Genomic DNA, 115,343 nt, shown 5'->3' on the forward strand with positions numbered 1-115,343 from the left:
CTGTTTATTTGTTTCCATAGACGTTGGCTTTAGTGAAATAGTATATTTCGCAGATTAAATGCGCTTATTCCTTAAGGAATAGGCCAATGCCTCACGTTCTATGTCGTGTTGTGACTTTCGCTTGTTCTGAAGTAGCCATTCCACAAGTTTACGCTTCTCGAAAAAGAGCATTTTGCCGTTGGGTTTGGAGTGTGGAATTCTCCCTGAAGCTGTAAGTTTATAAAGATAACTTCTGGAAATGCCCGTGTAGTCACAGGTCTCATCAAAGGTCAAAACTTCTTTATGCCCGACCAATAATTTTTCTAAACGATCCAATCGTTCCAATATCAATAAATTGTCCATTTTTAATAGTTTTTAATGATTAAAATGAACAAAAGCGCTTTTGATTCCCTTATGGGATTATGGAAATAAAAGTAAGAAAAGAGAATAATGAAAGAAGAAAAAATAACAATAAGTTATTCACAATTAACTGATAAGCAGTAAGTTATATCAAATGACGTCAAATGATAGTATTTTATAGATTCTATGATTTCAGTTAATGTTGTTTGATTCTCTTTGAAAGTGTAACGAAGAGTGATGATATAGACCAATCTGAGGTTATCAACAGTTAAAATTGAAAAAGTAAAGCTAGAATAGATTTAAAACGTCAGATTTCAATTCCTGAGTTTGAATTTCAGATTCGGCAACGGTTTTAAAATCTATTCGAAAACTTTCTACGGATAAAAAAAGAAGATAGAATATGGAAGGAATTTATGTTCCAATGAGTCAATCAGCGACACAATCTACTTAAAGATGTAATTTAGTGAGAAATGTATTTAATTGATACTAAATACAATAAAAATGAAAATAATTCAAATCTATGTGCAAATTATGTGCAAATGAAAAAGGCTTCAGGAGTATAAACTCTCTGAAGCCTCGTCAACACTGCTCCTCTTCTTGGGCTCGAACCAAGGACCCTCTGATTAACAGTCAGATGCTCTAACCAACTGAGCTAAAGAGGAAGGTTTAATACCTTATTTTGAGGATGCAAATATATTGCTATTTTTAACTTGAGCAAAACTATTTTGAAATATTTTTAATCCGTTATCGCTTTAAATATATCATTGCCATTGGCAAACAATACTAACAGGATGATAATCATGAATCCAGCAACTTGAGCGCCCTCCATAAACTTTTCTGAAGGCTTGCGTCCTGAAATCATTTCGTACAATAAAAACATGACGTGACCGCCATCTAATGCAGGGATTGGCAACAAATTCAAAACGCCCAACATTATCGATAGAAAGGCTGTAATACCCCAAAAATATTCCCAGCTCCAAACACTCGGAAATACATCAAAAATGGCCTTAAAACCGCCCACACCTTTATAAGCGCCTGTGCTCGGACTAAAAATTAATTTTAATTGGGTAAAGTAGCCTGATATTTGACTCGTAAATCGATCATAACCAACAACAAAGCTCTCGCCAAGTGTATATTCCTTTCTAACAATCTTAAAATATCCTAATTCTGCGAACCTATTCGGAGAACCTCCGGTTTCAATCCCTAATTTTCCATTGTCGTCAACCATAAGATCGACCATCTTGGATTCGCCATCTCTTAAAATCTCGGCCGTGACGGTTTGTCCTTTAAAAGTCTTTAAAACATCCTGTGCTTGGTCAAAATATTCTACTGATTGACCTTCAATAGTCTTCATCAGATCTCCTTTTTTGAGATCCGCCGACTTATTTAATGAAGAGTCACTGACTTTGGCCACCATAAATGGTAATCTAAGTTCAAAAAGTCTTCGGTTTTTACTGGTAGAGAGTTGCCCTAAAAAATCTTCTGGCAAGGTTATGGTCTGCTCCACACCATCACGCTCTAATGTTATTTTTTCAGCACCAATTAAATTTGCTCTAATATCTGATTCGTTGACAACTTTAGTGTCACCGACCTTCACAATATGATCACCGGTTTTAAACCCTAAATCATTCAACAGCGGATTATCAATGAGATAGCCATCCTTTAAGCTTTGGGAATCAATATCAGTATCGCCATATCCGAATGACATAAAAACATAAATAAAATAGGCTAAAAGAAAGTTGACGGTCACGCCACCCAACATAATAATAAGCCGTTGCCAAGTAGGTTTCGAACGAAACTCCCAAGGTTGGGGAGATTGCGCCATTTGCTCCTTGTCCATGCTTTCATCAATCATTCCCGCTATTTTGACATAGCCTCCAAGTGGTAACCAGCCGATTCCATAAACGGTATCACCTATTTTTTTCTTGAACAAACTGTATTTGATATCAAAAAACAAATAGAATTTTTCTACACGCGTCTTGAATAATCTTGCTGGTATAAAATGCCCCAACTCGTGCAACACGATAAGCAGGGACAAACTCAATAAAAATTGAGAAATTTTAATTACAAACTCCATTGATCTCTTTTCGAAAAAATTATAAGGCACAAAAGTAGTCTTTTAAGCCCATTTAGAAAACTAATACGATCCTATTAGTTAGTTTTTTAACAGCGATTTATTAATCCTGCCCTTGTTAGTTTGGAGTTCCACAAAAAACATGCCTGAAGAAACTGTGGACAGATCAATAGTGTCATTCCAACCCGATGTGTGAATGAGCTGACCGAGTGTGTTGTAAATGCGGATTTGGTCGACTCTTAGAAAATCTGGTTTTTTAATACTGAAGCTGTCTGAAGTAGGGTTAGGATAGAACTTAATTTCCATATTTAATACATGTTCATCTGTACCGAGAACCACGGTATTGTTTTTTGAAATCATATCAAACTCAGGATTGATCAATACCTCCGCAACCATGAAATTAACGGTTCTTGTGAAATTTTCTTGATTGACCGTCTGATCTAAAACCAGATCGATCGTTTCACCCGCCGTACCAACCAATCGTATGGGCAATTGAGTTTCAAAAAAGGATACGGAAGGGTGGGTCTGAGTTTGTTCTAAAGTGAAATTTATTTCTGTAGGAATAGCCTGTGACCATTCCAGTTTAAAACTTGGATAGCCTTCTCCGTAGAGCCAATCTTCAAAAAACTCAGACAAATCCTGACCGCTCGTACTTTCCATGATTCTGATAAAATCTTCTGATTTTGCATACCCGTAGGCATGATCTGGATGGTTTAAATAATTCCTCAATCCCTGGAAAAAGTCAGTATCACCCAATTGCTTTCTGAGCATGTGCAAAACCATTGCCCCTTTATTATAAGACAAGCGCTGATTAAAAATACGATTGACAGTCAAGGTATCAGCATCTTTTAAAAACACGGCGCCATCAGGTGTAGAGGTAATTGACGTTACCATTTGCTGTTTCCAATTTTTAAATGGTGTATTGCCATCTAAGTTTTCAACTACAAGTCCAGACATATAAGTTGCAAATCCTTCGTTGAGCCAAATATCTTTCCAGCTGCCACAGGTCACTTTATTTCCGAACCATTGATGACCCAGTTCGTGGGCAATTAAATTCCGTCCAAAACTCCCCATAAATGACACGGTGGTATGCTCCATACCACCACCCCATCCAAATTGGGCATGGCCATATTTTTCATCGGCATAAGGATATTCGCCAAAAAGTGTACTGTAGAGGTTCATGATATCGACCGTTACCGGAGTTTGCGCTTGTACAGCTGCTAAATTTTCTGGATAGACATAGTTGATAATTTCAAATGGGTTACCGCTATTAAAAACCGTATCGTAATAAACCGTATAATTGGTCACCGCAATGGCTACCAAATAGGCAGGAATGGGGTAGTTATGCCTATAATGGGTCGTTTTATTACTGCCATTTATAACTTGTGATTGTTCCAAACCATTAGAAACGGCCACATAGCCATCGCCATCAGGATTGGTTGAAGGCGTAGTAATATACACGTCAATACGATCTATTTTATCAATAAGATCTTGCTTACATGGCCACCATCCTTTGGCACCGTACGGTTCGGAAAGGGTCCAGAGGACAGGCTTTTCTGCATGCGTATTGACTTCAAAGGAGCCAAAACCAGAGCTTACGGGATTTCCAGAATAACTAATGGTCAAGGAATCTAAAACGCCTGTATTTTGTAATTGTGCAAGCGTAATGACCACTTCGTCATTATTATTTTGAGAAAACTCCAGCGGATTTCCACGTTGCAACACTTGTGACACCGTCATATTATCCGTTAGGTCAAATACAATCTGATTTAAATCGGATGTCGCTTCAAAATGGGTCGTCACATCGCCACTTATAAACGCCACTGACGGATCCACCTCAAGCTCCAATCGATGATATTTTACATCATAGTTCCCCGTATTGGCATTGGGGCGCATTTGCATTCGGTTTAAAGCAGATTTCATCTCAGCTTCTCTGAGATCACTGAATTGATGATTTTGAGCACTTAAAAAAGAAGAAAAGATTAGAAAAAGAACCAGTGTACTGTTTTTCATGAAACGCAATTTTAAGATTAAAAATACCCTTTTTGATTCTTATCTGTTGTATTTTTGCATCATATTTCACACAACATCCTCAAAACCATTAAAAATGCTATCTTTTTTTAGAGAATATAAGTTTTTCGGAATCTTTTTGTTCTTCTTATCCGCTATCATTGTTACCATTATGTACAATGTACTTACGCCAAAGAAAGTGCTTCCCATTTACCAACCTACTATGGTAAATTTTGAAATGGTAGACAGCACTTTGCAATACCAAAGCAAATATCATAAAATTGCCGACTTCAGTCTGATCAATCAAAATGGTGACACCGTAACCCAAAAGAATTACGAAGACAAAATTTATGTGGCCGATTTCTTCTTTACAACCTGTCAGACCATTTGCCCAATCATGACTGACCATATGGCCCAAATCCAAAAGGCAACACTATCGGATGAGGAAATTATGCTTCTCTCCTATTCCGTGACGCCAGAAATTGATGATGTGGATCAATTGAAACGTTATGCTATTGAGAAAGGGGTAATTGACAAGAAATGGAATTTAGTTACAGGCGATAAAAAACAGATCTACGAATTAGCAAGGAAAAGTTATTTGGCAGTCAAAACAGACGGTAACGGCGACCAATATGATATGATCCACACCGAAAATTTCATGCTTATTGACAAAAAACGACAAATTCGTGGCTATTATGATGGCACCCAACCTGACGATATCGAAAAGTTACTGGAGGATATTAAAGTACTGAAGAACGAAGGGTAGGGCGAGCGATTTTTGATTAACGATTTTTGATTGACGATTGACGATTTTTGATTGGGGATTTAAGCGAACGAAATTGAAGTTGAAGTTGAAGTTAAAATTGAAACTTGCCAACACGATGGTAGCAGTTATGAATTTGAATGCGATGATCGAAAATGGCTGAACCTCAACACATATTACATTGAATTTATTTCCCGAAGATGTCGCAGATTGTCGCAGAAGTCTTAAAAACACCTACTTAATTAGTACCCGCATAGCAATGAACTAATTGAATGTCCCTGATTATAACTCTGAACTTTCTCTTCCCAAATAACAAACAATAAATTTTTTTCGTTTACTTTTGCTTCTTTAAAATCAATCTAAATAAGCTTGCAAGTAACAGTCGCACATCTAAAAAAAGGGCAACGTGGTATCATTACTGATGTGTCATCAATTTACATCCCATTAAAACTTTTGGAAATGGGCTGTTTACCCGGCAATTTTGTGGAGCTTGTACAAGTCGCCCATTTTTCAGACCCCATGTACCTCAACATCAATGGCACTCATTTAGCCATCAGAAAAGAGACTGCTCTTCACATTTTAATAGACATCCTCTAATGAGTAAGCAGATCAATGTCGCACTAATAGGGAATCCGAATACGGGTAAAACTTCAGTTTTTAATGCACTTACCGGATTGAACCAAAAGGTTGGTAATTATCCCGGTATTACAGTTGAAAAAAAAGAAGGCATCTGCAAATTATCTCGTGGTGTGAAAGCACATATCATTGATTTGCCTGGAACTTACAGTTTGAATGCCTCTTCTTTGGATGAAAACGTGGTCATCGAATTGCTTCTAAACAAAAACGATAAAGACTTTCCGGATGTTGCCGTAGTTGTGAGCGATGTTGAGAACCTCAAACGAAACCTACTCCTTTTCACACAGATTAAAGACTTGGAAATCCCTGCGATTTTAGTGATCAACATGGCCGACAGGATGCGATACAAAGGTATTTCTTTAGATATTCCGCATTTAGAAGAACAGCTAAACACCAAAATTGCACTGGTGAGTACCAGAAAAAATTATGGGATTGCTGAATTAAAAGAATTGATTTCCAATTATAGAGAACTCTCAACAGCTCCGTGTATGCATGCATCGGAAATTGACAAGGACTACTTTGATAGCTTACGCAAAGCTTTTCCAGATCAGTTGCTGTACAAACTTTGGTTAGTCATTACCCAAGATGTCAATTTTGGCAAAACCGACCGAAATGAAATTGAGCCGGTTGCTGATTTCAAAACCAAATCCAAATCCGATCTCAAACGTCTTCAGCAAAAGGAAACTATTAAGCGCTATCAATTTATAAACGAAACCCTTAAAAAGGGACAAATCATAGATTTGAGCACTGCCAAAGACCTTAGGATCAAATTGGACCGCATCTTAACCCATAAAGTTTGGGGCTATGTGATTTTCTTTCTCATCTTATTGACCATTTTCCAAGCTATTTATGACTGGTCCAGTGTACCAATGGATTTTATCGATTCCACCTTTGCGTCATTGAGCGAATGGACCAAGAACGTACTCCCTGCTGGCACTTTTACAAATTTATTGTCCGAAGGTATTATCCCGGGATTGGGAGGAATCGTCATTTTTATCCCGCAGATTGCCTTTCTGTTCCTGTTTATTTCAGTACTCGAAGAAACCGGCTATATGAGTCGCGTAGTTTTTTTAATGGATCGAGGTATGCGACGTTTTGGATTGAGCGGTAAAAGTGTGGTGCCTCTAATTTCTGGGACGGCATGTGCAATTCCAGCAATTATGGCCACCCGAAATATTGAAAGTTGGAAAGAACGTCTGATCACAATTTTAGTCACGCCATTTACCACCTGTTCCGCAAGATTGCCAGTGTATCTGATTATCATTTCCTTGGTTATTCCGGATAAACGATTTTTCGGTTTAGGTTATCAAGCCATGACCTTGATGCTCTTATATCTCATCGGATTTGGTGCGGCCTTGGGGTCGGCGATGATCTTGAACAAAATTCTCAAAATTAAAAGCAAGACCTTTTTTGTGGTTGAAATGCCCAATTACAAGTTGCCATTGCCCAAAAACGTCGCATTGACAGTTATTGAAAAGACCAAGGCTTTCGTTTTTGGTGCCGGAAAAATAATCTTGGCCATATCCATCATTCTTTGGTTTTTGGCCTCGTATGGTCCAGGGGATGATTTCAATAAAGCTGAGGAAATTATCACTGCAGAATACGCAAATCAAAACCTCACCGACGATGAATTGCAACAACACGTGGCTTCCCAAAAACTGGAACATTCATTTCTTGGCATCACGGGCCATGCCATTGAACCTGCCATTAGACCTTTGGGATACGATTGGAAAATTGGTATTGCGCTCGTAAGTTCATTTGCTGCCCGTGAAGTATTTGTTGGCACCTTGGCGACCATATATAGCGTTGGAAGTGATGATGAAGAAACTATTAAAAACAGAATGGCGGGAGAGGTAAACCCTATTTTAGGAGGGCCATTGTTTAACTTTGCTTCTGGGATTTCCTTATTACTGTTCTATGCATTTGCAATGCAGTGTATGAGCACCTTGGCCATTGTACAACGTGAAACAAATTCGTGGAAATGGCCAATCTTACAGCTTGTAATTATGAGTACTTTTGCGTATATTATTGCATTGATTGCGTTTCAGGTTTTGAAGTAGATGGAGGAAAGACGGATGACCGATGACCGATGACCGATGACGGGTGACGGGGATGTAGGAACTGGGAATTAGTAGATTGTTAATATTTAAATAGCAAAATTAGTTAGAAATAGCGATCTGAAAACTGCCACTGAAAACTGAGACTGAGACTGATTACTAAATAAAATGAACGACACGATCCAAACCATATTAGCTTTTGGTGCCTTAGCGCTTGCCTTACTTTTTCTGATCAGAAAATTCTTTTGGAAAAAATCAAAAAAGAAAAGAGCTTTTGGTGATGCCCATGATTGTGATAACTGTCATTGATACCCATATGATGTCAGACAAGTGTCGAAGTGAAACCTTCAACTCGGAACTTGAAACTTTAAACTCGAAACTCCTACTATTCATAGTTCTCAAACCAAGCCAAAATATGCGCCACTTTGCTGATCAAATTACTTGGTCTTTGAGCAATATTATGATAGGCCTCTGGTATTTCCACCAAAACCGTTTCTACTTTTCTAAGTTTTAAAGCATGGTAAAGTTGTTTGGCTTCACTTGGCGGTGTTCTTAAATCATTCATCCCTACCATGACCATCGTAGGAGTCTCTATGTTGCCCACCAATGAAATGGGCGAGAATTTCCAATAGGTTTCAAAATTTTCCCAAGGTTGTCCTTCGTAACGCTTTTCGGCATAACCATAATAATTATCGGCCACCAAAGTTTTACTGATCCAATTGACCACAGGTTTTATGACTGCAGCCGCTTTAAAGCGATGGTTCTTTCCGATCATCCAAGTGGTCATGATACCGCCGGCACTGCCACCGGTCACGTACAATCTATCATTATCTACAATGCCCTTTTCAACTAAATAATCCACACCATCCATCACATCATTATAGTCCTGTCCCGGATAATTATTCTTTAATAAATTGCCGAACTCCTCCCCATAGCTCGTGCTTCCCCGCGGATTTGGATAAAAGACCACATAGCCTGCAGCAGCGAATAACTGGATTTCAGCGGTAAATCGGTCGCCATAATTCAAAATCGGTCCGCCATGATTTTCTACTAACAGCGGATACTTTTTAGACGGATCATAAAATGGTGGCTTGACAATCCAACCTTGAATGTCCCTGTCGTCAAAAGTCGATTTATACCAGACCTCTTCAGTCTTGCCCAATTCGCGAAAAGCAAGCACATCGGCATTTAAATTGGTAATTAACCTCGCCTCCTTTTTATTCTGGATAACCGCCAATTCCGCTGGATATTCCGGTCGGGATTGTGTGTACACCAATGTCCCATTTTGAGATACGGAATACGACCCTGATGCATAAGGCCGTCCAATCGTCGTTCCGCCAACATTATCAGCCAGTTTTGTGATTTTTCCTGAGGTTGTAATATATCCTATCTTAGAATTTCCCTTTTCGTCATACATAAAATACAAGCCTTTCCCGCTTGCATCCCACGTAATATCCGAAACACTGTTATCAAAATTTGAAGAAATTATGCGTTTGTTGCTGCCATCGTTATTCATTAACTGCAATAAGGTATTTTGATGGTCCTGTACACGATCCTCAAACCCCAGATAAGCTACAGTTTTCCCGTCAGGCGATACTTGTGGCGAATGATCTGGTCCATCCTGAGAGGTCAAAGCAGTAATCTGTTTGGTAGCAACATTCACTTTATAAACTTCGCTATTTCGAAATCGGTATTCCCAATCCTCAATTCGGTTGGAAGAAAAATAAATCTCTTTCCCATCTGGAGAAAAGGACAGATTGCCACGGTGACTGTAATTGTCGCTGGTCAATTGTCTGGCGGTGCCGCCATCGGCTGGGATTATAAAAACATGGGTAAATCCTGGCGCCATATACCCACTGCCATCAGCTTCATGCTTGAGTCGGTCGGTAATTCGTGCAGGTTCTGCCCATTTCGCACCCTTTGGTTTTTCGGGTAATTTGGCTACTACTGGTGGCTTTTCTGCAATGAACATCGTAAAAGCAATCCATTTTCCATCGGGCGACCAGGTTAAGGAACTTGGCGATTTTTCCAATTGTGAAATTTTAGCAATCTGACCAGTTGCTGTCCAATACATATATATTTCTGAGCCTTCATCTGTGGTACTTGAAAACACAATACGATCTCCAGTTGGCGACCAACTTGCTTGTGATTCGCTGACTTCCCGAGAGGTCAATTTACGATGAGAAGAACCATCAGCATTGACGATCCACAAATTTCCATTGGCATTATCCTTCATGATGTCAAACCCATTTCTTTTGTAAACAACCTGCGTGCCGTCAGGAGAAATTTGCGGATCGGTAGCCCATTCCAAGGCAAAGACATCCATAGGTTGAAAAGGAATCTTTTGAGTTTGTGCAAGAGCAAATTGAATACTCAAAAAACCTACTAAAAGACTAAAGAAACGGACCATAATAAAAGAGTTTAATTTGAAATGCTCAAGTTACTGATTTTAAACTTTAGCAAAGCGAGAATTTATGATGGAATGGTTTAGCAAAAAAGGAAAATAATGAGACTAAACAGCGGTTAAGAACAAGTTTTTAGCGACATTTTCTGAAACGACCAATTCAACATTATTAAATTTGATTTTCACCGAGTTGTCAAAAGGTTCTTTGTGAATAATTTTGATCGTCGTACCAAGACTGATATGATTGGCATCCAAATATTTTAAAAAATCATTGGAACTATCATCAACGCCCACACAAAGATACGTTGAGCCTTCTTTAGCATCGGCAAGGCTTGTTTTATCTATTTTTTCAAAATTACCATCCTTATCAGGAATCGGATCGCCGTGCGGATCTACTTTAGGAAACCCCAAAAACTCATCGAGCTTATCTGTTAGTTTTTCTGATTTGATGTGTTCCAATTGTTCGGCTACATCATGCACCTCATCCCAAGAAAAGTTTAATTTTTCTAATAAAAAAACTTCCCAAAGTCGATGTTTTCGAACGACCTTGACCGCGTAGGCACGACCTGCCTTAGAAAGCGAAACACCCTGATACGGAATATAGGACACCATATTTTTCTCCGCCAATTTTTTGATCATGTCAGTAACCGAAGAGGCCTTGGTCTGCATTTCTTCGGCTAAGGCATTCGTTGATACGTCATTGGAAGACTGATTTTCTAAATGATAAATAGCTTTAAGGTAATTTTCTTCAGCGAGTGTCATACAAAATTATATTATCTACAAATATAAATTTTTTTTAGACAAAAAGATTATTTAGATTTGTCTAAACTTTTAATTAGATTTGTATCAATATTTTCACGACCGGTTTTCCACAAAAGGTTTTTATTGCGTTTACAGTGGTCCTAAAGCACAAACCGATAGTCTAAATAAGCATAGCGTTAGAACAGCGACTTGGAATCTTGTTGCCGTTTTTAGTTTAATAATTTTTTAAGTGAGTATTTATTCAGCAACAGGTGGGGCCTATAGACATTCTTTGTAAGCTCAACCTGTTGTATACTTATTTTATCGCCCCATCAATTTTTAGATATCCGCAGCGGTTTACATGAGAAAACCTTAATAATCAGCACAGCATCCTCATTTATTTAGTACCTTCGCAACATATATTTAGGCTCATGAAAAAAATAGTTTTCGTTTTAATAACTTTAGTAGGTCTCTCCGCTTGTAAAGAGTCTGGACCAAATAATGGCAAGCTCAACATCGTGACCACAACGACAATAATTACCGATTTGCTGAATCATATTGGTGGTGACCAACTCAACATTCAAGGTTTAATGGGAAGTGGTGTGGATCCACATTTATACAAAGCCAGCGCAGGCGATGTCACCAAATTGGCCAACGCCGATTTGATTTTTTACGGCGGTTTGCATTTGGAAGGGAAACTCGTGGATGTTTTCGAAAAAATGGAAAGCCAAAACATCACTACTATCGCTGTTTCAGATGCTTTGGATAAAAATACCCTGATTGGTTCAGAATATTTCGCTTCTAATTATGACCCTCATATTTGGTTTGATGTCCACAATTGGGAACTCATTACCACTTTTGTGGTGCAAAAACTTTCCGATGCCGATCCGGAGAATGCAGCACTTTATGAAGAAAACGGCAAGACCTATCTTGAGGAGTTAAAAGTCTTGGATGCGGAAATCAAATCCATTATCGAGACCCTTCCCAAAGAAAAAAGAATTCTGGTTACCGCTCATGATGCCTTCAATTATTTCGGCAAAGCCTACGGATTTCAAGTTGTTGGCTTACAAGGATTATCAACGGCTACCGAAGCCGGCGTGCAGGATGTCCAAAATTTGTCTAACTTTATTATCGATAAAAAAATAAAAGCCATTTTTGTGGAGAGTTCGGTGCCAAGACGTACCATTGAAGCACTTCAGGCCGCCGTAAATTCTAAAAATCATCATGTCGAAATTGGAGGCACGTTGTATTCTGATGCCTTAGGAAATGCGGGTACTGCTGAAGGAACTTATATCGGAATGTTTAAATATAATGTGAATACGATTGTGAATGCGTTGCGCTAATTCCTGCGAAGGCAGGAATCATTGGGAAAATCAGAACTAATATGATGGATATGATGGAATCTCTACATTCGAAGAAACCCCAGAATGTTCAACATCTAATTTTGACTTCAATAGCATTGAGAGCATTAATTCTTTAAAACAATACAGAGTTCAAAGGAAATGACAGAAATGGATAACATAAAAAATGCACATTCTAAGGAAAAGACTCCTGTCTCCCCGTCTACCGACATGGCAGGTGCAGGAGTTATTGCTGTAAAGGTGGACGATTTAACCGTAGCCTACAATTATAAGCCTGTACTATGGGATATCGACCTTGAAATCCCAGAAGGCGTCCTCATGGCCATTGTTGGTCCAAATGGCGCAGGAAAATCGACATTGATCAAGGCTATTTTAGGCATTTTAAAACCTATTGCTGGCAGTGTTACCATTTATGGCAAACCTTATCACAAACAACGCTCACATGTGGCCTATGTACCACAAAAAGGAAGTGTGGATTGGGATTTCCCTACCGTTGCACTGGATGTGGTCATGATGGGCACTTACGGTAGCTTGGGATGGATTAAACGCCCTGGAGTCAAAGAAAAGAAAGCAGCTTTGGAAGCTTTGGAAAAAGTGGGCATGCTTCCCTTTAAGGACAGACAAATCAGTCAGTTATCAGGCGGACAACAACAGCGGATCTTTTTGGCAAGAGCCTTGGTACAGGATGCCTCCATTTATTTTATGGACGAACCTTTTCAAGGGGTTGACGCTACCACAGAAATTGCCATTATCAATATTTTAAAGGAATTGCGAAAAGCAGGAAAAACTGTAGTCGTTGTGCATCACGATTTACAAACCGTGCCTGAATATTTTGATTGGGTCACTTTTTTGAACGTTAAGAAAATAGCAACAGGTCCTGTAAAAGATATTTTTAATGATGATAATTTGACCAAGACCTATGGTATTAATTATAAGGTGAGTGTGCAGAAGTAAATTTCCTGCGAATGCAGGAATCTTTCTGGTTCCATGTGGTTAATCTCATTAAAAGAAGTCTAATCATCAATAAAATCAGAGATTTATTCAACGCATGACTAGTAATCAAGCAAATAGTCGGGAGTTGATAGAAATTGAGTAGAACCTTTAAGGTTTTAAAAACTGAAAGGTTTAAGAAAAATAAAAATCTGAATATGAAAAACCATCGGAAAGGTTTAAAACTATAAAATAAAAAGAGATTCCTGCCTCCGCAGGAATAGGGTATGAATTTACAAGACTACTTTTCATTAGTTTTCAGCGATTACACGCTTCGCACCATCACCTTGGGCACCGCCATTTTGGGTGCTGTTACCGGGATGTTGGGGAGTTTCGCCGTTTTGCGAAAACAAAGTTTGCTTGGTGACGCCATTTCGCATGCCGCCCTTCCTGGAATCGCCTTGGCATTTTTGATTACCGGTGCAAAAGACACTAACACCTTGCTACTTGGTGCTTTGGTCAGCGGACTCGTAGGTACTTTTTGGATCCGGGGCATCGTGACCAAAACACATTTAAAATCGGATACCGCTTTGGGGCTCATTCTTTCGCTCTTCTTCGGATTTGGGATGTTGTTGCTCACCTTTATTCAGAAACAACCCAACGCCAATCAAGCAGGATTGGACAAGTATTTATTTGGTCAAGCCGCAACTTTGGTGGAAAGTGATGTCTGGTTAATGGCCATCATCACAGGAATCTGTCTAATCGTCATGCTGTTATTTTGGAAAGAATTCAAGCTTTTACTTTTTGATGCGGATTATACCAAGACCTTAGGTTTCAACACAAAATTCATAGACGTTCTAATCACCACTTTTATTGTATTGGCCATAGTTTTAGGCTTACAGACGGTTGGCGTTGTGCTTATGAGCGCGATGTTATTGGCACCAGCTGCAGCGGCACGTCAATGGACCAATAGTTTAGGTAAAATGGTATTTTTGGCCGCAATTTTTGGAGCGTTCTCAGGAGTTTTCGGGACGGCTATCAGTGCCAGCCAAGACAACCTCTCCACGGGACCCGTGATCGTTATTGTGGCGTCTGTATTTGTTGTTATTAGTTTCATTTTCTCACCGGGCAGAGGTTTGCTGTTCCGTCAAATCCGATTTATCAAAAATAGAAGGGATCTGGAATTTCAAAAAACACTCGCTTTTATGTATCATATTGCAGAGACCCATGAGGATATTTCGCATCCGCATACCATTAAAATATTGAACAATTTTCAAGGTTTTACAAGGAAGACACTTCAAAAATTGGTCGATAAAAACTATGTGACCTTAGATGGTGCCATGTGGAGTTTGACGGAAGAAGGATTTGAAACCGCCGCCAATTTATACAACCAAAATTTCAAAAAACATGAGTAACGCGCAATTTGAAATACAGCTCATCGCTAGTTTGGTTGCCATCGCCTGTGCCATTCCAGGCACCTTTTTGGTACTGCGTAAAATGGCGATGATCAGTGATGCCATAAGTCATTCCATCTTACCGGGTCTTGTGGTTGGTTTTTTTATCACACAGGACCTCAATTCGCCACTCCTCATTTTATTGGCTGCACTGACAGGGGTCATTACCGTTATTTTAGTAGAACGCATTCAAAAAACAGGCTTGGTAAAAGAAGATACCGCTATCGGGTTGGTATTTCCTGCCCTATTTAGCATTGGCGTGATCATGATTGCAAAAAACGCCAATGACGTCCATTTGGATGTGGATGCGGTATTGTTGGGTGAATTGGCATTTGCCCCTTTCGACCGACTCACGATTGGTGGCACCGATATAGGTCCGAAATCCTTATGGGTCATTGGAATTATTTTGTTGACTACAATCGCTCTTTTAATCGCTTTTTTCAAGGAGTTAAAAGTAAGCACTTTTGATGCGGGTCTATCTGCTTCTTTAGGGTTTTCACCGGTGGTGATCCATTACGGACTCATGACCATGGCATCCATTACGACGGTAGGTGCCTTTGACGCTGTTGGAGCCATATTGGTTGTCGCACTGATGATTGCCCCTGCCGCCTGCGCATATCTACTGACCACAGATTTGAAAAAAATGCTTGGACTCGCCATATTTTTCGGTGTTTTTGGTGCTATTTCGGGGTATTGGGTGGCCCATTGGCTCGATGCTTCCATTGCAGGTTCCATTGCGACCATGCTTGGGGTCGTGTTTTTTCTTGTTTATTTATTCGCCCCGAGCAAGGGCTTGATTGCTGTGATGTACAGAGAAAAACGACAACGCATTGAAGTCTTATTGCTGACCTTTTTACTCCATCTTAAAAATCACAGCGAAGTGGAAGAGCGCCATGTCAACCACCTTAACGAACATATCAATTGGCAAAAAGTGAAAAGTAAGACCGTGTTGGATTTAGCGCTTAAAAACAACATGATCCTTATCAATAATAAAATCGTTTCGCTCACCGAAAAAGGCGACGAATTCACCTCCCAAGCCATCGATTATATCATTACCAATGAAGACGCACAGATTGAAGATATGAAAAAGCATTTCTTTCTATTTAGAGGATAACATCTTTCGAAATCACTTTTTTTTGACATGAATTGCACAAATTATCACAAATCGAATGGTTTATTGCTCATTCTTGAGGGCAATCTTAATAATTTATTACACGAATTCTAATGATAAAACAGATGTGAAATCGCACAAAATGATCAGTCAAACTCGTAGCTTAAGTTAATTACCATGCTCGTTTATTGGTTAAATTTTTCAAATATCTTTGGTAACAAATAATTTCGCTAACTTTGATATTCACCTAACTTATAATAATGAAATACGCCGTCTTTTGTATCAGTCTATTTTTGTTTTATGCCTGTGGCACATCAAAACAAATCGTGAATAAACCTATTGTTTTTGATGAAGAGCGCATACAGCTCACCAAAGAATATCTTTCCACAAGGTATGGTCTGGAACAAGACAAGCCGATTATTGTGCCCAAAATGATTGTATTGCATTGGACGGCAATCCCGACACTTCAACAATCTTTTGATGCCTTCTATACATCGCAATTACCGAGCAGACCTGATATTGCCACAGCGAGTCCATTAAATGTATCCTCACAGTTTTTAGTGGATCAGGACGGTACAATTTACCGATTAATGCCTGAAACGACTATGGCAAGACACGTCATTGGTTTAAACCATACGGCCATTGGAGTCGAAAATGTTGGAGGCACTAAAGGAGTTCCGCTGACGCAAGAACAAATAGATGCGAATATCTGGCTCGTGAAATATTTAAGTAAAAAATACCCTATTGAATATCTTATTGGCCATTATGAATATACTAATTTTGAAGGTCATGAGTTATGGTTGGAAGTAGATGAAGGCTATAGAACAGAAAAAACCGATCCAGGAGAAGACTTCATGAGAGCCGTCAGAAAGGAAACCCGAAAACTAAAATTAAAAGCGGCTCCAGCAAAATGAATTGAATAATGCTGAAATACCTTAAACAAAATTTAGGATATCCACCGCTACTATTTCGTCATTCAGTTTTATTTAAAAAATAAAAATTAACAAATGAAATCTATTTTCACCGTAGTACTCGCCATCTTTTCACTTTCTATGATGGCCCAGGTCAACGATATGACCACAAGTCTATACGACAGCTATTCAAAATACAAAGAACCGAGCTTGGACAAACGCCGGATCAAACATGAAGACATTCAGCCCTTAATTCTCAAACTCAAAAGCAATCCAGCTTATACCGTTCAAAAAGTAGGAGAAAGTATCAAAGGAAAAAACATCAGTTTGATCAGTATTGGTACTGGAGATATCAACGTGTTTCTATGGTCGCAAATGCATGGTGATGAACCTACCGCAACCCAAGCTATTTTCGATATTTTTAACTTTTTGAACAGCGACGATTTTACAGCAGAAAAAAAAGAGCTTTTGAGTAAACTGACCCTTCATTTCATGCCGATGCTCAATCCGGACGGCGCGGAAGTGTTTACCAGACGAAATGCCTTGGGGATTGACATCAATCGAGATGCGCTCATGCTACAATCTCCAGAAGGACAGATTTTGAAACGCATGCGTGACAGTTTGGATGCCGATTTCGGTTTTAATCTTCACGATCAAAGCACTTATTATAATGCCGAACGAACGCCTAAGCCAGCGACCATTTCTTATTTGGCACCGGCCTACAATTATGAAAAGGACATCAATGACGTCCGTGGCAACGCCATGAAAGTTATTGTCTTTATGAACAGTATCATCCAAAAATACGCCCCGGGACAAGTAGGGCTCTACAACGACGATTTTGAGCCACGTGCCTTTGGAGATAACATCCAAAAATGGGGTACCAGCGCCATATTGATTGAGTCTGGCGGTTATAAAAACGACGTCGAAAAACAGGAAATCAGAAAACTCAACTTTGTATCAATTTTATCAGCATGTTATACGATTGCCAACGGAGATTATAAAAACATTCCAATCGAAGATTACGAGAAAATCCCGCAAAACGATCGCAAATTATTCGATTTGAAAATAGAACGTTTCACCCATAACCTATTGGGAAAGGATTATATTTTAGATATCGGGATCAACCATTTGGAAGTCCAGGACAAAAATTATGACACTTTTTACAATGTGGGCAGCATTGTTGAAAAAGGCGATCTCTCCACGTTTTATGGCTACGAAACTGTTGATGCTACCGGTTATCGATTAATCGAAGGAAAAGTGTATCCAGAAACTGTTCAAACCATGAAAGATTTGGAAGCCATGGACATCTACGGGCTTTTAAAGTCAGGTTATACGTACGTGAGATTGGCACAATTTTCATCAAAAGACAAAGATGTTTCAGTCCCAATAAATATTTTGGACAAAGATCAAAAAGTTCCAGGTTTTTATGTGAACATTGGCAACACTCCCAATTTTGTTCTGCAAAAAGATGGCAGCGTAGATTATGCGGTGGTCAACGGATTCTTGATCGATCTAAAAACTGAGGAGAGTAACTTTAAGAATGCCATTTTTTATGGAAAGTAAAACTTTCAGTTAGTAATTATCCCTTAAATATTCTAGTACAGCCTGCATATGTTCCTTGACTTTATTGGTAGATGTATTGTAATTGTTGTTCATAAAACTAAAGATCAAGACCTCTCCAGAATTGGTCAACAAATAACCACTTAAAGTACTTGCGCTAGACAAGGTGCCGGTTTTGGCAAACACGTAAGGGCCATTCTCTCCCGCATACCAATTTTTCAGAGTCCCACTCTCTCCGCCTGCAGGAAAGAAATTGAACAAACGCTCTCTTGGAATTTCGGCATAAAGTTTTTCCAAAACCTGAACAAGAGACAAGGGCGTAAACAGATTGTAGTTGCTCAAACCTGAACCATCTCTCCATTTTGGCTTTTGCTTCAAATCTTTAAGCTGATTTTCGAGAATGGATTTCCGGATGGTATCTGCATCTAATGTATCAGAAATCGTTGAGGAGGCTAAAATCAAAATCTGTTCAGCCAAAAAATTATCACTTACATGCATCATACGCTTATACAAACTATCGGACGGAACACTATGGAGTATCTGATCGGTTTTAGCTGTTGTAAAAGGAATGAATTCTACTTTATCGGGAAGCAAATCATTCCAAAGTGCTTTCACTATGGTGGTGTCCAAAACAAACGGAACTTCGGTGCTATTCGTTCTGGTCAATTTATAATAAAAATTATTCGCATTAAAATCGCGACGTTTATCCATCAAGGTGTAAGTGGTTTGTGCTCTTAAAAACTCCGGATAGGTTTTAAGATCATCCGTGTTGGAAATGGTGACGACATTTCCGTACATTGGAAATGCACTTCGCTCCGGACTGAAATACGTATCATAATCTTCCCATGCCCATCCAGGGCCAAACTTTTCATTACAGTAATTTCCAGTGACCAATTTTATTGCCTTAAAATTTTTCATAAACTCCAAGGCCGTGCTATCCTTAAAATAAGGATGTAAAAAACTGGGATCGCCAGTGCCTCGCACAATCAACGTGTCTTGGTGAACAGCATATTTAAAGGCTGGAATTTTTTCGGGCAAATATTGCAAGGCTGTAAATAAGGTAAATATTTTGGTATTGCTTGCCGGTGTAAAATAGCGCTCGGCGTTATGATTGAAAACCGTGTCTTTGGTTCTCGGATTGTAAACCATCAATCCGGTAAACTGAGGCTCATAAAAGGTTGAACTCAACGATTTTTCCAAGTGTTTGGGAATTTGGGCCGATTTACAATTTGCAAGCAACAATGAAAACAGGATTATAAGACCAAACTGTCCCATCCGGACTATGCTTTTTAAACAATCAAATGCGTTATTCATATCAAAATATAATGATGGATTAGTTAAAGGTGTCTAAAGTTAGACTATAATTTTAGAAATTTCAAAAATATTCTTTCGAACATAAAGTGATAAAGATTGGCAAAATTTCGGGTTTTTAATTTTTTTCTGACTGGTCAGCAACTCGTTTTCGTTCAATAGTAATGTTCAAACACAAAAAACTTAACTGCAATGAACGCAATGAAAATCGCAAAGGAACGCAAGGTTTTAAAGAGTAAATGTTATTAAAATATTGCGATCTTGGAATAACATTTTGCGATATAGCAAATTAACCCTTAAATATTTAATAATACGGTTGATACTGACGAGTTGTTAATTTAAAGAAATTAAATCACACAGAAACAAAGTGATAATCGAAGATTATTTAACAACTCTAATGTTGTGAATCTTCATTCATCTTTGAGAAGGGTTTCTTTTTGGAATGCCATCAAAGCAGATTTCAGCTCCTCTAAATCCTGTCGGGTATGGTTAGCAGTAATGACAATCCGATTCATCAAAGCCTCATAATTGGGGTATTTAAAATTAGTGATGATGATGCCCTTGGATTTCAAATAGTCAAAAATGACATTGCTGTGGGAATAGATCACCGGGTAATCATGATCATAGTAAAATTGTTGTGGCAAATTGTCGTCACCATAGACAAACTGTAGGTTCTCACGCAATTTTTTAAGCTGATTCTGTATAATCTCCTGCCCTTTTACAAAGGTTTGTAAAAAGATAGGATTCATTCCTGCAGCCGAGATAAACACCACAACATTCCTTATGTTGTCAATAAGATCTTTATTTCCGACAATGACACCTCCAGAACAGCCATAAGCTTTGGTTAAGGAGCTGATCATTATTTTTTGTGAAATACTTGGATGGGTAATGGTTTTGAAAACGCCTGTACCGTCTTTGCCAACAATACCCAAACTATGGGATTCATCGATTAATAAAGTGATGGTTTTACTTGAAGAAATATCGTCCAAGAAATCGAAATTCGTGGGTTGGACTGCTAAGGATAAAAGCGCATCTGCTGTAATCACAATAGTTTCTTTCACCTCATCGGTCAATCTTGAATGCAAGGCTCCATCAACAAACAATGGTCGACTTGAATGTTCAAGAATGGCGGGATGTGTTTTTGGATAATGATAAAAATGTTCGTGTGTTTTTGCTAAATAATCAATTACGAGCCTTCCGGCCAAAGTACCTGAAGACACGGTAAGCGCGGCCTCAGCCCCACTGTTGTTCGAAAACAAGTCTTCTGCTTCTTGGTAAATTCTTAATTGAATATTCGAATTCCTCGAACTTCCATAAGATGTGCCCCATGTTTTGATACTTTCAAAAAGCAGGTTTTGAAAATCAGGATTGGTAGCCATCCCTAAATAGGAAGTTCCGCCGAAATAAAGATAGGTCTTGCCATCAACTAAAATGGTTCTATCAGGAAATTGATCAACAGTCATTCGTTATTAGGTTAAGGTCACGCCAGTCCCGTTCAAATCACTGTAAAAAATTTCACCATTTTCTATGCGTACTCCAGTAGCAATATCATTGGCCAACAATAGTGCGCCATCCATATCGACATAATCCAAAAGTGGCAATAAATGGGCAATTGCAGAAATACCAACGGTAGATTCGGTCATACAGCCTACCATAGTTTTCATTCCCAATTGTTTTGCTTTTACCAACATGCGTCGTGCAGGAGTTAACCCGCCACATTTGGTCAACTTGACATTGACCCCGTGAAAATGTTGGTAGCACTTTTCGACATCTGCTTCTACTTGACAGCTTTCATCGGCAATAATAGGCAATACCGAATGTTCGAAAACTTTTTTATGACCTTCCCAATCGTCTGCAGGCAAAGGTTGTTCTATAAACTCCACTCCCAATTCTTTTAGAGCTTTAGCATTAGCAATGGTTTCATCTGCTGTCCAACCGCAATTGGCATCTACTCTGAAAACCGCGTCGGTATGTTTACGCAATTCAGTAATGATTTCAATATCCCGATCTGAACCTAATTTGATCTTATAAATGGGCCATGGCAATTCTTTCATCTTCGAAACCATCTTTTCAATGGTATCTATACCAATGGTATAATCGGTTAACGGATTATTACTGATATCATAATCCCACAGTTCATACAATTTTTTGCCTTCCTTCCTGGCATAGAGATCATTATAAGCTAAATCCAACGCGCACAAAGCGAACATGTTATGTGACAATTGCGACTTCATTTTTTCCCAAAACTCTTCGGGAGCCATGCCCGATGAATCTGCGATGATCGGCTCCAATTGCTTCAAATCATTCGTCATCTCCTTGATGCTCGCATTATAATACGGGTTGGAAGTGGCTTCACCGAATCCGGATTTACCATCATCTTTTAATTCAACAATCAGTGAAGGTTGTTCATCTCGCGACTCTCTTGAAATGGTAAACGTGTGTTTTAGTTTTAAAACATAAGGTCTTAATATCAATTGCATAGTATAAAATTTATGATGTTTTCTAAGTGATTGAAGTATCTGTAAAATGTCTAATTATATAAAAACCAAATTAGTGAATTTATGATAGATTGTATAACTATGAAACACTAAATATATTTTGGACAAACATCCAAGGACTTCAAAGGAAAAACCTCAGATCATTAAAGAGTTTTCACATGGTTTCCAAAGCCATCAGGGTTAGACTACTGATGCTTAAAACCTACGCTCCTTTTGTAGCTTTTCATAAGCTTCTTGGACTTGTCGAAACTTGTCTACCGCACCTTTTTGGTGCGCTTCGCCTAAATGGGCCACACGATCCGGATGGTATTTTTTTGCCATTCGTCTATAGGCCGCCTTAATTTCATCCACCGTGGCTTCTTTTGTGATTTCAAGGATTTTATAGGCATTGTCGCTACTGTCATAAAACATCGCCTTGATACTTTCAAAGTCTCGGGAACTGATCCCCAAATATCCTGAAATGGTATGAATTTGGTTCACCTCCGGATCTGTTACCATCCCATCTGCTTTTGCAATTCCGAAGAGAAAATGCAATAATTGCAAGCGCGAGGCATGATCCATCATTTGTTGGATCTGCATACACACTTGTCGCACGGGGATTTGTTGCTGATTGATCCCCTTAAACAACTTAAATGCTTTATTGGCACGCTCCTGTCCGTACATATTCACGAATTGCTGGCGGACAAAATCCAGTTCGCGCTGGTCTTGATGCCCGTCAGCTTTGATCACCACAGAGGCCAAGATTAAAAGACTCACTTCAAAATCGCCAGGCTGCGTTTGAGGTTGCGCTTGTCTTCTATAAGTTGGCTGATTTTTCTGCTTGGTCTGCCAGTCGCCCAAAAGTGGTGTGCCACTATCAGACACAGAATCTATAATACTTCCCAATACCAATCCAATAATGGCCCCGATTGGGCCACCAAAAGACCACCCTAACCCTGCGCCAATCCATTTTGAAAAACTCATCTATCTATTTTATTTTTAGTAATTCAAAGATACTATAGTTAGTCTTTTTATACTCTAAATTAATATTTAAATTTCCATTGACAACAGAAATACTACCATTCAAACTACCAACCCATGACCCATGTAATAAGGCTATTTTTTCATATCTTTGCAGTCCCGAACTTCGGGAGTAATTATTAATTATTTAAATTTAAAATATATGTATCCAGCAGAATTAGTAAAACCAATGCGAGAAGACTTGACCAAAGTTGGTTTTGAAGAATTACATACCGCTCAAGATGTTGATACAGCTTTAGCGAAAGAGGGCACAACCTTATTAGTCGTTAATTCGGTTTGTGGCTGTGCGGCTGCAAATGCACGCCCGGGAGCGCGAATGAGCTTACAAAACGAAAAACACCCTGACCATACAGTAACGGTTTTTGCAGGTGTAGATAAAGAAGCTGTAGATAAAGCAAGACAGCATATGGTACCATTTCCTCCAAGTTCACCATGTATGGCCTTGTTTAAAGATGGTGAATTGGTGCACATGTTAGAGCGTCATCATATTGAAGGCAGACCTGCAGAATTGATTGCAGAAAACCTTGTGGATGCTTACAATCAGTATTGCTAAAAAGTTTAAGGCTTGAAGCACGGAGCTTGAAGTTAAAGTAAAGTATCGAAATTTTAAAAGAACCATGGTAAACTTACCGTGGTTTTTTTGTTGGTACGCAACCATTTAGAACAAAATGCATCTACATTAAAAGTACTTTGTTATGAAAGCATCGAGTTACGTTATAAAATTAGGATTTCTATTTCTATTATTGACGGCCTTCAAATGTGATGAACAGGATTCTAATTCTCGATCTTGTGAAGACTACATTTCAAAATTAGACTTAATGAAAGTGGAGATTCAAAGTCTTGCAGAAACGTCTGTTTGCGATAAAAACTTTGAATGCCGTTCAATTGGGCTTGGCAGCAAGCCCTGCGGCGGTCCTTGGAGTTATTTAGTCTATTCCACGTCTATCGACACTTTCGCGCTCCATAACCTTGTAGATGCCCATAATAAATTAGAACGTGAATTTAATATGGCTTGTCAACAATATTCAGATTGCATGATGGTAAATCCGCCACTTCGGCTAGAATGTGAGGACAATAAATGCATTGCCATTTATTAATAGGTTTTTAGGTCGAGTTTTTCTTAATTTTGTAGCATGAGAAAAATATTGGCTTACCCTTTAACCGTTTTATATTTCATCTGTTTTGGAATTACGCTCGTTGTATTCCATCCCATTCAATGGATTTGCTTCAATGTATTTGGTTATCAGGCGCATAAAATTAGTGTGGATTGGCTCCAGTTTTTTTTGATTCGCTGCCTTAATGTTTTAGGGACGCGATTCACATTCACCAATCCCTATGACATTGATACAGACCAACCCCTCATCATTGTGGCCAACCATCAAAGTATGTACGACATTTCTCCAATTATGTGGTACATGCGTAAACACCATCCAAAATTCATTGCAAAAAAAGAATTAGGCAAAGGCATCCCAAGTGTCTCTTATAACTTACGTCATGGAGGTTCCGTATTGATCGATCGTAAAAATCCGAGGCAAGCCATCCCTGCCATTATGAAGTTTGGCGAGTATATTGAAAACAACAAACGGGCAGCCGTTATTTTTCCTGAAGGGACCAGAAGCAAAACAGGTGTTCCAAAACCTTTTCAGACAAAAGGATTGGAAATGATGATCAAAAAAGTGCCTTCGGCTACCATAGTCCCTATCAGTATCAACAATAGTTGGAAAATGTTACGCTACGGAAAATTTCCTATGGGGATTGGAAATCATTTGAAATTCACCGTACATCAACCTATCAAAATCGCTACCTTTGTAGATAAGCAAGAATTAATCCGATCTGTTGAAGAGACGATTTCTTCAAATATTCATCCCTAAATTATGAGATTATGTCTTTAAAAAATGTGAGATTGGAAGTGATGCAACACCTGGAAAAAGACGTCGAATCACTTATAGAAAAATATTTAATTCCGATAGATAAAATTTGGCAACCCACTGATTTTTTACCGGATTCAGAAAGTGAAAACTTTTATGATGAGGTTAGGGAAATACGTGAATTATCCAAGGATTTACCCTATGATTTTTGGGTGGTTTTAGTGGGTGATATGATCACGGAAGAAGCCTTGCCCACTTACGAGTCGTGGTTGATGGATGTAGAAGGTGTGGATCAGGTAGGACGGAATTCATGGGGAAAATGGGTACGTCATTGGACTGCCGAAGAAAACCGACATGGCGATGTGCTCAACAAATATCTATACTTATCTGGCCGCGTCAATATGAGAGAAATTGAAAAAACGACACAACATTTAATTGCTGACGGATTTGATATTGGCACGGATAGAGATCCTTATAAAAACTTTGTTTATACCAGTTTTCAAGAACTGGCCACTTATGTTTCGCATAACCGTGTGGGGAAAATCGCCAGAGAAAAGGGCAATAGGTCGCTGGCCAGAATGTGTAATATCATTGCTGGCGATGAAATGCGTCATCACCATGCTTACTCTGAATTTGTAGAACGTATTTTTACAGTAGATCCGAACCAAATGATGATCGCGTTTCAAACCATGATGAAACAAAAAATCACCATGCCAGCCCATTTCCTGAGAGAATCTGGCAATGAAATCGGCACCGCCTTTGAGGAATTCTCAAATACAGCACAACGCATTGGCGTTTATACCTCTGCCGACTATGTGGACATTCTGGAAAAACTGATCAACCGTTGGGAAATAGGCAATATTAAAAATCTTTCTGACGACGCTGAAAAGGCAAGAGACTATCTAATGAAACTTCCTGACCGAATGAAACGTTTGGCTGACCGAATGAAAATTCCAGAAAACTCTTATCAGTTTAAGTGGGTGGAGCCTGCGAGCCTTAAATAATATAATCTAAATACACACTAAATTCCTTTTACCAACATAAAAGGAATTTTTCATTAAAACATATGACCGAAGATCTGAAAATTAAGAAAACCATCGCTTTCGTAAAAGAACAATTAATAAATGCCGAAGGCGGGCACGATTGGTTTCACATTGAGCGTGTTTACAAAAATGCCTTATTGATTGCAAAGAATGAAGACGTTGATGTTTTCGTGGTACAGCTCGGCGCACTTCTTCATGATATTGCCGACAGTAAATTCCATAATGGCGATGAAACCGTAGGTCCGAAAGTAGCAGGTGAGTTTTTATCTGGAATCGGTGTGGATGCTGCTATTATCGAACACGTCATCAACATCATTAAAAACATATCGTTTGGAGGTGGAAATGAACTCCAAAAATTCCATTCCCCAGAACTTGATGTCGTCCAAGATGCCGACCGACTGGATGCCTTAGGGGCTATCGGGATTGCACGAACGTTCAATTATGGTGGCTTTAAGAATCGATCGCTTTACGATCCTTCAATACTTCCAAATCTGGACATGTCCAAAGAAGAATATAAAGCTTCAAATGCGCCAACAATCAACCATTTTTACGAAAAATTGTTGTTGCTAAAAGACATGATGAATACCAAAACAGGACGTGAAATCGCTTTAGAGCGGCACCAATTTATGGTGCAATTTCTTGAGCAATTTTATGCGGAGTGGAATGGTGAAAAATAAAAAGACCTAACAGTCCCGATAGCTATCGGACTGTTAGATCTGTAAAAAATTAAATATTTTAAGATAATTATTGTGCCTTAATCCATCACTGGCGTTACCGTATATCCCGCTTCTCTCAATAAGTTGACAACACCCTGATCGCCTCCAAGATGTCCTGCCCCAACACCATAAAATGTAGAGGCCTCTTTAGAGAATTTTGCAATTTCAGGAATCCAATTGTTGTTTCTTTCATCTAACAGTTTTTCCATCATCTTGATATCACCTTTCATATAGTCATCCATGTACTCATATAGTGTTTCAATGTCTTCGGAGTTGTAGAGCTCGACCATTTTGTTGAAAATTGCAGTATTTTCATCAGGTTGATTTATCATTTCGACAATATCATCTATTTGTTTTTCATATGGATTATTATCGAAAACAGCCACTTGAGATGCAAACGTCTCTAAGCCGCTCAATTTCTTATCAGTTTCTTTTGCCATTTGAATCAAAGTCATTTCAAAACTTGCCAAAGGCCCATCCACCGATGCCGTTAAAATAACAGACATGAGCATTATAGGTTTTGCAACATTATACATTTGCATGCCAGTACCTGTTTTTTCCATTAAAAAATTATCTAACAATTCATATTCGCTGTCATCCATATACGATTTTAATTCTGTTCCTTTCTCTAAATACACATGCGCCATGACATCTTTCATATATTGTGGGCTTGTCATATCTACTTCCAAAACAACTTGTTCAGAGGCTTCAAATGCAGACTTCACTTTGTCTTTCAACATAAAGTCTTTTTCCGGAATAAGATGCATGGTGCCAAAAAGATAGGAAGTCTTAATGTTTTCACCCTCAATTTTCCAAAGATTTGAACTCTTGTTTTCCTGAGCACTTAATGTTAAAGAAAGTAGGCTAAGTATTGTTGTTACGATGATTTTTACCAATGTATTCATAATATTATAGGTTGTTTAAAGTTAAAAAAATAATTCTAATGTGAGATAAATAGCTACTCCAGCAACAATACCAAGGAGAAACTTAATAGTTTTGATTTTTTGATTTGTTTTCTGACCTGTTTTCATAGCTATCTAATTTTTCCGTTTGCGATGGTTATTGTACGATGGCCACTTTCAGATATAAAATCAAGAGTCATAAGGTCAATGGTCTCAAATCGATCCACCTTGGCTTTCAATAATTCATCAATACGTACCACTTCAGCATCAAAATTGGCATAGTCACAATTAGTAAGTTGATATTTTACTTTTGACGACGTGAAGCCATCGTCTTTAGCATATTGTATTCCGTGTGAATACGTTGTTCTCGCAATGTCTTCACAATTGCAATGGTCTTCTAAAACCGTTTGAATCTGTTCTGTAAGGTCATGGTTTTTTTTAAAGGTCTTGACCGTTTTTCCAACACCAAATCCAACCACTCCAAAGACGGTAAAAATGAGGATGAGTTTTTTTGCTTTCATAATAATTTAGGTTTAAATGATTCCTGTTTCTGAAATCAAATTTGCGGCAATTAAACCCCTTAAGCAAGACAAGCTCCCCGAGATTTAGAAAAATGGGGATGCTTTTTTACCGATTAAAACACTGATTATCAGTGTTATAAATTCGTAAGCACGACGATATGAGAATTAAAATGCCTCATCCCTAAATTTATAAAATTAGGGTAAAAGAAGGTTTTTTTACTTTAAACTTTTAAGTTGTTTGATATAAAACGAAGGGTTTAAACCTGTATTTTGTTTAAAGTATTTGGTAAAGGAGTCAGCACTTTTGTAACCCAGTTCTTCGGAAATGGATTGGATTGAAAATGATCTGAAGCGCGAATCATTCTCCAATCTTACGATGGCATAATTAATACGAAGGTCGTTGATATAGGTGTTGAAGTTTTTTTGATAATGCGAATTGACAACTTTGGACAGATAAGAGGTATTGGTCTTTATTTTCTTAGCTACGTTGTAAGCATTGCACTCTTGTTTTAAGAAATACTCCTGAGCCTCTAATTTTTGTAAACCTGCTAAAATCTGTTGGGTAACGTCATCGCTGACATCTGAAGTAGCGGTCTCATCCAACACTTCATCTTTCGTGTCCACAACTTGTGTCTTTTCTTCAGTTTTTAAGGTATTTAATTTCAGATGGAGATCATGAAATTTCTCTTCATTTTTTTTCTTATTCCTGTAAAATATCAGAAGGATAATAAGTAAACCTAAAATCACTAAAGTCGCCGCCAATCCTAAATACTTAAAATTACTTTGTTGGTTCTGTTTTTCAGATTTCAGTTGTAGCAATTCCTTCTGAAATTCATCAATCTTCTTCTGATTGAAATTTGTATCAATGATCTGATTGAGATCTTTTTTGGAATTGTGCTTTTGTATGTATTTTTCAAAGTAATAATTCGCTTTTTCGTAATCACCTTTCTCCTTATAGGCTTTTGCTAATAACTCATAATTAGCGTCATTAGTGGAGTAGTTTAAACTGTCGCGCTCCGTCAAAGCAACCGAGTTTTCCAAGATGGCAATCACTTCATCATAATTTTTCACCCGATAATAAACAGAGGCTAATGAAAATCGGGTTTGCATCAGGGTTATTTTATTGCCCATCTCGAGGTTCATCGATTCTGCGCGATATAAATTTTCGAACGCCTTTTCGTATTGATTTTTTTCAGCATAAGCAGTGCCCATAGACCTGTAAATACCGGCTATAGAGAATTGATCATTTTGAGTTTTAGCTTGCTTTAGGGCGCGCTCGGCGTAAAACAGAACAGAATCTGGTTGTTTCAAATTCATGAACACCATGGCATGTAACATGTTGTTTTTTGCTAAAATCTCATTGTTCAGCTCACTTTCATCTTCAAGAATTACTTTCCTACCTTCTTTCAGGATTGTCAGTGCTTCATCATAATTCCCTATCTGATCTTTAAAATAGGCCAAATTATGTTTGATAGCAACGGTCTTTAAGGGAAGGTTGTGGGTTTCAGAAACACGAATGGCTTCAAAATATGCAGGAAGAACCTTGTCATAGATTGCTAAATCAGAATGAATATTTCCTAAAGAATTGAAGACACTTATCTTTACTTCTGGATTGTCAACTTTATCTAAAAGTTTTTCTGCGGACAGTTGATTCTCCAAAGCGAGACTTAAATTTCCCAATATACGGTTGGACTCACCCATTAAATTAAGTGCCGTGCATTGGGCTTCGTAATCGTTCGTCTTTTCAGATTTTGTTAAAAGATACTTGCTGTAAGCAATGGAGGTTTTTGGATTTGACCTCATGTTATCCACAATTGATCGCTTGAGTTCAGCGGTAGATCTATTTCCTAAAGTGTCTGATTCTTGAGCATTTATTGAAAAAACACCAATTAAAAACACAAACCAAAGAAGTTGTTTACACATTAAAAGTGGACATAAAAATAAGATGTCAAATATAAGGATTAAAATAACTTTAGCTGCCCATCCTTGAACTGTTCGTGAAGCGACGTATTCAGTTTTGGCATCGATTTATCCTTGAAATATTTAAGTTTTGCCAGTTTGACCAGATCATTTATTTGTTTGGCAATCTCACCTTCACCGCGCATACGTGTTCCAATGCGCGAGTCGTTCAAACTCCCGCCATGGCAACTTTCAATTTGATGCAACACTTTGTCTGCCCGATCGGGCATTGTTTTTTTTATCCAATCTGTGAAAATCTCTCCAATTTCCCCGTTCAATCTCACAATGGTATGACCCATGCTCAAAGCGCCCATTTCAGAGACTTTCTTTGCCAGCGCCAAGACCTCATGACTGTTTATTGATGGAATAATGGGCGCCATCATGACATTGACGGGAATGCCATGTTCTGATAAAATTTTCACCGTTTCCAATCGCTTTTTGATGGTCGCCGTCCTGGGTTCCAAAACACGTCTTGTGTCCTCAGAAAGCGAGGTGATGGAGATATTGACCGCTATTAAATTGTCCTTTGCCAGTTCTTTTAGAAGATCCAAATCACGAAGAATCATTGCGTTTTTAGTAATAATGCCCACAGGATGCTTGTATTTCAGGAAGACTTCCAAACATTTTCGTGTGATTTCAAATTGCTTTTCAGCGGGTTGATAGCAATCCGTATTTCCAGACATGACAATAGGATGAGCTTCCCAACTTTTTCTTTTGATGAATTTCTCCAATAGAAGTGGCGCTTCTTTTTTCACCAAAATCCGACGTTCAAAATCCAAGCCCGCGCTATAGCCCCAGTATTCATGGGTGTTTCTTGCATAGCAATAGATGCATCCGTGTTCGCAACCTTGGTACATGTTCATGGAGTAGCCCATGCCCACGTCTGGACTTGTAACTTTGTTGACAATGGTTTTTGGGAAAACCTCGAGGAAGAGTGTTCTGTTTTTATCGGCTTCTTCACCTTCTTTGGCGCAGTACTCAAGAAAATCATCACGGATTTCGTGACTTAATTCGAAGAATCGATTGGGCACGTTAATTTGTGCTCCTCGACCTTTTAGGGTAGGATTTGGGTTCATTTTTAATGATTTATTGATGGTTTATGTCGAAAGGGACGAGCGTATAAAGTTACTGCAAAAACCTCCTATTTGATGGCTACAGAATGTAGAAATGTATCTTATATACTCACCATAAAGAACATAGACTTTTAGAGGTCTCGTATCTAAATTAAAAAATAACAAGGTTTTAACAGTTCAGACCCCATTAAACCATATAAAAATTCAATATTTTTGGCACTCACAAATAATTTAAGAACATGAAGAAAATATTGCTCTCCCTCACCATTTTTATAATGACCTTTTCATCCGCCCTGAAAGCAGATGAAGGCATGTGGTTTTTAATGCATATTGAGCGTCTCAACCAAAGAGATATGCAAAAAATGGGGCTTCAATTGACTGCTGAAGAGATTTACAGCATCAACAACAGAAGTTTAAAAGATGCCATCGTACAGTTTAATGGTGGGTGTACTGCCAGTATTGTTTCTGATAGCGGCTTGGTGCTAACCAACCATCATTGTGGCTATGATGCCATTGCAGAATTATCTTCTGCCGATAGAAACCATCTTAAGGATGGTTATTGGGCCAAATCACTCGATGCAGAATTAAAGCCAGAAAGCTTATACGTCAGATTCTTTGTTAGAATGGATGATGTTTCAACACGTATCTTATCGCAAGTGAATGATACAATGTCTGAAAAAGAACGCGAAGCTGCCATCAATAAAGAGGTTGCTAAAATTGAAAAAGAAAATAACGAAGGCGGGAAATATACTGTTTCTGTACGTTCTTTCTACCAAGGCAATGAGTTCTACTATTTTGTTTATGAAGACTTCACAGATGTACGTTTAGTAGGGACACCTCCTGAAAGTGTGGGTAAATATGGTGGCGATACAGACAACTGGGAATGGCCAAGACATACCGGCGATTTCGCATTGTTTAGAGTATATGCAGACCAAGATGGAAATCCAGCAGAATATTCTACTGCTAATGTACCTTTAAAATCAAAATACCACCTTCCTGTAAGTATTGACGGTGTTAAAGAAAATGATTTTGCCATGATTTTGGGTTATCCTGGAAGAACCAATCGGTGGATGCCTGCACAAGGGGTAGAGCAAAACGTAAAATTTGCTTATCCTGCTTGGGTTGAAGGCTCAAAAACAAGTATGGATGTCATGAAAAAATATATGGATAACGATGAGGCCATCAATTTGATGTATGCGTCTTCTTATGCAAGTATTGCCAACTATTGGAAAAACCGTGGCGGTATGATTGAAGCTTTAACTGATCATAAAACAGTAGCAACAAAAACGAAAGTCGAAGATGCTTTTGATAAATGGGCCAATACCAAGAAAAACAAAGCTCAATATGGCAACGTTATTTCTGATATCAATGCCTATTACAAATTGACCAATCAAAAAGCGCAACACGACAATTACTTAACCGGCATTTTACGTGGGAGTAAATTTGCCGTGTTACCATACAGAATTGGCGGAGCTTTGGAGCAATATGCCGCGGCAAATGAAGCTGCGCGTGAGAACATGCTTCCAAGACTACAGTCGTTTATAGAAAGCTCTTATAAAGATTATCATTTGCCTTTGGAAAAAGAGCTTCTTGCCAAACAATTAGGTTTATATGCGTCTAAAGCCAATTACCCACTTCCTGAATTGGTAAAAGAAATTGGCGATAAAAACAACAACGACTTTACCGCTTTTGTAGATTCTGCTTTTGATGCGAGTGTTTTTAATTCCAAAGAAAGTGTGATGGCCTTTTTACAAAACCCTGATGTTTCAAAATTAGAAAACGATCAATTGTATAAATTATCTGGTCAGTTATTGACAAAATACAGAGAACAACCTGAAAACTTAGTACAACCTGAGAATGATTTTCAAGCGGCTTTTAGAAAGTTAGTAGCTGGGTTACGCGAATCTGGATTGAGCAATATCCAATATCCTGATGCTAACTCAACCTTGCGATTAAGCTATGGAAAAGTGAGAGCTTTACCTCGAAAAGAAGGCGAGCAAAATGATGCCGAGTTTAACAACTACACGACCTTAAAAGGGATGGTTGCGAAATACATTCCAAATGATGATGAATTTGACTTGCAACAACCCATGTTGGATGCTTATGAGAAAAAAGACTACGGACGTTATGCCAACGAAAAAGGTGAACTTTCGGTCAACTTTTTATCAGATAATGATATTACCGGTGGTAATTCAGGATCTCCTGTGATCAATGGAAAAGGTGAATTGATTGGTTTAGCTTTTGATGGAAATATCGAAGCGATGGCTGGTGATGTGATTTTCGATTCAGATTTACAGAGAACGATTAACGTGGATATCAGATATGTCCTTTGGCTGATCGACAAATATTCAGGTGCCAAACATATTGTTGATGAATTGACGATTGTTGGTGGAAAGTCGTAAGTAGAGGTGAGAGGGTAGATCGCTTCGCTTTTAGAGGGGAGTGGTGAGACGAGTGACGGATGACCGAAGACCGATGACGGATGACCGATGACTGAAGAAATTAGAAAAAATTAAAAATGCGAACTAAATTAATTGGTTCGCATTTTTTTATGGGATGAACGGATAGATAATGACTTAGGATAGGGGATTACGCGTTCCATTCCTATCAGGATCAGAATAAAAAGCGACTTCCCTCCATTTTTATCAAGAAATTGGCTTTAAAGGTTTGAGCAAACCACTTAGATCAAATCAAACACATTTTCACATGCGGTTTCATCACACAACCTTTCTGAACATTGGATTTTATGGTAAAACCGTAATAAATACCGCTACAAACACTGGGTTTTTAACATATCGTTAACATCTCTTCACAAAGCTTTAAATTAACTTAACGTATTGATAATAGGCAAAATAATAAGATTTGATATGAAAAAACAGTATTTATTTATCGTTCTTTTTATTCTCTTGATCAATTGTGAAAAGAAAGAACCTTTGGAAGACTTGGAACAGACCTCGCTTGAAACCGTCGGTGTCAATGAGGCAATCGATTTTTTAAGTTCCAAAAATGTGTTTTCCAGAGGGACATCTCCAAATTATGTGGTTTTCGATCTGGATGGCATTCTCCATGAGGAAATTATTAACAGCAACGAGCTGCTCACGGTTGTCCCGGCTACCACAGTTTACGAAGCACACTATAGCCGGATCCTGCTGTTAAAGATAGATGGCGCGATACAGAGTGCGGTCTTTAGCTTGTATCCTTCAAAAGATGCTACCGATGAAGTTTTTTTGGAGAGATCATGGTCACAGATATGGAGGGTCATTTTTTGAAAGGTTATCGGATAAGTAGCGGTGTGCCTGTGGCACAGTTCACGGCAAGACTTGCCGAAACCAGTGATGGCGCAGCCAATAGGATGGCTAAACTTACCTCCCCCACCCATGGGGAATGTACACCAAATACTGATTGTGTTATATGCATCCAAGAGCTTGACGAGATTCTTATTGTTTCGAACGATCGGGACACCAACACCGGAGGTGGTAACGCGAACTATTTCCCCATAATGGACATCTATTATGGCGGCAGCAACGGGCCTCTTAGTGCCATTCAAAATACCGAATTGGAATGGGACTATGGCAGTCGCGGGGGCGGCAACAGCGGTTACAATGGTGACAATGAAAAAGAGGTATGGGATTGCGGGAGGGGGAACAAAGTCTATAACCCCAGGACAAGAACGTGTGAGTGCCCCGACGCCATGGTGGATAATGGCTATGAATGTGTTGTGGAGGAGGTTGTAATTATAAATAACTTAACAGGGAAAGCTAAATGTGTATATGAAAAATTAGAAAAATCTAATAGTAAATTATTTCAAGAAACAATAGGAAAATTTATTGATGATCCAAGATATAATTTAATCTTCAAAAATGGAAAATGTAATCTTGGTGGCACTGCAGGTTGTACAAATTCTCAAGAAATAAGTCTTACGGGTAATGTTGTTATTACCATAGAACAATTATCTGGAAGTGTCTTAGAAAATGCAGCAATGATTTTACATGAGGGTATTCATGCTGAGATCGCTCGATATGTTCAAAGACATACGACAGGAGAGGACCCTAACAACAGAGCGAGAATGTTTCAATTATATAAGTTTTATAAAGAATCAGGCGTTCCGTCACACCATTTAGATCATCCCTATATGACCTTGAATTATATAAATCCAATTGCATCTGCGTTGAGACAATTAGACGGAAATAAGTACCCGCTGGATTATTATAAATCTTTCGCTTGGGATGGATTACGAAACTGGGATGTTTCTTCATTATTAGCAATTGAGCAGTCAGTCGAATTTGAAAAATATAGAAAAATAGTTGAATCTAATACTAGTTTGTCATGCGATTAATTATAATAACACTTTGTATTCTCACCATTGGTTGTTCTTCGAAACAAACTTCCAGTTATGAGCAACTGGTCGTCATTGCTACTGTTTATGAAAGCATCCCCAAAGTAATACCACCACCACCCAATAATGAGGATGAAGAAGAAAATGATATCGACTATTTAAATCTTGAACCACTTAACTTTAATTTTGTTATTAATGAGAATTTTGTTGATTTTGACTTTGATTATATTCACGATATTCCCAATAGGTTTCAGGTCTATAAATCAAAAGAGCTATTTGAGGAGAAAGTTTTAGATTTTTCCTATATGGAGTTAGTTGCGGGACTGTCAAAATTTGAAAATAATGAAAAAATAGACGCATCCGAACTAGAGACCTTACTGGGAGAAAATTTGGTTTTTTGGGACAAGCAAATGATAACCAATGAAGAAAAAACCGAGCAAGACATTTCAGGAGTTATCAGTTTTTCAAACGTTTCATTTAATGAGAACTTGACAAGAGCTGCAGTGGTGGTGGGGGATTATTTTGAACGCATTGGCAATGGAATTAGTTTGTATATCTTAGAAAAGATTGATGAGAAGTGGGTAATAACATATATACAAGCACTTATGACGTCGTGATTTGATGATATCTTGAAATTGAATGATCATATAACATTCTATAGGTTTACCTATCATCAAAATGGAAAAGTAAAACCCAAATATTTTACGGTTAAGAATAAAAATGGAAGTGAGACCAAATGGCGGAAGTTGGAAGACTAAATATGATTCGAACAAAATAAAACCTTCAATGGGGAAAAAAGTGATGTTAATTCAGTGAACTTCACTTATTTTTTGATTTGTTCAGCCAATTTATATACTCAAAATGCTTTTAAAGGTACTTTTTGTATTGAATATGACTTGAAGGTTTTTTCATAATAGATTTTAGACCGCTTAGCTTTTTAGATATTATACCAAATTAACAATGTAATGTCGCATTTAAACTCGTTCATTTTCCGTTCTATTTCCTTGCTTATGATTTCCGTAGCTATGGCTATGCAAACCAATCACAGCGTCATAGAACGAAAAAGCAATTTCGTTTTCTATACGACATTACAAAATTAAATTAGTATTAGAAGCAAGACTCTAACTGAATTCAATAAAAAATGCGAACCGGATGAACTGGTTCGCATTTTTTTATTGGTATTTATTGATGTTTCAGAGTTATCAACTCTATAATATAGAACGCTGATTTTTTTATGATTTTCACTGATCAATTTGTATTCCAAATCTTGAGAATTTCGATTGAAGCTTCTTGAAATTTCAGAAATAAAATCAGTGAAAATCTGCCCAATCTGTGTCACCTGCCCTGCCGTAAGGCGGGTCCGCGTTCTATAGAGATTCCTGCCTTCGCAGGAATTTGATTATGTCCCCGGAAACTCCGCCTTCCGCTTTTCCAAAAACGCTGTCGTGCCTTCGGTAAAATCGTCAGTGCCAAAGCATTTTCCAAATTGTTTGATTTCTTCTTTATATCCGTCAACGCCGTCTTTATAATTGGCGTTAATCGCTTTTATAGCGCCTTTAATGGCTACTGTAGAATTCCGCATGATTTTCCCTGCTATTTTTTCACATAAGGCTATAAGCTCATCTTGTGTGGTCACGTGATTGACCAATCCATAAGCTTTTGCTGTTTCGGCGTCAATCATACCTGCCGTCATGACCATTTCCATGGCACGACCTTTTCCGACTAATTGTGGTAAACGTTGTGTCCCACCATACCCGGGAATAACGCCCAATGAGGTTTCTGGCAATCCCATTTTGGCATTGTCGCTCGCAATCCTGAAATGACAGGCCATGGCCAATTCGAGACCGCCACCAAGGGCAAATCCGTTGACCGCTGCAATAACTGGTGTGGAAAGATTTTCAATATAATCAAACAACAACTCTTGACCTTTAGCAGCCAATTTCCCGCCTTCTTTAACGTCGAAATGTGCAAATTCGCTAATATCCGCACCGGCAACAAAGGCTTTTTCACCACTTCCGGTAATAATAATCACCTTGGTGTGTTTATCCTTATCCGCTACTTTAAAAGCTTGATTGAGCTCGTTAATTGTCGCTTTGTTTAATGCATTTAATTTATTAGGACGGTTGATAGTGATGGTTGTAATCCCGTCGTTTCTTTCTGATAAGATGTTTTCGTAAGGCATAGACATTCATTTTTTTATTTCTGCACCTGCCTGTCCAAAGATAGGAAGGCGGAAATCTTTTATTTATTAAATATAATTAATTTTTCTCTGTACATTTTGAAGTGACAAAAACTGAAAATTAAGCAATATTTTAGGAGATTCCGGCTTTCGTAGGAAGAATTTCTTTCGGAAAAGTAACCGTAAATGTTGTTCCTTTCCCATTTTGGGAAGTAAAGGTAATGGTTCCCTTATAAGTTTCCACGATGTTTTTAACCATAGCCAACCCAAGGCCCATGCCACTGGACTTGGTGGTGAATTTAGGCTCAAATATTCTTACAATATTTTCTTCAGTAATGCCCTTTCCATTATCAGAAACCGAAATTTTCACCATATCATTCTCAGACAGCACACTAACCACCACTTTTGGGTCTTTATCATCTGCAACAGCTTGGGTAGCGTTCTTGACCAAATTGGTAATCACACGAATCAATTGTGTGCGATCCAATTGCGAAATAATTTCCTTTTCATCGGCTACGAAAACAATATAATCTTCACTGAAAATATCCAAGGCCAATTTAACAATTTGCACCACATTGAGCGTTTCATTCTGTTGCGCAGGCATTTTGGCGAAATTTGAAAAGGCAGATGCAATGGAACTCATAGTATCAATTTGCTGAATGAGGGTTTTGCTGTACTCATCCACTTTTTGATGAATTTCAGGATCTTCAGCGTCAAACTTACGTTGAAAGCTTTGAACGCTAAGGCGCATCGGCGTTAGCGGATTTTTAATTTCGTGTGCTACTTGCTTTGCCATCTCCCGCCACGCTTGTTCTCTTTCTGAAGTAGCCAACTTTACGGCACTTTCCTGTAATTGATCAATCATACTATTGTAAGAGTTTACCAAAGTGCCAATCTCTTCACTGGACGACTCAATCTCTATGCGTTGATTTTGCTTTCCTAATCGGGTCGCATTTATTTTGTCACTAATCGTTTTAAGCGATTTCGTAATATATTTTGAAAGGAAATACGCCAGTAGAATAGCCAAAATCAGCATCACAAAATAGGCATAACCCAAGCGCTCCAAGAATTCCTTCAGTTCCTTATTCAGAATATCATCATTTTGAATATAATGAAGGTTTAAAATTGCAATCGGTTTGAACTTTTTATCCGTGATATAGGTGAACGAAGATTGAAACGTCTGATCGTTGAGAACCATTTTCTCAACATAGCGATGTTTAGATGTATTGGAAAGTGCATTCAAAATATCAGCGCTCAAACAACTTGAAAGCGTATCGCCTTCAATACTTGACTTTGAAGATTTCAATAACGAACCCTCAAGATCAAACAGATTAACCTGTAATTGATGAATATCCGCAATCTTATAAATTTCTTCCCTAAAAATTAATGGTACTTTTTCAGTAGTGATCTCCCAAGAAGTTTCGCGAATCACAAAATCGATATGACGTTTTATATTATCCTCCTTACGTTCTAATCGATTTCTATGATAATCCTGCGCCTCTTCATTATATTGATAAATAGTAACTGCGGCAATTAAAATAGACGCGATGAGCACCAAGAGAATCATAGCAAAAAAGATGCGTACGCGTAAGGAAAGTCGTCTTGTTTTCATTTAAATAATTGTAGCTCGATAAAGATAGCAATAATCACTCCAAAAACGGCTGTGACGAAAAATTGGAGGCATTAACGATTTGATTGGTGAATGTTATTTTTTGAATAAATGACAATTTACTTTTGAAAGTGGAATTTGGAATTTGGAATTCTAAGCATCAGGATTTCGATTTCTGATGTTTTTATATAATTTAAAACCCAACATCAATAAAACCCCCAAAACCACAATGCCCACGACTCCAAAAATCCAGTTGATTGAATTTTTTAGGATTACCAAAAACACCACAGAAAACAAAATAAATGTGGCACCTTCATTCCATAGTCGCATAAAATTAGAAGTTTTTTTAACCTCATCCTTTTGCAATTGTTTGTAATACTGATGGGTTTTCAGATGATAAAAGATGAGCAAGATGACGAATGCCAATTTCACGTGCATCCAACCTTGATGTAACCAAGACGGCATCAGAACGAGCAACCAAATGGCAAACACTGTGGCTAAAATTGCTGATGGCCAGGTGATGATGTTCCACAAGCGTTTGGCCATCAATTTGAGTTGTTTTCCTAAAATTTCCTTCTCAGGTGATGGTTTATGAAAAGCTTCTATCTGATAGACAAACAACCTCGGAATGTAGAACAATCCAGCAAACCAAGTGATGACAAATATGAGGTGTAAAGCTTTTATGTAATTGTAATAGTCCATCGTTCAAAAATAAATTAAACATCCTTAGGAATCAAATTCCTCTTTATTTCACGATTCAGAAAGTATGCAGTCACGATAGTTGCAAGAACATCTGAAATAGGAAAAGAAATCCATACCCCAAATTCGCCGTAAAACTTTGGCAAAATCAAGATGAGCGGAATGAAGAAGAGGCCTTGTCTGGATAAAGTCAATAATAATGCAGGAACTGCTTTTCCGATGGCTTGAAAATAGGCGGCACCAATAAGCTGCCACGCAATAATGGGTGTTGCCGCAAATACCCAACGCATATTATTTGGCCCTTGACTGACCACATCAGCATCGGTAGTGAACATCCTGATAATGCTTTCTGGAAATATCATTAATACAATAAAAACCATAGTGGCCAGAATGGCGGCGTATTTAATGGCAGTATTTAGCGTTTCTCTAACGCGATGATAGTTTTCAGCCCCGTAATTAAAACCGGCAATGGGTAAAAATCCTTGAGTAACCCCAAGAACAGGAAACATGGCAAACATCAACATTCTTCCCGCAATGGCATAAGAGGTTACGGACGTTTCTCCACCCAGATCAAATAGGATATTATTCATAAACAAATAGGTGACACTCACAACCGCTTGACGTGACAGTGTAACAAAACCTAAGGAAGAAATTTCTTTGACAATTGGAAAATTCAGTCCCAAATGTGCAAAGTCAATTTTCATTTCAGATCTTTTAGAGACAAAAAACCAGAGGATAAATACCAAACATATCAAATAAGAAAGTGTAGTGGCCCATGCAGCTCCGGCCATGCCGAAATCCAAGAGGTAGATAAAAACATAATCCATGATAAGATTACTGACCGATGGGATCATCATGGCATACATGGCAAACTTTGGTTTTCCTTCTGCTCGAATGACCGTATTTGCCATCATACAAAGTGCCAGTAAAGGCACTCCATAAAGAACAATTTCGTAATAGATTTTAGCGGGCTCAAAAATGGCGCCTTTCCCACCAAAGGATTCGATAATACCATCCGCAAAAAGTAGGCCCACAGTGACCAAGGAAAGTGTCAACACTAAAGTCAAGGTGATTTGGTTGCCGAAAGTTTTTAGTGCCTTTTCATAGTTGTTGGCACCTAAGGCTCTTGAGATTATAGAAGACCCTCCAATACCGATAGCCATACCCAAAGCCGCTATAAAAAACGACACTGGCAAGACAACATTAATGGCGGCAATGGCCGTAGGACCAATCCAATTCCCTACAAAAATAGTATCCACCAAGATGTTCAGGGACATCACCAAAATCCCGATCGATGCAGGAGCAGCTTGCTTTATCAAGAGTTTGCTGATGGGTTGTGTGCCTAAATCTTGAGAGGAATCTTTAGCCATTAGACTGGAACGGCTTGTACAGTTGCCCAATCATCGATCCAATTGGAAAGTATCTCAACAAATTCGTCATCGTCATTTAAACAAGGTACCGTTGTAAATTCCTTACCACCAACTTCATGAAAGATTTCTTGGCCTTCCATGGCAATTTCTTCTAAGGTTTCTAAACAATCACTCACAAATGCTGGGGTTACAACAGCCAAATTTTGAACGCCATTTTTGCCCATACGCTCGATGGTCAAATCTGTTGGAGGCTGCAACCAAGGGTCAAATCCCAATCTGGATTGAAAAGATGAAGAATAGGTGCCCTCTTTCAAATTCAGTTTTTCAGCCACTAAGCGCGTGACCTCCAAACATTGGTGACGGTAGCAAAATTCGTGTGCAGGAGATGGTGTTATGCAACAGCTCTTATCGATTTTGCAATGGGATTTTGTGATGTCACGTTTTCGGATGTGACGCTCCGGAACCCCATGATAAGAAAACAACAAATGATCGTACGGATTACCTTTCAAATGTCGCGCTATAGAATTGCTAAGGACATTAATATAATCTTCACGATTGTAAAACGCTTTCAAATCTGAGATCTTGAGGTTTGGGAAATGTTCTTTCCTAATTTCTTCAGCTAAGACCAAGATAGTTTCGGTGGTCGCCATAGCAAATTGCGGGTAAAGCGGCATCAAAAAGACGTCCTCAACACCTTTATCTACCAACTCTTGAAGTCCCTTTTTTATGGTCATACTACCATACCGCATGGCCAAAGCCACTGGAAGATCGGTGTTTTTTTGTATTTTTTTCTGAAGTCGCTCAGAAATGACGATTAATGGCGAACCTTCCTCCCACCATATTTTTTGGTACGCTTCCGCAGAGGCCTTTGGACGTGTATTTAAAATAATCCCTTTTACGATGAAGGTTCTTAACCAAAGCGGAACGTCAATGACCCGCTCATCCATTAAAAACTCACTCAGATAAGGTTTAACATCTTCTGGTGTTGGGCTGTCTGGCGAACCTAAATTAACAAGTAAAACTCCTTTTTTCATATCTTATTCCTGCGATAGCAGAAATCTATTTTTTAATTAGATTCCAATTGATAAAGATCTTCAAATCTCGAAAGACTCGAGAATGAACATCTTTTAAATATTATTTTACGAAGATAATGACATTAAATATTTTTTTGGGGTCGTGCCATATTTCTTTTTAAATGCCACTATAAAGTGGCTCGATGTACTATAGCCAACTTTCAAGCCTACCTCATTCACATTGTAGTCAGTGGACTCCAATAGCTTTCTGGCAACTTCCATCTTATAATCGAATAAAAAACTGTAAACCGTATCCCCATAAATCTGCTTAAAACCTTCTTTAAGTTTCTTAATGTTCAATCCGATCTCTTCAGAAAGCTCCTGCAAGGTCGGTGGCTCAGCCATTCTGGAAATGACAATATCCTTGGCCTTCCGGATTTTCATCACATTAGTATCATCCACCAAAAACGGACATTGCTCTATATTGGCATCTTCACTTCTATTGAAATACAAACTTAAGAGTTCATAGGCTTTCCCCTTGAAATAAAGATTTTTGATGGATGAATTCAAATTATAATGGATCAATTGTGTCAAGACAATCGCCATAGATGGAGAAACTTTTCCATCCTTGTAATATTTTTTATCCTTGTTGTCATTGCTCAAAAAAGTAATATAACCCGCTTCCTGGGAGAAAAGACCATGGAATTTTTTTATGGAAATCACAATCGAGACCAACCACGAATTTGGCTGCATTTCCATATGCATCGGTAAATCACGTTGTGGGTTGTAAAGCAATAGTGAGTTTTCTTCCAATATATCTAAAGCATAGCGTCCTTCATTAAAAATGAACTTACTAAATCCTTTCAAACAAAAGTGAAATTGAATAAAACTACTGTCTATGGCGCGCTCAATAATCTCTACATTATTACTTTCATTTTGATAGGTCATTACCAAAAAGCCTTCATCAATTTCAGTCTCCTCCAAAGAACCTTTAACGACATTTTTCAAATCCATTGTTTTAATTTCCATTGTTTCTTATTTAGATTCATTCTAAACTAAATCATCCTTAAGCATTGGTACTACTGCAAAAGTATGTTATTTATAACACTTCTATAAAATAAAACAATAAAAAACATCGAACGACATTTATAGTCCTTTGAGCGTTGTTTATATTCCATTGACATATCTACTTTTGTCTTGAATCTTCGCTATCGAATATCCAAAACCAATATTGAGCACCATCTTATGTTAAAAACTACTTATTTTTATGCCATTGGATTAAGCTATAAAAAGGCTGATGCAGATATTAGGGGACGTTTTAGTTTGGACGACACTTCAAAACAAAATTTACTCCATCAGGCGAAAGAAGTAGGCATTGAGAGTTTGATCGTCAACTCAACTTGCAACAGAACCGAGCTTTATGGTTTTGCAGAACATCCTTACCAACTTATCAAATTACTTTGTGAGAATTCCAAAGGCACTATTGAAGAGTTTCAGCATGTTGCTTATATTCATAAAAACCAAGAAGCCATTTCGCACATGTTTCGTGTAGGATCGGGATTGGACAGTCAAATTTTAGGTGATTTTGAGATCATAAGTCAACTTAAAACATCTGCGAGATCATCCAAAAAACTGGGATTGCTCAACGCCTTTACGGAACGCTTGCTGAATGCAGTCATCCAAGCCAGCAAACGCATTAAAAACGAAACGGAGATTTCTTCGGGAGCAACTTCTGTATCCTTTGCCTCCGTCCAATATATCTTAAAAACGATTGAAAACGTTACAGACAAAAATATTTTACTTTTTGGAACTGGTAAAATCGGAAGAAACACCTGTGAAAACTTAGTGAAACACACTAAAAACGAACATATCACCTTAATCAATAGAACGAAAACCAAGGCTCAAGAAGTTGCTGGTAAATTCAATCTATTAGTTAAAGATTATGCCAATCTCCAAGAGGAAATCAATGTCTCTGACATCTTAATTGTTGCTACAGGCGCCCTTAATCCTACAGTTGACAAAAATTGTATCCAATCTAAAAAACCATTATTGATTTTAGATCTTTCGATTCCGAAAAATGTCAATCCTGATGTTACTGAATTATCCAATGTATCCTTGATTCATCTCGATGATTTATCGCAAATGACAGACGATACTTTAGAGCGTAGAAAAACATTCATCCCATTAGCAGAAAATATTTTAGAAGAAGTTAAACTGGATTTTAACAATTGGCTTGAAACTCGTAAATTTGCACCAACCATCAACGCATTAAAGCATAAATTGCTCGATTTCAAAAATGCGGAATTGGAAACCCAACGTAAAAAATACGCTGATTTCGATGAAGCCCAAGCCGAATTGATCAGTAATAATATCATTCAAAAAATAACCAATCACTTCGCGTATCATCTTAAAACAGATGACACGTCTACTGATGACAGTATTGAACTCATCAGAAGAGTGTTCCAGTTAGAATCCACTACAAATGTCTAAAATAATAAGAATTGGCACCCGTGATAGCGAGTTAGCGCTATACCAAGCCAAAGCTGTCCAAAATCAACTTGAGACCTTGGGTCATCTTACCCAGTTAGTTCCTGTAAAATCAACCGGAGATTTGGTTCTTGATAAACCCATCTATGAAATGGGCATTGTTGGCGTGTTTACTCGAATTTTAGATGCGGCAATGCTCAACAACGAAATTGATATTGCCGTCCATTCCTTCAAAGATGTTCCGACACTTTTACCTCAGGGTATTGTTCAAGCCGCAGTATTAAAACGCGGCAACGTTAGGGATACTTTGGTTTTCAAAAAAAATGAAGAATTTCTATCGCAAAGAGATGCAGTGATTGCCACTGGTAGCTTAAGACGGAAAGCTCAATGGCTCAATCGGTATCCAACGCATACCATTGTTGGCTTAAGAGGCAATGTCAATACACGACTTCAAAAACTGCATGACAATGAAGATTGGAATGCGGCCATTTTTGCCGCTGCCGGGATTGGAAGAATTGGAGCGCGTCCACAAGATGCCATCAATTTAGATTGGATGGTTCCAGCTCCTGCACAAGGCGCCATCATGATTACGGCACGTGAAGAAGATGAGGAAGTGCTTACCATCTGCAAAGAAATCAATCACGAAGAAACCGAAATCTGTACCACCATCGAGCGTCGTTTTTTGAATCTTTTAGAAGGTGGCTGTTCGGCACCTATTGGTGCTTTAGCATTTATCAAAAATGAAGAGGTCAACTTTCAGGGTGTCCTGTTGAGTTTAGATGGCACCAAAAAAATTGAAGTTACACGTATCGAAAAACTCGGGAATCACCACAATATTGCTCAGTTTGCTGCAGATTACGTGTTGGAGCGTGGCGGAAATCGAGTGATGAACGAGCTCAATGACACAGATAAAGTCATACAAGTATTCTCCACTCGGAATTTATCCGAATTACAACGCCAGCGTTTTAAAAATGTCACCGTAGAAAGTACCGACTTCTTAAAAATAAGCTTGAATAGGATTGCAAAACCTATTTTGAAGTCACCCATTGAAAACGTCATCATCACCAGCCAAAATGCTGTAGAAGCTATTACTGCAAGTGTTCCTAAAGAAGAATTACAATTTAAGAATATCTATTGCGTTGGCCGCCGCACCAAAAGATTGATAGAAAATAGAATTGGTAAAGTCAAGCATTCTGAAAATTATGCGAAAGATCTTGCTGCCTATTTAGTAGAGTTTATTGATGGCACTGAAGTGACCCATTTTTGTAGCGACATCAGATTGGATGAATTGTCTCAAACCCTTGAAAAAAACAATATTAAGGTGAATGAAGTTGAGGCGTACAAAACTGTTCTGGATTCAGAAAAAATAGACCCAAAGATTGAAGGGATTATGTTTTATAGCCCGTCAACCGTAGAAAGCTATATGATTAATAACGAAGCCGAAGGTAAAGTTGCTTATTGCATAGGAGATACTACCGCAGCCGAAGCTGAAAAGCATTTTGAGGATGTGCGGGTTGCGAGAATTCCGACCGTTGAGAGCGTAATTGATTTAGTGAATGAAAATTATGCCTCATAAAACAGAAACAACCTGCAAATAGGTTTTTAATTCTGAACCTGCAAGGTTTCTAAAACCTTGTAGGTTTTGATATGAGAGCTATTATTATTGACAAATAAAATCTAAAGTGAAACGATGAGATTCCTGCCTTCGCAGGAATTTATCAAAAACCTTGTAAGTTTAAAATCTGAATTACCGTTATAAAAAAGAAAATCATTAACTTAAAAAATGAGATTCCTGCCTTCGCAGGAATGTGGACATGATAAAAAACGATTTATACTTAAGAGCATTAAAAGGAGAAACAGTAGACCGTCCGCCAGTGTGGATGATGCGTCAAGCTGGACGTTATTTGCCTGAATTTCAAGAAATAAAAGCCAAATACGACTTCTTCACCCGTTGTAGAACCCCAGAATTGGCGAGTGAAATAACCGTGCAGCCCATCCGTCGATACGGAATGGATGCCGCTATTTTATTCAGCGACATCTTGGTCATACCGCAAGCTATGAATATTGAGGTGCAAATGAAACCTGATTTTGGACCTTATTTACCAAATCCAGTACGTACACAAAAAGATGTGGACAATGTAATTGTTCCGGATGTGCACGTTGAATTGGACTATGTCATGCAGGCTATTAAAATGACTAAAGACATGCTTGACGATGAGGTACCTTTAATTGGTTTTGCAGGATCACCTTGGACTATCTTATGTTATTGCGTTCAAGGTCAAGGCAGCAAAAACTTTGACAAAGCAAAGCAGTTTTGTTTTACAAACCCAATTGCCGCACATCAATTGTTGCAAAAAATTACCGATACCACCATTACCTATTTACAAGCAAAAGTGGCTGCTGGATGTGATGCCGTACAGATCTTTGATTCTTGGGGCGGTATGTTAGCACCTTCCGATTATCACGAATTTTCTTGGCAATATATCAATCAGATCATTGAAGCTTTAAAGGACCATGCGCCTGTGATCGCTTTTGGTAAAGGCTGTTGGTTTGCATTAGGCGACATGGCAAGATCAAACGCTACAGCTTTAGGAATTGACTGGACCTGTTCTCCAAGAAATGCACGTTATTTAACTGGAGGAAATATTACCTTACAAGGTAATTTTGATCCTTCCAGACTATTTTCGCCGCCTGCAGAAATCAAGAAAATGGTAAAACAGATGATTGATGAGTTTGGGAAAGATAAATATATCGTGAACTTAGGTCATGGAATTTTACCGAATATTCCTTTGGATAACGCCAAAGCGTTTATTGATGCGGTAAAGGAGTATAAGAGCCCATCCTAACCTTCCATAAGGGAAAGAACTGTTGTGGAGACAACATTAATAGATTAATTTTCCCAACCTGCAAGGTTTCTAAAACCTTGTAGGTTTTAATCATAATAGAGAGCACAAGAAATGTTTGGCAGAATCTCAAATTTTATTACATTCAAATCCCCTCTTCTTTGGAGAGGGTCAGGGAGAGGCCTATGATTGGCAACATTTTTAAAGGCATTAAAGCCTACGCAGGAACTTTCAAATTAATTTCCAAACTCGGACTTTGGAAGTTTTTTGGTATTCCTATGTTGATCAGTTTTTTGGTGGCATCGACAATCATAATTTCTGCTTATAGTTTCTCAGATAATTTCGCTTATTATATTTCTAAACTTTGGGTTTGGGAATGGGGAAATGAAACGTTTTTCCTAATCAGTGAAATTTTAAGTGGTATTTTGATTCTCGTGCTGGGCTTTATTCTATATAAGCATATTGTAATGGCCTTCTCAGCGCCTTTTATGAGTCCGGTATCAGAAAAAATTGAAGCCCATTTATTGGGTGTGGAAAGGCACCAACATAGAGACACCTCGTTTTCTGAACAATTATGGCGCGGCATACGGATTAATGTCAGAAATTTAATGATGGAATTGCTGTTGACAATCCCCATCATACTCATTGGCTTTATACCAATAATTGGTTTCTTCTCTACCATTGCATTGTTCTTGGTACAAGCCTACTATGCAGGTTTCGGAAATATGGATTATACATTGGAACGGCATTTTAAATATGATGAAAGCATTAAATTTGCAAAACAGCATCGCGGATTGGCCATTGGGAACGGTATTGTTTTTATGTTGTTCTTATTGATTCCGGTAATCGGAATTATTTTTGTGCTGCCATTATCGGTAACCGCGGCATCAACAGAAACCGTAGCTTTGCTTAAATCACAAAACAGATTAAAATCCAATGATTTATAGTTCGGACCTTTTCACTATTTCACTTTTAAAGCCCAAAGATGCCTTGCAGCTGAATAAATTACTCGTGTCCAATACTGATCGTTTTATTCGGTTTCTTCCAAAAACCTTAGAAGAGAACACAACCCTAGAAAGTACGCGTAACTATATTCAACGAAAAACTAAATCGGCTGAAAAAAGAAATGAATTTGTTTTTATCATCCATGATAAACACAGTATTGATATCATCGGAATGATCATTTTGAAGAATTTGGATTGGAAAGCAAAACAAGGTGAATTTGCCTATTGCATTGGAAAACGCTTTAAAGGCAAAGGCTTGATGAGCAAAGCCATAAAAGCAACCTCCAACTATGTTATTAAGAACTTAGGCTTGGAAACACTTCAAATCCTTTCACACAAAACTAATTTGCCGAGTATAAATACGGCTATACGGTCGGGTTTTAAATGGCAAGGCACTTTAAAAGATGAGTTCAAGCCTTTAAATGAAGCTCCCTTAGATATGGAACTTTTTGAATATTCCATAGCGACCTGACCTGCCAGGTTTCAAAACTGACCTGCAAGGTTTCCAAAACCTCGACCTGCAAGGTTTCCAAAACCTTGTAGGTCTAAAACCTAACAACTTATGAAACTAGAAAAATTAGAAAAAAGCCACTACTATCATATTTTTAATCGCGGGATCAATAGTGAGCCAATCTTTAAATCAAATGATAATAAAGATTATTTTTTAATGCTTTTCAATAAACATCTTGGAGATAAAGTTGATGTTTTAGCTTATTGCTTAATGACAAACCACTTTCATTTCGTAATAAGATTGAATGAAGATGAACAGATTGCAACCCAATCGTTTTCAAATTTTTTCAATGCCTACGCGAAAGCTTATAATAAACAACAGTCTAGAACCGGAAGTCTGTTTGAGAAGCATTTCCGTCGAAAACGCATCGATTCAGATAAATACCTTAGAAATGTGATCATGTATGTGCATAACAACCCATTGCATCATGGAACCGAAATCGATATAATTGATTATAAATATTCATCCTATCAAAATTTTATAGCGAACCCAAAACAGCAATCTGTAACAATTGAAAAGGATTTTGTGATTGAATTGTTTGATACACTGGAGAATTTTAAAATTACACATCATGATTTCTCTTCAGCCGATTCTCTGGATATAGAGTTGCAAGATTTGACAAGCTCAGACCTACAAGGTTTCCAAAACCTTGCAGGTCAAGACAACGATAGTTCTCAGCAGCAAGTCAACCTGCAAGGTCTCCAAGACCTTGTAGGTTTCAAATCAACCAAAAACAAATTCTACAATTACATCCAAACCCTCCAGGACATCATCGTTTCTAAACTTGAAACTGTAGATGGCAAGGCCAAATTTCAAGAAGACCTGTGGGAACGCCCTGAAGGCGGTGGCGGTCGAACGCGAGTCATTGAAAACGGCAATGTTTTTGAAAAAGGAGGGGTCAATATTTCCGCAGTTCATGGCGAATTGCCGGATAGCATGCAGCAATATTTTGGTGTAAAAAACGCTAATTTCTTTGCCTGCGGCTTGAGTCTAGTGCTCCATCCAAAAAACCCAATGGTTCCGACCGTACACGCCAATTGGCGCTATTTTGAAATGTACGATCAAGAGGGGAAAATCGTAGATTCATGGTTTGGTGGCGGACAGGATTTGACACCTTACTATTTGTTTGACGCAGATGCCATTCATTTTCACCAGGTCTGTAAAACGGCCTGCGATAAGCATCATCCTGATTTTTATGAACTTTACAAGAAAAGATGTGACGAGTACTTTTGGAACACGCATCGCAACGAAGCACGCGGCGTTGGTGGATTGTTTTTTGATTATTGCAAATCAAGTGATGACATGTCCATGGACGATTGGTATAACTTTGTAACAGAAGTAGGCGATAGTTTTTTGGACAGCTACGTACCCATTGTTGAAAAACGAAAAGAATTGCTGTATTCAGACTCGCAACGAAACTGGCAAGAAATCCGTCGTGGCCGGTATGTAGAATTTAACTTGGTTCACGACAAAGGCACCTTATTTGGATTGAAAACCAATGGCCGTATTGAAAGTATTTTGATGAGTCTGCCGCCACATGTGCAGTGGGTTTATGATCATCATCCTGAAACTGGAAGTGAAGAAGAACGACTCGTTAACATCTTACAAAACCCGAAAAATTGGGTTTAAAACGATATTAACTGTAATGTTTTTGTATGCTTTTATCCTTTGAGCAAAACGATAGCATTTTTTATCTCGAATTTTATGTTGGCTATCGTTATAAAACTCTGAAAGGAAGGGTGAAATAGCAGACGATTTTAATGATTGTTCTGGGTTTTAATCATTTCCACGTCATCACCTCTTTACTCACTTCATTAAACTTATTAGTGATGTGAAATAGGCGGGCTTTTAGCAATAGTTTTCTACCTTCCAAATGTCTTGTGTAAATCAATTTTGACCGACCAAGATGTTGGTTCCAATGCTTTTGAAAGATCAGAGCTCTTTTTTTATGATCACCAAACATTTCGGGAACGGCATAAAAATTTTCGAGATCCAAACGCCGTTTAAAAAAACTGGTTCTTATGATCAAATAGCGAGGTGTTTCAATAGGCGCTAACAGTTGGCTCAAAGCTCCCGTAAACAAGGCATCTTCCAATCTTGACGCATTATTTAGGCAACAAATCAACTGTCCTTGAGAAGAAAACTCTGCAATCACTGAAATATTCTGCCTTTTAGAAGTCATGTGACCCAATTCATAAAGCGTGTCCAAAATGGCATTTCCCATTTCCTTGATTCTCTGAAACAAAAATCCATGGTGCGAATAAAGTTGAAAGGCCTTGTAAAATCGGTATCCAAACGAAAGCATTAAGGCAATAACCAAAGAGTTCAAAAAATAATACACCCCTCGGTTCAAAATAACTTGAATGCTTTTGACGAAATATTCAATAAAAAACAAACCCAATCCCAGTAGCAATTCTAAAATAAAAAAGAGCACCATATCTTTATAATAGATCCGCTTCTGACGCTTATATGGAATTTCATCCAAATCCATAAGTTTGATTTCTCTTGTCAAATGACTGCCCGAATCAATGGCAACCTGCCAGCTATTTACAGTATTACTTCGATCCTTGGAGTTTTGAAGTGTGATTTCATTTAAAGTTTCAACATCTTCTGCTCTGATTTCTTTTGGAAGTTCCAATCGATCCAAACCATTTTCAATAACCGGAAAGGTTTTATTGGAAACGCCCATAAAAGCTTGAAATCGGCGTTGGAGGGTTTCCACATCTTTACCGCCATTGGACGCCGTTGGATCAATACAGGCAAGGTGCCAGATATTCCCCACTTTATGAGGATTTAAAGGATTTTTTCGAATAGCACGACCACGCATTTGATTACTCGACACAAATGAGCCTACAAATGATGCGAGAATCAAGCTATTTATCGATGGTGCATCCCATCCTTCACCCAATAGCGATTTCGTACCAACTAAGATTTTGATGTCACCCTGCTGAAAAAGCAGTGTCAGTACCTCAACCGCAGATTTTGACGTACCGCTTTTTGGAGTAAGCACTAAAAATTCGGCATCTGATGGAAATTCAGAAAAGGAAAAATTTTCAGCGCCTGCAATGTGCTCCACTGCAACTTTTATAGACTGATGAATAACCACAATACTACCAGAAAGCACTGCCAAATACTGTTTGTCTGCAAAATGAGATCGCAAATATTGAAAAATGGGAATCACTCCAATTTTGTTGATGGTTTGTATTTGATCATTTGGCGTGCTACAAAATTCCTTTCTGATATAATCGGTGAGAATCACACATCTTAAATCACCATTGAGATGTTCATATTCTGAGGTCACCACAGTCACAATACTTTTGAGTTTACTGGGGCTTTTGGTCAAGGATTTATAAAGCAAAGTTTCACCTATCAAATCGATCTTTCCGTTGTTAAATCCACTCATCCGTTTCAACTCATTTTCCAAAGATTTTAAATAAGACTCTTGATCTTCAAGTGTTAAACGATCATTTACAAGAATATTTTGCAATAAAACCTGTATCCACTCTAAGGTCAAATCAGGAAATTCGATGGTTTCGCTCCTTTTAAAACCCAAAATTCTCAATTTTTCCTTTGGAATTATTACCCCACATTTATTAAGAAAAATCAAGATGGACGAAAAGTACTCCACATTCCCGTATAAATCCTCTAAATGTTCAGAGGTATGCCGATAAAATCGGTGTTGGATCAAAAACGTTTTAAACATTTCATCAATTAAAAGTACATCAACAAAATCCGCAATTTGACGTCGATAAGCCACAATAAAATTGATTTCTAAATCATCAGGCTTGGACAAATAAATAAAATCTTGATGTGGGCATAAATCAGTCGCTTTTACAAGATCTGGAACCGCAATTTCATCATCAATTGGGCCACAGAGAATAAAGTATTTAGAAATTTCCGTACGATCACTGTCATAAGGAGGCGTTGCTGTAAGTGCCACAACATAAGGATTGATGGCGTTTTTCAAGTCCATGAGCGTTTGCCACCAACTATTTTTTAAATGATGTGCTTCATCCAAAACCAGAACTTCAATTTGATGTTTTTCGAAAAACGCGGTAAAATCCCCTAAACTTTTGAACGATTTATGCAATGCATGTAGCGATTGATAGGTGACAAAGGTGATGTCAGAAGGTTCCTTTATGTTAAATGAAAAGTTCTTAAAATCTTGATATTCCGTAAAAAATTCTTGCAGTCTGTTTTCCCACTGGTTTCTAATCGTTAAGGTAGGTGCAAGAACCAGTGTTTTCTTGCCAATTTTCCTGATAATTTCAATGCCGAGAATCGTTTTGCCAGAACCCGGTGGTGCTACCACATGAAAATGACAGTCTGAAAGATGACGTTCAAAATTTTCTAAAAGAATCTGTTGATAATTTCTCCAGGTGAACACAAATTTCAAATGTCTGAAGCGGTTATTCAAGTTTAAGTGGGTTTAAATTTTTAAATTTGCAAAAGCTAAAAATAAGTAATTCATAGTAAAAGCAACGAGCGTTCTCCACCTCATTTTAGAGGAATATATAATTAACGTTGAAATAGGATGCCGTCAACTTTCACTTTCACTTTTAACATAGAATCATGTACCCATTAAGAAGAAATAGAAGATTAAGAACCAATGAAGCCATTCGATCTTTAGTTAGAGAAACCATCATTTCACCAAATGATTTTTTGGTGCCACTTTTTGTCGTAGAAGGCAAAAATGTCAAAGAAGAAATTGCCTCGATGCCAAATTACTTTCGCTACAGTTTGGATCTCTTAGAAAATGAAGTCAAGGAACTTTGGAACATGGGCTTAAAATCCGTTTTACTTTTTGTGAAAGTTCCCGATAATCTAAAAGACAATCAAGGCAAGGAAGCTATCAACCCTAACGGATTGATGCAACGGGCTATTAAAACGGTTAAGAACGCTTGTCCCGAGATGTTGGTGATGACCGATGTGGCCTTTGATCCTTATTCCGCTTATGGACACGATGGCATCGTGCAAAATGGAATGATTCTGAACGATGAATCCGTTGATCTTTTAGCTGAAATGAGCGTTTCGCACGCTGAGGCTGGCGCCAACTTTGTCGCTCCAAGTGATATGATGGATGGTCGAATTTTGGCGATACGTGAAGCTTTGGAAGATGAAGGCTTTACTGAAACAGGTATTATGAGCTATTCGGCTAAATATGCCTCTGCATTTTACGGGCCTTTCCGAGATGCCTTGGATTCTGCGCCAGTGGACATGAAAAATATTCCCAAGGACAAAGCCACCTATCAAATGGATTACGGCAACCGTTTTGAAGCGCTTAGAGAAACCGAAATGGATATTGACGAAGGTGCAGATATTGTCATGATCAAACCAGGACTATGCTATTTGGATATTGTACGGGAAATCAAAAATGCGGTGGATGTTCCTGTTGCTGTATACCAAGTATCTGGAGAATATGCGATGTTGAAAGCGGCGGCTGAAAAGGGTTGGCTAAACCACGATGCTGTGATGATGGAACAAATAACCGCCATAAAACGCGCTGGAGCTGATGTAATCGCTTCTTACTTTGCGAAGGATGTGGTTCGACTTTTGAATAAATAAAACCTTCTGATTGCTTAGGTTTTATCATTTTGAATACTGTGGATAGTTTCTAATTCCTTATGTGTAATTCATATTAAATCATCGGTTTTAATTACCAATCAAAAATATTTTTATATATTTAATTTCGATTAAACCTGTAATCTCTTAATATATTTTTGAATCAAATGGATAATATAGACACAAAAATCCTTCAAATGCTTCGCCGAAACGCACGCGAATCTTTTGCAACCATTGGTAAAAAAGTAGAACTCTCTGCCCCTGCTGTGGGTAAACGTGTTAAGCAATTAGAGGAAAAAGGAATTATTTTAGGATATTCCCTAAAAATCAATCACGAGAAACTTGGCGTGGCAACCAAAGCATATATCAATTTAAGTATCCATCAATCGAGTACTTTAAGAACGGCCTACAACCAAATTATCCATCAAGAAGAGGTGCAGCGTTGTGACCGGATTACGGGCGAAGATAGCTTGTGCATTTTAGGATTCTTTAAAAACAATCAAGATTTGATCACTTTTATTGAACGTATTTCACAATATGGAGTGCCGACTACCAGCATTATTTTAGAAAGTTAAGTACTAATTTTAAGTCATTTTCTTAAAAACACAAATCAAGAAACTAAGAATATGCTTAAATTAGCAAGAAACACTCAAATCAATGACCTTATTAATCCTTTATGCATTTATTTCTATTTTCTTCTCGTTTCTCTGTTCCATATTAGAGGCGGTTTTGTTGAGCTTAACACCAACCTTTATTAATATTAAGAAGAAAGAAGGCAAAAGTTACGCAGTAAGTTTGGAAGCATTAAAAAAGGATGTCGATCAACCACTTATCGCGATTTTAACACTTAACACCATTGCACACACGGTCGGCGCCATTTTAGTGGGTGTCCAGGCTGAAAAAGTATTTGGAAATGGCGACAATTCCATTTTGATCGTGTCAGCGGTGATGACCCTTCTTATTTTGGTTTTGTCTGAAATCATTCCGAAAACAATTGGTGCCACTTATTGGAAAAACTTGGCTAATTTCACTTCAAAAGGGCTCAATATTCTAATATTTCCATTAAAATATACCGGTATTCTTTGGCTTTTACAATTGACCACAAAACTGATTGGTGGCAAAAATGCCCATGTCAGTACCGTAAGTAGGGACAGTTTTTTAGCCATGGCCGATATTGCCCATGAGGAAGGCGTGTTTCAGGCATCAGAGAGTACAGTCATTAAAAACCTTATCAACTTTAAAAAGATTTTAGCAAAAGACATCATGACGCCACGAACCATGATGGTTTCTGAGGATGAAAAAACCTCAGTAAAAACCTTTTTTGATGAGAATCAAGAGCTTCGTGTATCACGAATACCAATTTATTCCGAAAATCCGGATAATATCACTGGATTAGTGCTTAAAGATGATATCTACAGAGAAATGGCCCTTGATAACGACGATAAAGTTCTGGCGGATATCCGACGGGATATCATCATTATTGAACGTAATTTACCCATTCCTATCTTATTTGAGAAATTAGTGGCGAGTAAAAACCACATGGCTTTGGTCGTGGATGAATACGGCACCGTTACTGGATTGGTCACTATGGAAGATGTGATTGAAACCTTATTGGGACTTGAAATCATGGATGAAAGTGATAATGTTGCAGACCTTCAAAAGCAGGCTCGAAAAAGCTGGGAAGCTCGTGCCAAACGCTTGGGAATGATTCAGGACCAGCAGGAAAAGGAGATCAAAACTCAAAATGACAACTCCAAAAATGATCATTAATGGAAACCTGCATCATCCAATCGCCATTGGGATTCACCAAAATTAGTGGTGATGAAGACGGTATTACTTCCATCTCCATATTGAATTCTGAAGAAAGAGTCACGGATATTATTCCCATAGAACTTGAAGATTGCGTCCATCAACTCAATGAATATTTTGAAGATAAACGCACACAGTTCGATCTTACATTAAATCCTGAAGGTACAGACTTTCAGAAAAAGGTATGGTCGGCACTTCAAACCATTCCTTATGGAAAAACATGTTCCTATTTAGAACTATCTCAACAGCTGGGAGATGCCAAAGCCATAAGAGCCGTCGCCAATGCCAACGGCAGGAATCCATTGTGGATTGTTGTGCCCTGTCATCGCGTCATCGGAAGTGACGGAAGCTTGACGGGTTATGCCGGCGGATTATATCGCAAGCAATGGCTGTTGGAGCATGAAAGTCCTTATAAACAACAATCTTTATTTTAAGTAAAATTGGACTTGACATGCTCTAACCCTAATACTTCAAGACTGTCAGCTATTGTTCTATAGCCATTGCAAGAATATTCCCTATATTTAGTCCTCTAAACACCAACCTATGAAATTTCTTAAAAAATTCCTTAAATGGATTCTCATTTTACTTGTGCTCTTAGTGGCCATTTTGTACATCACAGATACAGATTATTTATTAAAAGCTGTGAGAACCATTTATATCAAAGGTCATACAACAGCCTATTTAGAAGACTATAAAGAATTTGATAATGAAGTAGTAGCCAACGGGACACCACAACCTTGGCCAAACCACGCGCAATATAATTCTGCCAAAGAAACGGAAGCACTCCAAAAAATCAATACAGATCTTGGAACTATAGCTTATGTCATTATCAAGAATGACAGCATTTGGTTTGAAAACTATTATGACGGCTTTGGTGAAAACTCCAAGACCAACTCATTTTCCATGGCCAAAAGTTATGTCTCTGGATTGATGCAAAAAGCCATTGAACAAGGTCATATCAAAAGTTTGGACCAACCAGTTGGTGATTTCTTTCCAGAATTTAGTGAAGGAAAAGCCGCAAAAATGACGGTTGGTGACCTATCTACCATGAGTTCCGGCACCAATTGGGATGAAGCTTACTACTCGCCATTATCCATTACCACACGGGCGTATTTTGATGACGATTTAGCAAAGGTGATTTTAGGATTGAAAATGGAGGATGAACCCGGACAAAAATTCAAGTATGCCAGTGGTGATACTCAATTATTGGCCATGGTAATCGAAAAAGCAACAGGTAAAAAAATATACGATTATTTATCCGAATCCTTCTGGAAACCATTGGGTTCTGAGAATTCAACACTTTGGCAAGTGGATAGTGAAGCCAATGATTTGGTCAAAGCCTATTGCTGTATTGCCAGTAATGCCAAAGATTTTGCCCGCTATGGGAAATTATTTAAGGATCACGGGAAATGGAATGGCAAGCAAATTTTAGATTCTACATTTGTTGCCAAATCCGTCGTACCTCGTTTCCCAGATGGTCAAGAATATGGATACGGATGGTGGCTGATTCAAGATCATAACGGAAAAGACTTTTTTATGATGCGTGGCCATCTGGGCCAATACGTCATCGTTCAACCTGAAGACAACGTGATTATAGTGCGCTTGGGTCATGAATCGCTAAAAGTTGATTATGATGGAGAGCCCTTTACGGACGACATTTATGCGTATATTGATGAGGCTTATGTGATGATGGGTCGAGATTAGTTTTGACGTAAGCCTTATAAAATTATATTTTTGAATTATAAAATAACTAATAAGATTCCCGCCTTCGCGGGAGTGGATGATGATTAGCAAACTCAATCTTGAAGACATCTTATTTCTGGATATTGAAACGGTTCCAGAAACACGTCATTTCTCAGAATTGGATAAGGTCAAACAAGATCTTTGGGAGCTCAAATCCAAATACCAAAGGGCTGATATTTCAGCAGAAGATTTTTATGAACGTGCAGGGATCTGGGCCGAGTTTGGTAAAATCGTATGTATTTCAGTGGGATATTTCAAATTCCAAGGCGATATTAGGACATTTAGAGTGACCTCTTTCTATGGTGATGAGGTTAAAATTCTTAATGATTTTAAAAATTTAGTCATATCTCATTTCAGTCAAACCAAACATTTGTTGTGCGCCCATAATGGGAAGGAATTTGATTTCCCATATATCGCGAGACGCATGATTATACACAATATCGAATTGCCCTACAAATTGAACCTCTTCGGCAAAAAACCTTGGGAAGTTCCGCATTTGGATACCATGGATTTATGGAAATTTGGTGATTATAAAAACTACACCTCTTTAAAATTATTGACCAACGTGCTCGGTATTCCTTCACCCAAAGATGATATTGATGGTAGCGAAGTTTGCCGAGTGTATTATGAAGATAATGATGTTGACCGTATTGTTATCTATTGTGAAAAAGATACGATTGCAGTAGCACAAATCTTCTTAAGATTGCGTGGGGATTCGATTTTGGACCACAGTGAGATTAAGCATATTTAAATAGTCTCCCGCAGATTTCGCTGATTTGCGCAGAAGGTTTATGTGATAATAATCGATCGATGGTGGAAATCCATCTTGGGCTTTTACTTAAATTTAGAGATATCAAAAAAATCGCTGTAGATAACAAAATTATGCCTTGATGATGACGTAATTAAAATCTCCCGCTGATTTCGCTGATTGGCGTAGAATTTTAAGCGATAATTTGCGATTTGCGATGATATTGAATCTTGGGAATGGGCTTAAACTTAGAGATATTAAAAAGACTTCTTCAGTAAATTCTTAGAATAGACCATATAGAGAATATAATAATAAAATTTCGCAGAGCGTGCGGAAGTACGCAGGTATTTATTTCCGTGACAATCTGTGGAAATTTTTCAATAGAAAGTAGGTTTCTGATGACAAATTTCTCACAAAAAATTCATGCTTTGTCCCTGGGGCGTGGGTTAAAGCATGAATATCTTTTTTGTGAGCATTAAAATACCTTTAAGTAATTTTAATGTTTTTTGAAAGGTCTCAAATAATTTGCTTTCAGATAATGTAGGTTTTGGTAGATTTGGAGCGGTATTCATAAGTCAAAATTTATGGTAGATTTGGGGCTAATCACAAGTTAGGTTTATGGTAAATTTGGTTTAATATGGTTGGTTAATTAGGTTCTGTAAATATGAAACTTTTTTTGAATAAATCAGTTTAAATACATTATTATTCGATGAAATACCTAATTATTTAACATTTAACAATCGTTATTAGGATTAATCTTACAGAAAATTATCATTATTAATCCTCTGGGTTTAATTACAGTCTCATTAACTTGGTCAATCAAGCCTCAAATACACGATTTTACTTTCGCATATATAATATCGCATAACCGACTGAACAATAACCTCATGCGTAGTTCAAACCTCTATAACTCCCCGAAACCTCCTGAATAAACCTTCTCCCTACAACTAATGTCACAAGAATTTCAGAGGAGTTTACTAAATACTATTCATACTATCATTAGGGCTTTCTTAAACGCAAAAAATTTCATCTCTGAAATAATGCTGTTCTCATAACCAAATTTTAAAATGTAATTAGATAAAAAAACCACAAACACACAAATTCCAATGCTGATTGAATTTTGTGTATTTGTGGCCTATATTTCTAAGTGTAGAATATTATTTAAAGGACCATTTCAGGGATATCACCTTCTATGATCAATTTGCCTTCTGTAGCCTTTTTGATATCTTCAACTGATATTCCCGGAGCGCGCTCCAACAATTTAAATCCGTCTTCAGTAACCTCTAAAACGGCCAAATTGGTCACAATTTTTTTAACACAGGCCACTCCCGTAAGGGGTAAACTGCATTTTCTTAGTAATTTGGATTCCCCTGCTTTATTGGTATGCATCATCGCGACAATAATGTTTTGAGCACTGGCGACCAAATCCATGGCACCTCCCATTCCTTTTACCATTTTACCCGGGATTTTCCAATTGGCAATATCACCTTCTTCAGAGACCTCCATAGCGCCTAAAATGGTCAAATCGACATGTTGTCCCCTAATCATGGAGAAACTCAAGGACGAGTCAAAGAAACTGGCTCCTGGCAAGGTAGTGATGGTTTGTTTTCCCGCGTTGATCAGATCTGCGTCTTCTTCCCCTTCCAAAGGAAAAGGCCCCATACCTAAAACGCCATTTTCACTTTGGAATTCAACTTCTATATCGTCTCTTACATAATTGGCAACCAAGGTTGGGATGCCTATGCCTAGGTTGACGTAATACCCATCCTGGACTTCTTGTGCAATACGCTTTGCTATTCCTATTTTGTCTAACATTTTTTTAAAGTTATTTCATTCCCGCGATCCCGATATCTATCGGGAGGGAATCATGAATTTATTGCAATATTTCCTCGTTTTTCAATTCAAAGCTATTTTTTATGAATGAAAAAATCCTAACAATTTTACTTATAACCTCTTTCTAACCGTTAATTGTTCTATCCGCTTTTCGTAATTCTCACCTTGAAAAATACGCTGAACAAATATTCCAGGAATATGGATTTGATTGGGATCCAAGCTTCCAACGGGAACCAGTTCTTCAACCTCAGCAACTGTGATTTTCGCTGAGCCACACATGGCTGGATTAAAATTTCTGGCAGTCCCTTTAAAGATCAAATTACCTGCAGCATCACCTTTCCAAGCTTTGACGAACGCGAAATCCGCCTCAAAAGCTTTTTCCAAGACATACATTTTTCCGTTAAACTCACGGATTTCCTTTCCTTCCGCTACCTCCGTACCGTATCCGGCTGGGGTGAAAAAGGCCGGAAAGCCTGATTGTGCAGCTCTACAGCGTTCTACTAATGTGCCTTGCGGCACTAGTTCCACATCCAACTCGCCACTGAGCATTTGCCGTTCAAATTCGTCATTTTCGCCTACATAAGAAGAAATCATCTTTTTGATTTGGCGCTTGTGCAATAACAAACCCAAGCCAAAATCATCTACGCCAGCATTATTGGAAATGCAGGTGAGTCCTTTCACGTTCATTTTGACCAAATTATTGATGGCGTTTTCAGGAATCCCACAAAGCCCGAAACCACCCACCATAAGGGTCATATCATCTTTTACCCCTTGCATGGCTTCCGTAACGTTAGCTACTTTTTTATTAATCATGAGTACTTTTTTTAGGAGTTTTAAAATTACGAAATTAAATAGTCAATCTAAAATGATTTGATTTTGTTGATGGTGTGACTATTGTAAGTTTGAACTTATTTATCTCTAAATGTATTTAAAGGCCAAGACGAATCAAAAAACTATTAGATTTGAATGTATTTGACTTACAGATACTTCTATCACATTTCTAAATTTCATCAATTCTCAACCATAAAAAAAACGGTAATGAAAGTTTACCGTTTTTAATTCTTAAAATTGAGGTCAAGAAGGTCTTAAAAATCCAAACGGTCATCAATACCATCAGTATCGGATGAAGTGTCTTCCACTATCTTGCTGCAATCTACATTTATCGAAAGATTGGCCGGACGCTCAAATTCCGCTGTGGAAACGTCAAGATCCTTATCAGCATAGCATTTTTTCATATAAAGTCCCCAAATTGGCAAGGCCATGGAAGCGCCTTGTCCATAGGCAAGACTTCTAAAACGGGTGGCACGCTCTTCACCGCCAACCCAAACCCCGGTGACCAAATTGGGCACCATGCCAATAAACCAACCATCACTTTGATTTTGTGTAGTCCCAGTTTTACCTGCAATTGGGTTTGTAAGAGCATAAGGATAACCAGTCATGATTTCCTTGTAGACAGGATTCCATTTTTCAGCACCTACCGTTCTTAAACGACCTCCTGAACCGGATTGTGTGACCCCTTCCAACAGATTCGTAGTCACATAAGCCACCTCTTCACTCAATACATCTCTTGTTTCTGGAGTAAATTGGTAAAGAACGGTGCCATTTTTATCTTCAATACGCATCACCATCACCGGCTTGGTATAAACACCTTTATTGGCAAATGTGGCATATGCTGCAACCATCTCATAAACGCTCAAATCTGGTGTTCCCAATCCAATGGCAGGAACTGGAGGGATTTCAGATTCAATCCCTAAGTTTTTTGCCATATCAATAACAGGCTGAGGCCCAACCTTATCCATCAAACGCGCTGTAATGGTATTCACCGAATTTGCCAAAGCATTTTTTAATGTTTTAAAGCCACCATATTTCCTGTCAGAATTGTCAGGACTCCAAGGCAATGGATTTCCAAATTTACCTGCTTCAATGGTGATTTTAGTGTTTGGAAACGTATCACAAGGCGATAAATGCAATTGGTCAATAGCCGTAGCATATACAAACGGCTTGAAGGTAGAACCTACCTGGCGTTTACCTTGTTTCACATGATCATATTGAAAATGTCTATAATTGATACCGCCAACCCAAGCCTTTACGTGGCCTGTTTGAGGCTCCATGGACATCATACCAGCATGTAGGAATGATTTGTAATAACGCATGGAATCTGCGGGTTTCATAATCGTATCGATTTCACCTTTCCAAGAAAATACGGTCATTGGTGTGGGTACATCAAATGATGCCAAAATTTCGTTTTCACTCTTGCCATTGGCTTTCATTTTTCGCCAGCGTTCAGATTGACGCATACTTCTGTTAAGAAGACCTGTAATTTCATCAGGTTTTAAATCTAAAAATGGTGCCGTTTTATTTCGATCAGGGGTGTTTTGATGAAAAAACTCAGCTTGTAATCGTGCCATGTGTTCATGAACGGCGTCTTCAGCATATTGCTGCATACGGGAATCTATGGTCGTATAAATTTTTAGACCATCATCATATAAACTATAAAGTCCGGTACCATCTGGTTTTGGATTGTTTCTAATCCAATCTTTCATGAACTCGGTAAGATAAGCCCTAAAATAAGTTGCCAGGCCTTCACGATGGGATTCAGGTGTGTAACGCAATCCTAAATCGAGTTTCTTAAGGGAGTCATTCACATTCTCGGTGATATAATCGTATTTTTCGAGTTGGTTCAAGACCACATTTCTTCTGTTTCTGGTGCCTTCTGGATTACGTGTTGGCCTTGGATTATAAAGTGATGAGTTTTTAAACATCCCAACCAACATTGCCGATTCCATAATCTCCAAATTCATCGGCTCTTTACCAAAATAAATTCTGGCAGCACTACGGATACCGGCAGCATTATTCCCAAAATCATAGATATTGAAGTACATGGCAATTATTTCCTCCTTGGTATACTGACGTTCCAAACGGATGGCAATGATCCATTCCTTTGCTTTTTGGGTGATTCTACCCAAAATGTCCTTTGAACCTTCTCCATGAAATAATTGTTTTGCCAATTGCTGTGAGATCGTACTGGCGCCACCCCCCTTTCCTAAGGTAAATATAGCTCTTAACGTGCCTCTAGCATCAATTCCGGAATGTTCTTTATACCGCACATCTTCAGTAGCAATTAACGCATCAACTAAATGTTGGGGCAAGTCTGAATATTCTACTGGAGTACGGTTGTCATTATGATATATTTTTGCAATTAATTCGCCATCTGAAGAAATAATTTCAGTAGCCAAATTGGTCGTCGGATTTTCCAATCGCGTATGATCTGGCATTTCACCAAAAACACCCCATGAAGCCAAGAAAAACACCAAAACAACGAATAATACGCCTCCTAAAATGGTCATCCAAAACCATCTGATATATTTGGAAAAACTTTGAGTTTCTGCTTTCTTTTTTGCCATAATCTAAATTAATTCGTTGCAGGTTCTATTCTGAAGCCCACGTCTGTAATACCTTCTAAGTTATCAACGCCGTTAACCTCACCATTATTACGCATGGCGTGCTGAATGGTGATCGTATATTCTCCAACCTCATCAAACCTCACCGCTTCCCTATACCATAATTTATTCTCCTTAACATCTGTAAATCCTTCGCCCATCAGTGTTCCATCGGGTTTTGCCATTTGGTATTCCAAAGTATCCTTAATGGTTTTCCCGTGTGGAAAATTAATTTCAGCAATCAAAAATAAATTGCTGAACTTATAATCACTGGTATTTCTAATGTTGATAAACAGATTGTAAAGATTTGTTGAATCTGGAGGCGTCATCGAAAAGGAAATCAAACTGTCTTTGTTCCATTGATTGGGCACGGATTTATATTCGTCAAAAATTTGATTGGAATCGCAGCTGTATACCAAAAGTACAGTTGTCAAAAGTATCCAAGAAAATTTATTTGGCATCGTTGGGATTGGATTTATTCGGGTTTGGTTTTCTGCGTTTATTCTGACTTGATTTTTGAGTCTGTTTGTGTTGAGGCTTCTTGGCTTCACCACCTTGCTTTTGCACCTCTGGTCTTTTAGTTCCGCTTTTCGTATTTCTATTTTTAGTATTCCTGCGTTTGTTCTTGCGTTTTGGAGTATCAAAACGTGTCAAACTATCCTGACCAACCACATTTTCAAAGTCAGATTTCACGTCTTCAATCAATTCTGACGCATAGTCTTCAAGGCTGGCAACCTTTTCCTTTTTCTTATTTAAAGCAATAATTTCATTGGCCTGATCTGTTGTCAGTTTGTGCCAATTCATCCATTCGCCTTCATAAGCAAACCACATGAACCCTCTAAAAATATCTGTTTTTTGACAAACTGCAGTCCCTTTTTCAGTATAGAGTTTGACATCCATTTTAGGGAAGTCCTTTAGGGCATCCAAATAGGAGTCCAATTCATAGTTTAAGCAACATTTCAACTTACCGCATTGGCCCGCTAGTTTTAACGGATTCAAAGATAATTGCTGATATCGTGCCGCCGAGGTACTGACCGATCTAAAGTCTGTCAACCATGTAGAACAACACAATTCGCGTCCGCAAGACCCAATCCCCCCAAGACGTGCGGCTTCTTGACGAAAACCTACTTGTTTCATTTCTATCCGGGTACGAAATTCCTTGGCAAACAATTTTATCAATTCCCTAAAATCAACGCGTTCTTCCGCAGTATAATAAAAGGTAGCTTTACTGGCATCTCCTTGATATTCGATGTCGGAGATCTTCATTTGCAACTTTAAATCAATGGCAAATTGGCGCGCTTTGACCTTCATCGGCTCCTCCTTATCGCGTGCATCAGACCATACGTCAATATCACGCTGAGATGCTTTTCGGTAGATTTTTAAAACCTTTTCTTCATCATCAAGTTTAACGTGTTTACGTTTCATTTGTATCCTCACCAATTCTCCGGTAAGCGTAACCATACCAATATCATGACCAGATTGTGCCTGTGTGGCTACTACATCACCAATACTTAGCGTTAAATTTTCTGTGTTTTTATAATATTCTTTACGTCCATTTTTAAAACGTACTTCGACACCGATAAAAGGCTCTTCACCTTGCGGTAGAGACATGTTGGCCAACCAATCAAAAACAGTTAATTTATTGCAGCTATCTGTGCCACAGGTACCATTGTTCTTGCATCCTTTTGGTTGTCCATCCTTTCCGGTTGAGCAACTGTTACAACTCATGTTATGTTATATATATAATTCGTTTAGTAACGAATGAGGATTAATAAATTATGTCTTTGCACACTATAAAATTTTATTTTCGTAAAACTACAAAGCCATCTTTTTTTAAAACGTAAAGATAAGATTATTTATTTCAGTTATATAATTGAAAATCATGTAACTGATTGAAAACTTATAAAATATTATAATAGGCTTTATAGCAACATATTACAGTTAATTTTATACATTTATAATTGACTTACTGAAAAACTTGTCGATTTTCATGCTCACATTTTATTATGATTTCGATGTCTTTTAAATAACCAATAAATAACCGCATTATGAAAATTAACTCTACACTACTGATTTTATTTAGTTTTTTATTATGTTCAGTTGATTCCTATTCTCAGGACATTTCTTCCACCGTTACCGGAGGCGAATATAAATTTAATGAAAACAAAACACAATGTTTGACGGATGAACAACGCAAAGAAGTCCTCAATGATATTAAATCAAATATCTCCCTCTTAAAATCCCAAAACAGATTGGCTCATAATGAGGCACAAAAACGCGCGCCTTCAACGCTATTTAGTTGGCCAGTAAAAATGAAAGATGGCGCTCCATACAATGATGTTTGGGCCATTTCCAATTATGTTGATCATAACGCCGAGTTTCCAAATAAACTCTTGGACTATAATTGCGGAAGCAAAACATACGATACTAATGACGGCTACAACCACATGGGTGTGGATATTTTTACCTGGCCATTTTCATGGAAAATGATGGATAATGACGAGGCAGAGATTATAGCTGCTGCCCCTGGCCAAATTATTTCAATAGGGAGAACACAATCTGATAGAAGCTGTTCCTTCAATTCGAATCAATGGAATGGCGTATATGTGCAACACGCCGATGGGAGTGTGGCGCTTTATGGCCACATGAAGCAAGGTTCACCTACCTCAAAAACTGTTGGAGATACCGTAGAACGCGGGGAATATCTTGGGATTATTGGAAGTTCGGGGAATTCTACAGGGCCACATTTACATTTTGAGGTATATTCAGAGGTTGAATTAAATGGTGTAGGACAGGATGTGTTGGTAGATCCGTACAAAGGTGATTGCAACAACATGAACACCGATTCTTGGTGGCAAGAACAAAAGCCATATGTCAATCCAAATATTAATGCCGTCTTGACACATTCAGCACCTCCAATATTTCCTGACTGCCCAGATCAAGAAACCACGAATGAAAAAAATGAATTTGCACCTGGTGAAAAGGTTCATCTCGCGGTTTATTTAAGAGATCAACTTGCGGGATCAAAGATTAATCTGAGAGTTTTAAGACCAAATGGAACCGTATACAATAATTGGGACTTTAGCTTAACGGCGAACTACTCCAGTTCCTATTGGTACTGGATCATTAATGCGCCTGCCCTGCCTGGCGAATGGACGTGGCGTGCCACCTACCAAGGCCAAATTGTGGATCACAAATTCACAGTGGGCACATTGAGTGTTGATAACTCTGAATTTGACGCTATTACCGTATATCCAAACCCATTTAATGACGTGGTTAACATTCAATCCAATAGCCTTGTCAAAAAAGCGTCTGTAATGGATATTCTTGGAAAAACAGTGATGACCAAAACTAATGGTGTAGAAAGCATCAAAGAAATAAATTTTCAATCGTTGTCAAAAGGTTTATACTTTTTAAAATTGGAGGGCATCAACAATGAACAAAAGACTATTAAGTTGATTAAAGAATAATAAAATCACTTCATAGGGTTCAGTCGAGATCTAAAAAATATTCTCGACTGAACTCCAATGGATACCACACTCATTAAACTCCTTGTGGCTTTTATTTATTTAGAATTTCAAAGATATTCCTCAAGTCTTGTTTGTAGGGCAAATGGTCTGCACGTCCTTTTTTAAAGATATCATTGCTATTCCCCTGGCCTTTCCGAAGCTCCTTTTGTTCTTCATAGGGCAAATTATGAACTTCCATGCAAGTTGTCGAGCAGCAGTTGTCCATTTTTTCCTTACACGCTTCACACTGGATAAAAAGCAGATGACAAGCATCATTGGCACAATTGGTATGCAAATCGGCAGGCGCCCCACATTGGTGGCAATGTGCAATGACATCTTCAGAAATACGTTCTGAGCGACGTTGATCAAACACAAAATTCTTTCCAATAAATTTATTTTCTAAGCCTTTTTCATTGATCTGTCTCACGTAATTGATGATACCACCATCTAATTGAAAAACATTTTTGAAGCCTTTGTGTTTATAGTAGGCACTTGCTTTTTCGCAACGAATACCTCCAGTACAATACATGACCAAATTTTTATCTTCTTTATGGTCTTTTAAATCTTCTTCAATAATGTCCAAAGATTCTCTAAAGGTATCCACGTCTGGTGTAACAGCATTTTTAAAATGACCAATTTCACTTTCATAATGGTTTCTCATATCCACCAAAACCGTATTCTCATCTTCAATAAGCTCATTGAATCGTTCAGCATTGACATGAACGCCAATGTCAGTCACATCAAAAGTAGCATCATTCAATCCGTCAGCGACGATCTTATCCCGCACCTTGATTTTTAGTTTTAAAAACGCAAAATTATCATGCTCAATGGCAATATTGAGTCGCACATTCTCTAAAAATGAAATACTGTCCAAATGGGATTTAAAGGCACTAAAATGATCTGCTGGAATAGACAACTGGGCGTTGATACCTTCATGAGCCACATAAATCCGACCAAGAACGTCGAGATCGTTCCAGGCTAAAAATAAATGATTTCTAAGAGTTTCTGGATTGCCAATTTTGGCATAGGCATAGAAAGAGATGGTCAGACGGTCTTTTCCCGCTTGCTCAATGAGTTCTGCTCTTTCTTTAGCGCTTAAGTTATTGTACAGTTGCATGCTATACTAATTTTTTAAGGTTAAAGTGGGGCAAAGATAATAAAATAGTTTTCAGAGTTTGGAGTTTAGGGTTCAAAATTCAGGGTTTCGAGTTTGGAATTTGGAATTTGGAATTTGGCAGTGAAAAATTTGAGGAATTAGGCATGAAATATTAGGTATTAGACGCCAGTTCTGAGAAAATCTGCGGGAAATTTATTGAGCACTGGTCACCTGTCATCCTCTTCAAAATAAAAAAGCACCAAAGATTCCATCTCAGGTGCTTTTTCGAGGACTAACTCGTTAATACTATTTTTTAAATTCCATTTATAAAATAGTTAACGAGCTAACCTCCATCGGATTTACAATTACCATTCAAACAGACGGCAATTGAAACGCCCAATGCGCTGTTAAAAATAATTTTCTTAAAAAATTTCATCTGTTACATTTTAAAGGTTATTAAAAGTCAGATGAAAGTTGTCACTCATAAAGTGACCCATTTCATAGCAAGATTTTCCAATCCTATTAGGTAGATGCGCAAACAATAAAAAGGTTGCGTCATAAAGATTCTTAAGATGAAAAAAAGTCGTATTTTAGCTTCAATAAAAATTAGAAAAAGAACGACAAATGAGTAGTGAAAAAGACGCAAAATTAAAAGCCCTAAAACTGACGTTAGATAAGTTAGATAAAGCCTATGGCAAAGGGACAGTAATGAAAATGAGTGACCAAGCTGTGGTGGATGTGGAGGCTATTTCTTCAGGTTCGTTAGGTTTGGATATTGCATTGGGTGTTGGTGGTTATCCCCGGGGTAGGGTTATTGAAATATACGGACCAGAATCTTCTGGTAAAACAACCTTAGCGTTGCACGCTATTGCCGAGGCCCAAAAAACTGGTGGGATTGCTGCATTTATTGATGCTGAGCACGCCTTCGACAGAACTTATGCTGAAAACTTACATGTAGATTTAGAAAACCTGATTATTTCCCAACCTGATAATGGAGAACAAGCCTTGGAAATTGCGGATAACTTAATCCGCTCTGGGGCGATAGATATTGTGGTGATAGATTCTGTTGCGGCATTGACTCCAAAAAGTGAGATTGAAGGTGAAATGGGCGATTCAAAAATGGGTCTTCATGCACGGTTAATGTCTCAAGCTTTAAGAAAACTGACAGGCTCCATCAGCAAAACCAATTGTACAGTGATCTTCATTAACCAATTACGCGAGAAAATTGGGGTGATGTTTGGGAATCCTGAAACAACAACTGGAGGTAATGCCTTGAAATTCTATGCTTCTGTGAGATTGGACATCAGACGTTCTACCCAAATTAAGGAAACTGACGGTAGTGTAACTGGTAATAAAACTCGTGTTAAAGTGGTGAAGAATAAAGTAGCACCACCTTTTAAAATGGCTGAGTTTGATATCATGTATGGTGAAGGAATTTCTAAAGTTGGAGAGATTTTGGACATTGCCGTTGAAAATGAAATCGTAAAGAAGAGCGGTTCATGGTTCAGCTACGGAGAGACAAAATTAGGGCAAGGTAGAGATGCCGTTAAAGCCTTAATAAAAGACAATCCAGAACTTATGGATGAATTGGAAGCTAAGGTTAGAGCAATCGCCAAAGCAGCTACTTCTGGTGAAGATTAAAATAGATCATTTGGTGCTGTTATGTAGCGTAAATAAAAAAATCCCTCAAAAAAGGGATTTTTTTATTTTATGACGCAACCTTTAGGATTAATACGCATCTACATTATGAAAAAGAAAATATATCCTAAATCAAAATTTTTATGAAAAAGTTAGTTCTTTTATGTGTTGTACTATTATCATTGGCATCGTGTAGTATTGATGATTCCAATGATTTTTATAATGAAATACTTCCGATAGAAAGCGTTGTGATTCCTGAAGAATTTGTCCTTGGTGAGGTTTATCCTATCACCGTGAAATACATTCGCCCTTCTGGATGTTATGTCTTCTATGATTTTTACTACACCCGCGAATTGAATCAACGTACTGTTGCGGTTGTCAATTCAGTGTTTCCAAATCAAAATTGTGGACTTTCAGAAGAAGCAGAAGTTGAAGCTACATTCAATTTTAAGGTGACCAGTAATGGGACTTATGTATTTAAATTTTGGCAAGGTAAGGATGATAGCGGAACAGATTTATATTATATTGTAGAAGTGCCTGTTGTGGACCCTGAATCATAAATGAAACACTAATACTATAACTGTGAGTTTAGAACAACTCATTATCAATTGTAAAAAAAACGATGCTAAAGCTCAAAGCCAGATATACAAGCTCTTTTCGGGTAAATTGTTTTCGCTTTGCCTTAAGTATTCAAAAAACTATGCAGAGGCACAAGACAATCTGCAGGACTCTTTTGTGACCATTTTTAAAAAGATTGATCAGTTTAGTCATAAAGGTTCTTTGGAAGGTTGGATGAAACGTATTACCATCAACACAGCACTTCAGCGTTATAGGAGCGTAGGCGTTTTTGATCTTGTCAATGAGGATCAAATAGAGGATGTCGCCGTTGAAATCGATGACGAAGACATAAGTCTCGATTTTCTGTTAGGCATCATTCAGGAATTGCCCGATAGATATAGATTGGTGTTCAACCTTTACGTTTTAGACGATTATTCGCATCAAGAAATAGCTGACATGTTAGATATTTCAACGGGAACTTCAAAATCAAACCTTTCACGGGCGCGGGTGATTTTAAAAGAGAAAATAGAACATTATAAAATGCAAGACCATTCACAAAGTTTATAAATGAATGATAAAAAACATATAGACCGCCTCTTTCAGGAGAAATTCAAAAATTTTGAAGCCACTCCTGATGATGCCGTGTGGGAGAATATCCACAATGCACTGCATAAAGATAAACGCAAACGTCGCGTTATTCCTTTATGGTGGTTTGCAGCTGGTGTTGCTGCTATGTTGGTATTGCTGTTGACCGTTGGCAATATTTTTAATAGTGGTGAAGGATTTAATAATCCTGAAAACAATGTGGTCGGTACAGAAAATACGGAAGGGGCTTCTGAAACTACTAGAACAATAGTTATTGATGACACTAAAAACAATTCAAGTGATAGTGATCCTTCAAATATAATGGCAAATACTGAGCAATCTGAAAATACTGGCGATAATTCCGAAAATGACATTCAAAAAAAGAAAGCAAACGATCACGATAAAACAGCTAATCAAATAGCAAACGAGAACCCTGGTAGCAGTACTACCAATCCATCCAATTCTCAAGATGAAGTGGATCTCACTAAAAATAACAAATCGCCTGTTTCAAACATCAAAGAAGAAACTGTCGCAAAAAACACCCCAAATCTATCTGATCTTAATCAGAAAGCCACAGAACCAGATAACGTAAGGAACAAAGCTCTCTTGGAAACTAAAAAAGATCAAGCTCAAATAGCCAAGGTTACCGATCAGAACAATTCAAAAGAATTAGAAACACTCAAAGAAAATAAAGATAATATCGCTTTAATCAAAGAGCAAGAAAGTATTGAAGAGGCTATTGCCAAAGCCAATTCGACAAATGAAGAAGAAAAAGAAGAGCAACCAAACAGGTGGAACATTACCCCAAATGTGGCACCTGTTTATTTTAACAGTTTAGGAAAAGGGTCTACTATTTCCAGTCAATTTGTAAATAACAGCAAAAGCGGCGAAGTCAATATGAGTTATGGCATTAATGGTAGTTACGCTATCAATGATAAGATAAAAATTAGAGCCGGAATCAACAAGGTGGCTTTGGGCTATAGTACCGATGGCGTAATTGCCTTTAAGGACATTAATAGTTTTAATGGAGGCTCAGGCGGAAAAGAATTAGATAACATCAATTTCACGAGCCAGCGAAAAGCAGATGCATATATGAGTACTTCCAACATCAATTCAGATTCGGCACCACAGTTTATGGTCTCCAACGTTAACGGTGCACTAGAGCAGCAGTTTGGATATATTGAAGTGCCTTTGGAAGTGGAATACAGCCTCATCGATAGCAAGTTTGGACTGAACGTCATTGGAGGATTTAGCACGCTTTTTCTTAATGGCAATGAAGTTTATACCGTTTTAAACAATGAAAGATCACTATTAGGCGAAGCAAATAACATTAATAGTACGAGTTATAGTGCCAATTTCGGATTAGGCTTTAACTATAACATATCACATACCCTTAAACTAAATCTTGAGCCGATGTTCAAGTATCAAATAAACACATTTACCAATACTTCAGGTGATTTTAGACCCTATTTTATTGGTGTTTACACAGGATTTAGTTTTAAGTTTTAGATTTTTTAGTTGGTTAGATAGTTATTGCAAGTATGCAATAATGATAAAAAAGCTGCTCTGTGCCAAGGGCGGCTTTTCTATTTTTTATGATAGACCAATAATTGTTCAAGTATAATAGTTCTTGCCTCTTCATTCAAGGCTTTTGCATCCTTTGAAGTGAGACCTTCCGTACTCAAAAACTTGTGGACTTTAACGCGCATCTTCCCAGGTCCTCCACTGAAAAGGACATACGAGAAGCGCTCTTTATTATCCGCAAAAGTCATTGGGACAATTGGGATTTGATGGTTGATAGCCAATCGGAACGCACCATCCTTAAACTCATCTAAAACCATAGATGTATCATCTGGCACACCGCCTTCTGGAAAAATACAGATGCTCAAACCTTGTTTCAGTCGTTTTTGGGCCCTTAAAAAAACGGCTCTTCGGCTTTTTTCAGAGCCTCTATCCACCAAAATACAGGTGCGCTTATAGAAAAATCCAAAAAGAGGAATTTTGGCCAATTCTGCCTTGCCTACAAATACAAAGGGGTTCTTAGCACTTATCAACATCAACATGATGTCCGCCATTGAGGTATGATTGGCAATAAACATATAGCTTTTATTAGGGTCTATGGGTTCTTCTCTTTTAATGATCCATCTAAAACTCATGCCTATTAAAATGGTTTTCGCCCATAACTGGGCTAATTTAAAGAAATATGGATACCATGACTCCTTTAAGATAGAGAGCACTAAAATTGGAAACAATAGGAGGATTGGTAAGGTTACTAAGACGTAAAACCAAATGCGGTAGAGGATCCAGAAGGGGTATTTCAACAATTTCATCGCCTCAAAACTAATTAATTTAATTGAGCTATGGTATCAAAGAGCCTAACAGTCTTCCCATAGAATCCAATCAAGCTAAAAGGAAATTCCTGCCTACGCAGGAATTGGTTTTAAAATTTTCATCGCCTCAAACTAATTAATTTAATTGAGCTATTGTATCAAAGAACCTAACAGTATTCCCATAGAATCCAATCAAACTAAAAGGAGATTCCTGCCTACGCAGGAATTGATTTTAAAATTTTCATCGGCTTAAAACTAATTAATTTAATTGAGCTATTGTTTGAAAAAAATTACCTTTGCAACTCGTTGAACAATTAAAAAAGATCCCTGCCTGCGCAGGGAATGTTATGGCAAGAATACTTACAGGCATACAAAGTACCGGTACCCCACATTTAGGAAATATTTTAGGCGCGATCATGCCGGCAATCGACATGGCGAATGACAGTAAAAACAATTCGTTCCTATTTATTGCAGATATGCATTCCTTAACCCAAATAAAGGATGCTGACACCCTACGTTACAATACCCATAGTGTTGCGGCAACTTGGTTGGCATTCGGTTTGGATATTGACAAAGTGGTGTTTTACCGTCAAAGTGACGTGCCTCAAACAACAGAGCTGTCTTGGTATTTAAGCTGCTTCTTTCCTTACCAACGTTTGATGCTTGCGCACAGTTTTAAAGACAAAGCGGACCGACTTGAGGACGTAAATGCAGGTTTATTCACCTATCCAATGTTAATGGCTGCTGATATTTTATTATATGATGCCGAAATTATTCCGGTAGGAAAAGACCAATTGCAACATATTGAAATGACTCGTGATGTGGCTTCTCGTTTTCACGCTAAATTGGGCGAAACATTTGTGATGCCTAAAGGTAAAATTCAAGAAAACACCATGCTTGTTCCCGGAACCGACGGTACCAAAATGAGCAAAAGCAACAACAATTTCATCAATATATTTTTACCTGAAAAGCAATTACGCAAGCAAATTATGTCCATTGAAACGGATAGCACGCCATTGGAAGATCCAAAGGATTGGAGTAAATGTAATTGTTTTGCAATTTATAGTTTATTGGCTTCTGATGAAGAAACTCAAACCATGAAGCAGAATTACGAGCAAGGCAATTATGGCTACGGACATGCCAAACAAGCTTTATATGAATTGATCCTTTCAAAATTTGAAACGCCTCGCAACCGTTATCATTATTATATGACCCATTTGGACGAAATTGATAAAGCGCTTGCGGTTGGTGCTGAAAAGGCTAAAATTGTTGCTGATGAGGTATTGGGACGGGTTCGTAAGAAATTGGGGTATTAGTTGCCGAGACCTGTCAGGTTTTTAAAACCTGACAGGTCTCAATTGTTATTTTTTATTTTTCATGTATTAAGATTATTATCCTTTTGTGCGCAAAGATCATGTCCTCTGAACCTAAAAATTTTCCGTGCCCAAACGTTAGTCGAATTCTTCCGTCATTGAGCTCTCACTGAAACTTAATTCCACCTTCCATTGAGAGGGAAGGAATTTGAAAATGGTCTTAATATTCTTAGTAATAGAAAATCAAAACTTCTCCTCCTTTTAAAGGAGGAGTGGCTTCTGCTTCAGAAAAGAAGGAGAAGACGAGGTGGTTGTACCCTCGTCAAGAATTATTTAGTCTTGCCAAAACCATCACTGAAGAACCTAAAATCAATCTGATCTCATCTTGACAAGCTCAACGGAAATCACAGGAATTAATTTAACCCTTCCGTCTTTGAGCTCTCTATGGAGCCAAATCCACCTTCCCTTGAGAGGGAAGGAATTTACAAAACAGTCGTAATATTCTGAGAAATAAAAAATCTAAGATTCTCCTCCTTTCAAAGGAAGGGTGGGTTTAGAAATGACGATTGTTTCATTTGTAACTTATATGACTGAGACCTCTCATGTTTTGAAAACCTAAGAGGTCTGTATTAGATTATCACCGATAAACCTAAAAGGTTTCCTATCCTGATTTTGAGCAGCTCAATATTCATGAGGTTATTATAAACAAGAGATTCCTGCCTTCGCAGGTATAAAGCCAAGCCCCGGCGAAGGCAGGGACCTCATAATCCAGAAGACTATCTACATTAAAAATGAATTTAAAGTAGAGACAAGTTGGAGATAGGCCTTGAAATTACTAAGATACCTGCCTTCGCAGGTATATAGAGAGATACCTGCCTTCGTAGGAATTGGTTAGATTACTTCAAACAATTTTCCAGGAAGCGGTCTAATCACTCCCTTAAGTTCCATATTCAACAGAACACCTGCTACTTTAAAAATAGGCATCTCGCATTTTAAGGCTATAATATCCAAAAGTTGCGGCTCGATGCCGTTAAGAAAATTATAAATAATTTTTTCATCCTTTTCCAATTCCACGAACAACTGCTTTTGAATGGCCGGTTTTTTGTTGCTCTCCAATTCCCAATTTAAAATATAAGGCACGTCCATCGGGTTTGACAATAAATGTGCTTTATTATATTTTATCAAATTATTACATCCTGTGCTTTGAGAATCTGTTGTTCTCCCAGGAACGGCAAAAACATCCCGATTATAAGAATTGGCTATATCAGCAGTGACCAGACTCCCACCTCTTTCAGCAGATTCAATAACGATGGTCGCTTCACTGATCCCTGCAATGATTCGATTACGTTTTAAAAAATTTTCTCGTTCCGGATTGGAACTACTCCAAAACTCAGTCAAGAAACCACCGTTTTTTTCAATTTCAGCCACATACTTTTTATGCACTTTTGGATAAATTTGATTTAGTCCATGAGCCAAACAACCTACTGTTTGTAAACTGTGCTTTAAGGCCGCTTTTTGCGCCGTGATATCCGTTCCGTAGGCAAATCCAGAAATAATTACTGGGTTAAAAACCGCCAACTGCTCAATTAATTGTTCACAAAACGCCACTCCTGAAGAGGTAATCTTACGCGTGCCAACAATACTAATGAGTCGGTGCTTTTTTAAATCTACATTACCAGATTGAAATAATAGAATTGGCCCATCAATACAATGCTTTAATTTTTCAGGGTAATCGTTATCCATAAAATATAAGCAGGAAATAGCATTCTCTTTAATGAATTGTAATTCTTCTTCTGCGACAAGCAAATGGTTTTTGTTATTAACATCTTGCAACATGCTACTCCCAATTCCATCAATTTTCAGGAGAAGATTTCTCTTTTCTTTCAACACTGCTTCAGCAGATCCGCAGTGAGCAATCAACTTTTTTGCAGTAATGTCGCCTATTTTGGGCACATTTTGCAGCGCAAGAATATAAATTAAGTCCTGATCTGACATCTATAAGATTGATTAAGAGGATAAACTGTCTAAACTTAAGCAATGTTAATAAATAGTAGGTGTTTAATTTCCACCAAAATCAAAAATTCATAACTTTGTTTCAATGCATATAGAAACTTACATAAGCGATTTACTCTACCGTTACGACTGCGTAACGATTCCGGAATTTGGTGCTTTTTTGACCAAACGTGTCTCGGCAAAAATTGATGAGAGTAACCATACCTTTTTTCCGCCTAAAAAGGTCATTTCATTTAATGAGCAATTACAACATAATGATGGTCTATTGGCTAGTTATATAGCTGATTCAGAAAAGATTCCTTATGAAATTGCCGTTCAGAAAATCAGCAAAAAGGTCAAGTCGATCAAATCGTTCTTGTCTGAAGGTGAAACACTTAGTTTTAGCAGCATTGGTGATCTGATTTTAAACAGCGATGGTAAGATCGTTTTTGAACCATCTCTCAACAGTAATTACCTAACTGAAGCTTTTGGGCTTTCGGAATTTAAATCTTCCAGCGTCAATCGTGAAGTTTATAGGCAACAGGTGGAATCGCTCGAGGACGTCATTCCAATTTCCATCACTCCTGAAAGTCGGACGGGCTCAAAAACCAGACCTTATCTTAAATATGCTGCGGTAGCACTTATCGCATTAACCATTGGTGGATTTGCAGCATCAAACTTTTATAATAATCAGGTAGAAGTCCATAATCAAATGGCTCAAGAACAAGCCAATGAGCAATTGGATGTCAAAGTTCAAGAAGCTACGTTTGTCATTGAAAACCCATTACCTGCCGCAACATTAAAAGTAGAGAAACAACAAGGCAAATATCATATTATTGCTGGTGCTTTTAGAATTGAGGAAAACTCTGATAAAAAGGTAGAACAACTTCAAGAATTAGGATTCAAAGCCAGAAAAATTGGTGTCAACAAATACGGTCTGCATGAAGTGGTCTATTCCAGTTACGAAAATAGCAACGAAGCTTTAGTAGCTTTGCGCGATATTCGACTGAACTACAATAAGGACGCGTGGTTGTTGGTTAGAGAACTACAATAGATTTACGATTGTTGATTTACGTGTTACGATTAGAAGCTTGCAACAAATTTATTTACGATTGTTGATTTACGTGTTACGATTGTGCTTTGGAAAGAAGTTTTCTTAATTTTTGTTCTACTCCCTATTTAAGTTGCGATGTACTTAGAATATGCAAACAACGCTACCAATTTCAACGACAAAGCTAACCAAACTACGACATCATTATTCGTGCATTCGTGGTAAAAAATCACAAATCCACCTTATCTTTGCACCTTCAATTCAAAAAACCCATCAATGCAAGCCAAACACCCAAATGATTCCGTCTGTATAATGACCGATTTGGTACTCCCAAGCGAAACCAATCCACTCAATAATTTATTTGGTGGAGAATTGTTGGCACGTATGGACCGCGCTGCAAGTATTGCGGCAAGACGTCACAGCAGACGAATTGTCGTGACTGCTTCTGTAAATCACGTCGCGTTCAATAGAGTGATTCCTTTGGGAAGTGTCGTGACTGTTGAAGCCAAGGTTTCGAGAGCATTTAAAACCTCTATGGAAGTGTATATTGATGTGTGGATTGAGGACCGCGAATCTGGAGTAAGATCCTTAGCCAATGAGGCCATTTACACCTTTGTTGCAGTGGATGAAACCGGGCGTCCAACCCCAATCGACAAAATTGTTCCTGAAACCGACTTGGAAAAGGAACGTTTTGAAGCGGCGCTAAGACGTAAACAATTAAGCTTGGTACTGGCCGGAAAAATGAAGCCAAATGAAGCTACAGAGCTGAAGGCCTTGTTTCAGTAGGTGGAGAGAGTTTAAAGATTTGGCGGAATTGTTGATGGAAAACATCAACAATGGCATAAAAGGCAAACAATAGTACTATCATTAGATGGCTTTGGCTTCATTGCGATAGAATACCAATCATTTCATTATGATTCACTTAACCAAGTCGCCCATCCTATTTACCTCACAATCCAGGCTGACGGATCTTGGAACTTTGAATCTTTATAGATGTGAAAACTCAATAAGCATTCCCCGCTAGATGGATCTGTGAAGACTTCACCAATATCCTGATTCGTTGTGACGTGATCTCCTTTAACCACATAAACTTTTGAAAGATTTTTATAAACGGTAATGTAGTTACCATGTTGCACCAAGATCCAAGGATTTCCGGTTTTTGTCCCTTGAACTGCCAACACTTCACCATTGAACACCGCTCTAACTTTAGCGTTTTTATCCGTTGCAATTCTAATCCCACTACTGTTTATACTCACCGTATTATCAATTGAGGAACGTTGTTTTCCGTAACGCACCTTGATGACTCCTGTGCGAACTGGCCAAGGTAATTTGCCTTTATTGGACTCAAATTTGGCTTCCAACGCTTTGGCTTCTGGGGTCAATGCGAAGCCTCTGGAAGTTGTTTCAGATTTTCCTGCTTTTTTATTGGATGCGGCAATGGCCTCTCTTACCAGTTTTTCAATTTCTCGGTCAATTCTGTCAGCTTCCTGTTGTTTACTCTTGATTTGTGAGGCGTAAGTACTCATGTTTTTTCTTACGGAAGCCATGAGCTTTTCGTGTTCCTTTATATCGGCTTCCAGCCTTTGTCTTGCTAATCGGTTTTCTTCCACCAATTTGTCCTTATCTTTTTTCTGTTGTAGTAATGTCGTATTCAGTTCTTGTAACTTTTCCGTTTTTCGCTTGATCTCATCGCCTTGCTCCTTTTGATAGTCTGTATATTGTCTAATGTACTGAAGTCGCTTGTAAGCCTGCTTAAAATTCTCTGAAGAGAGCAAAAACATGACTCGGCTCTGTTCTGATTTACTTTTATAGGATTTAACCACCATTGCGGCATAATCTTCCTTCAAATAGGTTAATTGGTCACGCAGACTGCTTATTTGCTTTTGATTGGTATTGATTTCCCGGGTCAATAAATTCGCCTGGTCATTGGTGACTTTAATGAGGTTCTTACGAACATTCACCTTGTAATTTAAATCTTCAACCGTCGTAATAATGGATCTTTCTTCCTTTTTTTGAGAAGCAATCAAATTATTGATTTGTTGAATTTCCTTTAGAATAGTTTGACGTTTTGCCTCCAATTCCTGCTGCTTTTTACTTTGTGCATTCATAGCGAACGTGCACAAGCTAAAAAGTAGGATCAAACGGAATATGTTAGGATAGTTACGCATTATTCAAGTTCAATTTCTTTAAATCCTGACGGAATGTTGAATGGAAAACGGACCTCGCCGTTTAAATTTATCGATTTGAAATCGAGATCGATGATGATTTCATCATTTTTTTCCACTGCAATGATACGAATGTTTTCAGGAAAAATTTGCTTGCTCACCTCCTGATATTTCTTGTAATCTATCTGTAGCATCCGTTTCTCCAATGGCTGATACAATTGTTGTGAATCCAATTTAAAAAACCCTGGGTTGATCAAAAAGAACAATTCAAACAAAGCGCGCTGGTCTTTGGGATGTAATACGTAGGATTCGTCGTTGGGAGCTACAACATAGCTATCCGCTTTCAAATCAAAAATGGGTTCGCCTAAAAAGATATTCTGGATTTTTTCAAAATCAATATCAGTACCTAAAATCTTGGTCAATAGTGAAAAATCCCCATCAAAATACTGGTTGTTGAGTTTCTCATAAAACCTGACACTATCTTGGGTAATCATCACACGTGCCATTCCCAAAGGCGCACTCATCCAGATGGTCTTATCTTTTTCCATCCTTAGGTTAACAGTAGCTCCATTACTTTGATTTCCTTCGGTATAATCAATACGTACTTTGGCCTGTAAGGTTTTAAATCGGACATCCTGTTTGGAATTCTCCCTGATGATTTGTTTTGCGGTCATGCTTTCGTCAATTTCCGCAGTGGAGGTTAAAGTTTTGGTAGATCTACACCCCACACTTAAACCTAATATAAGTAGTAATACACTTAATCTGTAAATTCTCATTAATTTTGATTTGTTAAAGCGGCTGCCTTTTTTGCAAACGATTGCGATTTGGAATTATTATTGTCGAGTTTGTAGGCCAGACTGAGTTGCGTGTAAAAATCAGCTTCCATTTTTTGATCTTCAATAACATAATCCAATCCAGTTTCTAAAGATCTAATGGCTTTCTTGGCCTGTTTCAATTTATTATGGGCTACGCCATTGATCAAATACAAAATTGGTTGTGCTGGGAATAATTCTAAGGCCCGCTCACTTTTGGCAATGGCTTTTTCTTCCTGATTTAAATCAATCTGCAGTAACAGTGCATCTTTTATCACAGAAAAATTATTCGGTTCCAATTTTAAGGCATCTTCAAAATACATCAATGCCTTTGGTTTGTCTTCGAGTTTTAGATAGTATTGCGCCAGTTCAACCAAGGTTTGAAAACTCTTATTTTCATCAATCAGTGCAGTTACATCGACAAGGTCCTTTTCATAATCGGGATTCTTGGACACAAAATTAATAAAATCGTTGAGTACTTTGGTTTTAGCATCTGCGTTGATTTCAGGAGCCGTCAAAACAGTTTTCATTGAAACAATGGCTTTTTCTGTTTCATTTTTATCCAAATAAAACTTGTACAAAGCCAAATGTACCAACTTCGATTCTGGATGTACCTCCAAAAGTTTTTGTGCGGTTTCATAGGCTTTATCCGTTTCACCAGTTTCACTGTATCTGTAAATAAGTGCTAAATAATTAGTTTCATTCTCTGGATTATTATCCAAACGCTCCTGTAAATTATCAATTCTATCGCCATCACGTCCGGTGAGCGTATAAATTTGATTTCTTAAATAATCCCTATCTGCACTAATGCCAAACTCCTTATCAAGTTCATCCAACAGCTTTAGAGCATCCTTGTAATCTTTATTTTTGATGTATAAAGAAGCTAAGTCCTGTCTATAGTCGGGGTGGTATTTGACCAGTTGCTTGACGGTTCTTATGGCTTTTTTAGTATCGCCTTGTTGATTATACACATCATAAAGTTCATCTAAATACCACTCGTTGTCAGGTTCTTTGGACACCGCTCTTTTTAAGGCGTCCTCGGCCGCTCCAAAGTTTTTGAGTTTGTTGTAGTTTTTACCCAATTGATAATAGACTACAGATTTATCATCCAGTTTTCTGCATTTTAAAAGCTCATCTATAGCACGCTGATAATTTTCAATTCCTTGTTGCTTTAGGGCCTCAAAAAAGTGCTCTTGAAATTGGTCTTCAACATTCCCAAGGTCGTCGGTCGGTTTTTGGTTGAAATCGACTTGGGAATGAGAAGTTTGAGGAATGATAAACATTCCTAATAGAATTATTAATATGTGAAATTTATGGTTCATATTTTTTCTGAAGCATCGGTATTCTAATATTCTTCTAAAGATTGTTCCAAGTGTGACGGAGCTGTAATTAACTTAATTATTTCTAATTGATTTCTAAGATTAACTGCGTTGATCCTAAAGGTTTCCTGCTTGCGCAGAAATTAGGCTAATACAGAATAATCCCCGATACTAATCGTTTTAAAATTACCATCATAATGCACATGATTACCAATCATGGCTTCATCTAAATTAGCATTTTTTATAACGCTGTTTGTTTGTATCAGACTGTTTTTTATGGTGGCATCCGTTACGGTGCAATTATTTCCAATAGATACGTTAGGACCGATAGTTGCATTTTTTAAAATGACATGTTCTCCAATAAAACAAGGTTTAATAATCTTTGAATTTTCTAAAGTTACTGAAGCTGCTATCATCTGCTCTTCGCCATCAGCTTGCAAAAACCCTAACATTCTGGTGTTTGTTTCGACGGTAACAGCTTTATTACCACAATCCATCCATTCTTCCACTTCACCAGTTTTAAAGACTTTGCCTTTCGTCATCATGCCTTTAATCCCATCATTGATTTGATACTCACCACCATGGACAATATTGTTGTCCAAAACAACTTGCAGCTCTTGTTTAAGAACGCTCACATCCTTAAAGTAGTATATCCCAATAACAGCTAAATCGCTAACAAAGTCCTTAGGTTTTTCTACAAGCTCTACAATTTCCTTTTTGTCATTCAATTTGACCACACCATAAGCTTCTGGTTCATCAACTTGCTTCACCCAAATCACGGCATCAGCATCTGGATCCAAATTAAAATCGGCTCTAATCAAGGTGTCTGCATAGGCAATCACCGCAGGTCCAGAAAGCGATTCTTTGGCGCACATGATGGCGTGACCTGTACCTAAGGGTTGATCTTGACGATAGATGGAAGCCTTAGCTCCTAAGTCTGTAGCCAAAGCTGTTAAACTTTCAACCACATCATCTCCAAAAAATGCCGGATCACCAAGAATAAATGCAATCTCTTCAATGGGTTGATTTAAAACTTTGGCAATGTCTTTCACCAAACGATGGACAATGGGTTGACCCGCCACCGGAATTAATGGTTTAGGAACTGTTAATGTGTGTGGGCGTAGACGTGAACCACGTCCTGCCATTGGGACTATTATTTTCATACGTAACTACCTGCGAAGGCAGGTATCTATTTTAGTTAAACTTAATACCTGCGCTTGCCGGTCCGAAGACAGGAAGGAGGAAATCTCTACATTTATAATTTATTTGTTAAAAGGAAATTTAAGAAGTATGGCCTTATACCTACAAGGTTTTAGAAACCTTGCAGGATTAAGAAGACCCTTCTTTCTTTCATTTTGTTCCAGTACTGCCAAATCCACCTTCTCCTCTATCCGTTTCAGAGAGCGCTTCAACAGCAACCCACTCCGCACGTTCGTGCTTGGCAATGACCAATTGTGCAATGCGTTCGCCATTGACCACTTCAAAGTCTTCATTGGACAGGTTGACCAAGATAACGCCTATTTCGCCTCTATAATCGGCATCAATAGTTCCCGGTGCATTCAAAACGGTAATTCCTTTTTTGGCGGCGAGTCCGCTGCGCGGTCTTACCTGTGCTTCAACGCCTATTGGAAGTTCAATAAATAAACCGGTACCTACAATACTTCTTTCTAAAGGTTTTAAAATTCTTGATTCTGATAAATTAGCCCGTAAATCCATTCCTGCGGAAGCTATGGTCTCGTAGCTGGGCAATGAGTGATTGGATTTGTTGATGATTTTGATTTTCATATTTAATTCATTTTCTTGCCACGAATGTTTATTCATTTAAAATAGACGGAATCGTGTGATTTATATTTCTTTACTATACCTCAACAGTACATTTAGTTATTTAGTACAAACTATTTGCTTTTTATGAGTAGTTTAAGTTCGTTCTTTTCCAGCATCATTACCAAAAACAGGAATAGGGTCAATAAGCTGATGCCTACAAAATAATTTTCTCGATATCCATAGAACGAAATTACCGAAAATGCGGTGGATACCAACAGGTAGAGTCCCATTTTTTTCAAATTATAGGGGATTGGATAGTATTTATTTCCGTAGTAATAAGACACCATCATCATACAGGCATACGCCGATAAGGTAGCAATGGCTGATCCAACATAACTGATTATAGGAATGAGCCAAAAATTAAGTGCCAAAGTTAAAATCGCACCAAACACCGATATATAGGCACCAAACTTGGTTCTATCCGTTACCTTATACCACACCGATAAATTATGGTAAATGCCGAGACATAAGTTGGCCAATAAAACAATGGGCACAATAACCATCGCCTTCCAATAAGCCTCATTCCCAATAAGTATCACTTTTAAAATATCTGCGAAAACAACCACCCCCAATAGGATGGCGGAACCGAAAATGACAAAATACTCGAGAATGCGGGCATAGTTCTTTTTGGGGTTTTCAGTGTTGGCATGACTGAAAAAATAAGGTTCTACTCCAAGCTTATAAGCGGTCACAAAAAGTGTCATAAACATACCTAATTTATAACATGCTGAATACATGCCGATTTCCGTTTTAGCAATGTTTTCCGGCAGAAGCTTATCTAAAAGAACTCTATCAAAAGTTTCGTTAATGGAAAAGGCAACACCGGCAATTAACACTGGAAACGCGTAACGCATCATCTGTTTCCAGAGAACGCTATCAAAAGTGTACTTTATTTTAAAATAAAATGAAGACATCAATAGCAACGTCACTGCACTGGCTACTAAATTGGCAATAAAGATATAATTGATTTCAAAATTCGGTCTATAAATGGCTCCCAACACCGATGATTCCGTAGCTAAATCTTTTAGCCATAACAATAAGAACAAGTTCAAACCGAGGTTTATGACCACATTAAAAATTTTGATGATGGCATATTTTACAGGTCTCGCATTCGCTCTTAACCAAGCAAATGGAATAATGACCAAAGCATCCAACAACAAAATCCAAATGACCAGATTAATATATTCCGGTTTGATATCTATAAACTCTGCAATTTGGTTTTGAAAGGTCAAAGCCAGAATAAAAAAGAGAAATGAAGAGGCAATCAAAGAGATGGAAGACGTTCCCACAACTTTGGCTTTATCATCTTCCTTATTGAAGAACCTAAAAAAGGCAGTTTCCATGCCATAGGCCAAGATCACGTTGAATAATACAAAGTAAGAGAAAATCAGAGATACATCGCCATAATCCGCCACTGATTTTAGCACACTTTCATCGGTATGCAAACGCACTAACAAAAAGCTCAACATTCGTGGCAGCACAGTGGCTAAACCATAAATAAAGGTCTGCTTAAAAAGGTTTTTAAATCCGCTCAACGTGGTTTTTAATTTGAGGTCAAAAGTAGGGAATCCCTAAGAGTTAACCAATTCTCAGCGGAAGTGTCCTTTGAAACTTTGGCGCTCGTAATATTGTAGACTTCAAACTTATGACCTTGGTCCATTATCAGTAGACCTATCTTGGATGTTTTCTATCTTGAAATACCGGATATCACCCTTATATTTATAACTCACGATACCTTCACTATCCTCAATTTCAAAAGGAATTCGATTCTGAATTCTTGGTGGTTTATTTGCCATTTCATCCAACGGATTACTGCTCATGATGATATCGTCGTTCGATTTTTTGAAGTTTTTAAAATCTCCAACATATAGGATATTCTCGCCTTCTGTTTTTCTATCCAACTTTACGATTTGATTTCTAAAATACACCGAATCCAATTGGATGTCCTGCTTTTCTTGGGTATGCATTGGAATGTAGAGGGTGTAACCAGAGTCTCCTGACAAATCCTCCGAGTTTGAGGCTTCTACATAAACCTCTCCAATAATTGAAGGTGCTTTTTTATCCATTTTTTTTGCATCAGAGCATTTAGATGCGCTCAATGACATCATAATAATTGTTGAGAAAAGATATAAGGTTTTCATATTGTAGTTTTTGTTACTTAAAGATAACAAATAACATTCCACAACATAATATTGGCAATATTTTATGAAAAACTTTAAGTATCTAAAATTTAATTAAATTATCATTCCGTTTTGAAGAATCTCCCAGCGGCCACAATATCCGTGTAAGTTAATGCCGTGCAGCTTTCATTTCTTTATCTAAAATTTGAGCAACCGCCTGTTTATATTTTATAGGATTTGTTGCTTTTTTGATGGCTTTGTATGTTTTCTGGGGATTTGAAGTGGACTGTGAAAAGAACTCCCAGAACCCTAACATCTTTAATTTTATTGGTGTTGGTCCAGACAAGTAGGCATCATATTGTTGGTAAATAGCGTCGTGAAATTCTGAGAAAATAGCCCATCGGTTTTCGGGATATTCTGTTGTGTTATTTTTGATCATGCTGGGTAAAAACGGATCGGCAATCAAGCCGCGGCCAATCATAAAATGATCAAGCATTGGAAAGCGTTCTTCAATAGCTTTAAAAGCAGAAACGCTGGTGATATCGCCGTTATAGTACAACTTGTGTTTGGTACTCCCGATGCATTTTTCAAAAGCATCTAAATCCACAGGGCCTTTGTAAAGTTGTTTCCCTATTCTGGCGTGAATGGCAATATTTTTAAGCGGATAGTTATCCAAAATAGGAAAAACATCTAAGATTTCTTCAGCATTCTCGTATCCCATTCGCATTTTCATAGAGACCAAAATATCCGTCTCGTTGTGGGCTCTCTGTAGAACCTCATCAATTTTAGAAGGGTTGCAGATTAATCCAGAACCCATCCCCGATTTAGCAACCATAGGATAAGGGCAACCCAAGTTCCAATTCAATTCTTTATAGCCTAAACTTTGTACATATTTGGCAACATAGAGAAACTCGTCGGCATCGTTGGTAATGATTTGCGGAATGACCTCTAAGCTGGTGTTGTTTTCTGGTAAAATGTCGTTTTCATAGGATTGCTTGATCTTCAGTTTTCCATTAAGCCTGATGTATGGGGAATAAAAAGTATCAATCCCTCCAAAGTAGTGATTGAAGGCATTCCGAAATCTGAAATCGGTAAAGCCCTGTAAAGGCGATGAAAGGAGAGTTAGAGCCATCTTATTGTTTAGTACGGCAAAGATAGAACAATTGGAGGTGGTTTTTTCTGCCAGAACATACCTTTCGGCATTCAGGCGCACGAATTGTTTTTATATACTATGAAAAATGAAAGACCTGACAGGTTTTAAAAATCTGTCAGGTCTGAAAAGTTCACAATGATAGATCCATGGACGAGACGCCAGCACCTGCGGCGTTCAAATTTCAGGGTGCATACTTTTAATTAAGTGTATTCATTTAACCCTGCTTTAATGCGTATTTTTGCCCCCTATTATATTTTCAGATAATTATGCAACATTATAAAGACACACCAAAAAATAAGAATAAATCACAGCCAAAAGTGACTATAGTACAGGCCTTCAGAACGATTATTTGGCCTCGGCGAAATTTAGTTTTTATTGGTTTAATCCTGATTGTTCTTCGAAGTTTGTCGGGTTTGGTTTTACCTTGGCAGAGTAAGGTTTTGCTTGATGAGGTTGTTCCAAATAAGGATATGTCCCAACTCTACACGTTGATTGCTATCGTCATTGGCGCCATAACAGTTCAGGCTTTAACCTCCTTTCTACTCACCAGGATATTAAGTGTACAGGCCCAATATTTGATCAGCGAATTGAGATCTCAAGTACAGAAAAAGGTCCTTTCATTACCGATCAGCTTTTTTGATAATACCAAATCTGGTGCTCTGGTGTCAAGAATCATGACGGATGTTGAAGGCGTTAGAAATCTTATAGGTACAGGCTTGGTGCAATTGGTAGGCGGTTCGTTTACAGCAATTGTCTCCTTGATTATCTTGATAAAATTAAATGCCTGGATGACGCTTTTTGTGTTTGTACCACTATCCATATTTGGTTTTATAGCCTTGAAGGCTTTTAAATATATTCGTCCAATTTTTAGAACGCGCGGTAAAATTAATGCCGAAGTCACTGGCCGATTAACCGAAACACTTGCAGGTGTTCGGGTAATTAAAGCCTTTAATGCCGAAGAACAAGAAAATGTAGTTTTCGAAAAAGGGGTTGAACGGTTATATCAAAATGTAAAAAAGAGTTTAACGGCAACCGCCTTAATGACGAGTTCTTCCACATTCTTAATTGGAGTAGCCACCACGGGCATTATGGGGATGGGTGGTTATTATATGATGATTGGTGAAATGACCACTGGGGACTTTTTGTTCTTCACCCTAATCCTTGGATTTATGATTGCTCCCATAGTTCAAATGAGCAATATCGGGAGCCAATTGACAGAGGCGTTAGCTGGTTTGGATAGAACTGAAGAACTTATGAATATGACGGCTGAAGAAGAAAACCAAAACAGAACGATCGCGTTGGATACCCTAAAAGGCGACATTGAATTTACTGATGTGTCATTCTCTTATGAAGAAGGTAAACAAATTTTGCACAATATCAATTTTAAAGCTCCAGCAGGGTCCGTCACGGCCTTGGTGGGCAGTTCAGGTTCTGGAAAATCCACCATTGCTGGGCTTTCTGCAACATTTTTAACCCCGAAAATAGGGAAGGTTACTATTGACAATCAAGATTTATCGCAAGTCAAATTAAGCAGTTACCGACAATATTTAGGGGTGGTGTTGCAAGATGAATTTTTATTTGAAGGGACTATTCGTGAAAACATCATGTTCCCAAGACCAAATGCCACGGAAGAAGAATTACTAAATGCCGTAAACGCAGCTTACGTCAACGAATTCACCGACAGGTTTGATGAAGGTTTAGATACTTTAATTGGCGAACGCGGTGTGAAACTCTCTGGCGGACAACGTCAACGTTTAGCGATTGCCCGTGCTATTTTAGCCAACCCAAAGATCATCATTTTAGACGAAGCCACTTCAAGTTTAGACACCCAAAGTGAGGCGTTAATTCAGAAAAGTTTGGCTGAATTAATTAAAGACCGAACGACTATCGTTATTGCGCATCGCTTAAGTACGATTAGAAAAGCCGATCAAATATTAGTCATTGAAGCTGGGCATATTGTAGAACGTGGTACCCACGATCAATTGATTGCCAAAGAAGGCAGGTATTATGAATTATATACCTATCAGGCGAAGATTTAAGAGGTTACAACTAGTGTTTTTTCTAATTTATGGCTGACCCGAACTAGACCCGAACTAAACCCGAAGGAAACCCGAAGGAAACCCGAAGGAGACCTCTAAGGTGATTCGTCCTAAAATAGCTGTTGGAATTTAACATGCCTACTGCGATGCTTATACGCTTGTTTCCTCACTGGAATCATAGCGCATCTTACTTTTAAATTTTACAAGAAAAAACATTAGGGCCTCATTGCAAAAGAGTGTCAACTGGGAAAATGAATTTAATCATTGACGAGCAAAGTCTTGGTGAAAATCCTATGGAGAAATTATTCTTTACTTTTGAATCTGAAAAAAAAGAGCTTCTAATTCATGAGTACTACGCAACCAACCAAGAATAAAGTAAAAACAAGATGGCATACTACATTTATAAGTAGTTCCGCATGGCGTTGGTTTCAGAAAGCCATTGTATTGACGATTTTCTCTTTAGTGGTAAATCATTTATCAACGCGCGAAAGTTTTCCAGGTGGTGAATCGTATAGATTTCCCATAGAAGGTTTTCTGTCTTCCATTGTTTTATTTATCCTCATTGGAATCATAGCGCATCTTAATTTTAAATTTTACAAGAAAAAACATTTCTCAAGAAAGGTAGAGATCGTCACGCTCGTACGGTTTATGGCTTCTACTCTAGGTTATATTACAATCATGTATATTCCTTTAAATATTATTGTAAATCTAATTGCGGGTGGACAGACAGAGTTCTATTATATAACAATTGGATTGGTAATTACCTTATTAGTGAGTTTTATTTTGATAAGTTTATTGTACGCACAAGACCTATACAATTTATATAAGGTATCGATAAAAGATGCTGAAATCACTATTGAAAGCGGCGCGAAAATTACGAAGCTTACCTATGAAAATATTGCCTGTTTCTACAGCGAAAACAAAATTGTGTATGCTGTTCAAACTGATGGTACAACAATTAATACCGATTTTACCTTGAATGCGCTCGAAGAAAAAATAAACGATCAATTGTTTTTTAGAGCCAATCGGCAAGTTATCATTCACAAAGATGCTGTAGAGCAAGTTGAAAAAATTGAAAATGGCAAGTTGCACATCCGGTTAAAAGCTTCCATTGAAAACGATACGATTGCGGAAATTAATATCAGTCGTTACAAGCGAAAAGCATTTATGAATTGGTTTCAATAAAGAATACCAAAATCAACCGACTATTCAGTTATAAATTTATGACCACTCAGTAAAAACATCGGTATTTAAAGGGACTTTTAGCGTTTTTGTTCATTATTTCGCTTAGAATTAAAAATCAAAAACCAATGAGCAAAATTACCTTACGCCAACTATTAATTCCATTAATTACCATTGCAATCATCTGTTTTTTATGGTTTGGACCCATGCGGATCGGTTATATAGAAAATATCATAATTTCTTTATTAATCATTATAGCGACTTATATAGAATACAAAGGGAAACCATTTTTAGCACTTGGATTTCAACGTGACAAATTTACGTTCAAAAACATTTTTATACTTGCTCCATTAGTCGCATTAGGACTTTTTGCTCTTTATGTCTTTGTATTGGTTCCCGGAATAACAAAACTCACAGAAGCTCCAATAGACTATTCAAGTTTTGATCAATTGACAGGAAATCTTCCTGCCTGTTTAGTTGCTTTATTAGTGGTGTGGATTTCTGCGGGATTTGGAGAAGAAATCATCTTTCGCGGTTATTTTATGCGACAATTTGTTAAATTCTTTGGAGAAAGCAAAGTGAGCATTTCGTTTAATATTGTCCTATTAGGTTGTTTTTTCGGCTTCATGCATAGTTATCAAGGAATTACAGGGCAAATTGTTACAGGCATTGTCGGAGCACTCTTAGCTCTAATATTCTACTTGCGTAAATATGATTTGTGGTTCGTTGTTGCAGTACACGGGTGTTTTGACACCATTGCTATAATTTGTATTTACTTTGGTTTGGCGTAGCAATACTATATAATAAGACTTACTATAGATAGCGCGATCGTCACCTTCATGCCTATAATAATCCATTCCATTTAAATTGCATTAAAACCTTCATTGCAGTGGCAACAGCACCCCTTTTTCTTTCCCTTCCTTTAGTCTGTTTGGGAACTTTTAAGCTGTCTTAAGCTGTTCAGCTCTTTTTGAATCTCTTTTCCGATAAAAAATACCATGACAATTAAAATAACTATTGCTGATACTACAATATAAGTGTAAAACCCTTTTGACAAGTTTTCTTTGAAAGAAGGCAACAATATGATAAACCCAACGGCATAAAGCGCAAGAATAATGGGTGTTGCCACATAATGCGTAGTCACCCTTTTTTTATAGTAGTTGATCAAATCGGTTCTAAATGCGGCTGCATCCTTTGTGAAATCCATGCGCTTAAGGTCTTTAATACTTGCGTACTCTATCATTATCCTTACTATTAAAGAACCAATCATTAAGAACAGTCCTAAGCTCACAATGAGGTTTGAATAGGCGTTGATATAAAAGAAAAATCCTATCAAAACAAACGTTGTAGTTAAAAGAACCCCGTTGGTAATCCGTTGTTTATTTTGAATAGCATTTATTTTTTGCATGATAATCTTGGAACCCTCATGAGGTATTTCGGGTTGTGGTTGTTCTTCCCACTGCGATTTTAAATCTTCGAATGTTTTCATTTTTCAACACATTGAGTTAATTCATTTTTTATTCTGTGGACTCTTACTCTAATGGCTTCATGGCTTAGTCCCATAATCTCAGCAATCTCCTTTTGTGGTAAGCCCTCCAATTCCAGTAAAATTATTGTTTTATTGTCTGTATTCAGTTTCCCAATACACTGATATAGTTGTTGTAACTGGAGCTCTTTTGATACAGAAAAGCTGTCTTCGGATTCCTCCAAGTGTTTTAGATGATCAGTAATTGGTACCGTTTTTTTCTTACGCAATTCAAGAAGACAGGTGTTTACTGCAATTCTGTATATCCACGTCGAGACCTTCGCATCATTCCGGAACGATTGCCTCTTTTGCCAACACTTGATAAAGATTTCCTGTGCCAAATCTTTCGACATTGCATCATCGCCATTGGTGTAACCTTGGCAAAGACGATAAACCTTCGGGTAGTTGGTCCTGTAAATCTCTTCAAACGCTTTCTCTTGTGTTGTCATTGGTTATTGCAGTGCTTGAGAGATGTTTGTTAAAAGCCAGTCCGGTTGATCATACATGATGAAATGTGCAGCATCAGTAGCATATTTAATGGTATAGCCTTTCAGGGTTTTGTACTGTTCTTCATAAATGGTTTTGACGGCTGTCTCGCCATAAGGTTGGGTTGCTGCTAAAATAGTTACCGGAACCGTAATATTTGCGATGGCTTCTCTTAAATCTAATTTGAGTAAATCGGTGTAGCCGTAAACATAGGTTTCACGATCGGTTTGCAATATCCATTGTTTAATTTGTTCATGCTTGTCCTTGTTTAAGGCCATTCCAGAGACCATTTGGCCAGCCATAATCTCAAATTGGTCATCATCCATCTTCAGCAAGTTTTGATTAAAAGGATTGTCATAAACAATGGTTTCACTATCAAAATTAGGAATTATTAGTGCACCGGTAGAAGCCAAAGCATCCACAACGATTATTTTTTTGAAATCAAAGTGGTTTTCAGAAGCCAGCCATAGGCCCAAGGTGCCGCCCAGACTATGACCCACAATGGTCGCATTTTGCAATTGGTTTTCTGAGATGTATTGGGAGATGCCTTCTTTAATCTTTGGCAACCATGGTTTTTCTATTGCAGGCACAGTTCCAAATCCAGCAAAGGTGAACACATGACATGCATTGGTTTTTGATAATTCTGAAACCACATCTTGCCAAACCTCTCCGGGGCACGAAAAGCCAGGAAAGAATAAAATCGGATCGCCTGTTCCTACAATAGTCACTTCGAATGCTTTGTTTTGAGCGGATATTGAGAAACAGACAAGGCAGATAATTGTTAATATATAATTTTTGATTGTTTTCATGATTTACATTTTAATTGATTTTCCCTTTAGATACAAAATCATTAAAATGTTACAGCAAAATTTTTTTTGGGGAGCGAAAAAATGTTTTGTTGAAGGTGAATTTGAGCTGAACGCTCAATTCTGTGGCGGTAATGGAAGAAAAAAAAGCCTCACTTTGAAAAGTAAGGCTTTTAAATTACGAGGTTCCTGCCTTCGCAGGAATCCGTGTGTTAATTATTTAGCGCTTCTGCCCCACCAACGATCTCAAGGATCTCATTTGTAATGGCAGCTTGACGTGCTTTGTTATAAGTTAACTTCAGCTGATCTCTCAATTCTGTGGCGTTATCTGTAGCTTTATGCATCGCAGTCATACGAGCGCCATGTTCTGACGCGAAAGAGTCTCTAAGAGCTTTATAAAGCTGTGTTTTTAGAGATTTAGGGATTAATTCCTTAACAATTTCTGCTTTTGAAGGCTCAAAGATATAATCAGTGTCAATTTCATCATCCCCTTCTATCGGAACAATTGGCAAAAATTGTTCGCTCATAATCTCTTGAGTCGCTGCATTTTTAAACTTGTTGTAAACTAAAACAATTTTATCCGTTTTTTGTGTCAAGAAATGCTCCATCAACAAATCTGCTATTTCAGCAACGTTGTCAAAGGTCAAATCGTCAAAAACCTCACTTTTATTGGCAATAACGCGATCGCCTTTCTTAAAAGCATCACTGGTCTTTTTTCCGATTGCGAAAACAGAAACATTCTTACCCGCATATTCCTCTTTTATCAAACGATTGGTTTCTTTGATAATGTTAGAGTTAAATGCACCTGCCAAACCTCTATTGGACGTTATGGATACTAAGGTTACATTTTTAACATCACGCTGTTCTGCAAATTCACTTCCAGAATCAGCATCTAAGCTTGCACTTAGGGTTTGTAATAGTTCCGTTAGTTTATCAGAATACGGACGCATAGCAGTAATCGCATCTTGCGCTTTTTTCAACTTCGCAGCAGATACCATTTTCATGGCACTGGTAATCTGCATCGTGGAAGACACCGATGATATTCTGTTACGTATTTCTTTTAAGTTTGCCATTTTTCAAGTTATGAGTTATGAGTGCAGAGTCATGAGTTTTTAATTATAGCAACTAATATCTTAATTAACTCTTCACACTTATCCTTCAGGTCTTTTGGTACGTCTCTTCCTGTTAATTCAAGAATTTCCAACCAATATTTGGTTTCATCAGCCTCTTTAAGTGCTATACCAAACTTATTTTTAAAATCCTTTGTGCTTACACCTCGTTGAGCTTCTCTTGTATTGGCACCAACACTCGTCCCACTCTTTAATATTTGAGATGCTAACTCAAAGTCTTTATTTTTTTTTAATTCATCAGTAAAAAGAACAATCTCGCATGCAAATTGAAAACTCTTAATGCGAATTGGACTGTTATCTAATGACATCTTTTTAAGTTATGAAATATGAGTGTGGAGTTATGAGTTGTTAATCGAGTGAAACACTCTGAACTCATAACTCTAAACTCATAACTTTCTATTTTCTATACTTCGCCGATAATTCCTTAGCCACTGCTGCCAGTGTATCAGTAATCTCATCAGTTAGTTTTCCGGCCTTTAAAGCTGCCAACGTATCACTGTGCTTAGCTCTTAAGAACTCTAAATAATCGCGTTCAAATTCTCTTACTTTTTCAACAGGCACATCTCTCAATAAGTTTTTAGATCCGGCGTAGATGATGGCTACTTGATCTTCAACTTTAAACGGATCATTTTGTGCTTGTTTCAAGATCTCAACGTTACGTCTTCCTTTTTCAATAATGTTCAAGGTCACGGCATCAAGGTCAGATCCAAACTTAGCGAATGCTTCCAGTTCACGGAATTGCGCTTGATCTAATTTTAAGGTACCAGCTACTTTCTTCATGGATTTAATCTGTGCGTTACCACCAACACGAGATACAGAAATACCTACGTTAATTGCTGGACGAACACCAGAGTTAAATAAATCACCATCCAAGAAAATCTGTCCGTCAGTAATAGAAATTACGTTAGTTGGAATATATGCCGATACGTCACCTGCTTGTGTTTCAATAATTGGCAATGCCGTTAAAGATCCACCACCTTTTACAATTGGTTTCAATACGTCTGGCAAATCGTTCATCTCTTTTGCGATATCATCGTTGTTGATGATCTTAGCCGAACGCTCCAATAATCTGGAGTGAAGGTAGAAAACGTCACCTGGATACGCCTCTCGTCCCGGTGGACGACGTAACAATAACGAAATCTCACGGTAGGCTACTGCTTGTTTTGATAAATCATCAAAAACGATCAATGCAGGGCGGCCAGTATCTCTAAAATACTCACCAATTGCAGCGCCAGCAAATGGCGCATATACTTGCATTGCAGCAGGATCCGATGCATTGGCCGCAACAATCGTTGTGTAAGCCATTGCTCCTTTTTCTTCTAATGTTTTCGCAATTAAAGCAACCGTTGAAGCTTTTTGCCCAACCGCTACATAGATACAAAATACAGGCTCACCTGCATCATAAAATTCTTTTTGATTGATAATGGTGTCAATACAAACTGCTGTTTTACCAGTTTGACGGTCACCAATAACCAACTCACGTTGTCCTCTACCTACAGGAATCATGGCATCAATAGATTTAATACCTGTTTGTAATGGTTCAGTTACCGGTTCACGGTAAATAACACCAGGAGCTTTACGTTCTAACGGCATTTCATAAAGCGTTCCACCAATTGGACCTTTTCCGTCAATTGGTTCTCCTAAAGTATTTACAACGCGTCCAACGATTTCTTCACCAACTTTAAGGGAAGCGATACGTTCTGTCCGCTTTACAGTGGAGCCTTCACTGACGCCCACTGAAGGTCCCAACAATACGACACCTACGTTATCTTCTTCAAGATTAAGTACGATGCCTTCAAGACCATCTGCAAATTCAACCAATTCACCATATTGAACATTTGCCAAGCCGTAAACACGGGCAATACCATCTCCAACAGTCAAAACTGTTCCTACTTCGTCCAATGAAGCGCTGGCTTCAAATCCTGACAATTGTTGCTTTAAGATTGCTGAAATTTCAGCTGGTTTTACTTCTGCCATTTTTATTAGATATTAGAGGTTAGACGTTAGAGGGTAGCCCTCTATTTCCAACTCTTTAGTTTAATGTAAATTCTCTTTTTAACTTATTTAATTTGTTTGCAATACTTGCATCGTACTGAATATCTCCAACACGTAAAATGAAACCTCCCAAGATGGAAGCATCCACAATATTTACAAGATCCGCTTCTTTTCCGGTAAGCTCTTTTACTTTCGCCAAAACTTTAGCATTAAGTTCATCAGTTAAAGGCACTGCCGATGTAACTTTTGCTACTTGCTTGCCTTGACTTGCATTAAATAGCTCCGTATACGTTTGCGCAACCTCACCCAAAATATCAATCCGCTTGTTTGTAATTAAAGTATCTATCAAACTTGAGCTTAATTTGTCCAAATCCTTAAAAATTGCCAATAACGCCGATTTTTTCGTGGCGGTAGGTATTACAGCACTCAAAAGCATATCTTTTAACTCTGTACTGGCTTCTACAGCATTAGCAATTGATTTCATATCAGTATTAACAACCTCAGCCGACTTTTGGTCTTTAGCAAGATCTAAAACTGCTTTTGCGTAACGTATTGCTGTTCTTGTTTGTGCCATATTCATTCCCTGCGAAAGCAGGAATCTCTTTTAATTATACTTAAATTACGTCATAACGAACGCATAACAGCGCTCAATGCAACCTCTTAATTCAATTTTGCATCACCTAACATAGACTCGACCAATTCTAATTGTCTGTCTTTGTTGGATAATTCTTCACGAACGACTTTTTCTGCAATCTCAATAGATAAGCTTGCCACGTGATTTTTAAGTTCAGCCATAGCTGATCTCTTTTCGTTTTCAATAGCTTCTTGAGCTTGAGCGATCATTTTAGTCGCCTGTTCTTGCGCTTCATCTTTGGCATCACTGACCATTTTGTTTTTGATCTCACGTGCATCTTTCAACATGGCCTCGCGCTCCGCACGTGCTTCATTAAGGATACGTTCGTTATCAGCCTTAAGATTTTCCATGTCCATGCGCGCCTTATCAGCGGCTTCCAATGCATTCTTAATGCCGTTCTCACGTTCGTCTACAGCTCCTAAAATTGGTTTCCATGCGAACTTTTTCAATACTACAAGTAGAATGAAAAAGGTAATGAGTGACCAAAAAACAAGTCCTAACCCTGGTGTAATTAAATCCATCTATAATAGGTTTAAGTTTTTATAATTTAAATTTTTCTTCGACCATACAACTTCGAAGTGTAATAAAACACAGAAACAACCAACCGTTATTTCTGTGTTTTTCTTTAAAGTTACTTAGCTTACGATGATCGCCGCAACAACACCAAAAAGTGCTACTGCCTCTACGAAAGCCGCTAAGATAAGCGCAGATGTTTGAAGTTTTCCTTGGATTTCTGGTTGACGAGCCATAGCGTTCATAGCTGACTCACCAATTTTACCAATTCCAATAGCCGCTCCAATAACTGCCATCCCAGCTCCAAGTGCTGCAATTCCTGTAATAGTCATAATATAAAATTTAAATTAATTAATGATTGTCTTCTTCCGCGGTGGCCATACCAATATATAAGGCAGACAACACGGTAAATATATATGCTTGAATTGCAACAACTACAATTTCTATGATTAAAATGAACAACGAAAACCCAACCGATACCGGTGCAATAGCGATGCTTTGAAAGGTAAAGATTAGGGACATTAACGAGAGGATGATAATATGTCCTGCAGTAATGTTAGCAAACAAACGAATGGTTAATGAAAATGGTTTTACAAACATCCCAATAATCTCAATCGGTGCTAAGAATATTTTCATCGGCACAGGAACGCCTGGCATCCAGAAAATATGTTTCCAGTAATTTTTATTACCACTAAACATGGTAATAAAAAAGGTGAACAAGGCCAGAGTCAAAGTAAATGCAATATTACCACTCACGTTAGCGCCATTTAAGATAGGAATCAATCCGAAAATATTATTTATCCATATAAAGAAAAACACACTCAACAAGAACGGCATGAATTTTCTGTATTTCTTTTCGCCAATCATAGGGATAGCTACCTCATCTCTAATGAAAATCACTAAAGGCTCAGTAAAGGAAGCAATGCCTCTTGGTATGAAATTGGTTGATTTGTCGTATTTGCGAGCCGCAGAAATAAATATTAAGAATAGCACAAGGACCGATACCCACATCATAAAGACGTTTTTGGTAATCGAAAAATTTAATGGCAAAGTGGCGTTTGTAGGATGTTCTTCTTCATCAAAAGCCAAAGCATCAACGCCAGAGCCTAATTGATAAATTTTTTCATGATATTTGACAAAACGCTCACCATTTTTTTCCACAATTTGCGACCCTGAATCATCATGATTAAACTCACTTGACATAAACGTAACCAAGCCGTTATCCGTAAAAAGAATAATTGGTAATGGGATACTGATTGGCTTATTATCCCAATCTACGATATGAAATTCATGGGCATCTTTAACGTGATGCATAATCATCTCAGTGGCATTGAACCCGTTGTCTTCATTATCATCTTCCTGTGCGGCAAAACCAGAATTGGCAATTGTTACAGAAAAAACTAAAAACAATACGGCCCTTAAAGTGTTTAATGTCATTATGAATAGCTTAAAAATACCTTGCTCTAAATTCCGTGCAAATGTACGTACATTATGTTAATTGTCAAACACTTTTTTATCAATATTAAGCCTATGGCAGTTATGGTGATTTTTGAAGGAATTTTGTAATGGAATAAACTTCAAATCCCAAGTAGATAAAATAAGGTATAAAAAAGTTGAAAATATCTGGCTGTTTCCTTTCGTAATCTGATAAAATAATAGGTAGAAGAAACAAAATGGCAAGAAACATTTTAATGAAAGTACTGGTCATGAACAGCATAAAAATATCCGTCTTGCCTTTGGAAAACTTATAGTTTACCGCAGTGTACAACGAGGTGGTTACGACAAAATGAAAGACATAAATTTGCCATATGGGAGTAAACAGTTTCAGCTCTGGTCCAAAATAGGACAGCACATAACTATGAATACCAAAAAGGATTAGACTTAAAACAGTGATGAGAAGTAAAAAATTCAATTGTCTTTTTAGAAAGGTCGGATTCATTAAATAAGGGAAAAATTATTGGGTGTTATTTTTATTCTGCACAGTGTTTCAATGAACGCATGCATTTGCCTGTTGAGAGGTAAGACTTATATTACAATAGCGGAATTAGGTCCTACCAAAAAACGGGACAAACACATCCCTCCCACTCGAAAAGCTCAATGTACAAGGGAAGAAAGCCATAAATTATTGGCTATGGCCTCTATTTATCGTCCTTTGAATTTGCAATAATACGTCTTATTACAAAAACCACGGCCACAATCGTGGAAGTTAAGGACAAAATAATGGTCCATAGGCTGCCTTCATTGTTGTAATGGTCGTCAAGCTTAATACCTATATAGCTGCCAATCCCGATAATAGCAAACATTTGAATGCCTATACCAGAATATTTAGCGTAGTTATTAAGCGGGTTGCCCTTTTTCGGTTGGTTTGGCATTGGATTGTGGTGCTTTTTGATTGCTAGTATTTCCAAGTTCTTTAACGCTGCCTTTCATGAGACAAGTCGCATTGAACGCCGCACCTGGCTCTACGGCCAATTTACCTACTTCCACTTCACCTTCAACAAAGGCCGAGGCTCTTAGTGACAAGGTATCTGTAAGAATAAGTTTTCCTGAGAATTTCCCTTCAATATCAGCATTGGCGCCTTTAAGTGTGCCGTTGATAATTCCGGTTTTTCCGAGTACCACTTTGCCAGGGGTTTTAACATTTCCCTGTACGGTACCTTCAATTCTAAAATCGCCATCACTAACGATATCCCCTGTAATAATGGTGCCTTTTGCGATGGTGTTCTGTTGATTAACGGATTCTGAGGTTGTTTTTCCTTTTTTTGGTTTTTCTGTAAACATAATTCTGGTGGTTTATTGGTTTTCTAGGTAGTCTTTGAGGTTTTTGTGTCTTTGCACAATTTCATAGTTAGGTGATGAAATGGCAATATATGGTCGTGTAATATTAGCTTTGCGCTCTCTAAGTAAATCGGCAAATCCTCTTGCGCCGTTAATACTTTTCAAGCCATGTACCACAATAAAAGTGGTATTCGGGTCATAAATGTCTTTGGAGACGCTTAGCTCGAAATACCTGATCTGGGTGACCTCATCATTCAATGTCTTTAAAAAGGCATCTATATCTTCATCACTGGTGTTCTCAAACTGATACAGCACATTGAATTTAGAGCCTATGGAATCTGCTTTAAACTCTTTATCGGATAAAGCAGGAATGACGTTTTTCATGATTTCCTGAGCGCGCTTGCCCTCTTCGGAATTTGGATAATTTAAAGCGATATAATTCACCCCCTCTTTATATGCTTCAAATCCGTACAAACGCCCTTTTGCTGATGCTTTTAAAATTTCAAACTTAGGCACAATAGGTTCGCCTTCAAATTCAAGAACATACTTATCACTCTGATCGATAACCTCTTGAAAGTTTTGTGCTTCATAACTCGCATAAGTGCGCTCATAAATACTTTCAGGAGTGTTCTCGTCCTTGGACATTTCCGATTTTGGATTTAAAAGAATGGTAGCATACCTCGACTCTGGATTGTTGGTGATGATATCCTGCTTCATCTGATCCGCCGCATTGGTTTCATCCAAGCGTCCGTATAATTTGTATAAATTGTATTTTGCTGGCAATACAAGTCGCTCTTCCGGGTCATTTTCCATTAAGGTTTTAAGCTTGTCTTTTGCAAGTCCGTATTCCTGAAACTTTTCCTTATAAATAACCCCCAATTGATAATAGGCGTAATTTCTGTCCTTTATGATACTGTCAATGACTTTCTGATCTGACGGGATTTTTGAAATATAAAACTCTGGATCGTAACGTTCCTCTTCGGAAGCCTCAATTGTTAAATCGTTAGTTTGAACCGTGAGCTCGTTACTGCGCGTACTTGAAAGTCGCCAATTATCCTTGAGCGAACGGTCACCCCAATTTTTTAAAAACTCATTTTTGCCGTAGGCTACGGTATTGGAATTATAAAAATAAAACGTGGATTTTCCACCCGGTGGATTTGCGCCGCTGCTCCCTGGCAAGTTCCCAGCATTTCTGTTAGCCAAATTATCAGCGCTAACAATTCCTGAATTGGCTTTGCGTTGGGCAATTTCTTCCTGCTCTTTTAAAAGTTCGGCTTCTGCCTTTAATTTCTCGATATAAGTTTCAAAAACGGCAATTCTATCGGCATCAGATAAATTCACCAAATGCAAGATGCTATCGTTTACTTGAGCTACACTTTCATAATAAATGACATCTTCCAAATTTTCCCTTTTCCTTTTAATAGTTCGGAAAGGCTTGGAGTCAATCACCATATTCGTCAATGTACTGTCATAATACGCACCTGCAGTTTTATATTCTGATTTATCAAAACTCATATCACCCAATGTGACGTAATCAAGCGCTCGTAAGTGCTTATCGCCTGAAGATGATCTTAGAGATTTGTTATAATATGCAACGGCCAAAGAATCCCGATCGGCCTGTTTATGGAATTCCGCAATGCGGTAGTAGATTTTGTCCAAAAAGGGTCCATTCTCACGGTTTTCTTCGAGCTCGGTGAGATAGTCCTGAAATGCCAAAACGTCGCCAGTTTCAAGATCAAAGTTGGCAGCTTTTGCCAAATGTGCATTGATATAATAGGCTCGAGGTACTTTTCTGTGCAAATCAATCACCTTATCAAAGGCTATATTGGCACTGTCCTTATATCCAAACTCATTGTAAAGCTGACCTCTGATATAGTTGTAACGGGCCTTTTCCTTGTTTTTCTTGGTATGGGCTGCAGCAATTGCCAATTGGGTCAAGGCGCTGTCCTTTGCTTGAATGTTGATGTAGGCTTGCGCTAATGTAGCAGTGGCATCGGCTAAATCCTGATCCTCTAAATTTTCCAAACGCAACAAGCGCTTTAAGTTTTTGATGGCAAGCTCATTGTTTTCAAGCCGCATATTGGTCTTTTCACGCCAAATTTTTGCTTCATTGATTTTATCGCTGGCAGCGTATTTATAAAGAATATAGTTAAAGGCTTCCACTGCAGGAATAAAACGTTGGTCAAAATAACGTGCTTTCCCAAGCAGCAAATAGGCTTCATCAATTTGAGGGTTACGCTCCCTTCCTTTGATATTCATGCCATGTGTCTGTACGGCCTTGATTGCTTTTTCTTCTGCACGTTCAAAATCGGAGTTTTTGGATTGTCCCGGAAGCATAAAATCATCCGTGGTTTCCATACGCTCTACGGAAAGTAATTCCCAATAGTTATCGGTAAATGCATCATCAACGGCTTCTCTCCCATATTCAAGCGCATTATTTCCATTATAGAGGATGTTATATTTTGTCCCCATGGCGTGGAAGTTTCTGTTTATGAAGGTATCATTCTTGCGCGAGCAACTTGTGACTATAAGTGCTGCCAAAAACAGAAATGTTATGGATTTAAAAAAGCTGTGCAACGTGGGTTGTATTTGGTTCATAAGATAACTAAAAACAGCTGCAAATATTATGCAATGCCGTAAAAATAAGCATCTTTTTGAATTATTGGGGAAAAATCTGGGGAGTTTTCTAGGTGGATAACTTGGGGGCTTCTCAGGTATTTCTCGCAGAGGCGCAAAGATGCAAAGGATATGGATTATGAATGAGACCTGACAGGTTTTGAAAACCTGTCAGGTCTTGTTTGCCTAAGATAACCTATTATTCTCCAGCAAAATGCGCTTCCAATTCTTTCAACGTGGCAGCGCTTGTAGCCAAATCTTTAATGATTTCTCCTTTTTCCAGAACGACAATACGCTCGCTGACCTCAGTAACATGCATCAAGTCATGACTTGATACCAAGACCGTAACGCCTTGTTGTCCTGCAAGATGTTTAATGATCTGTTTCAATCGGATTTGGGTTGTTGGATCTAAATTGGCGAAAGGCTCATCAAGAATGATGACTTCCGGATTCCCGATCAGAGCGCCTATAATGCCTACCTTTTTCTGGTTGCCCTTGCTCAAATCTCTCAGATATTTTTTTTGATTTAATATTTCTCCATGGAAAAAATCTTCAAATTGCTTTAATAAAGCATCTACATCGGCTTTATTTTGACCGCGTAATTCACCAATAAAATAGAAGTATTCTTCAGGAGTTAAATAGCCGATTAAAAAGGTTTCATCAATATAGGCCGAAGTGAAAGGCTTCCAGTCTTCACTTTCATTCACCTGGATGTCCTTGCTTTTGATAAATCCGGTGGTCGGTTGGATCAAGTCCAAAAGCAAACTGAAAAACGTAGTTTTCCCTGCGCCATTATTGCCAACAAGCCCAAAACTTTGACCTTTTGGAATGTCGAGGTTTTCAATACTTAAAACCGGGCCTGCATTGTATGTTTTTGATAGATTGGATACTGTTATCATAATTAGTTGTTTTGTTTGTAAGCGGCTAATGTTTTATACTTTTCTGATTTATAGACTTTTTCTATAATGTCGAATACTTTGTTCTTGAATAAAAATCCAGCTAATCCGGCAATGGCTACCAAAGCAAAACCGAAAACTTCACCGAGCGTAAAATGCCCGGCGGCGTATATGGCCATTGGCAATAATAATTTTGGAATGGTCAACAACAAGGTCTTCGCATTGAAGGCTTGTTTGTCTCCAAAGGCTTTCTTACTTGTGGTCAGATCGATTGGCGTTTTGATATAGGCTCCTCCCCATAATACCAAATGGCTATTGACACCGATGTTGTAAATAGCGCCAACCACAACCGCTGCATAAGCTTGCCATCCCCAATACAGGTAGAAAACAGAAATAATTGTTGAAACTATAGTGGCAATCACCATTAAGTACCATTTGGATGCGATATATTCTTTATAGCGAATGTTTTGGCTCATCATCAACGGATAATAAGCACTGTCCCAACTCGGTACAAATTGGCCGAAAGTGAACAGGAACCCACCAGAAATAAAAATCCCGGCAAAGACTCTCCAGAAAGGACCATCATAAGCCTCAACAGAGCCAGTAAAAAATAGCAATCCGTAAAATATAAATAGCACGCTTATGAGCAAGGTTGTTTTTGAGCGTTTATTGCGTCTTAATAATTTGATGTCGTTTTTAAGAAATGTGGACATGCTTCCAAAACGGTTCAACCAGCTGTAATCTTGGGTTTCAGCTATGTCATGTTTAACGGAAAGACCAGAATCCAAATACAAGTTGTTTTTGAAAAAGGTAAACGCCATCCTATAGAACACCACCGCCAAGATTATCGGAATGAAAGCCAAATAGGGAATTGCATAAAATGAGTTAAAAATAGGATAGGTAAATTGGGTGATGTCAAAAACACCGTAATACTGAAGCCCAATCATAGCGACAATAAAACCAATGACAACAAAGAAAGCCACATCCTTATTATTGACGAAGATATTGATGAAATTATTACAATAAATCCAACCTAAAATAGCAAGGTTCCAGGCCAAAACCTGTAAAACAGGGAAGCCTTCCATGATGAGTACGATCGAAAAAGGAATAAAGAAAAATGCATGCAGAATATTAAAGAACGAGATCATGGTTTTGCCGATGGCAAAATTGACGATGGCTTTTCTTTTAATAGGCAAATACATGAGCGGTTTGATGTTCATCACGGGCATTTTTTGAAGAAAATACCGGAATACCAAGTCAAAACCCATATAGTAAATGAGCACTTGGTTGACGACTTGGAAAGGTTCCATTTTTAATTGCTCCTCAATGATAAAATAAACCCCAAAGCCTAAGAGCAAAAATGAGGCAATCATCCATAAAGCACCGAAAACCATCATTATCTTTAAGAAGAGATTGGTCTTAAAAGAAGCTGATCTTATAAATGATTTCCACTCGAGACTAATAAAATATTTAATCATACTGTTCTGGTTGCGATTTAAACATTGGTAATATTAAAACACTTTTTGTTACAAACAAATTTCAAATAAAGGAAATTTCAGAAGAGATTTACTTCTAAACTCGCTCTTCCTCTCTTATTATTTTGTTAGATAGGTGGCATTTATTATAAGCTTTCGTTACTTTTGGGAAAAATTTATAATATGTCACATTTTCACACCCTAACCATAAAAAATATTGAGAGAGTAACTGACAAATCGGTGACCGTCACCTTTGAAGTGCCTCAAGACCTGAAAGAAACTTATAAATTCAAAGCAGGCCAGTATATTACTATAAAAGCGATACTTAATGACACAGAAATAAGACGTGATTACTCCTTGTGTTCATCTCCAAAGAGTGGCGATTTGAGAGTAGCGGTTAAAGAAGTTAAAGATGGAACTTTTTCTGCCTATGTCAACAATCAATTAAAGGTTGGAGACCAATTGGAAATTGCCCCACCAAGAGGCCATTTTGTTTTTGAACCGAACGATGTCAAAACTAAACATATCGCTGCATTTGCGGCAGGAAGTGGGATTACGCCCATCTTAAGCATTGTTAAATGTGCCTTGGAAGAAGAAGTCCTGAGCAATGTTGTTTTGGTATATGGCAACAAAACCACCGACGACACAATGTTTATGACCGAATTACTGGAATTGCAACGTCAATTCAGCGATCGTTTGGCCATTCAGTTTGTATTTAGTCAAGCTCAAGAAGACGACTCTATTTTTGGACGTATTGAAAAAAGTACGGTCAACCTCATCTTAAAGCACAAGCATAAAGATCTAAGCATCGATGCCTTCTACTTATGTGGTCCGGAAGCGATGATCCACACCGTTAAAGATGTGCTTGTTGAACATGAGATTCCAAAAGATCGCGTGTTTTTCGAGCTATTCAAAGCTGCTAAACCTACAGAAAGAGATACTGCGACTATTCCTGATGGTCAGACCAAGATTTCAATTGTTTTGGATGATGACACGACGACTTTTGAAATGTCACAAAAGCAAACCATACTTGAAGCTGCTCTAGATAACGATCTGGACGCCCCTTATTCTTGCCAAGGAGGGATCTGCAGTAGCTGTTTGGCACGTGTTATAGAAGGCGAAGCTAAAATGCGTCAAAACAATATCTTGACGGATGGTGAAGTGGCTGATGGATTGATTCTAACCTGCCAAGCGCACCCTTTAACACCACACATCAAAATCGATTATGATGACATTTAAAACACTTTTAGTATAAATCAGATATAAGAAAGACATTTAATCCTTAAAAACTTTAATTTCGTCGAAAAGACAGAAGTAGAGCTCTTAAAATTATGTTAAGGAAAATGAATTTTATATTTTTATACGTGATTTAATTGTTACTATAAGGATTATCTATTAACGAAAGATTAGATCTAATAACCCTGCTTTTTAGTAGGGTTTTTTTATGATGTTTTCGATTTTTTCGATCACGTCTTTTGGATTGATGGTTTCCATACACGTTTCATAACCTTCAGGAAATTTGTTGCCATAAATAGACGTTGGAATTTTAGGGAATTTTGTTCGATCAGCTAAAAGCACATTATTTTCATCCTGATGAAAGGGGTAAAATCCAGCATACGGGTGGGTCACGCCCCAAAGCGTAAGGACTTTTATTCCCATCATTGCAGCCATATGCGCGTTTCCAGAATCCATTGAAAGCATCACATCTAAATTTGAAATAACGTCCAACTCCTCATCAAGACTTAACTTTCCAGCAATACTGGTGATATTTTCACTTTCAAGGGCATTCAAATATTCTGCATCTTCTTTACCGCCAAACAGCAATATATTATAGCGTTTTGAGAGCTCTTTAATAACTTCTTCCATCAATTCCAACGGATACATTTTGCTTCTATGGGCCGCATAAGGTGCAATTCCTATCCAGCTTTTAGTATCCTTTCCTACTAGTTCAAGTGTTTTGGGGTTTAATTCGGCGCGTTCCGGAAAAGAAGGTTCCAAATCTTTAATAGGAAATCCTAGCTTTTCAAAAACATCTTTGTAGCGTTGGTGTGTGGTTTTTAGTTGCTCGAAAATCTTTCCTTTCACTAAAGCTTTCTTTTCAGCTCTTCCCTTGTCAATTTGAATGGGCTTCAAATCCAAAAGAAAGATTTTAAGAATATTACTTCGGAGGACGTTGTGCAAATCGGCAACGGCATCTATTCCCAAAATACGTAAATCTTTTGAAAGTTCTAAAAGTCCAAAAAAGCCTTTATGGTCTCCTTTCAAATCTGCAGCAAAAACGGATACATTTTCTAAATCACGAAAGAATGGTTTAAAGAATCCTCTGGTCAAGACGGTCAACTTGATCTTTGGATATTGCTCTGTAAAAGCCCTTAACACAGGGACGGTCATAGCCACGTCTCCCATGGCGGAAAGACGGATGACGAGGATGTGTTTGGGTTGTTGCATGTTTAAAATGAGATTCCTGCCTCCGCAGGAATTGGTTACTTTTGTCCGCGCAATACAGGATTTAATTCATCGTCATTGTACATTTTCATTTGCTTGTACACTTTCATGTATTTATCACCATTCTTAATGTCCATAAGCAAATCGTCAATGGCTTGGCTTAAATCTTTACGCTGTTCTAAAAGCACATTAAGCTTAGTGGTGCAATTGAGCTTATGCGATGAAGAGGCATCAGGACGTTCAACTTCCTCATTCATGTGATATATTTTTAAGGCTAAAATGGACAACCTATCAATGGCCCAAGCAGGACTTTCGGTATTGATCGTCGCATCTGATTTAGGTTCAACATCATCATAAAGGCTTAAAAAATACCCGTCTATATACTCTACCATATCTGTTCTATCCTGATTGGAAGCATCGATTTGACGTTTCAGTTTTAAGGCTTCTACAGGATCAATATTTGGGTCTCTGATAATGTCTTCATAATGCCATTGCACGGTATCGATCCAACATTTTCTATATAAAAGATGTTCGATGAGCTCCTTGTCTTCGTCATAAACATTTTTAAAAACTTGGTCCACTGTATTCTTTATGTGATACGTATCGATGACTTTTTGAAAAATTTCATTGGCTTTTGCTGTAAACATAATCTGATGATTTTAAGACGTAAATATACTTCTAATTAATTAACTTTACCATTCAAAATAGAGTTTAAGCCTTATGCACATTCACAACTTAACAGAAGAAAATTCCATTTTAAACACATTCATTTCAGAAATGAGAGATGTGAATATCCAAAAAGACCGAATGCGCTTCCGCAGAAATATTGAACGTATTGGAGAGATTTTAGGATACGAAATCAGCAAGGTGTTAAATTACAAACCCGCACTAATTGAATCGCCCTTGGGGACCTGCGAAATGAATATTATGGACAATGATATTGTGCTTTGCTCCATTTTGCGAGCTGGAGTACCTTTGCACAATGGGTTACTGAACTATTTCGACAATGCTGAAAATGCGTTTATTTCGGCGTATAGACATCATCACAAAAACCCAGACAGTTTTGAGATTGTTGTAGAATATTCAGCATGCCCGAGCTTAGAGAATAAAACCCTTATTTTGGCCGATCCTATGTTAGCCACGGGCCAATCTCTTGTTGCCACTTTTGAAGCTTTAAAACCTTTCGGAAAGCCTAAAGAAGTCCATGTGGTTTGCGTTATTGGTGCGCAAGATGGCATTGATTATATCAGCAAACATTTTAGTGAAGACACGCATTTATGGATTGCAACCGTAGATCCAGATCTCAACGAAAAAGGCTATATCATGCCTGGACTCGGAGACGCTGGCGATTTGGCATTCGGCGAAAAATTACAGCAATAAATTCAACAGGGAGGCTAGTATCAAAACAATTATCAAACCTTCTTTGAACCATCGTTCTGGGATAATCTCTAAATAATTAGACATGATAATAGCCAATGGTGCGAATAGAAAAATAAATTCGCTGCCATCTTTATAAGGCGATACCAAAATAATTATCAAGGCAATCAACGACGAGACAATAACAATGACAAACGACGGCCTATAACTTTTTAATTGCTGTTTTATACTTCTCATAAAATAAAAAGACGCCCATACCCCATAAGAAAATAATAAGGTGGCAGCTATAATCATGCGCTTTGAGTTTAAGGGTGTAAAATCAAAACTTACATCAAAAAAACCATGGAGGTAAGGCTCAAAATCGACCCCCATTACAATCATATAAGAAGCTGCTATTATAGCAACGCATAAAACCCCGATTAAAGGAATAATCCAGTTTTTGATATCTACAATGGAATGTAGAAAGAGTGCGAGAAAAATTAAAATATAAAATAAGGACGCCCAGAAAAATAAGAGCGTTGCCAAACTGATCCAAAATGCAGCATCAAAAAGCTTTTTTTTGATTTCCTTTCTGGATCTTAAACTGATGATGCGCCGCAGTGCCAATAAGATAAATAAATTGGCCACAAGCAGTTTAGAATTGCTTAATGTTTCCGGTAAAACGGCCACAAACAGACCAAACATCAAAATTTTATAACTATTCCTTTTGGTAAGATTGTTTTTGCTGACGAAGAAATCAAGCACAAAAAGCGATGCCAAGCACACACCAAAAAGGAAAGCTTGCTTAAAAAAAAGCTCAACAGAAAAAATCTCAGTTAAAGTTGTTAGTTTGGTGACAACAAAAACAACAAAAAGCATTGCGCTTATCACCAGAAGATGAATAGGTTTTGCTTTACTAAAAAAACTTGAAATCATTTAGAGCTGTGTTCTGGGTTTGCTACTTAGTCTATGCTTCCACGAAAATAAAATTCGAACTCACTTTATGGAACATTTCAAATAAAAAAAACGTAATTTTGTATTGTAAATATAATATTTATTATCATGACTGATTTTTGGAATGGCTTCGCAGCTTTTTTTGAGTATTTATTATTGCCTTTTGACGCTTTAAGAGAATTGGAGCTCAGCAATTGGTGGCTTGCAAATTTTGTCTCTTGGTTACTTATCTTAATTACTTTTGTAGCCTTTATCTATTGGATGCTCCAATTAAAAGAACATGACAATAACGACGAAGAGGATAAGAGCATCTCGTCCCATTCGTTCTTATAGATCAAAACCAATATCCTTACGGTAATACATCTTATCAAAATGTAGTTTTTCTATATTTTGATAAGATTTTTTTATGGCCTCTTGGTAAGTGTCTCCAAAAGCGGTAATAGCCATAACGCGCCCACCAGAAGTGACCACTTTTGCATCCTTTAATATGGCACCAGCATGAAAAGGGATGACGTCTTTCAGATCTTGTAATCCTGTGATTTCTTTACCTTTCTCATAACTTTCCGGATAACCACCAGAAACCAACATGACTGTTGTAGCGGCACGTTCATCAATTTCAATCTCAATGTTGTCCAAGGTTTGATTGGCAATAGCTTGAAATATTTCAACCAAGTCATTCTTTACTCTCGGCAAAACTACTTCCGTCTCAGGGTCTCCCATCCGCACATTATATTCAATTACCTTTGGATCGTCCCCTACTTTGATCAAACCAATAAAAATAAAGCCTTTATAGTGCAATCCGTCCTTTTGAAGTCCAGAAACGGTAGGCTTTACAACGCGTTCTTCAATCTTCTTCAAAAATGATTCTGTAGCAAAAGGCACCGGAGAAACCGCACCCATACCACCTGTATTTAATCCTATATCACCATCCCCAATACGTTTATAATCTTTTGCTGTTGGTAAAATCTTGTAGTTTTTGCCATCGGTAAGAACAAAGCAACTGAGCTCGATGCCGTCCAAAAATTCTTCAATAACCACTTTGTTGCTGGCGGTCCCGAATTTGGCATCCACCAACATGCTCTTCAATTCTGCTTTGGCTTCATTGAGATCATTTAAAATCAAAACCCCTTTCCCTGCTGCCAAACCATCCGCTTTTAAAACATAGGGAGGCTTCAAAGTTTCCAAAAACTGATAGCCTGCTTCTAAAGTAGTGGCATCAAAACTCTGATATGCTGCGGTTGGAATATTATGACGGAACAAGAATTCCTTAGCAAATTCCTTACTACCTTCCAATTGTGCTGCGTCTTTTTGGGGACCAATAACAGCGACATTTTTTAGCTCTTCGTCTTCCAGGAAGAAATCATGGATCCCTTCTACTAATGGGTCTTCCGGCCCCACAACGACCATATCAATTTGATTTTCAAGAACCAGTTTTTTTATGGCCTGAAAATCGGTGACTTTAATGTCGATGTTTTCAGCAATTTTTGCGGTTCCAGAGTTTCCTGGAGCCACGAATAATTTTTGACATAATGGACTCTGTACAATTTTCCAAGCAAAAGTATGTTCCCTTCCACCGGAACCGAGAATTAAAATGGTCATGTTAACGTTCTTTGTTGCAAAAATATAGTTTATGCCATGAAAACAATAATATTTTTGACGATTAAATCGATAATGTAAGATAAAGAATCAAGACCGCTTCGCTATTAGAATCAACCTGCCGGCAGGCAGAGCGTCAAGAGTTAAACCGATAAGTACTGAAAATATAGATTTTGAGGTTCAATATCAGCCCGTATCATCTTATATTGAGATGCTTCTAAAAAATTAAAAATAAAGGTTGCCTTCAATCTATTGTGCTCTTCATTCTAACGATGCATTGCCCACAGACAACATCTTATAAAATCTTTAAAATCCTAAAGTTTCCATTGGACAAGACCGGAATTAAATCTTGAATCTAAAGGTTGATTTTAGATGAGAGTTTAATAAATTTCTTTACTTTACATTCTCATAAACAGTGTATCCATTGAATTTATTTGATCTATCTTTAAAGTTGAACGGATTTCCAATTAAGGAAGCTCGACCTGTGTTGACTGCTATTCAAAACCTTAATGAGGATGGATTCCTTAGTTACATTGAAAATCAAAGAGCACAAATTGTCAATTATCACCTCAAACACAATCCCTTTTACCAATCTCTTTTTAAAGACATTCAATTCTCATTCTGGGATGCTGTTCCCATCATGACTAAAAGAGATTTACAGCAACCTTTAATCAATCGATTGTCCGAAGGCTTTTCACTAAAAAACGTATATGTCAATAAAACCTCAGGGTCTTCTGGAGACCCTTTCGTTTTTGCCAAGGACAAGTTTTGTCACGCCCTCACTTGGGCAGTTATTCAGGACCGATTTGGCTGGTTCAACCTCAACTTCAACAGTTCAAAACAAGCCCGATTTTACGGTATTCCTTTAGATAAAAAAGGCTATTATCAAGAGCGTTTTAAGGATGTATTGAGCGGACGGTTCCGCTTTTCTGTTTATGATTTAAGTGATGCCGCTCTTAAAAATCATTTAAAAAAGTTCAAAACCGCGAAATTCGATTATATCAACGGTTATACAAGTACTATTGTCCAATTTGCTAAGTTTTTGGAGAAGCAAAATGTGGTTTTGAAAACAGTATGTCCAAGTCTTAAGGCTTGTGTCGTAACTTCAGAAATGCTTTTTGAAGACGATAAACTGCTTATGGAAAAACAATTTGGCATTCCAGTAGTAAATGAATATGGGGCATCGGAATTGGATTTAATCGCTTTTCAAAATTCGCAAGACAAATGGGTGGTGAACAGTGAAACACTTTTTGTGGAAATTCTAGATGATGATGATCGCGTTTTGCCTTATGGCGAAGAAGGCCGTGTGGTCATTACCTCATTATACAATAAGGCACATCCTTTTATTCGCTACGATATTGGCGATATTGGAATCCTCTCTAAAGAAAGTACACTTCAGAAACCGTTGCTTAAAAAATTAATTGGACGCACCAATGATATCGTCAACTTACCAAGTGGGAAAAAGGCCGCTGGACTTACATTTTACTATATTACCAAAAGTATTGTTGAGGATGATGGGAATGTTAAGGAGTTTATGATTGAACAATTGGACCTTCAAACCTTCAAAATCATCTATGTCAGCACTGAAAAACTATCAGATCAACAAACCAAAATTATAATTAAAGAAATAGAAAACTATCTTGAAAAAGGACTAAACATTATCTTTGAGCGTCAACCACATTTAAAACGCTCTAAATCAGGCAAGTTGAAACAGTTTTCATCATTTTTAAATAAGACATGACCATAACCATTATAGCTGGAGCACGTCCAAATTTCATGAAAATAGCTCCTATTATTGAGGCTATCAAACAGAAACAATCAGAAGGTGTCCCGCTTAATTATCAATTGATCCATACGGGTCAGCATTACGATAAAAACTTAAGCGATACCTTTTTTGAAGAATTGAACATCCCGTTTCCAGATATCAATTTAAATGTAAAAAGTGGTACACAAGCCGAACAGACTGGAGCCATTATGATTGGATTCGAGAAAGTGTTAGCCGAAAACCCAACAGATTTAGTCATGGTGGTTGGTGACGTCACCTCAACCATGGCCTGTACTATAGTCGCAAAAAAAGCAGGTATAAAAGTCGCACACGTAGAGGCAGGAATCCGATCAGGCGATATGAATATGCCTGAAGAAATCAATAGAATTGTCACCGATAGCCTAACCGACTATTTTTTCACTACCACGCCTTTGGCTTCACAAACCCTCGAGGACCTGGGAGTGGATAAAAGCCAAATTTATTTTGTTGGAAATGTGATGATTGATACCTTACGCAAAAATGAGAGCAGACTCCAACAGCCTGAACTCTTTAAATCGTTGCAACTGCAGGAAAAAAAGTATATGGTCATGACTTTGCACAGGCCTAGCAATGTGGATGAAGAAGAACAACTCAAAGCCTTAATAACACAGCTTGCCCAATTAGCAAAAGACTATCCTATCATCTTCCCTGTTCATCCAAGAACCAAAAAGCTTTTGGAAGGTCTGAATCTAAATTTTGATAATCTGCATTATGTGCCCCCTTTGGGTTATTTGGAGTTCAATTATCTCGTTAAAAACGCCTTTGCGGTCTTGACAGATTCCGGAGGAATTACAGAAGAAACCACCGTCATGCACGTGCCATGTATTACTTTGAGAGACAGCACAGAAAGACCGGAGACTTGTACTATGGGAACTAATGTACTGGTAGGAAATGACCCTGAAAAAATCACTCAGGCTTTCAAAAAATTATTTTCCGGGAATTGGAAAAAGAGTGAAATCCCAGAATTATGGGACGGCCATGCAGCCAAACGCATCATCACTAATATCATTGACATCTACAAATTGAGATGAAAGACATTCTGATCATTACAAGTTATTATCCTCCTGAAATTGGCGCGGCATCCAATAGGATCTTTCATTTGGCAGAAGGCTTAAAAAATCGAAGCTTTAGAGTTTCGGTCATCACACCATTGCCCAACTATCCGACGGGGAAAATCTTTAAATCCTACCGTGGAAAATTC

104 protein-coding genes, 1 tRNA gene and 1 pseudogene (1 of these 106 running past the window's edge) are annotated in these 115,343 nt (G+C 37.9%); 49 read left to right on the forward strand and 57 right to left on the reverse strand.

What is annotated here, in order from left to right; genetic code table 11:
- Positions 1 to 54: 54 nt before the first annotated feature.
- The 4 genes from J4051_RS00005 to J4051_RS00020 form a co-directional block, all read right to left on the reverse strand.
- Positions 55 to 342: a helix-turn-helix domain-containing protein gene (locus J4051_RS00005; protein ID WP_208231565.1), complete on the reverse strand. Its 288-nt coding sequence runs from the start codon at positions 340 to 342 to the stop codon at positions 55 to 57.
- Between the two features lie 585 nt (positions 343 to 927).
- Positions 928 to 1,001: transfer RNA gene (locus tag J4051_RS00010), tRNA-Asn, on the reverse strand.
- A 74-nt stretch (positions 1,002 to 1,075) separates the two neighbouring features.
- Positions 1,076 to 2,416, reverse strand: coding sequence for an RIP metalloprotease RseP (rseP, locus tag J4051_RS00015; RefSeq protein ID WP_208231566.1), 1,341 nt, complete (start codon positions 2,414 to 2,416; stop codon positions 1,076 to 1,078).
- 78 nt (positions 2,417 to 2,494) lie between these two features.
- A complete protein-coding gene (locus J4051_RS00020; RefSeq protein ID WP_208231567.1) occupies positions 2,495 to 4,426 on the reverse strand; it encodes a M1 family aminopeptidase in 1,932 nt (643 codons plus the stop codon).
- A 94-nt stretch (positions 4,427 to 4,520) separates the two neighbouring features.
- Between J4051_RS00020 and J4051_RS00025 the strand changes: the two genes are divergently transcribed.
- From J4051_RS00025 to J4051_RS00040, 4 genes are all read left to right on the forward strand, one after another.
- Positions 4,521 to 5,189: an SCO family protein gene (locus J4051_RS00025; RefSeq protein WP_208231568.1), complete on the forward strand. Its 669-nt coding sequence runs from the start codon at positions 4,521 to 4,523 to the stop codon at positions 5,187 to 5,189.
- A gap of 366 nt (positions 5,190 to 5,555) precedes the next feature.
- Positions 5,556 to 5,783 (forward strand): FeoA family protein, encoded by a 228-nt coding sequence (locus J4051_RS00030; protein WP_208231569.1) that lies wholly within the window; start codon positions 5,556 to 5,558, stop codon positions 5,781 to 5,783.
- A complete protein-coding gene (gene feoB / locus J4051_RS00035; protein ID WP_208231570.1) occupies positions 5,783 to 7,882 on the forward strand; it encodes a ferrous iron transport protein B in 2,100 nt (699 codons plus the stop codon). Before J4051_RS00030 ends, feoB begins: the two co-directional genes overlap by 1 nt.
- Positions 7,883 to 8,047: 165 nt before the next feature.
- On the forward strand, positions 8,048 to 8,188 hold the full coding sequence (locus J4051_RS00040; protein ID WP_208231571.1) for a FeoB-associated Cys-rich membrane protein: 141 nt from the start codon (positions 8,048 to 8,050) through the stop codon (positions 8,186 to 8,188).
- 76 nt (positions 8,189 to 8,264) lie between these two features.
- Here J4051_RS00040 and J4051_RS00045 read toward each other — a convergent pair whose 3' ends face one another.
- Positions 8,265 to 10,289: a S9 family peptidase gene (locus tag J4051_RS00045; RefSeq protein WP_208231572.1), complete on the reverse strand. Its 2,025-nt coding sequence runs from the start codon at positions 10,287 to 10,289 to the stop codon at positions 8,265 to 8,267.
- Positions 10,290 to 10,391: 102 nt separating this feature from the next.
- Positions 10,392 to 11,045, reverse strand: coding sequence for a metal-dependent transcriptional regulator (locus J4051_RS00050; protein ID WP_208231573.1), 654 nt, complete (start codon positions 11,043 to 11,045; stop codon positions 10,392 to 10,394).
- A 410-nt stretch (positions 11,046 to 11,455) separates the two neighbouring features.
- Between J4051_RS00050 and J4051_RS00055 the strand changes: the two genes are divergently transcribed.
- From J4051_RS00055 to J4051_RS00080, 6 genes are all read left to right on the forward strand, one after another.
- Positions 11,456 to 12,367, forward strand: coding sequence for a metal ABC transporter solute-binding protein, Zn/Mn family (locus J4051_RS00055; protein ID WP_208231574.1), 912 nt, complete (start codon positions 11,456 to 11,458; stop codon positions 12,365 to 12,367).
- Positions 12,368 to 12,595: 228 nt separating this feature from the next.
- Entirely contained in the window at positions 12,596 to 13,339 is a 744-nt protein-coding gene (locus J4051_RS00060; RefSeq protein ID WP_208231936.1) for a metal ABC transporter ATP-binding protein, read from the forward strand.
- A 263-nt stretch (positions 13,340 to 13,602) separates the two neighbouring features.
- Entirely contained in the window at positions 13,603 to 14,730 is a 1,128-nt protein-coding gene (locus J4051_RS00065; protein WP_208231575.1) for a metal ABC transporter permease, read from the forward strand.
- Entirely contained in the window at positions 14,723 to 15,883 is a 1,161-nt protein-coding gene (locus J4051_RS00070) for a metal ABC transporter permease (protein ID WP_208231576.1), read from the forward strand. Before J4051_RS00065 ends, J4051_RS00070 begins: the two co-directional genes overlap by 8 nt.
- 257 nt (positions 15,884 to 16,140) lie before the next feature.
- On the forward strand, positions 16,141 to 16,794 hold the full coding sequence (locus J4051_RS00075; RefSeq protein ID WP_208231577.1) for a peptidoglycan recognition protein family protein: 654 nt from the start codon (positions 16,141 to 16,143) through the stop codon (positions 16,792 to 16,794).
- Between the two features lie 93 nt (positions 16,795 to 16,887).
- Positions 16,888 to 18,354, forward strand: coding sequence for a M14 family zinc carboxypeptidase (locus J4051_RS00080; RefSeq protein WP_208231578.1), 1,467 nt, complete (start codon positions 16,888 to 16,890; stop codon positions 18,352 to 18,354).
- 9 nt (positions 18,355 to 18,363) lie between these two features.
- Here J4051_RS00080 and J4051_RS00085 read toward each other — a convergent pair whose 3' ends face one another.
- The 4 genes from J4051_RS00085 to J4051_RS00100 form a co-directional block, all read right to left on the reverse strand.
- On the reverse strand, positions 18,364 to 19,665 hold the full coding sequence (locus tag J4051_RS00085; RefSeq protein WP_208231579.1) for a D-alanyl-D-alanine carboxypeptidase/D-alanyl-D-alanine-endopeptidase: 1,302 nt from the start codon (positions 19,663 to 19,665) through the stop codon (positions 18,364 to 18,366).
- A gap of 407 nt (positions 19,666 to 20,072) precedes the next feature.
- On the reverse strand, positions 20,073 to 21,125 hold the full coding sequence (locus tag J4051_RS00090) for an aminotransferase class I/II-fold pyridoxal phosphate-dependent enzyme (RefSeq protein ID WP_208231580.1): 1,053 nt from the start codon (positions 21,123 to 21,125) through the stop codon (positions 20,073 to 20,075).
- Positions 21,126 to 21,131: 6 nt separating this feature from the next.
- Complete coding sequence (locus J4051_RS00095; protein ID WP_208231581.1) at positions 21,132 to 22,142, reverse strand: dipeptide epimerase; 1,011 nt, start codon at positions 22,140 to 22,142, stop codon at positions 21,132 to 21,134.
- A gap of 213 nt (positions 22,143 to 22,355) precedes the next feature.
- On the reverse strand, positions 22,356 to 23,123 hold the full coding sequence (locus tag J4051_RS00100) for a TerB family tellurite resistance protein (protein ID WP_208231582.1): 768 nt from the start codon (positions 23,121 to 23,123) through the stop codon (positions 22,356 to 22,358).
- Between the two features lie 199 nt (positions 23,124 to 23,322).
- Between J4051_RS00100 and J4051_RS00105 the strand changes: the two genes are divergently transcribed.
- From J4051_RS00105 to J4051_RS00125, 5 genes are all read left to right on the forward strand, one after another.
- Entirely contained in the window at positions 23,323 to 23,733 is a 411-nt protein-coding gene (locus J4051_RS00105) for a BrxA/BrxB family bacilliredoxin (RefSeq protein WP_208231583.1), read from the forward strand.
- Positions 23,734 to 23,875: 142 nt separating this feature from the next.
- Positions 23,876 to 24,277: a hypothetical protein gene (locus J4051_RS00110; RefSeq protein WP_208231584.1), complete on the forward strand. Its 402-nt coding sequence runs from the start codon at positions 23,876 to 23,878 to the stop codon at positions 24,275 to 24,277.
- Positions 24,278 to 24,313: 36 nt separating this feature from the next.
- Positions 24,314 to 25,051, forward strand: a complete 738-nt coding sequence (locus tag J4051_RS00115; RefSeq protein ID WP_208231585.1) for a lysophospholipid acyltransferase family protein — start codon at positions 24,314 to 24,316, stop codon at positions 25,049 to 25,051.
- A gap of 11 nt (positions 25,052 to 25,062) precedes the next feature.
- Entirely contained in the window at positions 25,063 to 26,052 is a 990-nt protein-coding gene (locus J4051_RS00120) for an acyl-ACP desaturase (protein ID WP_208231586.1), read from the forward strand.
- 62 nt (positions 26,053 to 26,114) lie between these two features.
- Entirely contained in the window at positions 26,115 to 26,768 is a 654-nt protein-coding gene (locus J4051_RS00125) for an HD domain-containing protein (protein ID WP_208231587.1), read from the forward strand.
- A gap of 77 nt (positions 26,769 to 26,845) precedes the next feature.
- Here the strand turns inward: J4051_RS00125 and J4051_RS00130 are convergent, their stop codons facing one another.
- From J4051_RS00130 to J4051_RS00145, 4 genes are all read right to left on the reverse strand, one after another.
- Positions 26,846 to 27,712 carry a TraB/GumN family protein gene (locus J4051_RS00130; RefSeq protein WP_208231588.1) on the reverse strand — a complete coding sequence of 289 codons (867 nt, stop codon included), beginning with the start codon at positions 27,710 to 27,712 and terminating at the stop codon, positions 26,846 to 26,848.
- A gap of 128 nt (positions 27,713 to 27,840) precedes the next feature.
- Positions 27,841 to 28,230, reverse strand: coding sequence for a hypothetical protein (locus J4051_RS00135; RefSeq protein WP_208231589.1), 390 nt, complete (start codon positions 28,228 to 28,230; stop codon positions 27,841 to 27,843).
- A 216-nt stretch (positions 28,231 to 28,446) separates the two neighbouring features.
- Positions 28,447 to 30,153 carry a helix-turn-helix domain-containing protein gene (locus J4051_RS00140; protein ID WP_208231590.1) on the reverse strand — a complete coding sequence of 569 codons (1,707 nt, stop codon included), beginning with the start codon at positions 30,151 to 30,153 and terminating at the stop codon, positions 28,447 to 28,449.
- A gap of 38 nt (positions 30,154 to 30,191) precedes the next feature.
- A complete protein-coding gene (locus tag J4051_RS00145) occupies positions 30,192 to 31,265 on the reverse strand; it encodes a PA0069 family radical SAM protein (protein ID WP_208231591.1) in 1,074 nt (357 codons plus the stop codon).
- A gap of 236 nt (positions 31,266 to 31,501) precedes the next feature.
- Here J4051_RS00145 and J4051_RS00150 point away from each other — a divergent pair, with 236 nt between their 5' ends.
- The 4 genes from J4051_RS00150 (at position 31,502) to J4051_RS00165 (ending at position 36,215) form a co-directional block, all read left to right on the forward strand.
- Positions 31,502 to 33,664, forward strand: coding sequence for a S46 family peptidase (locus J4051_RS00150; RefSeq protein ID WP_208231592.1), 2,163 nt, complete (start codon positions 31,502 to 31,504; stop codon positions 33,662 to 33,664).
- Positions 33,665 to 34,129: 465 nt separating this feature from the next.
- Positions 34,130 to 34,531, forward strand: coding sequence for a hypothetical protein (locus tag J4051_RS00155; RefSeq protein WP_208231593.1), 402 nt, complete (start codon positions 34,130 to 34,132; stop codon positions 34,529 to 34,531).
- Complete coding sequence (locus J4051_RS00160; RefSeq protein WP_208231594.1) at positions 34,501 to 35,598, forward strand: hypothetical protein; 1,098 nt, start codon at positions 34,501 to 34,503, stop codon at positions 35,596 to 35,598. Before J4051_RS00155 ends, J4051_RS00160 begins: the two co-directional genes overlap by 31 nt.
- Complete coding sequence (locus J4051_RS00165; RefSeq protein WP_208231595.1) at positions 35,589 to 36,215, forward strand: hypothetical protein; 627 nt, start codon at positions 35,589 to 35,591, stop codon at positions 36,213 to 36,215. Before J4051_RS00160 ends, J4051_RS00165 begins: the two co-directional genes overlap by 10 nt.
- Before the next feature lie 782 nt (positions 36,216 to 36,997).
- Here J4051_RS00165 and J4051_RS00170 read toward each other — a convergent pair.
- From J4051_RS00170 to J4051_RS00195, 6 genes are all read right to left on the reverse strand, one after another.
- Positions 36,998 to 37,780, reverse strand: a complete 783-nt coding sequence (locus J4051_RS00170; protein ID WP_208231596.1) for an enoyl-CoA hydratase/isomerase family protein — start codon at positions 37,778 to 37,780, stop codon at positions 36,998 to 37,000.
- A gap of 130 nt (positions 37,781 to 37,910) precedes the next feature.
- A complete protein-coding gene (locus tag J4051_RS00175; RefSeq protein WP_208231597.1) occupies positions 37,911 to 39,389 on the reverse strand; it encodes a sensor histidine kinase in 1,479 nt (492 codons plus the stop codon).
- A 150-nt stretch (positions 39,390 to 39,539) separates the two neighbouring features.
- Complete coding sequence (locus J4051_RS00180; RefSeq protein WP_208231598.1) at positions 39,540 to 40,088, reverse strand: CopD family protein; 549 nt, start codon at positions 40,086 to 40,088, stop codon at positions 39,540 to 39,542.
- 14 nt (positions 40,089 to 40,102) lie between these two features.
- Positions 40,103 to 41,455 carry an MATE family efflux transporter gene (locus J4051_RS00185; RefSeq protein ID WP_208231599.1) on the reverse strand — a complete coding sequence of 451 codons (1,353 nt, stop codon included), beginning with the start codon at positions 41,453 to 41,455 and terminating at the stop codon, positions 40,103 to 40,105.
- Entirely contained in the window at positions 41,455 to 42,489 is a 1,035-nt protein-coding gene (gene hemH / locus J4051_RS00190) for a ferrochelatase (RefSeq protein WP_208231600.1), read from the reverse strand. Before hemH ends, J4051_RS00185 begins: the two co-directional genes overlap by 1 nt.
- Positions 42,490 to 42,594: 105 nt before the next feature.
- Positions 42,595 to 43,497 (reverse strand): helix-turn-helix transcriptional regulator, encoded by a 903-nt coding sequence (locus J4051_RS00195; protein WP_236027122.1) that lies wholly within the window; start codon positions 43,495 to 43,497, stop codon positions 42,595 to 42,597.
- Positions 43,498 to 43,713: 216 nt separating this feature from the next.
- Here J4051_RS00195 and hemA point away from each other — a divergent pair, with 216 nt between their 5' ends.
- From hemA to hemF, 7 genes and pseudogenes are all read left to right on the forward strand, one after another.
- On the forward strand, positions 43,714 to 44,958 hold the full coding sequence (gene hemA / locus J4051_RS00200) for a glutamyl-tRNA reductase (RefSeq protein ID WP_236027123.1): 1,245 nt from the start codon (positions 43,714 to 43,716) through the stop codon (positions 44,956 to 44,958).
- The gene (gene hemC, locus J4051_RS00205) at positions 44,951 to 46,531 is read left to right on the forward strand and encodes a hydroxymethylbilane synthase (protein ID WP_208231601.1); all 1,581 of its coding nucleotides are present in this window, start codon (positions 44,951 to 44,953) and stop codon (positions 46,529 to 46,531) included. The genes hemA and hemC overlap by 8 nt, the downstream gene beginning before the upstream one ends.
- Positions 46,532 to 46,769: 238 nt before the next feature.
- Complete coding sequence (gene hemE, locus J4051_RS00210; protein ID WP_208231602.1) at positions 46,770 to 47,801, forward strand: uroporphyrinogen decarboxylase; 1,032 nt, start codon at positions 46,770 to 46,772, stop codon at positions 47,799 to 47,801.
- A gap of 182 nt (positions 47,802 to 47,983) precedes the next feature.
- Positions 47,984 to 48,745 carry an EI24 domain-containing protein gene (locus J4051_RS00215; protein WP_208231603.1) on the forward strand — a complete coding sequence of 254 codons (762 nt, stop codon included), beginning with the start codon at positions 47,984 to 47,986 and terminating at the stop codon, positions 48,743 to 48,745.
- Entirely contained in the window at positions 48,735 to 49,274 is a 540-nt protein-coding gene (locus J4051_RS00220; RefSeq protein WP_208231604.1) for a GNAT family N-acetyltransferase, read from the forward strand. The genes J4051_RS00215 and J4051_RS00220 overlap by 11 nt, the downstream gene beginning before the upstream one ends.
- Before the next feature lie 90 nt (positions 49,275 to 49,364).
- Positions 49,365 to 49,718, forward strand: a pseudogene (locus J4051_RS18940) (transposase); the annotation flags it as partial.
- 285 nt (positions 49,719 to 50,003) lie between these two features.
- Complete coding sequence (hemF, locus tag J4051_RS18945) at positions 50,004 to 50,942, forward strand: oxygen-dependent coproporphyrinogen oxidase (protein ID WP_236027147.1); 939 nt, start codon at positions 50,004 to 50,006, stop codon at positions 50,940 to 50,942.
- A gap of 151 nt (positions 50,943 to 51,093) precedes the next feature.
- Here hemF and J4051_RS00230 read toward each other — a convergent pair whose 3' ends face one another.
- Positions 51,094 to 53,730: a DEAD/DEAH box helicase family protein gene (locus tag J4051_RS00230; RefSeq protein ID WP_208231606.1), complete on the reverse strand. Its 2,637-nt coding sequence runs from the start codon at positions 53,728 to 53,730 to the stop codon at positions 51,094 to 51,096.
- A 155-nt stretch (positions 53,731 to 53,885) separates the two neighbouring features.
- On the opposite strand from J4051_RS00230, the gene hemB reads away from it, so the two are divergent.
- The 6 genes from hemB (at position 53,886) to J4051_RS00260 (ending at position 59,178) form a co-directional block, all read left to right on the forward strand.
- Complete coding sequence (gene hemB / locus J4051_RS00235; RefSeq protein ID WP_208231607.1) at positions 53,886 to 54,878, forward strand: porphobilinogen synthase; 993 nt, start codon at positions 53,886 to 53,888, stop codon at positions 54,876 to 54,878.
- Between the two features lie 164 nt (positions 54,879 to 55,042).
- On the forward strand, positions 55,043 to 55,450 hold the full coding sequence (locus tag J4051_RS00240) for an Lrp/AsnC family transcriptional regulator (RefSeq protein WP_262897789.1): 408 nt from the start codon (positions 55,043 to 55,045) through the stop codon (positions 55,448 to 55,450).
- Positions 55,451 to 55,532: 82 nt separating this feature from the next.
- Entirely contained in the window at positions 55,533 to 56,645 is a 1,113-nt protein-coding gene (locus J4051_RS00245; protein ID WP_208231608.1) for a CNNM domain-containing protein, read from the forward strand.
- Positions 56,645 to 57,118: a methylated-DNA--[protein]-cysteine S-methyltransferase gene (locus J4051_RS00250; RefSeq protein ID WP_208231609.1), complete on the forward strand. Its 474-nt coding sequence runs from the start codon at positions 56,645 to 56,647 to the stop codon at positions 57,116 to 57,118. The genes J4051_RS00245 and J4051_RS00250 overlap by 1 nt, the downstream gene beginning before the upstream one ends.
- Positions 57,119 to 57,227: 109 nt before the next feature.
- Positions 57,228 to 58,388, forward strand: a complete 1,161-nt coding sequence (locus J4051_RS00255; RefSeq protein WP_208231610.1) for a serine hydrolase domain-containing protein — start codon at positions 57,228 to 57,230, stop codon at positions 58,386 to 58,388.
- Between the two features lie 79 nt (positions 58,389 to 58,467).
- Positions 58,468 to 59,178, forward strand: a complete 711-nt coding sequence (locus J4051_RS00260; RefSeq protein WP_208231944.1) for a 3'-5' exonuclease — start codon at positions 58,468 to 58,470, stop codon at positions 59,176 to 59,178.
- 1,158 nt (positions 59,179 to 60,336) lie between these two features.
- On the opposite strand, the gene J4051_RS00265 is transcribed toward J4051_RS00260, so the two are convergent.
- The 5 genes from J4051_RS00265 to J4051_RS00285 form a co-directional block, all read right to left on the reverse strand.
- Positions 60,337 to 60,990 (reverse strand): 3-oxoacid CoA-transferase subunit B, encoded by a 654-nt coding sequence (locus J4051_RS00265; protein ID WP_208231611.1) that lies wholly within the window; start codon positions 60,988 to 60,990, stop codon positions 60,337 to 60,339.
- Positions 60,991 to 61,119: 129 nt separating this feature from the next.
- The gene (locus J4051_RS00270) at positions 61,120 to 61,821 is read right to left on the reverse strand and encodes a CoA transferase subunit A (protein WP_208231612.1); all 702 of its coding nucleotides are present in this window, start codon (positions 61,819 to 61,821) and stop codon (positions 61,120 to 61,122) included.
- 272 nt (positions 61,822 to 62,093) lie between these two features.
- Entirely contained in the window at positions 62,094 to 64,412 is a 2,319-nt protein-coding gene (locus J4051_RS00275) for a penicillin-binding protein 1A (RefSeq protein WP_208231613.1), read from the reverse strand.
- 8 nt (positions 64,413 to 64,420) lie between these two features.
- Positions 64,421 to 64,909, reverse strand: a complete 489-nt coding sequence (locus J4051_RS00280; RefSeq protein ID WP_208231614.1) for a gliding motility lipoprotein GldH — start codon at positions 64,907 to 64,909, stop codon at positions 64,421 to 64,423.
- Positions 64,899 to 66,176 (reverse strand): PSP1 domain-containing protein, encoded by a 1,278-nt coding sequence (locus J4051_RS00285; protein ID WP_208231615.1) that lies wholly within the window; start codon positions 66,174 to 66,176, stop codon positions 64,899 to 64,901. Before J4051_RS00285 ends, J4051_RS00280 begins: the two co-directional genes overlap by 11 nt.
- Before the next feature lie 320 nt (positions 66,177 to 66,496).
- On the opposite strand from J4051_RS00285, the gene J4051_RS00290 reads away from it, so the two are divergent.
- Positions 66,497 to 67,918: a peptidoglycan DD-metalloendopeptidase family protein gene (locus J4051_RS00290; protein ID WP_208231616.1), complete on the forward strand. Its 1,422-nt coding sequence runs from the start codon at positions 66,497 to 66,499 to the stop codon at positions 67,916 to 67,918.
- Between the two features lie 91 nt (positions 67,919 to 68,009).
- Here J4051_RS00290 and trhO read toward each other — a convergent pair whose 3' ends face one another.
- Complete coding sequence (trhO, locus tag J4051_RS00295) at positions 68,010 to 69,074, reverse strand: oxygen-dependent tRNA uridine(34) hydroxylase TrhO (RefSeq protein WP_208231617.1); 1,065 nt, start codon at positions 69,072 to 69,074, stop codon at positions 68,010 to 68,012.
- 603 nt (positions 69,075 to 69,677) lie between these two features.
- On the opposite strand from trhO, the gene recA reads away from it, so the two are divergent.
- From recA to J4051_RS00315, 4 genes are all read left to right on the forward strand, one after another.
- Positions 69,678 to 70,694: a recombinase RecA gene (recA, locus tag J4051_RS00300; protein WP_208231618.1), complete on the forward strand. Its 1,017-nt coding sequence runs from the start codon at positions 69,678 to 69,680 to the stop codon at positions 70,692 to 70,694.
- Positions 70,695 to 70,834: 140 nt separating this feature from the next.
- Positions 70,835 to 71,251, forward strand: a complete 417-nt coding sequence (locus J4051_RS00305; RefSeq protein ID WP_208231619.1) for a hypothetical protein — start codon at positions 70,835 to 70,837, stop codon at positions 71,249 to 71,251.
- 22 nt (positions 71,252 to 71,273) lie between these two features.
- Positions 71,274 to 71,816 (forward strand): RNA polymerase sigma factor, encoded by a 543-nt coding sequence (locus J4051_RS00310; RefSeq protein ID WP_208231620.1) that lies wholly within the window; start codon positions 71,274 to 71,276, stop codon positions 71,814 to 71,816.
- Entirely contained in the window at positions 71,817 to 73,343 is a 1,527-nt protein-coding gene (locus J4051_RS00315; protein WP_208231621.1) for a hypothetical protein, read from the forward strand. It abuts the gene before it with no gap.
- Between the two features lie 77 nt (positions 73,344 to 73,420).
- Here J4051_RS00315 and J4051_RS00320 read toward each other — a convergent pair whose 3' ends face one another.
- The gene (locus tag J4051_RS00320) at positions 73,421 to 74,164 is read right to left on the reverse strand and encodes a lysophospholipid acyltransferase family protein (protein WP_208231622.1); all 744 of its coding nucleotides are present in this window, start codon (positions 74,162 to 74,164) and stop codon (positions 73,421 to 73,423) included.
- Between the two features lie 347 nt (positions 74,165 to 74,511).
- Between J4051_RS00320 and trpS the strand changes: the two genes are divergently transcribed.
- Positions 74,512 to 75,480 carry a tryptophan--tRNA ligase gene (trpS, locus tag J4051_RS00325; protein ID WP_208231623.1) on the forward strand — a complete coding sequence of 323 codons (969 nt, stop codon included), beginning with the start codon at positions 74,512 to 74,514 and terminating at the stop codon, positions 75,478 to 75,480.
- An 888-nt stretch (positions 75,481 to 76,368) separates the two neighbouring features.
- Here the strand turns inward: trpS and dprA are convergent.
- On the reverse strand, positions 76,369 to 77,472 hold the full coding sequence (dprA, locus tag J4051_RS00330; RefSeq protein WP_208231624.1) for a DNA-processing protein DprA: 1,104 nt from the start codon (positions 77,470 to 77,472) through the stop codon (positions 76,369 to 76,371).
- 103 nt (positions 77,473 to 77,575) lie between these two features.
- Here dprA and J4051_RS00335 point away from each other — a divergent pair, with 103 nt between their 5' ends.
- On the forward strand, positions 77,576 to 78,523 hold the full coding sequence (locus J4051_RS00335; protein ID WP_208231625.1) for an HU domain-containing protein: 948 nt from the start codon (positions 77,576 to 77,578) through the stop codon (positions 78,521 to 78,523).
- Positions 78,524 to 78,796: 273 nt separating this feature from the next.
- Positions 78,797 to 79,306: an acyl-CoA thioesterase gene (locus J4051_RS00340; protein ID WP_163515185.1), complete on the forward strand. Its 510-nt coding sequence runs from the start codon at positions 78,797 to 78,799 to the stop codon at positions 79,304 to 79,306.
- A gap of 158 nt (positions 79,307 to 79,464) precedes the next feature.
- Here the strand turns inward: J4051_RS00340 and J4051_RS00345 are convergent, their stop codons facing one another.
- The 8 genes from J4051_RS00345 to J4051_RS00380 all read right to left on the reverse strand — a co-directional run bounded on the left by J4051_RS00345 (position 79,465) and on the right by J4051_RS00380 (position 87,892).
- Positions 79,465 to 80,688 (reverse strand): murein hydrolase activator EnvC family protein, encoded by a 1,224-nt coding sequence (locus tag J4051_RS00345; protein ID WP_208231626.1) that lies wholly within the window; start codon positions 80,686 to 80,688, stop codon positions 79,465 to 79,467.
- Positions 80,688 to 81,461, reverse strand: coding sequence for a DUF4292 domain-containing protein (locus J4051_RS00350; protein WP_208231627.1), 774 nt, complete (start codon positions 81,459 to 81,461; stop codon positions 80,688 to 80,690). The genes J4051_RS00345 and J4051_RS00350 overlap by 1 nt, the downstream gene beginning before the upstream one ends.
- Complete coding sequence (locus tag J4051_RS00355; protein WP_208231628.1) at positions 81,461 to 82,819, reverse strand: tetratricopeptide repeat protein; 1,359 nt, start codon at positions 82,817 to 82,819, stop codon at positions 81,461 to 81,463. Before J4051_RS00355 ends, J4051_RS00350 begins: the two co-directional genes overlap by 1 nt.
- Before the next feature lie 140 nt (positions 82,820 to 82,959).
- Positions 82,960 to 83,979 carry a sugar nucleotidyltransferase gene (locus J4051_RS00360; RefSeq protein ID WP_208231629.1) on the reverse strand — a complete coding sequence of 340 codons (1,020 nt, stop codon included), beginning with the start codon at positions 83,977 to 83,979 and terminating at the stop codon, positions 82,960 to 82,962.
- A 187-nt stretch (positions 83,980 to 84,166) separates the two neighbouring features.
- A complete protein-coding gene (dut, locus tag J4051_RS00365; RefSeq protein ID WP_208231630.1) occupies positions 84,167 to 84,601 on the reverse strand; it encodes a dUTP diphosphatase in 435 nt (144 codons plus the stop codon).
- Between the two features lie 110 nt (positions 84,602 to 84,711).
- Positions 84,712 to 86,175 (reverse strand): lipopolysaccharide biosynthesis protein, encoded by a 1,464-nt coding sequence (locus tag J4051_RS00370; RefSeq protein ID WP_208231631.1) that lies wholly within the window; start codon positions 86,173 to 86,175, stop codon positions 84,712 to 84,714.
- Between the two features lie 108 nt (positions 86,176 to 86,283).
- A complete protein-coding gene (locus tag J4051_RS00375; protein ID WP_208231632.1) occupies positions 86,284 to 86,706 on the reverse strand; it encodes a hypothetical protein in 423 nt (140 codons plus the stop codon).
- Positions 86,707 to 86,929: 223 nt separating this feature from the next.
- Entirely contained in the window at positions 86,930 to 87,892 is a 963-nt protein-coding gene (locus J4051_RS00380) for a tRNA dihydrouridine synthase (protein ID WP_208231633.1), read from the reverse strand.
- Between the two features lie 287 nt (positions 87,893 to 88,179).
- Between J4051_RS00380 and J4051_RS00385 the strand changes: the two genes are divergently transcribed.
- From J4051_RS00385 to J4051_RS00395, 3 genes are all read left to right on the forward strand, one after another.
- Positions 88,180 to 89,952, forward strand: coding sequence for an ABC transporter ATP-binding protein (locus tag J4051_RS00385; protein WP_208231634.1), 1,773 nt, complete (start codon positions 88,180 to 88,182; stop codon positions 89,950 to 89,952).
- A 345-nt stretch (positions 89,953 to 90,297) separates the two neighbouring features.
- Positions 90,298 to 91,137: a LytR/AlgR family response regulator transcription factor gene (locus J4051_RS00390; RefSeq protein WP_208231635.1), complete on the forward strand. Its 840-nt coding sequence runs from the start codon at positions 90,298 to 90,300 to the stop codon at positions 91,135 to 91,137.
- Positions 91,138 to 91,262: 125 nt separating this feature from the next.
- Complete coding sequence (locus J4051_RS00395) at positions 91,263 to 91,925, forward strand: CPBP family intramembrane glutamic endopeptidase (RefSeq protein ID WP_208231636.1); 663 nt, start codon at positions 91,263 to 91,265, stop codon at positions 91,923 to 91,925.
- Between the two features lie 131 nt (positions 91,926 to 92,056).
- Here the strand turns inward: J4051_RS00395 and J4051_RS00400 are convergent, their stop codons facing one another.
- The 16 genes from J4051_RS00400 to J4051_RS00475 all read right to left on the reverse strand — a co-directional run bounded on the left by J4051_RS00400 (position 92,057) and on the right by J4051_RS00475 (position 105,990).
- Positions 92,057 to 92,623 (reverse strand): hypothetical protein, encoded by a 567-nt coding sequence (locus J4051_RS00400; protein WP_208231637.1) that lies wholly within the window; start codon positions 92,621 to 92,623, stop codon positions 92,057 to 92,059.
- Complete coding sequence (locus J4051_RS00405) at positions 92,620 to 93,108, reverse strand: RNA polymerase sigma factor (RefSeq protein ID WP_208231638.1); 489 nt, start codon at positions 93,106 to 93,108, stop codon at positions 92,620 to 92,622. Before J4051_RS00405 ends, J4051_RS00400 begins: the two co-directional genes overlap by 4 nt.
- A gap of 3 nt (positions 93,109 to 93,111) precedes the next feature.
- The gene (locus J4051_RS00410) at positions 93,112 to 93,954 is read right to left on the reverse strand and encodes an alpha/beta fold hydrolase (RefSeq protein WP_208231639.1); all 843 of its coding nucleotides are present in this window, start codon (positions 93,952 to 93,954) and stop codon (positions 93,112 to 93,114) included.
- A gap of 209 nt (positions 93,955 to 94,163) precedes the next feature.
- Positions 94,164 to 95,024, reverse strand: coding sequence for an ATP synthase F1 subunit gamma (atpG, locus tag J4051_RS00415; RefSeq protein WP_208231640.1), 861 nt, complete (start codon positions 95,022 to 95,024; stop codon positions 94,164 to 94,166).
- A 29-nt stretch (positions 95,025 to 95,053) separates the two neighbouring features.
- Complete coding sequence (locus J4051_RS00420; RefSeq protein WP_208231641.1) at positions 95,054 to 95,389, reverse strand: four helix bundle protein; 336 nt, start codon at positions 95,387 to 95,389, stop codon at positions 95,054 to 95,056.
- Between the two features lie 88 nt (positions 95,390 to 95,477).
- Positions 95,478 to 97,058 (reverse strand): F0F1 ATP synthase subunit alpha, encoded by a 1,581-nt coding sequence (gene atpA, locus J4051_RS00425; protein ID WP_208231642.1) that lies wholly within the window; start codon positions 97,056 to 97,058, stop codon positions 95,478 to 95,480.
- 55 nt (positions 97,059 to 97,113) lie between these two features.
- Positions 97,114 to 97,650, reverse strand: a complete 537-nt coding sequence (atpH, locus tag J4051_RS00430; protein ID WP_208231643.1) for an ATP synthase F1 subunit delta — start codon at positions 97,648 to 97,650, stop codon at positions 97,114 to 97,116.
- A gap of 86 nt (positions 97,651 to 97,736) precedes the next feature.
- On the reverse strand, positions 97,737 to 98,231 hold the full coding sequence (locus J4051_RS00435) for a F0F1 ATP synthase subunit B (protein WP_208231644.1): 495 nt from the start codon (positions 98,229 to 98,231) through the stop codon (positions 97,737 to 97,739).
- Between the two features lie 114 nt (positions 98,232 to 98,345).
- Complete coding sequence (atpE, locus tag J4051_RS00440; protein ID WP_182202761.1) at positions 98,346 to 98,555, reverse strand: ATP synthase F0 subunit C; 210 nt, start codon at positions 98,553 to 98,555, stop codon at positions 98,346 to 98,348.
- 19 nt (positions 98,556 to 98,574) lie between these two features.
- Complete coding sequence (atpB, locus tag J4051_RS00445) at positions 98,575 to 99,660, reverse strand: F0F1 ATP synthase subunit A (protein WP_208231645.1); 1,086 nt, start codon at positions 99,658 to 99,660, stop codon at positions 98,575 to 98,577.
- A gap of 100 nt (positions 99,661 to 99,760) precedes the next feature.
- A complete protein-coding gene (locus J4051_RS00450) occupies positions 99,761 to 100,135 on the reverse strand; it encodes a hypothetical protein (protein WP_236027125.1) in 375 nt (124 codons plus the stop codon).
- 226 nt (positions 100,136 to 100,361) lie between these two features.
- Complete coding sequence (locus tag J4051_RS00455; protein ID WP_208231647.1) at positions 100,362 to 100,595, reverse strand: AtpZ/AtpI family protein; 234 nt, start codon at positions 100,593 to 100,595, stop codon at positions 100,362 to 100,364.
- Complete coding sequence (locus J4051_RS00460; RefSeq protein WP_208231648.1) at positions 100,561 to 101,004, reverse strand: bactofilin family protein; 444 nt, start codon at positions 101,002 to 101,004, stop codon at positions 100,561 to 100,563. The genes J4051_RS00455 and J4051_RS00460 overlap by 35 nt, the downstream gene beginning before the upstream one ends.
- Positions 101,005 to 101,016: 12 nt before the next feature.
- On the reverse strand, positions 101,017 to 103,599 hold the full coding sequence (gene porW, locus J4051_RS00465) for a type IX secretion system periplasmic lipoprotein PorW/SprE (protein WP_449528480.1): 2,583 nt from the start codon (positions 103,597 to 103,599) through the stop codon (positions 101,017 to 101,019).
- A gap of 217 nt (positions 103,600 to 103,816) precedes the next feature.
- Positions 103,817 to 104,515: an ABC transporter ATP-binding protein gene (locus J4051_RS00470; protein WP_208231649.1), complete on the reverse strand. Its 699-nt coding sequence runs from the start codon at positions 104,513 to 104,515 to the stop codon at positions 103,817 to 103,819.
- Between the two features lie 2 nt (positions 104,516 to 104,517).
- A complete protein-coding gene (locus tag J4051_RS00475) occupies positions 104,518 to 105,990 on the reverse strand; it encodes a DUF5687 family protein (protein ID WP_208231650.1) in 1,473 nt (490 codons plus the stop codon).
- Between the two features lie 180 nt (positions 105,991 to 106,170).
- Between J4051_RS00475 and J4051_RS00480 the strand changes: the two genes are divergently transcribed.
- A complete protein-coding gene (locus J4051_RS00480) occupies positions 106,171 to 107,226 on the forward strand; it encodes a ferredoxin--NADP reductase (protein WP_208231651.1) in 1,056 nt (351 codons plus the stop codon).
- Between the two features lie 189 nt (positions 107,227 to 107,415).
- Here the strand turns inward: J4051_RS00480 and J4051_RS00485 are convergent, their stop codons facing one another.
- Positions 107,416 to 108,435 carry a glycosyltransferase family 9 protein gene (locus J4051_RS00485; RefSeq protein ID WP_236027130.1) on the reverse strand — a complete coding sequence of 340 codons (1,020 nt, stop codon included), beginning with the start codon at positions 108,433 to 108,435 and terminating at the stop codon, positions 107,416 to 107,418.
- A 35-nt stretch (positions 108,436 to 108,470) separates the two neighbouring features.
- Positions 108,471 to 109,079 carry a DUF4254 domain-containing protein gene (locus J4051_RS00490; protein WP_208231652.1) on the reverse strand — a complete coding sequence of 203 codons (609 nt, stop codon included), beginning with the start codon at positions 109,077 to 109,079 and terminating at the stop codon, positions 108,471 to 108,473.
- Between the two features lie 73 nt (positions 109,080 to 109,152).
- Here J4051_RS00490 and upp point away from each other — a divergent pair, with 73 nt between their 5' ends.
- Positions 109,153 to 109,812, forward strand: a complete 660-nt coding sequence (gene upp, locus J4051_RS00495; RefSeq protein ID WP_208231653.1) for a uracil phosphoribosyltransferase — start codon at positions 109,153 to 109,155, stop codon at positions 109,810 to 109,812.
- Here upp and J4051_RS00500 read toward each other — a convergent pair.
- Positions 109,801 to 110,724, reverse strand: a complete 924-nt coding sequence (locus J4051_RS00500; protein WP_208231654.1) for a DUF6427 family protein — start codon at positions 110,722 to 110,724, stop codon at positions 109,801 to 109,803. The genes upp and J4051_RS00500 overlap by 12 nt on opposite strands.
- 126 nt (positions 110,725 to 110,850) lie before the next feature.
- Here J4051_RS00500 and J4051_RS00505 point away from each other — a divergent pair, with 126 nt between their 5' ends.
- A complete protein-coding gene (locus J4051_RS00505; RefSeq protein WP_208231655.1) occupies positions 110,851 to 111,075 on the forward strand; it encodes a DUF6341 family protein in 225 nt (74 codons plus the stop codon).
- On the opposite strand, the gene purD is transcribed toward J4051_RS00505, so the two are convergent.
- The gene (purD, locus tag J4051_RS00510) at positions 111,070 to 112,341 is read right to left on the reverse strand and encodes a phosphoribosylamine--glycine ligase (protein ID WP_208231656.1); all 1,272 of its coding nucleotides are present in this window, start codon (positions 112,339 to 112,341) and stop codon (positions 111,070 to 111,072) included. The two genes, J4051_RS00505 and purD, sit on opposite strands and share 6 nt — an antisense overlap.
- A gap of 421 nt (positions 112,342 to 112,762) precedes the next feature.
- Here purD and J4051_RS00515 point away from each other — a divergent pair, with 421 nt between their 5' ends.
- The 3 genes in view from J4051_RS00515 to J4051_RS00525 are tightly spaced (each overlapping or abutting the next) and all read left to right on the forward strand, a layout consistent with a single transcriptional unit that may run on beyond the window.
- Complete coding sequence (locus J4051_RS00515; RefSeq protein ID WP_208231657.1) at positions 112,763 to 114,079, forward strand: phenylacetate--CoA ligase family protein; 1,317 nt, start codon at positions 112,763 to 112,765, stop codon at positions 114,077 to 114,079.
- Positions 114,076 to 115,173 (forward strand): non-hydrolyzing UDP-N-acetylglucosamine 2-epimerase, encoded by a 1,098-nt coding sequence (gene wecB / locus J4051_RS00520; RefSeq protein ID WP_208231658.1) that lies wholly within the window; start codon positions 114,076 to 114,078, stop codon positions 115,171 to 115,173. The genes J4051_RS00515 and wecB overlap by 4 nt, the downstream gene beginning before the upstream one ends.
- Positions 115,170 to 115,343, forward strand: the start of a protein-coding gene (locus J4051_RS00525) for a glycosyltransferase family 4 protein (protein WP_208231659.1). It continues 993 nt past the right edge of the window; only the first 174 of its 1,167 coding nucleotides appear in the window; it begins with the start codon at positions 115,170 to 115,172; the stop codon falls past the right edge of the window. Before wecB ends, J4051_RS00525 begins: the two co-directional genes overlap by 4 nt.

The sequence above is a fragment of the Gelidibacter pelagius genome (genome assembly GCF_017581925.1).
In the GTDB taxonomy this organism is placed as follows: Bacteria; Bacteroidota; Bacteroidia; order Flavobacteriales; family Flavobacteriaceae; genus Gelidibacter; species Gelidibacter pelagius.

Coding starts and splice junctions, on each gene's coding strand:
- J4051_RS00025 (WP_208231568.1), top strand. CDS start 4,521: ATGCTATCTTTTTTTAGAGAATATAAGTTTTTCGGAATCTTTTTGTTC.
- J4051_RS00060 (WP_208231936.1), top strand. CDS start 12,596: ATGGCAGGTGCAGGAGTTATTGCTGTAAAGGTGGACGATTTAACCGTA.
- J4051_RS00265 (WP_208231611.1), bottom strand. CDS start 60,990: ATGTTAGACAAAATAGGAATAGCAAAGCGTATTGCACAAGAAGTCCAG.
- J4051_RS00055 (WP_208231574.1), top strand. CDS start 11,456: ATGAAAAAAATAGTTTTCGTTTTAATAACTTTAGTAGGTCTCTCCGCT.
- feoB (WP_208231570.1), top strand. CDS start 5,783: ATGAGTAAGCAGATCAATGTCGCACTAATAGGGAATCCGAATACGGGT.
- J4051_RS00285 (WP_208231615.1), bottom strand. CDS start 66,176: ATGAGTTGTAACAGTTGCTCAACCGGAAAGGATGGACAACCAAAAGGA.
- J4051_RS00170 (WP_208231596.1), bottom strand. CDS start 37,780: ATGCCTTACGAAAACATCTTATCAGAAAGAAACGACGGGATTACAACC.
- J4051_RS00220 (WP_208231604.1), top strand. CDS start 48,735: ATGATTTATAGTTCGGACCTTTTCACTATTTCACTTTTAAAGCCCAAA.
- J4051_RS00345 (WP_208231626.1), bottom strand. CDS start 80,688: ATGCGTAACTATCCTAACATATTCCGTTTGATCCTACTTTTTAGCTTG.
- J4051_RS00305 (WP_208231619.1), top strand. CDS start 70,835: ATGAAAAAGTTAGTTCTTTTATGTGTTGTACTATTATCATTGGCATCG.
- J4051_RS00355 (WP_208231628.1), bottom strand. CDS start 82,819: ATGAACCATAAATTTCACATATTAATAATTCTATTAGGAATGTTTATC.
- J4051_RS00130 (WP_208231588.1), bottom strand. CDS start 27,712: ATGAATACATTGGTAAAAATCATCGTAACAACAATACTTAGCCTACTT.
- J4051_RS00410 (WP_208231639.1), bottom strand. CDS start 93,954: ATGAAAACAATCAAAAATTATATATTAACAATTATCTGCCTTGTCTGT.
- J4051_RS00075 (WP_208231577.1), top strand. CDS start 16,141: ATGAAATACGCCGTCTTTTGTATCAGTCTATTTTTGTTTTATGCCTGT.
- J4051_RS00125 (WP_208231587.1), top strand. CDS start 26,115: ATGACCGAAGATCTGAAAATTAAGAAAACCATCGCTTTCGTAAAAGAA.
- J4051_RS00155 (WP_208231593.1), top strand. CDS start 34,130: ATGAAAAAACAGTATTTATTTATCGTTCTTTTTATTCTCTTGATCAAT.
- J4051_RS00250 (WP_208231609.1), top strand. CDS start 56,645: ATGGAAACCTGCATCATCCAATCGCCATTGGGATTCACCAAAATTAGT.
- wecB (WP_208231658.1), top strand. CDS start 114,076: ATGACCATAACCATTATAGCTGGAGCACGTCCAAATTTCATGAAAATA.
- J4051_RS00290 (WP_208231616.1), top strand. CDS start 66,497: ATGAAAATTAACTCTACACTACTGATTTTATTTAGTTTTTTATTATGT.
- atpG (WP_208231640.1), bottom strand. CDS start 95,024: ATGGCAAACTTAAAAGAAATACGTAACAGAATATCATCGGTGTCTTCC.
- J4051_RS00490 (WP_208231652.1), bottom strand. CDS start 109,079: ATGTTTACAGCAAAAGCCAATGAAATTTTTCAAAAAGTCATCGATACG.
- J4051_RS00500 (WP_208231654.1), bottom strand. CDS start 110,724: ATGATTTCAAGTTTTTTTAGTAAAGCAAAACCTATTCATCTTCTGGTG.
- J4051_RS00215 (WP_208231603.1), top strand. CDS start 47,984: ATGATTGGCAACATTTTTAAAGGCATTAAAGCCTACGCAGGAACTTTC.
- J4051_RS00315 (WP_208231621.1), top strand. CDS start 71,817: ATGAATGATAAAAAACATATAGACCGCCTCTTTCAGGAGAAATTCAAA.
- J4051_RS00065 (WP_208231575.1), top strand. CDS start 13,603: ATGAATTTACAAGACTACTTTTCATTAGTTTTCAGCGATTACACGCTT.
- J4051_RS00280 (WP_208231614.1), bottom strand. CDS start 64,909: ATGCCAAATAAATTTTCTTGGATACTTTTGACAACTGTACTTTTGGTA.
- J4051_RS00120 (WP_208231586.1), top strand. CDS start 25,063: ATGTCTTTAAAAAATGTGAGATTGGAAGTGATGCAACACCTGGAAAAA.
- J4051_RS00085 (WP_208231579.1), bottom strand. CDS start 19,665: ATGAATAACGCATTTGATTGTTTAAAAAGCATAGTCCGGATGGGACAG.
- hemE (WP_208231602.1), top strand. CDS start 46,770: ATGATAAAAAACGATTTATACTTAAGAGCATTAAAAGGAGAAACAGTA.
- J4051_RS00135 (WP_208231589.1), bottom strand. CDS start 28,230: ATGAAAGCAAAAAAACTCATCCTCATTTTTACCGTCTTTGGAGTGGTT.
- J4051_RS00070 (WP_208231576.1), top strand. CDS start 14,723: ATGAGTAACGCGCAATTTGAAATACAGCTCATCGCTAGTTTGGTTGCC.
- porW (WP_449528480.1), bottom strand. CDS start 103,599: ATGAACCAAATACAACCCACGTTGCACAGCTTTTTTAAATCCATAACA.
- J4051_RS00380 (WP_208231633.1), bottom strand. CDS start 87,892: ATGGCTCTAACTCTCCTTTCATCGCCTTTACAGGGCTTTACCGATTTC.
- J4051_RS00405 (WP_208231638.1), bottom strand. CDS start 93,108: ATGACAACACAAGAGAAAGCGTTTGAAGAGATTTACAGGACCAACTAC.
- hemC (WP_208231601.1), top strand. CDS start 44,951: ATGTCTAAAATAATAAGAATTGGCACCCGTGATAGCGAGTTAGCGCTA.
- J4051_RS00005 (WP_208231565.1), bottom strand. CDS start 342: ATGGACAATTTATTGATATTGGAACGATTGGATCGTTTAGAAAAATTA.
- J4051_RS00505 (WP_208231655.1), top strand. CDS start 110,851: ATGACTGATTTTTGGAATGGCTTCGCAGCTTTTTTTGAGTATTTATTA.
- dut (WP_208231630.1), bottom strand. CDS start 84,601: ATGAAAATCAAAATCATCAACAAATCCAATCACTCATTGCCCAGCTAC.
- J4051_RS00385 (WP_208231634.1), top strand. CDS start 88,180: ATGCAACATTATAAAGACACACCAAAAAATAAGAATAAATCACAGCCA.
- J4051_RS00110 (WP_208231584.1), top strand. CDS start 23,876: ATGAAAGCATCGAGTTACGTTATAAAATTAGGATTTCTATTTCTATTA.
- J4051_RS00275 (WP_208231613.1), bottom strand. CDS start 64,412: ATGGCAAAAAAGAAAGCAGAAACTCAAAGTTTTTCCAAATATATCAGA.
- atpB (WP_208231645.1), bottom strand. CDS start 99,660: ATGACATTAAACACTTTAAGGGCCGTATTGTTTTTAGTTTTTTCTGTA.
- J4051_RS00260 (WP_208231944.1), top strand. CDS start 58,468: ATGATTAGCAAACTCAATCTTGAAGACATCTTATTTCTGGATATTGAA.
- J4051_RS00105 (WP_208231583.1), top strand. CDS start 23,323: ATGTATCCAGCAGAATTAGTAAAACCAATGCGAGAAGACTTGACCAAA.
- J4051_RS00175 (WP_208231597.1), bottom strand. CDS start 39,389: ATGAAAACAAGACGACTTTCCTTACGCGTACGCATCTTTTTTGCTATG.
- atpA (WP_208231642.1), bottom strand. CDS start 97,058: ATGGCAGAAGTAAAACCAGCTGAAATTTCAGCAATCTTAAAGCAACAA.
- J4051_RS00245 (WP_208231608.1), top strand. CDS start 55,533: ATGACCTTATTAATCCTTTATGCATTTATTTCTATTTTCTTCTCGTTT.
- J4051_RS00095 (WP_208231581.1), bottom strand. CDS start 22,142: ATGCAATTGATATTAAGACCTTATGTTTTAAAACTAAAACACACGTTT.
- J4051_RS00340 (WP_163515185.1), top strand. CDS start 78,797: ATGCAAGCCAAACACCCAAATGATTCCGTCTGTATAATGACCGATTTG.
- hemA (WP_236027123.1), top strand. CDS start 43,714: ATGTTAAAAACTACTTATTTTTATGCCATTGGATTAAGCTATAAAAAG.
- atpE (WP_182202761.1), bottom strand. CDS start 98,555: ATGACTATTACAGGAATTGCAGCACTTGGAGCTGGGATGGCAGTTATT.
- atpH (WP_208231643.1), bottom strand. CDS start 97,650: ATGGCACAAACAAGAACAGCAATACGTTACGCAAAAGCAGTTTTAGAT.
- J4051_RS00090 (WP_208231580.1), bottom strand. CDS start 21,125: ATGACTGTTGATCAATTTCCTGATAGAACCATTTTAGTTGATGGCAAG.
- J4051_RS00115 (WP_208231585.1), top strand. CDS start 24,314: ATGAGAAAAATATTGGCTTACCCTTTAACCGTTTTATATTTCATCTGT.
- J4051_RS00375 (WP_208231632.1), bottom strand. CDS start 86,706: ATGGATAAAAAAGCACCTTCAATTATTGGAGAGGTTTATGTAGAAGCC.
- J4051_RS00400 (WP_208231637.1), bottom strand. CDS start 92,623: ATGAAAACATTCGAAGATTTAAAATCGCAGTGGGAAGAACAACCACAA.
- J4051_RS00045 (WP_208231572.1), bottom strand. CDS start 10,289: ATGGTCCGTTTCTTTAGTCTTTTAGTAGGTTTTTTGAGTATTCAATTT.
- J4051_RS00390 (WP_208231635.1), top strand. CDS start 90,298: ATGAGTACTACGCAACCAACCAAGAATAAAGTAAAAACAAGATGGCAT.
- J4051_RS00150 (WP_208231592.1), top strand. CDS start 31,502: ATGAAGAAAATATTGCTCTCCCTCACCATTTTTATAATGACCTTTTCA.
- J4051_RS00100 (WP_208231582.1), bottom strand. CDS start 23,123: ATGAGTTTTTCAAAATGGATTGGCGCAGGGTTAGGGTGGTCTTTTGGT.
- J4051_RS00470 (WP_208231649.1), bottom strand. CDS start 104,515: ATGATAACAGTATCCAATCTATCAAAAACATACAATGCAGGCCCGGTT.
- J4051_RS00240 (WP_262897789.1), top strand. CDS start 55,043: ATGGATAATATAGACACAAAAATCCTTCAAATGCTTCGCCGAAACGCA.
- J4051_RS00080 (WP_208231578.1), top strand. CDS start 16,888: ATGAAATCTATTTTCACCGTAGTACTCGCCATCTTTTCACTTTCTATG.
- J4051_RS00050 (WP_208231573.1), bottom strand. CDS start 11,045: ATGACACTCGCTGAAGAAAATTACCTTAAAGCTATTTATCATTTAGAA.
- dprA (WP_208231624.1), bottom strand. CDS start 77,472: ATGTCAGATCAGGACTTAATTTATATTCTTGCGCTGCAAAATGTGCCC.
- recA (WP_208231618.1), top strand. CDS start 69,678: ATGAGTAGTGAAAAAGACGCAAAATTAAAAGCCCTAAAACTGACGTTA.
- trhO (WP_208231617.1), bottom strand. CDS start 69,074: ATGCAACTGTACAATAACTTAAGCGCTAAAGAAAGAGCAGAACTCATT.
- J4051_RS00040 (WP_208231571.1), top strand. CDS start 8,048: ATGAACGACACGATCCAAACCATATTAGCTTTTGGTGCCTTAGCGCTT.
- J4051_RS00475 (WP_208231650.1), bottom strand. CDS start 105,990: ATGATTAAATATTTTATTAGTCTCGAGTGGAAATCATTTATAAGATCA.
- J4051_RS00020 (WP_208231567.1), bottom strand. CDS start 4,426: ATGAAAAACAGTACACTGGTTCTTTTTCTAATCTTTTCTTCTTTTTTA.
- J4051_RS00485 (WP_236027130.1), bottom strand. CDS start 108,435: ATGCAACAACCCAAACACATCCTCGTCATCCGTCTTTCCGCCATGGGA.
- J4051_RS00195 (WP_236027122.1), bottom strand. CDS start 43,497: ATGGAAATTAAAACAATGGATTTGAAAAATGTCGTTAAAGGTTCTTTG.
- J4051_RS00395 (WP_208231636.1), top strand. CDS start 91,263: ATGAGCAAAATTACCTTACGCCAACTATTAATTCCATTAATTACCATT.
- hemH (WP_208231600.1), bottom strand. CDS start 42,489: ATGAAAAAAGGAGTTTTACTTGTTAATTTAGGTTCGCCAGACAGCCCA.
- J4051_RS00180 (WP_208231598.1), bottom strand. CDS start 40,088: ATGGACTATTACAATTACATAAAAGCTTTACACCTCATATTTGTCATC.
- J4051_RS00350 (WP_208231627.1), bottom strand. CDS start 81,461: ATGAGAATTTACAGATTAAGTGTATTACTACTTATATTAGGTTTAAGT.
- J4051_RS00455 (WP_208231647.1), bottom strand. CDS start 100,595: ATGCCAAACCAACCGAAAAAGGGCAACCCGCTTAATAACTACGCTAAA.
- rseP (WP_208231566.1), bottom strand. CDS start 2,416: ATGGAGTTTGTAATTAAAATTTCTCAATTTTTATTGAGTTTGTCCCTG.
- J4051_RS00320 (WP_208231622.1), bottom strand. CDS start 74,164: ATGAAATTGTTGAAATACCCCTTCTGGATCCTCTACCGCATTTGGTTT.
- J4051_RS00145 (WP_208231591.1), bottom strand. CDS start 31,265: ATGAACCCAAATCCTACCCTAAAAGGTCGAGGAGCACAAATTAACGTG.
- J4051_RS00255 (WP_208231610.1), top strand. CDS start 57,228: ATGAAATTTCTTAAAAAATTCCTTAAATGGATTCTCATTTTACTTGTG.
- J4051_RS00185 (WP_208231599.1), bottom strand. CDS start 41,455: ATGGCTAAAGATTCCTCTCAAGATTTAGGCACACAACCCATCAGCAAA.
- J4051_RS00460 (WP_208231648.1), bottom strand. CDS start 101,004: ATGTTTACAGAAAAACCAAAAAAAGGAAAAACAACCTCAGAATCCGTT.
- J4051_RS00335 (WP_208231625.1), top strand. CDS start 77,576: ATGCATATAGAAACTTACATAAGCGATTTACTCTACCGTTACGACTGC.
- J4051_RS00140 (WP_208231590.1), bottom strand. CDS start 30,153: ATGTGTAAACAACTTCTTTGGTTTGTGTTTTTAATTGGTGTTTTTTCA.
- upp (WP_208231653.1), top strand. CDS start 109,153: ATGCACATTCACAACTTAACAGAAGAAAATTCCATTTTAAACACATTC.
- J4051_RS00360 (WP_208231629.1), bottom strand. CDS start 83,979: ATGAAAATAATAGTCCCAATGGCAGGACGTGGTTCACGTCTACGCCCA.
- J4051_RS00480 (WP_208231651.1), top strand. CDS start 106,171: ATGTCACATTTTCACACCCTAACCATAAAAAATATTGAGAGAGTAACT.
- J4051_RS00160 (WP_208231594.1), top strand. CDS start 34,501: ATGGTCACAGATATGGAGGGTCATTTTTTGAAAGGTTATCGGATAAGT.
- purD (WP_208231656.1), bottom strand. CDS start 112,341: ATGACCATTTTAATTCTCGGTTCCGGTGGAAGGGAACATACTTTTGCT.
- J4051_RS00165 (WP_208231595.1), top strand. CDS start 35,589: ATGCGATTAATTATAATAACACTTTGTATTCTCACCATTGGTTGTTCT.
- J4051_RS00420 (WP_208231641.1), bottom strand. CDS start 95,389: ATGTCATTAGATAACAGTCCAATTCGCATTAAGAGTTTTCAATTTGCA.
- trpS (WP_208231623.1), top strand. CDS start 74,512: ATGGCAAGAATACTTACAGGCATACAAAGTACCGGTACCCCACATTTA.
- J4051_RS00270 (WP_208231612.1), bottom strand. CDS start 61,821: ATGATTAATAAAAAAGTAGCTAACGTTACGGAAGCCATGCAAGGGGTA.
- hemB (WP_208231607.1), top strand. CDS start 53,886: ATGTACCCATTAAGAAGAAATAGAAGATTAAGAACCAATGAAGCCATT.
- J4051_RS00435 (WP_208231644.1), bottom strand. CDS start 98,231: ATGGATTTAATTACACCAGGGTTAGGACTTGTTTTTTGGTCACTCATT.